At 63.5% G+C, this 94,835-nt stretch carries 91 protein-coding genes (1 of these 91 only partly in view); 38 read left to right on the forward strand and 53 right to left on the reverse strand.

The window, feature by feature from the left end; translation table 11 throughout:
* The 5 genes from tsaB to H618_RS0112035 all read left to right on the forward strand — a co-directional run.
* Positions 1 to 532 carry the 3' portion of a tRNA (adenosine(37)-N6)-threonylcarbamoyltransferase complex dimerization subunit type 1 TsaB gene (tsaB, locus tag H618_RS0112015; RefSeq protein WP_028695306.1) on the forward strand. Its footprint begins 143 nt before the window's first position, so the window shows 532 of its 675 coding nt (coding positions 144–675); its start codon lies beyond the left edge, outside the window; the stop codon is at positions 530 to 532.
* 153 nt (positions 533 to 685) lie between these two features.
* Entirely contained in the window at positions 686 to 973 is a 288-nt protein-coding gene (locus H618_RS0112020) for a hypothetical protein (protein ID WP_028695307.1), read from the forward strand.
* A gap of 3 nt (positions 974 to 976) precedes the next feature.
* Positions 977 to 1,846 carry a DUF72 domain-containing protein gene (locus tag H618_RS0112025; protein ID WP_028695308.1) on the forward strand — a complete coding sequence of 290 codons (870 nt, stop codon included), beginning with the start codon at positions 977 to 979 and terminating at the stop codon, positions 1,844 to 1,846.
* A gap of 69 nt (positions 1,847 to 1,915) precedes the next feature.
* Positions 1,916 to 2,746, forward strand: coding sequence for an isocitrate lyase/PEP mutase family protein (locus H618_RS0112030; protein ID WP_028695309.1), 831 nt, complete (start codon positions 1,916 to 1,918; stop codon positions 2,744 to 2,746).
* A 5-nt stretch (positions 2,747 to 2,751) separates the two neighbouring features.
* Positions 2,752 to 3,441 (forward strand): extensin-like domain-containing protein, encoded by a 690-nt coding sequence (locus H618_RS0112035; RefSeq protein WP_028695310.1) that lies wholly within the window; start codon positions 2,752 to 2,754, stop codon positions 3,439 to 3,441.
* Between the two features lie 16 nt (positions 3,442 to 3,457).
* Here H618_RS0112035 and H618_RS0112040 read toward each other — a convergent pair whose 3' ends face one another.
* Positions 3,458 to 4,081 carry a hypothetical protein gene (locus tag H618_RS0112040; protein WP_028695311.1) on the reverse strand — a complete coding sequence of 208 codons (624 nt, stop codon included), beginning with the start codon at positions 4,079 to 4,081 and terminating at the stop codon, positions 3,458 to 3,460.
* A gap of 94 nt (positions 4,082 to 4,175) precedes the next feature.
* Between H618_RS0112040 and H618_RS0112045 the strand changes: the two genes are divergently transcribed.
* Positions 4,176 to 4,958, forward strand: coding sequence for a class I SAM-dependent methyltransferase (locus H618_RS0112045; protein WP_028695312.1), 783 nt, complete (start codon positions 4,176 to 4,178; stop codon positions 4,956 to 4,958).
* 21 nt (positions 4,959 to 4,979) lie between these two features.
* Here the strand turns inward: H618_RS0112045 and cmoB are convergent, their stop codons facing one another.
* A complete protein-coding gene (gene cmoB, locus H618_RS0112050; protein WP_028695313.1) occupies positions 4,980 to 5,936 on the reverse strand; it encodes a tRNA 5-methoxyuridine(34)/uridine 5-oxyacetic acid(34) synthase CmoB in 957 nt (318 codons plus the stop codon).
* Positions 5,933 to 6,712, reverse strand: coding sequence for a carboxy-S-adenosyl-L-methionine synthase CmoA (gene cmoA / locus H618_RS0112055; RefSeq protein ID WP_161628449.1), 780 nt, complete (start codon positions 6,710 to 6,712; stop codon positions 5,933 to 5,935). The genes cmoB and cmoA overlap by 4 nt, the downstream gene beginning before the upstream one ends.
* Positions 6,713 to 6,881: 169 nt before the next feature.
* On the opposite strand from cmoA, the gene H618_RS0112060 reads away from it, so the two are divergent.
* Both H618_RS0112060 and H618_RS0112065 read left to right on the forward strand, forming a co-directional pair.
* Entirely contained in the window at positions 6,882 to 8,042 is a 1,161-nt protein-coding gene (locus H618_RS0112060; protein WP_028695315.1) for an alpha-xenorhabdolysin family binary toxin subunit A, read from the forward strand.
* An 18-nt stretch (positions 8,043 to 8,060) separates the two neighbouring features.
* Entirely contained in the window at positions 8,061 to 9,050 is a 990-nt protein-coding gene (locus H618_RS0112065) for an alpha-xenorhabdolysin family binary toxin subunit B (RefSeq protein ID WP_028695316.1), read from the forward strand.
* Between the two features lie 66 nt (positions 9,051 to 9,116).
* Here the strand turns inward: H618_RS0112065 and lon are convergent, their stop codons facing one another.
* The 4 genes from lon to H618_RS0112085 form a co-directional block, all read right to left on the reverse strand.
* Entirely contained in the window at positions 9,117 to 11,540 is a 2,424-nt protein-coding gene (gene lon, locus H618_RS0112070; RefSeq protein WP_028695317.1) for an endopeptidase La, read from the reverse strand.
* 152 nt (positions 11,541 to 11,692) lie between these two features.
* Positions 11,693 to 14,104, reverse strand: a complete 2,412-nt coding sequence (locus H618_RS0112075) for a glucose/quinate/shikimate family membrane-bound PQQ-dependent dehydrogenase (RefSeq protein ID WP_028695318.1) — start codon at positions 14,102 to 14,104, stop codon at positions 11,693 to 11,695.
* A gap of 39 nt (positions 14,105 to 14,143) precedes the next feature.
* Positions 14,144 to 15,511: a carbohydrate porin gene (locus tag H618_RS0112080; protein ID WP_033727654.1), complete on the reverse strand. Its 1,368-nt coding sequence runs from the start codon at positions 15,509 to 15,511 to the stop codon at positions 14,144 to 14,146.
* Positions 15,512 to 15,729: 218 nt separating this feature from the next.
* The gene (locus H618_RS0112085) at positions 15,730 to 17,781 is read right to left on the reverse strand and encodes a TonB-dependent receptor (RefSeq protein ID WP_028695320.1); all 2,052 of its coding nucleotides are present in this window, start codon (positions 17,779 to 17,781) and stop codon (positions 15,730 to 15,732) included.
* Positions 17,782 to 17,989: 208 nt separating this feature from the next.
* On the opposite strand from H618_RS0112085, the gene H618_RS0112090 reads away from it, so the two are divergent.
* Together H618_RS0112090 and H618_RS0112095 are read left to right on the forward strand one after the other, a co-directional pair.
* A complete protein-coding gene (locus tag H618_RS0112090; protein ID WP_028695321.1) occupies positions 17,990 to 18,211 on the forward strand; it encodes a VF530 family protein in 222 nt (73 codons plus the stop codon).
* On the forward strand, positions 18,208 to 18,843 hold the full coding sequence (locus H618_RS0112095; protein ID WP_028695322.1) for a Pr6Pr family membrane protein: 636 nt from the start codon (positions 18,208 to 18,210) through the stop codon (positions 18,841 to 18,843). The genes H618_RS0112090 and H618_RS0112095 overlap by 4 nt, the downstream gene beginning before the upstream one ends.
* Positions 18,844 to 18,846: 3 nt before the next feature.
* On the opposite strand, the gene H618_RS0112100 is transcribed toward H618_RS0112095, so the two are convergent.
* The 3 genes from H618_RS0112100 to H618_RS0112110 form a co-directional block, all read right to left on the reverse strand.
* Complete coding sequence (locus H618_RS0112100; RefSeq protein ID WP_028695323.1) at positions 18,847 to 19,608, reverse strand: siderophore-interacting protein; 762 nt, start codon at positions 19,606 to 19,608, stop codon at positions 18,847 to 18,849.
* Positions 19,605 to 20,078, reverse strand: coding sequence for a PadR family transcriptional regulator (locus tag H618_RS0112105; protein ID WP_050577303.1), 474 nt, complete (start codon positions 20,076 to 20,078; stop codon positions 19,605 to 19,607). Before H618_RS0112105 ends, H618_RS0112100 begins: the two co-directional genes overlap by 4 nt.
* A 183-nt stretch (positions 20,079 to 20,261) precedes the next feature.
* On the reverse strand, positions 20,262 to 23,387 hold the full coding sequence (locus H618_RS0112110; RefSeq protein WP_028695325.1) for a transglycosylase domain-containing protein: 3,126 nt from the start codon (positions 23,385 to 23,387) through the stop codon (positions 20,262 to 20,264).
* 228 nt (positions 23,388 to 23,615) lie between these two features.
* On the opposite strand from H618_RS0112110, the gene H618_RS0112115 reads away from it, so the two are divergent.
* Entirely contained in the window at positions 23,616 to 23,879 is a 264-nt protein-coding gene (locus H618_RS0112115) for a type B 50S ribosomal protein L31 (protein ID WP_028695326.1), read from the forward strand.
* A gap of 81 nt (positions 23,880 to 23,960) precedes the next feature.
* Positions 23,961 to 24,374, forward strand: a complete 414-nt coding sequence (locus H618_RS0112120; protein WP_028695327.1) for an NUDIX hydrolase — start codon at positions 23,961 to 23,963, stop codon at positions 24,372 to 24,374.
* Here the strand turns inward: H618_RS0112120 and metR are convergent.
* On the reverse strand, positions 24,358 to 25,275 hold the full coding sequence (gene metR / locus H618_RS0112125) for a transcriptional regulator MetR (protein ID WP_028695328.1): 918 nt from the start codon (positions 25,273 to 25,275) through the stop codon (positions 24,358 to 24,360). The two genes, H618_RS0112120 and metR, sit on opposite strands and share 17 nt — an antisense overlap.
* Positions 25,276 to 25,468: 193 nt before the next feature.
* Between metR and H618_RS0112130 the strand changes: the two genes are divergently transcribed.
* A complete protein-coding gene (locus H618_RS0112130; RefSeq protein ID WP_028695329.1) occupies positions 25,469 to 26,461 on the forward strand; it encodes an alpha/beta fold hydrolase in 993 nt (330 codons plus the stop codon).
* Between the two features lie 9 nt (positions 26,462 to 26,470).
* Here the strand turns inward: H618_RS0112130 and aauR are convergent, their stop codons facing one another.
* From aauR to H618_RS0112180, 10 genes are all read right to left on the reverse strand, one after another.
* Entirely contained in the window at positions 26,471 to 27,796 is a 1,326-nt protein-coding gene (gene aauR, locus H618_RS0112135) for a two-component response regulator AauR (protein WP_028695330.1), read from the reverse strand.
* Positions 27,793 to 29,697: a two-component sensor histidine kinase AauS gene (gene aauS, locus H618_RS0112140; protein ID WP_028695331.1), complete on the reverse strand. Its 1,905-nt coding sequence runs from the start codon at positions 29,695 to 29,697 to the stop codon at positions 27,793 to 27,795. The genes aauR and aauS overlap by 4 nt, the downstream gene beginning before the upstream one ends.
* 57 nt (positions 29,698 to 29,754) lie before the next feature.
* Complete coding sequence (locus H618_RS0112145; protein WP_028695332.1) at positions 29,755 to 30,489, reverse strand: amino acid ABC transporter ATP-binding protein; 735 nt, start codon at positions 30,487 to 30,489, stop codon at positions 29,755 to 29,757.
* Positions 30,486 to 31,157: an amino acid ABC transporter permease gene (locus tag H618_RS0112150; protein WP_028695333.1), complete on the reverse strand. Its 672-nt coding sequence runs from the start codon at positions 31,155 to 31,157 to the stop codon at positions 30,486 to 30,488. The genes H618_RS0112145 and H618_RS0112150 overlap by 4 nt, the downstream gene beginning before the upstream one ends.
* Complete coding sequence (locus tag H618_RS0112155) at positions 31,158 to 31,904, reverse strand: amino acid ABC transporter permease (RefSeq protein WP_028695334.1); 747 nt, start codon at positions 31,902 to 31,904, stop codon at positions 31,158 to 31,160.
* A gap of 143 nt (positions 31,905 to 32,047) precedes the next feature.
* Positions 32,048 to 32,965 (reverse strand): glutamate/aspartate ABC transporter substrate-binding protein, encoded by a 918-nt coding sequence (locus H618_RS0112160; RefSeq protein ID WP_028695335.1) that lies wholly within the window; start codon positions 32,963 to 32,965, stop codon positions 32,048 to 32,050.
* 263 nt (positions 32,966 to 33,228) lie between these two features.
* On the reverse strand, positions 33,229 to 34,761 hold the full coding sequence (gene glpD, locus H618_RS0112165) for a glycerol-3-phosphate dehydrogenase (protein ID WP_028695336.1): 1,533 nt from the start codon (positions 34,759 to 34,761) through the stop codon (positions 33,229 to 33,231).
* A gap of 188 nt (positions 34,762 to 34,949) precedes the next feature.
* Complete coding sequence (locus tag H618_RS0112170) at positions 34,950 to 35,705, reverse strand: DeoR/GlpR family transcriptional regulator (protein WP_028695337.1); 756 nt, start codon at positions 35,703 to 35,705, stop codon at positions 34,950 to 34,952.
* A 145-nt stretch (positions 35,706 to 35,850) separates the two neighbouring features.
* Positions 35,851 to 37,350, reverse strand: a complete 1,500-nt coding sequence (glpK, locus tag H618_RS0112175) for a glycerol kinase GlpK (RefSeq protein WP_028695338.1) — start codon at positions 37,348 to 37,350, stop codon at positions 35,851 to 35,853.
* Between the two features lie 63 nt (positions 37,351 to 37,413).
* Positions 37,414 to 38,262: an MIP/aquaporin family protein gene (locus tag H618_RS0112180; RefSeq protein WP_028695339.1), complete on the reverse strand. Its 849-nt coding sequence runs from the start codon at positions 38,260 to 38,262 to the stop codon at positions 37,414 to 37,416.
* 294 nt (positions 38,263 to 38,556) lie between these two features.
* Between H618_RS0112180 and ybaK the strand changes: the two genes are divergently transcribed.
* Entirely contained in the window at positions 38,557 to 39,024 is a 468-nt protein-coding gene (gene ybaK / locus H618_RS0112185; RefSeq protein WP_028695340.1) for a Cys-tRNA(Pro) deacylase, read from the forward strand.
* Between the two features lie 43 nt (positions 39,025 to 39,067).
* Here ybaK and H618_RS0112190 read toward each other — a convergent pair whose 3' ends face one another.
* Positions 39,068 to 40,174 (reverse strand): ABC transporter ATP-binding protein, encoded by a 1,107-nt coding sequence (locus tag H618_RS0112190; RefSeq protein WP_028695341.1) that lies wholly within the window; start codon positions 40,172 to 40,174, stop codon positions 39,068 to 39,070.
* A complete protein-coding gene (gene argF / locus H618_RS0112195) occupies positions 40,171 to 41,091 on the reverse strand; it encodes an ornithine carbamoyltransferase (RefSeq protein ID WP_028695342.1) in 921 nt (306 codons plus the stop codon). Before argF ends, H618_RS0112190 begins: the two co-directional genes overlap by 4 nt.
* 418 nt (positions 41,092 to 41,509) lie before the next feature.
* Between argF and grxD the strand changes: the two genes are divergently transcribed.
* Positions 41,510 to 41,845, forward strand: coding sequence for a Grx4 family monothiol glutaredoxin (gene grxD / locus H618_RS0112200; RefSeq protein WP_028695343.1), 336 nt, complete (start codon positions 41,510 to 41,512; stop codon positions 41,843 to 41,845).
* Between the two features lie 115 nt (positions 41,846 to 41,960).
* On the opposite strand, the gene bfr is transcribed toward grxD, so the two are convergent.
* Together bfr and H618_RS0112210 are read right to left on the reverse strand one after the other, a co-directional pair.
* Positions 41,961 to 42,434, reverse strand: a complete 474-nt coding sequence (gene bfr, locus H618_RS0112205) for a bacterioferritin (RefSeq protein WP_028695344.1) — start codon at positions 42,432 to 42,434, stop codon at positions 41,961 to 41,963.
* Between the two features lie 202 nt (positions 42,435 to 42,636).
* The gene (locus H618_RS0112210) at positions 42,637 to 42,855 is read right to left on the reverse strand and encodes a bacterioferritin-associated ferredoxin (RefSeq protein ID WP_028695345.1); all 219 of its coding nucleotides are present in this window, start codon (positions 42,853 to 42,855) and stop codon (positions 42,637 to 42,639) included.
* Between the two features lie 210 nt (positions 42,856 to 43,065).
* On the opposite strand from H618_RS0112210, the gene H618_RS0112215 reads away from it, so the two are divergent.
* Positions 43,066 to 43,668, forward strand: a complete 603-nt coding sequence (locus H618_RS0112215) for a peroxiredoxin (RefSeq protein ID WP_028695346.1) — start codon at positions 43,066 to 43,068, stop codon at positions 43,666 to 43,668.
* 100 nt (positions 43,669 to 43,768) lie between these two features.
* Here H618_RS0112215 and rnt read toward each other — a convergent pair whose 3' ends face one another.
* Positions 43,769 to 44,437 carry a ribonuclease T gene (rnt, locus tag H618_RS0112220; protein ID WP_028695347.1) on the reverse strand — a complete coding sequence of 223 codons (669 nt, stop codon included), beginning with the start codon at positions 44,435 to 44,437 and terminating at the stop codon, positions 43,769 to 43,771.
* Positions 44,434 to 45,480, reverse strand: coding sequence for a dihydroorotase (gene pyrC, locus H618_RS0112225; protein ID WP_028695348.1), 1,047 nt, complete (start codon positions 45,478 to 45,480; stop codon positions 44,434 to 44,436). Before pyrC ends, rnt begins: the two co-directional genes overlap by 4 nt.
* 166 nt (positions 45,481 to 45,646) lie before the next feature.
* Here pyrC and H618_RS0112230 point away from each other — a divergent pair, with 166 nt between their 5' ends.
* Both H618_RS0112230 and H618_RS0112235 read left to right on the forward strand, forming a co-directional pair.
* Positions 45,647 to 46,678, forward strand: a complete 1,032-nt coding sequence (locus H618_RS0112230) for a flagellar protein MotY (RefSeq protein ID WP_028695349.1) — start codon at positions 45,647 to 45,649, stop codon at positions 46,676 to 46,678.
* 123 nt (positions 46,679 to 46,801) lie between these two features.
* Positions 46,802 to 48,019 carry an argininosuccinate synthase gene (locus tag H618_RS0112235; protein ID WP_028695350.1) on the forward strand — a complete coding sequence of 406 codons (1,218 nt, stop codon included), beginning with the start codon at positions 46,802 to 46,804 and terminating at the stop codon, positions 48,017 to 48,019.
* Between the two features lie 58 nt (positions 48,020 to 48,077).
* On the opposite strand, the gene H618_RS0112240 is transcribed toward H618_RS0112235, so the two are convergent.
* Positions 48,078 to 48,530 carry a hypothetical protein gene (locus H618_RS0112240; RefSeq protein WP_028695351.1) on the reverse strand — a complete coding sequence of 151 codons (453 nt, stop codon included), beginning with the start codon at positions 48,528 to 48,530 and terminating at the stop codon, positions 48,078 to 48,080.
* A gap of 283 nt (positions 48,531 to 48,813) precedes the next feature.
* Here H618_RS0112240 and H618_RS0112245 point away from each other — a divergent pair, with 283 nt between their 5' ends.
* Positions 48,814 to 49,437 (forward strand): response regulator transcription factor, encoded by a 624-nt coding sequence (locus H618_RS0112245; protein WP_028695352.1) that lies wholly within the window; start codon positions 48,814 to 48,816, stop codon positions 49,435 to 49,437.
* Between the two features lie 35 nt (positions 49,438 to 49,472).
* Here H618_RS0112245 and H618_RS22940 read toward each other — a convergent pair whose 3' ends face one another.
* The 3 genes from H618_RS22940 to metG all read right to left on the reverse strand — a co-directional run bounded on the left by H618_RS22940 (position 49,473) and on the right by metG (position 52,536).
* Positions 49,473 to 49,646 (reverse strand): PA3496 family putative envelope integrity protein, encoded by a 174-nt coding sequence (locus tag H618_RS22940; protein WP_028695353.1) that lies wholly within the window; start codon positions 49,644 to 49,646, stop codon positions 49,473 to 49,475.
* Between the two features lie 104 nt (positions 49,647 to 49,750).
* On the reverse strand, positions 49,751 to 50,389 hold the full coding sequence (gene nth, locus H618_RS0112255; protein WP_028695354.1) for an endonuclease III: 639 nt from the start codon (positions 50,387 to 50,389) through the stop codon (positions 49,751 to 49,753).
* 101 nt (positions 50,390 to 50,490) lie between these two features.
* Entirely contained in the window at positions 50,491 to 52,536 is a 2,046-nt protein-coding gene (gene metG, locus H618_RS0112260; protein WP_028695355.1) for a methionine--tRNA ligase, read from the reverse strand.
* A gap of 157 nt (positions 52,537 to 52,693) precedes the next feature.
* On the opposite strand from metG, the gene apbC reads away from it, so the two are divergent.
* A complete protein-coding gene (apbC, locus tag H618_RS0112265; protein ID WP_028695356.1) occupies positions 52,694 to 53,788 on the forward strand; it encodes an iron-sulfur cluster carrier protein ApbC in 1,095 nt (364 codons plus the stop codon).
* A 110-nt stretch (positions 53,789 to 53,898) separates the two neighbouring features.
* Here apbC and H618_RS0112270 read toward each other — a convergent pair whose 3' ends face one another.
* Complete coding sequence (locus H618_RS0112270) at positions 53,899 to 54,108, reverse strand: cold-shock protein (RefSeq protein ID WP_028695357.1); 210 nt, start codon at positions 54,106 to 54,108, stop codon at positions 53,899 to 53,901.
* Between the two features lie 323 nt (positions 54,109 to 54,431).
* On the opposite strand from H618_RS0112270, the gene dcd reads away from it, so the two are divergent.
* Complete coding sequence (gene dcd, locus H618_RS0112275; protein ID WP_028695358.1) at positions 54,432 to 54,998, forward strand: dCTP deaminase; 567 nt, start codon at positions 54,432 to 54,434, stop codon at positions 54,996 to 54,998.
* 116 nt (positions 54,999 to 55,114) lie between these two features.
* Complete coding sequence (locus H618_RS0112280) at positions 55,115 to 55,351, forward strand: hypothetical protein (protein WP_028695359.1); 237 nt, start codon at positions 55,115 to 55,117, stop codon at positions 55,349 to 55,351.
* A gap of 18 nt (positions 55,352 to 55,369) precedes the next feature.
* Here the strand turns inward: H618_RS0112280 and pdeM are convergent, their stop codons facing one another.
* The 6 genes from pdeM to H618_RS0112310 all read right to left on the reverse strand — a co-directional run bounded on the left by pdeM (position 55,370) and on the right by H618_RS0112310 (position 65,021).
* Complete coding sequence (gene pdeM / locus H618_RS0112285) at positions 55,370 to 56,080, reverse strand: ligase-associated DNA damage response endonuclease PdeM (RefSeq protein ID WP_050577301.1); 711 nt, start codon at positions 56,078 to 56,080, stop codon at positions 55,370 to 55,372.
* Positions 56,077 to 58,533, reverse strand: a complete 2,457-nt coding sequence (locus tag H618_RS0112290; RefSeq protein WP_028695361.1) for a ligase-associated DNA damage response DEXH box helicase — start codon at positions 58,531 to 58,533, stop codon at positions 56,077 to 56,079. Before H618_RS0112290 ends, pdeM begins: the two co-directional genes overlap by 4 nt.
* A 67-nt stretch (positions 58,534 to 58,600) precedes the next feature.
* Positions 58,601 to 59,716, reverse strand: coding sequence for a succinylglutamate desuccinylase/aspartoacylase family protein (locus tag H618_RS0112295; protein ID WP_028695362.1), 1,116 nt, complete (start codon positions 59,714 to 59,716; stop codon positions 58,601 to 58,603).
* Between the two features lie 119 nt (positions 59,717 to 59,835).
* Positions 59,836 to 61,494 (reverse strand): ATP-dependent DNA ligase, encoded by a 1,659-nt coding sequence (locus tag H618_RS0112300; protein ID WP_028695363.1) that lies wholly within the window; start codon positions 61,492 to 61,494, stop codon positions 59,836 to 59,838.
* Positions 61,491 to 62,507 carry a ligase-associated DNA damage response exonuclease gene (locus H618_RS0112305; protein WP_028695364.1) on the reverse strand — a complete coding sequence of 339 codons (1,017 nt, stop codon included), beginning with the start codon at positions 62,505 to 62,507 and terminating at the stop codon, positions 61,491 to 61,493. Before H618_RS0112305 ends, H618_RS0112300 begins: the two co-directional genes overlap by 4 nt.
* 72 nt (positions 62,508 to 62,579) lie before the next feature.
* Entirely contained in the window at positions 62,580 to 65,021 is a 2,442-nt protein-coding gene (locus tag H618_RS0112310) for a penicillin acylase family protein (RefSeq protein ID WP_028695365.1), read from the reverse strand.
* Positions 65,022 to 65,260: 239 nt separating this feature from the next.
* On the opposite strand from H618_RS0112310, the gene H618_RS0112315 reads away from it, so the two are divergent.
* A complete protein-coding gene (locus H618_RS0112315; RefSeq protein ID WP_028695366.1) occupies positions 65,261 to 66,037 on the forward strand; it encodes an EAL domain-containing protein in 777 nt (258 codons plus the stop codon).
* Between the two features lie 35 nt (positions 66,038 to 66,072).
* Here the strand turns inward: H618_RS0112315 and H618_RS0112320 are convergent, their stop codons facing one another.
* Genes H618_RS0112320 through H618_RS0112335 form a run of 4 tightly spaced genes read right to left on the reverse strand, consistent with a single transcriptional unit; the run spans position 66,073 to position 67,729 of the window.
* Entirely contained in the window at positions 66,073 to 66,267 is a 195-nt protein-coding gene (locus H618_RS0112320) for an SEC-C metal-binding domain-containing protein (protein ID WP_028695367.1), read from the reverse strand.
* A gap of 13 nt (positions 66,268 to 66,280) precedes the next feature.
* On the reverse strand, positions 66,281 to 66,751 hold the full coding sequence (locus H618_RS0112325) for an LEA/WHy family protein (protein ID WP_028695368.1): 471 nt from the start codon (positions 66,749 to 66,751) through the stop codon (positions 66,281 to 66,283).
* On the reverse strand, positions 66,748 to 67,230 hold the full coding sequence (locus H618_RS0112330; protein WP_028695369.1) for a YchJ family protein: 483 nt from the start codon (positions 67,228 to 67,230) through the stop codon (positions 66,748 to 66,750). Before H618_RS0112330 ends, H618_RS0112325 begins: the two co-directional genes overlap by 4 nt.
* A gap of 4 nt (positions 67,231 to 67,234) precedes the next feature.
* A complete protein-coding gene (locus tag H618_RS0112335; RefSeq protein WP_028695370.1) occupies positions 67,235 to 67,729 on the reverse strand; it encodes a DUF6231 family protein in 495 nt (164 codons plus the stop codon).
* 162 nt (positions 67,730 to 67,891) lie between these two features.
* Here H618_RS0112335 and H618_RS0112340 point away from each other — a divergent pair, with 162 nt between their 5' ends.
* Both H618_RS0112340 and H618_RS0112345 read left to right on the forward strand, forming a co-directional pair.
* Positions 67,892 to 68,596 (forward strand): PA1041 family peptidoglycan-binding anchor lipoprotein, encoded by a 705-nt coding sequence (locus H618_RS0112340; RefSeq protein ID WP_028695371.1) that lies wholly within the window; start codon positions 67,892 to 67,894, stop codon positions 68,594 to 68,596.
* A gap of 83 nt (positions 68,597 to 68,679) precedes the next feature.
* Positions 68,680 to 68,946 (forward strand): DUF1145 domain-containing protein, encoded by a 267-nt coding sequence (locus tag H618_RS0112345; protein WP_028695372.1) that lies wholly within the window; start codon positions 68,680 to 68,682, stop codon positions 68,944 to 68,946.
* A gap of 4 nt (positions 68,947 to 68,950) precedes the next feature.
* Here H618_RS0112345 and H618_RS0112350 read toward each other — a convergent pair whose 3' ends face one another.
* Positions 68,951 to 69,415 carry a DUF4149 domain-containing protein gene (locus tag H618_RS0112350; RefSeq protein ID WP_028695373.1) on the reverse strand — a complete coding sequence of 155 codons (465 nt, stop codon included), beginning with the start codon at positions 69,413 to 69,415 and terminating at the stop codon, positions 68,951 to 68,953.
* A gap of 95 nt (positions 69,416 to 69,510) precedes the next feature.
* Between H618_RS0112350 and dinG the strand changes: the two genes are divergently transcribed.
* The 6 genes from dinG (at position 69,511) to H618_RS0112380 (ending at position 77,685) form a co-directional block, all read left to right on the forward strand.
* Positions 69,511 to 71,655: an ATP-dependent DNA helicase DinG gene (dinG, locus tag H618_RS0112355; protein WP_028695374.1), complete on the forward strand. Its 2,145-nt coding sequence runs from the start codon at positions 69,511 to 69,513 to the stop codon at positions 71,653 to 71,655.
* Between the two features lie 81 nt (positions 71,656 to 71,736).
* Entirely contained in the window at positions 71,737 to 73,974 is a 2,238-nt protein-coding gene (locus H618_RS0112360) for a beta-galactosidase (RefSeq protein WP_028695375.1), read from the forward strand.
* 124 nt (positions 73,975 to 74,098) lie between these two features.
* Positions 74,099 to 75,244 (forward strand): EstA family serine hydrolase, encoded by a 1,146-nt coding sequence (locus H618_RS0112365; protein WP_028695376.1) that lies wholly within the window; start codon positions 74,099 to 74,101, stop codon positions 75,242 to 75,244.
* A 98-nt stretch (positions 75,245 to 75,342) separates the two neighbouring features.
* A complete protein-coding gene (locus H618_RS0112370; protein ID WP_028695377.1) occupies positions 75,343 to 76,362 on the forward strand; it encodes an OmpA family protein in 1,020 nt (339 codons plus the stop codon).
* An 18-nt stretch (positions 76,363 to 76,380) separates the two neighbouring features.
* Positions 76,381 to 77,028 carry a pyridoxamine 5'-phosphate oxidase gene (pdxH, locus tag H618_RS0112375; protein WP_028695378.1) on the forward strand — a complete coding sequence of 216 codons (648 nt, stop codon included), beginning with the start codon at positions 76,381 to 76,383 and terminating at the stop codon, positions 77,026 to 77,028.
* A gap of 192 nt (positions 77,029 to 77,220) precedes the next feature.
* Entirely contained in the window at positions 77,221 to 77,685 is a 465-nt protein-coding gene (locus H618_RS0112380; RefSeq protein WP_028695379.1) for an outer membrane lipoprotein, read from the forward strand.
* 107 nt (positions 77,686 to 77,792) lie between these two features.
* Here the strand turns inward: H618_RS0112380 and H618_RS0112385 are convergent, their stop codons facing one another.
* From H618_RS0112385 to H618_RS0112415, 7 genes are all read right to left on the reverse strand, one after another.
* Positions 77,793 to 79,403, reverse strand: a complete 1,611-nt coding sequence (locus H618_RS0112385; protein ID WP_028695380.1) for an NAD(P)/FAD-dependent oxidoreductase — start codon at positions 79,401 to 79,403, stop codon at positions 77,793 to 77,795.
* An 84-nt stretch (positions 79,404 to 79,487) separates the two neighbouring features.
* Positions 79,488 to 80,162 (reverse strand): COG3650 family protein, encoded by a 675-nt coding sequence (locus H618_RS0112390; protein ID WP_028695381.1) that lies wholly within the window; start codon positions 80,160 to 80,162, stop codon positions 79,488 to 79,490.
* Positions 80,163 to 80,379: 217 nt separating this feature from the next.
* Complete coding sequence (locus H618_RS0112395; protein ID WP_028695382.1) at positions 80,380 to 81,081, reverse strand: ABC transporter ATP-binding protein; 702 nt, start codon at positions 81,079 to 81,081, stop codon at positions 80,380 to 80,382.
* Positions 81,082 to 81,849: a high-affinity branched-chain amino acid ABC transporter ATP-binding protein LivG gene (gene livG / locus H618_RS0112400; protein WP_028695383.1), complete on the reverse strand. Its 768-nt coding sequence runs from the start codon at positions 81,847 to 81,849 to the stop codon at positions 81,082 to 81,084.
* On the reverse strand, positions 81,846 to 83,102 hold the full coding sequence (locus tag H618_RS0112405; protein WP_028695384.1) for a high-affinity branched-chain amino acid ABC transporter permease LivM: 1,257 nt from the start codon (positions 83,100 to 83,102) through the stop codon (positions 81,846 to 81,848). Before H618_RS0112405 ends, livG begins: the two co-directional genes overlap by 4 nt.
* The gene (gene livH / locus H618_RS0112410; RefSeq protein ID WP_028695385.1) at positions 83,099 to 84,022 is read right to left on the reverse strand and encodes a high-affinity branched-chain amino acid ABC transporter permease LivH; all 924 of its coding nucleotides are present in this window, start codon (positions 84,020 to 84,022) and stop codon (positions 83,099 to 83,101) included. The genes H618_RS0112405 and livH overlap by 4 nt, the downstream gene beginning before the upstream one ends.
* 226 nt (positions 84,023 to 84,248) lie before the next feature.
* Complete coding sequence (locus H618_RS0112415; protein ID WP_028695386.1) at positions 84,249 to 85,364, reverse strand: branched-chain amino acid ABC transporter substrate-binding protein; 1,116 nt, start codon at positions 85,362 to 85,364, stop codon at positions 84,249 to 84,251.
* A 357-nt stretch (positions 85,365 to 85,721) separates the two neighbouring features.
* On the opposite strand from H618_RS0112415, the gene H618_RS0112420 reads away from it, so the two are divergent.
* On the forward strand, positions 85,722 to 86,033 hold the full coding sequence (locus tag H618_RS0112420; protein ID WP_028695387.1) for a DUF2288 domain-containing protein: 312 nt from the start codon (positions 85,722 to 85,724) through the stop codon (positions 86,031 to 86,033).
* Between the two features lie 157 nt (positions 86,034 to 86,190).
* The gene (locus H618_RS0112425; RefSeq protein WP_028695388.1) at positions 86,191 to 87,078 is read left to right on the forward strand and encodes an NAD(P)-dependent oxidoreductase; all 888 of its coding nucleotides are present in this window, start codon (positions 86,191 to 86,193) and stop codon (positions 87,076 to 87,078) included.
* Positions 87,079 to 87,126: 48 nt separating this feature from the next.
* Here H618_RS0112425 and rapA read toward each other — a convergent pair whose 3' ends face one another.
* On the reverse strand, positions 87,127 to 89,973 hold the full coding sequence (gene rapA / locus H618_RS0112430) for an RNA polymerase-associated protein RapA (protein ID WP_028695389.1): 2,847 nt from the start codon (positions 89,971 to 89,973) through the stop codon (positions 87,127 to 87,129).
* A gap of 116 nt (positions 89,974 to 90,089) precedes the next feature.
* Here rapA and H618_RS0112435 point away from each other — a divergent pair, with 116 nt between their 5' ends.
* From H618_RS0112435 to H618_RS0112455, 5 genes are all read left to right on the forward strand, one after another.
* Positions 90,090 to 90,782, forward strand: a complete 693-nt coding sequence (locus H618_RS0112435) for a M949_RS01915 family surface polysaccharide biosynthesis protein (RefSeq protein ID WP_028695390.1) — start codon at positions 90,090 to 90,092, stop codon at positions 90,780 to 90,782.
* Positions 90,783 to 90,864: 82 nt separating this feature from the next.
* Positions 90,865 to 91,191 (forward strand): hypothetical protein, encoded by a 327-nt coding sequence (locus H618_RS0112440; protein WP_028695391.1) that lies wholly within the window; start codon positions 90,865 to 90,867, stop codon positions 91,189 to 91,191.
* A gap of 62 nt (positions 91,192 to 91,253) precedes the next feature.
* The gene (locus H618_RS22945) at positions 91,254 to 91,415 is read left to right on the forward strand and encodes a hypothetical protein (RefSeq protein ID WP_169338835.1); all 162 of its coding nucleotides are present in this window, start codon (positions 91,254 to 91,256) and stop codon (positions 91,413 to 91,415) included.
* A gap of 133 nt (positions 91,416 to 91,548) precedes the next feature.
* Positions 91,549 to 91,665, forward strand: a complete 117-nt coding sequence (gene ccoM / locus H618_RS23290) for a cytochrome c oxidase subunit CcoM (protein WP_028695392.1) — start codon at positions 91,549 to 91,551, stop codon at positions 91,663 to 91,665.
* Between the two features lie 115 nt (positions 91,666 to 91,780).
* Positions 91,781 to 92,128, forward strand: a complete 348-nt coding sequence (locus H618_RS0112455) for a DUF2025 family protein (RefSeq protein WP_028695393.1) — start codon at positions 91,781 to 91,783, stop codon at positions 92,126 to 92,128.
* Here H618_RS0112455 and H618_RS0112460 read toward each other — a convergent pair.
* Together H618_RS0112460 and H618_RS0112465 are read right to left on the reverse strand one after the other, a co-directional pair.
* A complete protein-coding gene (locus H618_RS0112460; RefSeq protein ID WP_425414185.1) occupies positions 92,097 to 93,176 on the reverse strand; it encodes a diguanylate cyclase in 1,080 nt (359 codons plus the stop codon). The two genes, H618_RS0112455 and H618_RS0112460, sit on opposite strands and share 32 nt — an antisense overlap.
* Before the next feature lie 195 nt (positions 93,177 to 93,371).
* The gene (locus tag H618_RS0112465) at positions 93,372 to 94,265 is read right to left on the reverse strand and encodes a formate/nitrite transporter family protein (RefSeq protein ID WP_028695395.1); all 894 of its coding nucleotides are present in this window, start codon (positions 94,263 to 94,265) and stop codon (positions 93,372 to 93,374) included.
* Positions 94,266 to 94,835 lie beyond the last annotated feature (570 nt).

Below are 94,835 nucleotides of genomic sequence, written 5' to 3' on the forward strand. Positions count from 1 at the left end.
CGAGGCCGGCTTGCCGCTGAGCGCGCTGGATGCGATTGCCTTTGGCCGTGGCCCTGGTGCCTTCACCGGTGTGCGCATCGCCATCGGTGTGGTGCAGGGGCTGGCGTTCGCCCTCGAGCGGCCGGTGCTGCCGGTGTCCAATCTTGCAGCACTGGCCCAGGGTGCCTTGCGCGAACACGGCCACAGCCAGGTCGCTGCCGCCATCGATGCGCGCATGGATGAGGTCTACTGGGGGTGCTACCGCGCCCAGGCCGGTGAAATGCGCCTGCTGGGCGACGAAGCGGTGCTGCCGCCCGAGCGCGTAGCGCTGCCGGTCGAACTTACCGGCGACTGGTTCGGCACTGGTACAGGCTGGGGCTATGCAGAGCGCCTGGCGGTGCCTGTGAAGGCGTTCGATGCCACGCGCCTGCCGACCGCGCAGGATATTCTGGCCCTGGCGACCTTCGCCTGGGGCCGTGGTGAAGCGGTCGCTGCCGACCAGGCGCAGCCGGTGTACCTGCGCGATAACGTGGCCACGCCCAAGGCGCGTTGAGGCGCCACGACTGAGCCAAAAGCGGTCGTCCGTCGGCTCGGCCTTCCCAGCGTCAAACCTTCTGCGGTAAGTGTGGTCGAGTTAACACTAGAGCATTAGCGAAGGACCTTTGATGCTGCTAGATTGCCATCATTGGTCCCGAGTCTGCCTTTCATGCGCATCGATGGTTTTCCTGCTTCCTCCTACCCGGTCAAGCGCACGCCCCCGCGCCGCGCGCCTGTGGCCGACGAGCAGATCGATGACGCCCAACTGGCCGAAGAGGTCGACCTGGTCGAACTGGCCAAGGGCAATCGCCGCGGTGGTCTGCCGGTGCGCCAGCAGGATGTGATCTTCCCGCGTGCCCGTGATCGGCGCACTGCCAGCGCCCTGGCTAGCTACCTGGCCACCGCCGGCTACAGCGAGTGGGACATGGACGTGCTCGGCCTGGACCTGTACATCTGACCGATGACCTCGCACGCACTGCCTTATTGTCTCGGTTGTCCATCCTGGGCCGACAACGCCTGGCGCGACTATTTCTATCCTGAAGACGCCCGCGGCAACGATTACCTCGCGCTGTATGCCCAGGTGTTCAACGCCGTCGAAGGCAACACCACCTTTTACGCGCGCCCTGCGGCCGACACCCTGGCCCGTTGGGCGCAGGTGATGCCTGAGCACTTTCGCTTCACGGCCAAGTTTCCCCGTGACATCAGCCACAGCGATGATCTGCGCGCGCAACTCGATGCAGCGCAGGCGTTCATCCGGCTGATGGCGCCGCTGGGCAAGCGCGTCTCGCCTTTCTGGTTGCAACTGCCGGCAAGCTTCGGTCCGCCGCGCCTGGGGGAGTTGGCCTGGTTACTGGCTGAATTGGCGGTGCCGGTGGCGGTGGAGGTGCGTCATCGGGCGTTCTTCGCTCGGGGTGAGCACGAGCGCCAGCTCAATCGGCTGCTGCACGGCATGGGCGTGGAACGCATCTGCCTCGACCCGCGTGCGCTGTTCAGCTGCACCTCGCGTGACCCGGCGGTGCTCCACGCGCAAAGCAAGAAGCCCAACGTGCCGGTGCGTCCGGCAGCCTTCACCGAGCATCCGCAGGTGCGTTTCATCGGCCATCCGCAGTTGGCGGGGAATGAGCCGTTCCTCGGTCCCTGGGTGGAAAAAGTCGCCACCTGGATCGAGGCGGGCAAGCATCCCTACGTGTTTCTGCATACCGCTGACAATCACCTGGCGGCAGCGCTGGCGCAGCGTTTCCATCAGCGTCTGAGCGAGCGGCTGCCGGGCCTGGCGCCGTTGGCACAACTGGCACGCGGCCCAGAAGTCGAACAGCTCGGGCTTCTCTGATACCTTCGCGGGTCTGCGCTCGAGCGATTCCACCGGGCGCATTTCTTCTTCCGACCCGAGGTGCTGATCATGGATGTGCAAACCCTGCGCGGCGAAGCCTTCAAAGCCCTGCACGAACGCGATGGTGCCTTCGTCGTGGCCAATGCCTGGGATGCCGGCTCGGCGCGGCTGCTGGCCAGTCTCGGTTTCGAAGCCCTGGCCACCACCAGCGCGGGCCTGGCCTTCAGCCTCGCCCGCCCAGATGCCGAAGGGGCATTGAGCCTCGAGCACATCCTCGATAACGCCGCGAGCATCGTCGAGGCCACTGCGCTCCCGGTGACTGCCGACCTTGAGAACGGCTTTGGCGATTCGCCGCAAGACTGCGCCGAGAGTATTCGCCGCGCCGCCGAGGTCGGTCTGGTGGGCGGCTCCATCGAGGATGCGAGCGGATGCAGCGACGCGCCGATCTACGACTTCCAGCTATCGGTCGAGCGCGTGCAGGCCGCCGTGCACGCCGCCCGTGCGCTGGCATTCCCCTTCACCCTGTGCGCCCGTGCCGAGAACCTGCTGCACGGGCGAATCGATCTGGCCGACACCATCAAGCGCCTGCAGGCCTATGCCGAAGCCGGCGCCGACGTGCTCTACGCACCGGGCCTGCGCACTGCCGAGGAGATTCGCAGCGTGGTGCAGGCGCTGGCGCCCAGGCCGGTCAACGTGCTGATGGGCATGCCCGGCGTGACGCTTAGCGTGCAGCAGTTGCAGGACCTTGGCGTGCGCCGCATCAGCGTCGGCTCGTCGCTGGCCCGCACGGCCCTTGGCGCCCTGCAGCGGGCCGCGTTGGAAATCCACGAGCGCGGCACGTTCAGCTACGCCGAGCAGGGCATGCCGTTCGCTGAACTCAACGATTTGTTCAGGCGCTGAGGCCGGTGCGCGGCCTAGTGCTGTTTTGCCTGTTCGTGCTGCTCGGCGCGGGGGCGCTGTGGTCCAGCGGCTGGCGTCCGCCAGCGCAGTGGAATCCCTGGGCGCCGCTGGATGTGCGGCAGCCGCCGAACCTGCTGACGCCCTATAAACTCTCGCGCCTGCGCGACGACCCGCAGTTGTGCAGCCAGGCCCTGGCCACCTCCGGCTTGCGCTACCGTGCCCAGGCCGACAGCCCGGCCAGTGCCAACTGTCCGCTGAGCAACGTCTGGCGGATCGAAGGCGGCCAGGCGCGGCTGAGCAGCAGCTTCATTGCCAGCTGCCCGCTGGCGGTGGCCTACGCGGCGTTCGAATTGCACGGGCTGCAGCCGGTCGCTCAGCAGTACCTTGGCCAGCCGGTGGCCCAGGTCGACCACCTTGGCAGCTTTGCCTGCCGCAATGTCTACCACCGCAAGCAGGGACGGCTCAGCCAGCACGCCAGCGCCAATGCCCTGGACATCAGCGGCTTTCGCCTGCAAAACGGCGAGCGCATCCTGCTCGCTCGCGACTGGCAGGGTGACGGGCCCAAGGCGCAGTTCCTGCGGGCGGTGCAGCAGGCAGCCTGCACGCATTTCAGCACGGTGCTCGGACCTGACTACAACGCCGCCCACGCCAATCACTTCCACCTCGATATGGGCCTGTGGCAGGTCTGTCGGTGAGTTTTCAGCGCGCTGATCAGGCGTAGGCGCGCAGGTTGTTCAGCACTACCGGGCGCGCCCAGTGCAGGTCGAACTCAAGATCATGCTGCTGCGCGGCCACTGCGGCCTCGCTGAAGGGCTCAGGCGCATCTTCGAGCAAGTCCAGCTCGAACTCGGCGATGGGCAAGTGCAGCGGGCGCGGGCTGGGCGCAGCGCCAGGCGCAGCGGGCTCGTGGCCCTGACCGATCACCAGCGGTCGCAGCCAGCTGCTGTCGAGGTCGAGCTGGCGCTGCTGTTCGATCAGTTCGGCGCTGCTGAACGGCTCGGCTGCAGGCGGCAGCAAGGCGGCGTCCAGTTCGGCTTTAGGCAGGAACAGCGGCTCGGGCGGCTCGACCCGGCGTTCTGCAACCGCGCAGGCGCGTTGTGTGTCGATCAGCTCCAGGGCGCGGGCGCCGCCGCACGGCTCGCCGCTGAGTGGGTCGAGCCGGGTCAACGAGTCGCTGAAGGCATCCACCGGCAGCTGTTGCTGATCGTCCAGTGCACGGCTGAAGAAGTCCTGCCACAGCTGACTGACGCCGCTAAGCGCCTGTGTGTTCTGCCGGGCATAGTTGCCGACAGAAGACAGGTAGGTCAGGCCGATGGCAGGTGAGGTGTCGGTCATGGCGGTCGCGAAGCAGGCGCTCTGGCACAATAGCGGATACTGGGTGTATCGGCGGTGGCCGGGGTTTCATTAAATTTTTTGGGTGCGTGAGCAGATGGTCGAGCAACAGCAACAGGTGGGCATCCGGGTCGAAGCCCTGTCAGCGCCGTTCCAGGCGCAGGCGCAGCAATGGGCCGAGCGCCTGGGTTTGCCGCTGGTCGACGAGCAGGCCGAGTTCGCCGTGCAGTTGGGTGGCGATGGCTTGCAGATCCAGCAGTTGGGGCCGCAGGCGCCAGGACCGGTACGGGTCGATTTCGTCGAAGGCCAGGCGGCGCATCGGCGCTTGTTCGGCGGTGGCAGTGGGCAGATGATCGCCAAGGCCGTGGGCATCGCCCAAGGCATTCGCCCGCAGGTGCTCGATGCCACTGCCGGGCTGGGCAAGGATGCCTTCGTGCTGGCCAGCCTGGGCTGTCAGGTGACGCTGATCGAGCGCCAGCCGCTGATTGCCGCGCTGCTCGAAGATGGCCTGGGTCGCGGGCGTCTGGATGCCGAGGTGGCACCGATCGTCGAGCGCATGCGCCTGCTCACCGGCAATGCCATCGAGCACCTGCGCAGCTGGCAGGGCGAGCCGCCCCAGGTGATCTACCTCGATCCGATGTTCCCGCACCGCGACAAGAGCGCCCTGGTGAAAAAGGAAATGCGCGTGTTCCGCCCGCTGGTGGGCGATGACCTCGACGCACCGGCGCTGCTGGCCGCGGCGTTGCAACTGGCCAGCCACCGGGTGGTGGTCAAGCGCCCGCGCAAGGCGCCGGTGATCGACGGCGCCAAGCCCAGCCACAGCATCGACGGCAAATCGAGCCGCTACGACATCTACCCCAAGAAGACTCTCAAAGCCTGACGCCGCCAGCGGCCAGGGCCCTCACTTGCGCGCCAGCAGCGTCGCCCGGCGCGGCGCCGGCAGGCCCTCGACGGTGCGCGAGTGGTCATTCGGGTCGAGGAAGTCGGCCAGCGACTGGTAGCGCATCCAGTCGGTGCTGCGCTGTTCTTCGACGCTGGTGACACTGACATCCACACAGCGCACCTCGCTGAAACCTGCGCGGCGCAGCCAGCGTTCCAGCGCCGGTACCGAGGGCAGGTACCAGACGTTGCGCATTTGCGCGTAGCGGTCTTCCGGCACCAGCACCTGCTGCTCGTCACCTTCGACCACCAAGGTTTCCAGCACCAGTTCACCGCCCTTGACCAGGCAGTCCTTGAGCGCCAGCAGGTGCTCGATGGGTGAACGCCGGTGGTAGAACACACCCATGGAAAACACGGTGTCGAAGCCTTCTAACTGGGCGGGCAGCTCTTCCAGGGCGAAGGGCAGGTGCCAGGCGGGCAGGGCAGGCAGATAGCGCTGCACGGCCTGGAACTGGCAGAAGAACAGCCAGTTGGGATCGACGCCAACCACCATGTCGGCACCGGCACCGATCATGCGCCACTGGTAGTAGCCGTTGCCGCAGCCGACATCGAGCACGCGCTTGCCGCGCAGATCCAGATGCGGGGCGATGCGTTGCCATTTCCAGTCCGAGCGCCACTCGGTGTCGACGTGCACGCCGAACAGGTCGAAAGGGCCCTTGCGCCACGGCGACAGGCCCATCAGTGCGCTGCGCATCTGCGCGCGGGTGGTGTCGTCGCAAGGGCAATCCAGGCGCAGACCATTGCGCAGGTCAACGTCGCTGGGCTGGATATCCGGCAGCGCGGCAAGCGCATCGCGCCAGCGCGCCAGGTCGCCGTGGCCTTTTTCCAGCTTGAGGTTCAGTTGCGCTTGCAAGCCAGCTGACCAGGACGCCAGCGGGGTGCCAGCCAGACGCTGGACCAGGGGAGTGAGATCGATCATGGCAGGGCTATCAACGACGCGAAGTTAAGGCATTGGAACCAGGGCACCACCTTGCTGAAACCAGCGGCGTGCAGGCGTTCGGTATGGGTCTGCAAGGTATCGGGTTTCATCACGTTTTCAATGGCGCTACGTTTCTGGGCGATTTCCAGTTCGCTGTAGCCATTGGCGCGTTTGAAGTCCAGGTGCAGGTCATTGAGCAGTTGCTGGGTCTGCGCATCGGCCATCAGCAGCTTTTCCGAAAGAATCAGCGCACCGCCGGGCAACAGCGTCTGGTGGATGCGCGTGAGCAGCTCCAGGCGCTGCTGTGGAGCGATGAACTGCAGGGTGAAGTTCATCGCCACCAGCGAGGCGGGTTGGAAAGCCAGGGTGAGGATGTCGGCTTCCACCACCTCGACCGGCAGCAGTTCCTGGAACATCGAGTCCTGCGCGGTGAGGTACTGGCGGCAACGCTCGACCATCGCCGCCGAGTTGTCCACCGCTACCACCCGGCAGCCTTCGCTGCGCACGTGCCGGCGCAGCGCCTGGCTGACAGCGCCCAGGGAGGCGCCTAGGTCGTACAGTGTGCTGTCTGGCTGGGCAAAGCGGGCAGCGAGCACCCCGAGGTTCTCGACGATGGTCGGGTAACCGGGCACCGAGCGCTTGATCATGTCTGGAAACACCTGCACCACATCTTCGTTGAAGACGAAGTCGGGCACCTGCTCCAGCGGCTGGGCGAATAGGCGGTCGGGGGTTTTGCTCACGGAACTTCCACTGCGCTGACGATGAAGGGCACGCATTCTAGCCAAACTGGGCAGTACCTGCATGACTCTGCCTCGATCGCGATCAGGCGCGGTGTCTGCCTCGGGGACTCATTGCAGTCGAGGAAGGTCTGCCCGCTGCTGCCAGACAGTCAGGTTCCTTAGCTTCGGGGCCAGGGCCATTGGGGCCTGACTCAGGAGTACAGTCGTGAATGTCCAATCTGACGATTATTTAGCGCTACAAGGAGAGGCCGCCCAGTTACCGGGCGAGTTCGTCCGTACATTGGCCGAACGAGACGGCCCGAACGAAGGCGGCTTGACCTTCGGTCGTGAAGACATCATCACCATCAACCGGTATGCCAATTACGTGTTTTCGCTGCCGTCCACGCCTGCCGAACTGGGCAGATGGCTGGGGCCGCAAGCCACCGATGAGCCGGAGCTGACGGTAGATGGGATGACGGTTCTGTTCGATGCCCTACGCAACCATGCGGGGTCATGGCAGCCCTTGTCAGACAACAGCAAGCGCTTGGCTGCGGATCTGGGCACCAGCGCCCGATCGCTGCTCACCTACGGCAAGCGCATCATCATCGAGTGCGAAAAAGTGCTCGATCAGAAGGTGCCTCCCGAGCACTGGCAACAGGTCACGCTGCCGGTTGCGATTGCGCTGGACGACCACGAGAAACGGCAAATCAAGCGGCTGGATACCGTGCTGCGCATTGTCCAGGCAGAAGTGCGCAAGTACGCCAACAAGGTCAAGGAGGTCGGTGCTCAAGCCGAGATCTTCCGCGACACGGCGCGGTACACACTCATTCCTGCCGTCCACGACAAGCGCCGCGCGATCGAGCGCAAGCGCGGTGACGGCCTGATCGAGGACCTGCGCAGGCAACTCAAGGAACTCGATGAGCAAATCAGCAAGCTCAACAGTGAGTACGACAACTACGTCAAAGCCTCCCTGGCGGGGCTTTCCGCAGGTCTGATCGGTTTGGCCATCACTGGCGGTATCTATGGCGCCAAGGCGGAGTCGGTGCGCAAGCGCCGCAATCAGCTGAACAAGGAGCGCTTCAGGACGTGCAAGACATTGCAGGCCCGCGTACGGCTCGAGGGGCGTATGGCCGAGCTCGGCAGCTTCGTCGATGACCTGAACGCGCGGCTCAAGGAGGTGGTGATCAGCGCAGACTCGCTGCACAGCGTGTGGCAGAGAGTCGAGGCCTATATCACCCAGTCCATGGAAGTGCTGCAGGAAATCGAAGACTCCCAGGAACTGTTCATCTTCGTCATTCACTTCGAAACCTTCCTCGAGCAATGGCAAGGCATCGAAGCGCAGTCCGTTCAGCTCACCCGAATTTTTTCTCAGGCCTCTGCCGCTTGATCACAAGGTACGCACTCCATGAAAGCCATTGTTTCCACAATCAATAGCTCTGCCTTCGACCTTGACCTGAAACCCATGAGAACCGCCCGCGCCTTGTTCATCACGGCCTGGCAGGAGGGCGACTTCAAGTTCCTGAGCTACCTTCAGGAAAACCTGCAGCGCCATGTAAGGCTGCTCGACCAGGCCCACCAGCAAGTCAGCTTCATCGCGCAAGGCAAGATCGCCAGTCTCTCGACCTCAGGGTTGAACAGGGTCATCGAACAATTGGAGCGCAAGCCCATCCCCAGTGCGTTCAGCTACGCGCGAAAGCGTCAGCGTGACGCGGTGAGCAGTCTTCAGAAGCAGATCGATTTGCTACGTGACGAGCGAAACGCGCTCGATACGCTGCCAGCCCTCAACAGTGCCCTGGAAAAACAGCGTTTGCTCGAAGAGAAAGATCGCGTGGAAAGCCTGCGCGCTGGCGCCACGGAGGATGTGGCGCGCTATAGCGCAGAGCTCGAACGAGTGGAAAAAGCCATCGCTGCCTTGGAGCAAAGCGGTTTGCAAACCCGGTTTGGTAATGTGGTGCCCTCGCTCGACGCCCTCAGCGCTCTGATGGTGCCGGGCGGGGAGTATGCCGCAGCAGCGAAAATCGCCACGGACGCCCTGAAGGATCTGCAGACTTTGCTAGGTGATGTCCTCGTCGGCATGCAGTACGGCCAGCTGCACGAGCATGCCAAGGCGATGCGTCGACGGGCCCAGACCGAACAGGAACAGGTGCGTCGATTCGATCGGCGCAGCAATGAGCTGACCGGTCAACTCGACAAGATGGACACGCTGCACACACTGGAGCAGATGCGCGAACAATGGGGGGCGGGCGCCGAACACCTGCTCACCGGTTTGCAGCGCCTGAACCAGGACATCAGCCGCCTCGCCCTGGACGACGTCGAGGCGGTGAAGGCGTTGGCGGCAGCCTTCCGGCAACTGCTGGCAGTTCAGCAGCGTCTGGTCGCCGAACTGCAACTCTGACAGGCAGTACACACGGTCGCCCGGCGTTGCGGCGATCGTGTGTTTGCCGGTTGCCTGATTGCGTCCTCAGCTGAACAGTACCTTGGCCACATCGCTGAAGCGTTTGGCGAAATGCACCGTCAGGCCCTCGCGCAGGTACTCGGGCAGTTCGTTGTAGTCGCCGCGATTGGCCTCCGGCAGGATCAGTTCGTAGATCTTCTGCCGCCGCGCGGCGATGACTTTTTCCCGCACCCCACCAATGGGCAGCACCTGGCCGGTGAGGGTCAGCTCGCCAGTCATGGCCACGCCCTTTTTCGGCGCTTGGTCGCGCGCCAGTGAGAGTAATGCGCTGGCCATGGTCACCCCGGCACTGGGGCCGTCCTTTGGCGTGGCGCCTTCGGGCACATGCAAATGGATGAAGGCTTCATTGAAGAAGGCCAGGTCACCGCCGTATTGCGCAAGGTTCGAGCTGACATAGCTGTAGGCGATTTCCGCCGACTCCTTCATCACATCGCCGAGTTTGCCGGTTAGCTTGAAGCCGCGGTTGAGGGTATGCACGCGGGTTGCCTCGATCGGGAGCGTGGCGCCGCCCATGCTGGTCCAGGCAAGCCCGGTGATGACGCCTTTGCCCGACAGCACCTGTTCGCTGCGAAACACGGGCGTACCGAGCGCCGGTTCAAGGTCTTTCGGGCCGATCTTCAGTTTCGCCTCTGGGTTTTCCAGCAGTTTGAGCACCGCCTTGCGCACCAGCTTGCCCAGTTGTTTTTCCAGCTGACGCACCCCGGCCTCACGCGCATAACCCTCGATCACCTGGCGCAGCGCGGTGTCGCTGATGCTCAGGCTGGTCTTGGCCACACCGGCCTTGGCCAATTGCTTGGGCCACAAGTGGCGCTTGGCGATGGCGAGTTTTTCTTCGGTGATGTAGCCCGAGAGGCGAATCACTTCCATACGGTCGAGCAGAGGGCCTGGGATGGAATCGAGGGTATTGGCGGTGCACACGAACAGCACCTTGGACAAATCCAGGCGCAGGTCGAGGTAGTGGTCGAGGAATTCGACGTTCTGCTCAGGATCGAGGGTTTCCAGCAAGGCCGAGGCCGGATCGCCCTGGTAGCTCTGGCCCATCTTGTCGATCTCGTCGAGCATGATCACCGGGTTCATCACCTCGACATCCTTCAGCGCCTGCACCAGCTTGCCCGGCTGTGCGCCAATGTAGGTGCGTCGGTGACCCTTGATCTCGGCCTCGTCGCGCATGCCGCCGAGGCTGAAGCGGTAGAACGGCCGGCCGAGGGATTCGGCGATGGACTTGCCGACGCTGGTCTTGCCCACCCCAGGCGGGCCGACCAACAACACGATCGAGCCGCTGATCTCGCCCTTCCAGGCGCCGACGGCAAGGAATTCGAGAATCCGTTCCTTGATGTCGTCCAGCCCGGCATGGTGCTGGTCGAGTACCTTGCGCGCGTGCTTGAGGTCGAGCTTGTCGTCGCCATACACCCCCCACGGCAGGGCGGTGGCCCAGTCGAGGTAGTTGCGGGTCACGGCGTATTCGGGCGAGCCGGTTTCCAGGATCGCCAGCTTGCCCATTTCCTCGTCGATGCGCTTTTGCGCCTGTTCGGGGACTTTCTTGTCTTGCAGACGCTGCTGGAACTGCTCGAGGTCTGCGCTGCGGTCATCCTTGCTCAGGCCCAGTTCCTGCTGAATGACCTTGAGCTGTTCCTTGAGGAAGAACTGGCGTTGATGCTCGCCGACCTGGCGGTTGACCTCGGCGGAGATCTCGTTCTGCAGGTGCGCGACCTCGACCTCCTTGCGCAGCATCGGCAAGACTTTTTCCATCCGCTTGAGCATCGGCACGCAGTCGAGCACTTCCTGCAACTGCACGCCGGTGGCCGAGGTCAGTGCGGCGGCGAAGTCGGTGAGGGGCGAAGGGTCGTTGGGGCTGAAGCGGTTGAGGTAATTCTTCAGCTCTTCGCTGTACAGCGGGTTGAGCGGCAGCAGTTCCTTGATCGCGTTGATCAGCGCCATGCCGTAGGCCTTGACCTCATCGGTCGGCTCGGAGAGCTGGCGCGGGTACTCGACTTCCACCAGATACGGCGGGCGGTGGTGCTTGAGCCAGGTGCGGATGCGCACCCGGGTCAGGCCTTGGGCGACGAACTGCAGCTTGCCATTTTCCTTGCTGGCGTGGTGCACCTTGACCAGCGTGCCGTACTCGGGGAGCGCCTTGGTGTCGAAATGGCGGTGGTCTTCGGCCGGGGTGTCCATGAAGAACAGCGCCAGCGAGTGGTGCGGGGTCTTGGCGACCAGGTCGAGGGTCTCGGCCCACGGCTCTTCGTTGACGATGACCGGCAACACTTGGGCAGGGAAGAACGGGCGGTTGTGGATCGGGATGACGTAGACCTTGTCCGGCAGCTGCTGGCCTGGCAGGGCGAGGAAGCGGCCGGCCTCGGCATCGGCCTCGATATGTTCGACTTCGTCGCTTTCGTCGGGATGATCAGGAAGATCCTGCTGGTCGCTCATGGGGCACCTGCGTGATTGGCTATGGTGCTTAGATGGGGCAGGGGGTGAGTGGTTTCAATGGCGAGTGCCGGGATGGCAAGCGCCTCGGCGCGCAGGGCTGCGCGCCTTGGCAGAGGCGCCCCCAGGCGGGGGCGCGGACGTGTGGCCGTACTTTAGTCAGCCAGCTTGTAAGCGATGATGTAGTCACCCATCTTGGTGCCGAGCGAGCCATGCCCGCCTGCGGTCACCAGCACGTATTGTTTGCCGTCTTCACCGGTGTAGGTCATCGGCGTGGCCTGACCACCTGCCGGCAGGCGGCCTTTCCACAGCTCCTTGCCGTCGTTGACGTCGTAGGCGCGCAGGTACTGGTCGAGGGTGCCGCTGAGGAAACCAACGCCGCCTGCGGTAACGATCGAGCCGCCCATGCTCGGCACGCCAACCGGCAGACCGATCGGTACCGGGGTGCTGTCACGGGTGGTGCCGTTCTTGTGCTTCCACACTACCTTGTTGGTGAACAGGTCGATGGCTGCCACATAGCCCCAGGCCGGCGCCTGGCACGGCAGGCTGATCGGCGAGAGGAACGGGTGCATGGTCACGGCATAAGGCGCACCGGTGTTGGGCTGCACGCCGCTGGTTTCGCTCATCCGCTTGCTGCCGGCAGCGACCTGCTCACGGGGCACCATCTTCGACACGAAGGCCATGTAGTTGGGCGAGGTGAACAGCAACTGGCGGACCGGGTCGACCGACACGCTGCCCCAGTTGAACACGCCGACGTTACCCGGATAGACCAGCGAACCCTGCTCCGACGGCGGGGTGTACTGGCCTTCGTAGCGCAGCTCGCGGAACTGGATGCGGCAGAGCATCTGGTCGAACGGCGTTGCGCCCCACATGGCCTGTTCAGTCAGCTCAGGGCCGAGCAGGTTGAGGTCGGAACGGGCCTGGGTCGGGGCGGTGTGGTCACCCTTCACTGCGCCTTGGGGCACCGGAATCTCGCGGATCGGCACGATAGGCGTACCGTCGCGGCGGTCCAGCACGTACAGGCTGCCCTGCTTGGTCGGTACGATGACCGCAGGCTTGACGCCGTCGTCGGTCTTCAGGTGCACCAGGGTCGGCTGGCTGCCAACGTCCATGTCCCACAGGTCGTGGTGAGTGAACTGGTAGTTCCAGCGTGGCTTGCCGGTGGCGAGGTCGAGGGCGACGACACCTGCGCTGTATTTCTCGGCGCCTGGGGTACGGTCGGCGCCCCACTGGTCAGGGGTCTGGTTGCCCAGTGGCAGGTAGATCATGCCCAGCTCTTCATCGACGCTGGCGATCGACCACATGTTCGCCGAGTTGCGGGTGTAGACCTCACCGGCGCCCAGCGGACGGGTGTCTTCGGGCTTGTTGCTGTCCCAGTTCCACACCAGGTGACCGTCGTGCACGTCATAGGCACGGATGACCCCGGATGGCTCGTCGACCGACTCGTTGTCGGTGACGTGACCGCCGATGATCACCAGGTCGCGGGTGATGGCGGCGGGGGAGGTGGAGTAGTAGCCGCCGGCCGAGAACGGGCCGATGTTGCGGGTCAGGTCGACCACGCCCTGGTTGGCGAAGCCTTCGCAGACTTTACCGGTGTCGGCGTTGATGGCGATCAGTCGGGCGTCGGCAGTCGGCAGGTAGAGGCGGCGTGGGCAGGCCTGGGCGACCAGTTTGCCGGCTTCGCTGATCTTCGGCGCGGGGCTGCCGTCGCGGCTGACGTAGCGGTTTTCGTCATAGTAGGAAACGCCACGGCAGGTCATGTGGGCGAAGCCTTTGAAGGTCTTGGTCGGGCTCTTGATCTGCGGGTCGAAACGCCAGATTTCCGCACCGGTGTCGGGGTTCAGCGCCAGCAGCTTGCTGTGCGCCGTGCAGGCATAGAGCATGCCGTTGACCTTGAGCGGGGTGTTCTGGTTGGTCAGCTCGACCGGGTCATCGTCGGTCGGCAGGTCGCCGGTGCGAATGCGCCAGGCTTCTTCGAGGCGGCCGACGTTCTGCGCGGTGATCTGGCGCAGGGGCGAGTAGCGGTCGCCGTATTCGGTACGGCCATAGGCCTGCCACTCGCCATCGGGCATGGCCGGGGCGGCACTGGCCATTTCGCTGCTGTCACGGCCCAGTTCGCCGCGGATTTCACCCGGGTGAGTGAACTGGCTGGCGACTGCAGTGGCGCCCGAGGCGATCACCGCAACGGTCAGCAGCGCGGTGTTGGCGCGGCTGGCCGAGCCGATCAGCGGGCGACGCGCCCACGGCAGCAGCAACACCACGCCCAGGGCGAACCACAGCGACAGGCGCGGTACCAGTTGCCACCAGTCCAGGCCGATTTCCATCAGTGCCCACACGGTACTGCCCAGCAGCACCAGGCCGTACAGGCCAAGGCCCAGGCGCCGGCGCGCCAGCAGCAACACGCCCGACAGGGCAAAGCCGATACCTGCGACCAGGTAGTACAGCGAGCCGCCGAGCTGGCTCAGGTAGATGCCGCCGGCCAGCAGCGCCAGGCCCATCAACAACAGCAGGACGCCCATCAGGCGAGGCAGCCAGGGGGCGCCGGGTTTGGCACCGTCAGTGCTCATGGGGGTGTTCTCCGTAGGTCAGTAGAAATCGAAAGATGATCAAAAGCTGCTCTGAATCTTCACGCCGGCCACCAGCGCGTCGTCGACCTGGCTGACTCCGCCCGGATGGCGGATGTACTGCAGGTTGGGACGCACGGTGAGCCAGTTGGCCACGTGCACGCCATAGTTGAGTTCAGCGCTGTATTCGGTGTCCTGAACCGGCAGGAACGCCGGATCGGCATAGTCATAGAGCCCAGCAGCCTGGTTGGCCAGGCGTGCATTCTTGCGAAACGCCGGGTTGACGTGCACTTGGGCCACGGCGAAACCGATGTCGTCCTTGGGCCTTGCGTCGAACAGGCCTCGGTATACCAGGCCCGCCTGCAGGTAGTGGTCGATCACGTTGGTCTTCTTGTCGTGAGCGGTGGCATTGGCGAACAGGCTCAGGCCGCGCGAGGCATCGGAGGCCTTCGCGCTCACCTGCTGCTGCAAACCAAGCCACAACCCGTGCTTGCTGGCACGGCTGCGGTAGGCGTTGCCGCTGCTGGCGGCTGGCTGTCCATGGCTGTCGTCGAGGACGTCTTGCGCCCTGGCATTACTATAGTAGTAGCCGGCGCGGTACTCGCCCTCAAGGCCATTGACCTTGGGCTTCCATACCAGTTCGACGGGCATCAGTGCACCTTGCGTGCCGCTGCCGCTGAGCTTGAAGCCGTTGCCGGTTTCCAGGTTCGACGGGTTCTGCTCGAACGCGCCGACCTGCACGAACAGCTCCGGCGTGAGGTGATACTTGACCCGCAACGCCCACTGGCTGACCGGCCAGTTGTACCAGATGCCACCGACCCAGTTACCCACCTGCGAGCCGCAGAACGCCAGGTTCTGGAAGTCGCAAGGGAAGCTGTTGAAGTCCTCGCCTTCACCGAAACGGCCGACTTTCACGTCCAGCGCACCGTCGAAGTACTTTTGCCGAACCCACATCTGCGTCAGCCGCCAGGTCTGCCCGCGGCCCCAGACTTCCTGCGCCGAGGTGAAGCCACCGACCCGCGGGTCGTTGATGCGGTCATTGCTGATGTTGCGGCCGCTGCGCTCGGTGATGGTCAGTTGAGCATCGGTGTCGGCCCAGCCGGCGATCTTCGCCAGATCGAAGTGACTGCCAAAGGTGAACTGATCGCTGTAGCGCGCGGTGCGGTCATGGTCGTAGCCGCCGCGCAGGTTGCTGCCCACCTCACCGGTGTAGCCGACGGTGAAGTCGTAGCCGCGCTCGAGCAACTGGCTACGGCTGCCGTTCCAGTCACCGAGCATCCACGGCGAGTCGGCGTCGAACGCAGCCTGCGCTGCTGCGCCGGGGGCCAGGGCTACGAGCACGGGGCAGAGGGTCAGGGCGAGCAGGATCGGGCGAGGCGGATTGAGCGGAAGGTAGCGCTGTCTTGTCATTGTCGAAGCATGCCGAAGGCCTCGAGGGCGCGGGCGGCCTCGATGCGAAATTCAAAGGGGATAGAGCTGAAGCGTTTCAGCGTGGCGCGGAGGATATAGAGGAACGCGGCAGAAAAAAAGACAAAATGTCGCAGGGGACTGTTGCCCGCGCGGTAACAGTCCCCTCGACCAGGCGCTGCCGTGCGCGCATTGCACGCGCACGGCAGGTGTTGCGGCGGTCAGAAGGTGGTGCGCAGGCCCACCTCGACGCTGCGCCCAGGGGCTGGTGCGACGTCACGCAGGATCGAGCTGGCGTAACGCACGGTCTGGTCGGTGAGGTTCTCGCCGCGAACGAAGGCCAGCCATTGGCTTTCACCGATGTCGAAGCGGTAGCCGACGCTGGCGCCCAAGGTGGTGTAGCCAGCTGTGTGGCTTTCGTTCTCGGGCGTGCGCCGCTGCGCGGCGGCGTGTTGCACATCGACCCGCGCCTGCCAGCGATCCTTCGACCACAACAGCCCGCTGTTCAGGCGCAATGGGGCAATACGCGGCAGTGGCTGGCCGCTGTCGAGGTTCTTCGCGCGGGTGTAGTCACCGGACAGTTCCAGGGCGAACTGGCCATATCGATTGTCGGCCAGTTGCCAGCGGTCTTGAGCCTCGATGCCGTAGAAGCGTGCGCGCACGCCCTGGTACAGGTATTCGGGGATTTCACCATGGTCGTGGTCATGGTCATCATCGTGATCGTCGTCGCCATGGTCATGCTCATGGCCTTCACGCAGATTGCCGCTGCCGATCAGGCCGATGTAATTGCGAAAGTGACTGTAGAACACACCTACCGAGCCCTTGTGGGTGCCGTTGTCGAAACGCAGGGCCAGGTCTGCGGACAGCGCCTTTTCCTTGTTCAGGCTTGCATCTCCCACCTCATAGGCGCCGGTAGCCACGTGGGCACCGTCGGCATACAGCTCGTAGAAGGTCGGCGCGCGCTCGGTGTAGCCCAGGTTACCGGCCAGGGCCCACACCGGATCGAGCTGGTACACCGCCCCGGAGGACAGGCTCAGGGCGTTGAAGCTGCTGGTGCTGTCGGCCGCGGCGAAAGTGGCGTTGCCTTTGGCATCGGGGTCGACCCGGGTGTGCTCCAGGCGGCTGCCGAAGCTCAGGTTCAGGCGCTCGGTGGCCTGCCACTGCTCCAGCAGAAACAGCGCCAGGCTGTCGGTATTGGTATGCGGCACGAAGGCTTCTTCGCCCAGCGCAGAGAACTCGTTACGGGAAAGGTGCGCGCCGATCACCCCTTCCAGCGGCCCCAGCGGCTGATGGCGCGCTTCCACGCGCGCTTCATAGCCCTTGTTCTTGAAGGTGGTGTGCACCTCGCCGCTTTCGATTTCGCGGTGCTGGTAGTCGGTATAGCCGGCGTCGAATTTCAGTGACGTGAACGGGCCCGACAGATCGCGCAGCTCCGAGGCGAAGGCGTAGTGCTCTTGCTGCATGTCCAGGCGCACGCCAGGCTCGGCCACCGATCCGTAGTTGCTGTCGTAGCGGCTGTACGAGAGCCCGGTGTAGCCGTGCTCCCAGTTGTACGAGCCGCCAATGGCGCCGCCATCCTGACGGCCGTCGCTGTTCTCCAGCCGGCCTTTACGGCCCGGATCATCGGCATCGCGCAGGTTACTGCGCTTGGCGTAGCCGGGAATGCGCAGGTCGTTGAACTGACGGCTGTTGGCGTCCAGATGCAGAGCGAAGGTGCCGTCACCGGCTTCCAGTTTGCCGGCGCTGCTGCGGGTGGTGTCGGCGCCGCCGTAGCGCAACTCTCCGGCGCCGTGAATGCCGTCGATGGGTGAACTGGGGATGCGATTGTCGAAGGTATTGACCACGCCACCAATGGCGTTGCCGCCATACAGCAGCGCTGCGGGGCCGCGGACGATTTCGATGCGCTCGACGCTGTTGGGGTCCAGTGGCACGGCGTGGTCATACGACAGCGACGAGGCGTCCAGCGCGCCGACGCCATTGCGCAGAATACGGATGCGGTCGCCGTCCAGGCCGCGGATCACCGGGCGGCTGGCACCGGGTCCGAACCAGGTCGAGGCCACACCGGGTTGCTTGTTGAGGGTTTCGCCAAGGCTTGAGTGCTGCTGTTGCAGCAGCTCATCGCCTTCCAGAACGGTGCTGGGCGTGGCCAGTTGTGCGCTGCCCAGCGGGTTGGCGGTGACCACCTGGGGTTGCAGTTCCAGTGCCTGGCTCGACATCGAAGCCAGGCACAGCGCAGCGGCCAGGGGGGAAAGGGTGAACGAAAAACGGAGCATGGCGGGTGACGTTCCTTGGCAGATAGTTATTACGTTATAAAGTAACATAATTATTCCAGCACAAAGCCATCACGGCTGACCAGCACTTTGTCGCCGCTGCCTGCGGTGAGTAGGTCTGGAAGAAACCGCTGCCGCCGTGGGTGGTCAGAATCAACCTGGGCGGCCTTACCGGTGTAAAGTGCGCCCCTTGGTAATTCTGGAGCGCGGCATGAGCACGTCGGAACACAACGCCTTGCATGGCAAGACCCTCGAACAGATCCTCACCGAACTGGTAGCGCACTACCAATGGTCGGGGCTGGCCGAGCGGGTCGAGGTGCGCTGCTTTCAGCGCGACCCAAGCATCAAGTCGAGCCTGACTTTTCTGCGCAAGACCCCTTGGGCGCGGGAAAAAGTCGAGCAGTTGTATGTGAAGTTGCAGCGCCGCGGTTGAGCATCCGGCATCCGTGGCTGACGCTGGCGGCATTGCTCGGCTGGACCGGCCTGAGCGTGCAGATCTGGCTGGTGCTGGTGGCTCGTTGGCAGGCCGAGGCGAATCTGGTCGGTGGGCTGGTGAGCGTGTTCGGTTACTTCACTGTGCTCAGCAACACTTTGGTCGCCACGGTGCTGAGCCACGCCGCCTGGGGCCGAGAGGGGCCGGTGCGGCGCTGGTTTCTCAGCGCGCCGGTCAGCACCGGCATCGCCGTCAGCATCAGCCTGGTGGCGCTGGCCTACAGTCTGCTGTTGCGCCACCTGTGGCAGCCCAGCGGTTGGCAGTGGCTGGCCGATGAGCTGCTGCACGATGTGATGCCTGTGCTGTTCGTCGTGTACTGGTGGCGCATGGTGCCCAAGGGCCGCTTGCGCCTGCGCCACCTGGCGGCCTGGAGCCTGTACCCGATGGGCTATTTCGCCTTCGCGCTGTGGCGCGGATTCGAGATTGGCGTGTATCCCTATCCCTTCATCGACGTGGCGCAGCTGGGCTATGGCAGGGTGCTGCTCAACGCGCTCGGGCTGCTGCTGGGCTTCTGCCTGGTCGGTGGCTTGTTCATCGCCATCGACCGCTGGCGCGCGCGGCGCGCTGGCTGAGGGTCAGGCGTCGTCGGCGCTGGCATCGGCGCGCCAGTAGGCGGCAGCCTTGAGATCCTGCTCGTTGACGCCCTTGTCCAGCAGCAGCGCCTTGACCTCGCGGGTCAGGCTCTTTTCCAGCGCCACCCAGCTGTACAGTCGGCCTGCCGGCAGCTCCAGGGCCTCGACCTGGGTCGCCATATCCTGCGCGTGGCGCAACACCCAATGCACCTCGACATCGGCCTGGCTGGGCAACGGCTGGCGCTCGGCGGCGTCTTCGATCTGAATCAGTGCCACTACCTGGCGCCCTGCCGGCAGTTCCTCGAGGCGCCGGGCGATGGCCGGCAAGGCGGTCTCGTCGCCGATCAACAGGTAGCTGTCGAAGATGTCCGGCACCACCAGTGAAGCGCGCGGCCCGGCGATGTGCAGGGTCTGGCCGGCGGCTGCCTGGGCGGCCCAGGTCGAGGCCGGGCCGTCGCCATGCAGAACGAAGTCGATGTCCAGTTCCAGGGCGTCGAGGTCGATGCGCCGCGGTGTGTATTCGCGCAGGGTTGGCTTGACCTCGGCATCGCGGCCCAGTTGGCGCGCGTCGATGGCCGCCTGTTGCTCGGGGTTGCTGGCGAACAGCAGCTTGATGTGATCGTCGCTGCCCAGGCTGGTGAAGCCCTCCAGTTCGGCGCCGCCCAGGGTGATACGGCGCATGCGTGGAGTCAGCTCGGTGACCCTGAGCACGCTCAGGCAGCGCTGACGGATGGTGTGGTTGACGCGATGCACGCTGTCATTCATGAGCGGTTCTCCGGGGATGAGTGGGGGCCGGCGGCGATTGCGCTGGCGGCATCGTTGAGCAGGCGACTGACACGCTCGATTTCCTCGGCGCTCCAGTGGCCGTTGTGCATGTGCAAGGCATGGCGCAGGTTGCCCACCGCCTGGTGGATCTGTTCCGGGCGCTGCTGGCCGGTCAGCGCACGCTTGCTGATGTCCAGGCGCATGCGCAGGTTGTGCAGCGCCACGTGTTGCTCGGCGAGGCTGCTTTGGCCGAGTTCGGTAATCAGGTACAGGCGCTTGCTGCCCTGCGCCTGGCCGCGGATCAGCTCGGCTTCTTCGAGGAAGTTGAGGGTGGGGTAGATCACCCCGGGACTTGGGCTGTAGCCGCCGTCGAAGAGGTTTTCGATCTGGCGGATCAGGTCGTAGCCATGACCGGGTTGTTCGGCCAGCAGCGACAGCAGCAGCAGTTTCAGGTCGCCTGGGGCGAACATGCGCGGGCCACGGCCGCCACGGCGCTCGAACGGGTCTTGGGCAAGGGGGTTGCGCACAGGGAGCCTCCGCAATCAGATGTATCGCAGAAGCTTACGCAAGATATATCTTTTAGCAAGTTATAAATGCGCATGTTTCTCATTCGAGAAACATGCGGCAGGTGTTTGAACGCCTCTATTGGGCGCCTACGACGCCCCGTTGGCGGCCATCTGCGGCGCCTTGCATTCGGTCGCGCTGCCCGGCTCCAGGTAAGGCATCAGAATCGGCGCCATGCCCTTTAGCACCTGTACCGGTAGGGCGGAGGTGAACGTGAAGGCCTCGGCGGTACGTCCCGGCACGAAGGCGGTGAGGGTGCCGAAATGGTTGTCGCCCAGGAAGAACACGAAGGTGGCCGTGCGGTTCAGCGAGCGTGAGCCGATCAGCCGACCGCCGGCACCGAAGCTTTCGATGCGGTTATCGCCGGTGCCGGTCTTGCCGCCCATCACCAGCGGGGTGCCATCGTGCAGGGTGAAGCTGCCGGAAATACGTCGCGCCGTCCCTGCGTCGACCACCTGCGACATGGCGCCTTTGAGCGCCTGTGCCACTTCCACCGGCAAAATCCGCTTGCCGCGGTCAGGATCGCTGACCAACTGCGTCTCGTACGGGGTGCCTGCGGCCAGGTGCAAGGTGTCGATACGCAAGGTCGGCAAACGCACGCCATCGTTCTGGATGATGCCGACCAGCTCCGACAACGCTGCCGGGCGATCACCCGAGCTGCCAATGGCGGTGGCCAGCGATGGCACCAAGTGGTCGAACGGGTAGCCGACGCGTTTCCAGCGCTGGTGGATATCGAGGAAGGCCTCGATCTCGACCATGGTCCGCACCCGGCTGTCGCGCGCGCCCTGGTGGCGGCTCTTGAACAGCCAGCTGTACACCTCCTGACGCTCGAAGCGGCTGGCGTTGATCGCCTCACGCTGGGTCGCACCAGGGTTTTTCAGCAGGTAACCGAGCAGCCACAGGTCGAGCGGGTGCACCTTGGCGATGTAGCCCTGGTCGGGCAGGTCGTACTTGCCCGGTCCGTAGGCGGCGTACATTTCCACCAGACGACTGTCGCTGAGCCTGGCCAGCGCCGCCGGGCTGCCCTGGCTGTGGGCGCGGACGAAGGCGTTGAAGGTTTCCTGGCGTGATTCGGGGAACAGGTAACGGTGCACGGCGGCCAGGCGCTGCGGGGTCACGCGCAGGCTGTCGAGGAAGGTGTCGAGGCGCTGCTGCGAGGTCTTGCGCTGGTATTTTTTCCAGAAGCGTAAGAGGTAATTGGTGCCTTCGCGGTCGGCGAAGCGCGCCAGGTATTCCTGGCGGCGCGGATCGGCGTCGTCCTTGAGCAGCGGCTCGCGGTTGTAGGGTTGCTGGTAGGTCACGTAGCGCACGATGTCGCGCATCAGGCGAATGAACGGCAGGTTGATCGATTCGCGCAGGGCATCCTTGAGGCTCGGGTTGCGGCCGTTGTCCTCCTTGCGGAAGTTGTTGAACACGTGCATGCCGCCGCCGGTAAAGAACGATTCCCCGGTATTGGCCGAGTACTTGCGTTCCAGCGCAGCATCGAGCATGGCCGCAAGGTTCTGGTTCTTCGGGTTCTGCAGCAACCAGTCGAGCGACCAGCGGCTGAGGCGGTCGAGGTCGGCGACCTGCACCTTGCGCAACTCGGCCGGCGGCTTGCCGGCATATTGCCCGTGCAGCTCGGCGATGATTTCCAGGTAGGTGGTGAGCACCCGCAACTTGGCGGTAGACCCAAGTTCCAGCTTGCTGCCTTCGTTGATGTCGAACGGCTGGTTGGTGCTGTCGGTCTGCACGCGCACCCGAGAGCCGTCGGCGGTGCGTTCGAACAGGGTGAAGCTGTAGCTGACCTGGTCGGTGGTCCTGGCGGTCAGCAGGCGCTCGCCGATCAGGCCGATCTGCGCGGCGAAGGCGGGGTCGGCGAGGTGCTTGAGGTAGTCGCTGACCTGCAACTGCAAGTCGGCCTGCAAGGTGCTGGTGGCCGACAGGTCGAGACGATCGAGGTCGTAGAGGGGACGGTTGAACATCGCGGCCAGGCGGTTGCGCGCCAGGCTGATGCCCTTGTTGGTGACGATCGGCACGATGGTCGGCTGCGCCACCCAGTCGCGGTAGATCGCCTTGCTGGCCAGGGCGGCGTCGGCCAGGGCCGGTTCGATGATGCCGTTGGCGGCCAGCACGCGCACGTGCGAATCGGTCAGCTCGGCCAGCTCGATGCGGCCCTTGGACAAATAGTGCGAGGGCCGGCGCTGGGCGATCATCAGCGACAGCACCTGGCGCAGGGCCAGGCCACGTTCGGCCAGATGCTCGGCATCGCTCGCGGTGCTTTTCAACGCCGCATTGACCTGCTCGAAGTCAGCGCCGTACCACACCCGCAAGCCCTCGGCCATGCCATGCACCTCGCCGTGGCCGGGCACGGCCGACAGCGGCACGCTGTTGAGGTAATCGCGCACGATGCGCTGGCGCGCCAGGGTGGTGTCGGGGCCGCCCTGGTAGGCGCGCACGCTGGCGGAAAACATCTGCCGCAGCTTTTCGGCACCCGACACGGTCAGCCCATCGGGCGAATGACGGTATTTTTCCAGTTGCGTGGCCAGCGTACTACCGCCGGCGGACTGACCGGGCAGGGCCAAGTACTTGGCGATCTGGCTATAGGCTGCCTTGGCGAAGCGTGGCCAGTCGACTGCCGGGTTGTTCTGCGGGTCCTTGGGGTCGAGCAGGCCGCGGTTTTCGATGAACAGCAGGCTGTTGACCATCACCGGCGGGATGTCGCTGAACGCCGGATACAGGTGCTGCGGATACTGGTACTGGTAAAGGCTGTCGCCGCGACAGTCGGTGATGGAAAGGCCGGCCTGGATTTTCTCCACGTAGGGCACGAACAGGCCATGGCCGACGTAGTCCATCAGCGCTGGCGAAAAGCGCGTCTGCTCACTGATGACATAGTCACGCTTGAGCAGGCGCGGTATGAACTCGCCAATGCCGCTGTAGCCTAGGCGTTTGTCGAACGGCCCTTCGCCGGGGTAGATCACCGCGTCGCTGGGGCCCGGTTGCAGCGAATAGGTCAGCGTACTGGCCAGGCGGCTGAACGTACGGGCCTGCAAGGCCGAGGTCTGGCTTTCCTGGTACAGGGCGATGCCCAGTGCGATCAGTGCCAGCAGCACAAGCAGTGCCAGCAGCCGCCACCACAGGCGGCGACGGCGGCGGGGTGGTGGCGCTGGGGCAGAGGGCTGCTCGGTATCGGGTGCTTCCATTCGGGGAGGTTCCGTGTGCCACAGTGCGCCCATAGTTCTAAATCCGACCAGGTAGTTTCATCTTGCTGGGCAGAAGCTTAGACGCTGGGCGGGCGATGTGAAAATTTTGTCAAAGGAAGCCAAGACTTACTTGTGACAAACGGTACCGGGCAGAGGTTGCGCGATTATTCCGGCGCGGCGCGTTTAATCACTGAGTAGTTGTCAGGAATGATTCCCGATTGGTATGTTATAGAGTATCAATCCATCTCAAAGGTATTCACCATGAAACCCGGCATCCACCCGCAATACCGTACCGTGCTGTTCCACGACACCGCAGCAGACGTGTACTTCCTCATCGGCTCCACCGTCGACACCGACCGTACCCAGAAGCACAGCGACGGCAACACTTACCCCTATGTAGCCCTCGATGTGTCCAGTGCGTCCCACCCGGTCTATACCGGCCAGCAGCGCAAGACCACCGTCGAAGGTCGTGTGGCAGGCTTCAACAAGCGTTTCGCCGGCTTCGCCAGCAAACCTGCGCAGTGACCGGCCCCTTGATCCAGAGCGCCCGCTTGCCTGAGTCTGCCGGGCGTGTGATGCTCGCACGCCCTTTTCAGGCAGGCTCCCATGTCCAACATCATTCGCATCGCCGCCGCTCTGCTGGTCGACCCGCAGGGCCGTACCTTGCTGGTACGCAAACGCGGCACCCAGGCCTTCATGCAGCCCGGTGGCAAGATCGATTCTGGTGAAACAGCGCCCCAGGCCCTGGCTCGCGAGCTGTTCGAAGAACTCGGCGTGCGCATCGAGCCGCAGGCTGCCCAGCACCTGGGCAGCTTTAGCGCTCCGGCAGCCAACGAGCCTGGCTGTCAGGTGCACGCCGAGTTGTTCCAGGTGCTCACCGATCAAGCCGTCGCACCTGCCGCCGAGATCGAGCAGGTACTGTGGCTGACCGCAGAGCAAACCCCTGATGTAGTGCTCGCGCCACTGACTGCCGAGCAGATCCTGCCGCTGTACCGCGAACGCTTCAGCGCACCGCGCTGACCCCATCGAGGGTGGCGAACGAGGTGTCCTTGGCGGTCAGCAGGAAATCGCGCATGTAGGGCGCATCGAGCATGTCGGTGCGCACCGCCGCGTACAGCGTGGCGAACAGGCCTTTCTCGCCCAGCCGTTTGCCCTTCACATAGCCACGCGAGCTGTATTCATGCAGGGCCCAGTGCGGCATGCCGCAGACGCCACGGCCGCTGGCGACCAGTTGCATCATCATCACCGTCAGCTCTGAGGTGCGCACCGCGGCCGGCTCGATATCGGCCGGCTCGAGAAAGCGGGTGAAGATGTCCAGCCGGTCGCGTTCCACCGGGTAGGTGATCAGGGTCTGGTCGAGCAGGTCTTGCGGCACAATGTAGGGCTTGCTCGCCAGCGCATGCTGATTGGCCACCGCCAGCATGGCCTCGTAGGTGAACAACGGCACGTAAGTGATGCCTGCCAGGTCCAGCGGGTCGGAGGTCACGACCAGATCGAGGTCGCCACGGGCCAGCGCTGGCAGGGGTGCGAAGGCGAACCCCGAGGCTAGGTCGAGCTCGACTTCCGGCCAGGCGTCGCGGAACTGATCGATGGTCGGCATCAGCCACTGAAAGCAGCTATGGCACTCGATGGCCATGTGCAGTCGCCCCGCAGTGCCGCCGGCCAGACGCGCGATGTCGCGTTCGGCGCTGCGCAGCAGGGGCAACGTGGCATCGGCCAGTTGCAGCAGACGCAGGCCGGCACTGGTGAAGCGCAACGGCTTGCTCTTGCGCACGAACAGCGGCAGGCCCAGGCGCTCTTCCAGTTCCTTGAACTGGTGGGAGAGCGCCGATTGGGTAAGGTGCAGGCGTTCCGCCGCTTCCACCAGACTGTCGGCCTCGCGCAGGGCATGAAGGGTTTTCAGGTGACGGATTTCCAGCACAACGAACTCCGGGGCTATTCCCACTGGTGCGATCAGGGCGATGAGTTTCCCTCATGTTGCCGCAGGTGTCGACCTGCACCGGCGTGACCGCCTGGCCGGCTTCATCAAACTGTCATTGAAGTGTGGCAGCGCGCTTGAACGGGATTCATCACACTCGCGCTCTACTGGGAATCTGCAATCTGGTGTTAAGGGCATGCGAGCGTTGTTGGTGTGGTTGATGTTGTGGGTGGGGGTTCCCGGAGTCGCGGCGGCGCGCTGTGATGCACAGGTGCCGGTGCAGCAGGCCGAGCTGGGTCAACTGAGCCTGGCCTATCAGAGCGTGGGCGCTGCGAATGATCCGGCATTGCTGCTGGTCATGGGCCTGGGCGGGCAGTTGATCGACTGGCCCGATGACGTGGTCGAGGCCCTGTGTCGCCAGGGCTTTCGGGTGATTCGCTATGACAACCGCGATGCCGGCCTGACCCGCTGGATACAGCCGCCGGCGTCGGCCAGCCTGACCCTCGAACTGCTGCGCTATAAGCTCGGCCTGCCGGTGGCGGCGCCCTACAGCCTTACCGACATGGCCGACGACGGCCTGCGGTTGATGGACCAACTGGGCATTGAGCGCTTTCACGTGCTGGGAGTGAGCATGGGCGGCATGATCGCCCAGCACCTGGCCGCCGAGGCGCCTGAGCGGGTCAGCAGCCTGACGCTGCTGATGTCCAGTTCAGGCGCGGTGGGCCTGCCGGCGCCCAGTGCGGCCCTGGTGCAGTTGTTCGCTCAGCGCGGCGCCAGTGACCGCGACACGGCCTTGCAGCAGCAGGTCGAGCTGTTGTCTGCACTGGGCAATCCGCAGGTTGCCGATGACCGCACGCAACTGCTGCAACAGGCCGCGCGGGCCTATGACCGGGGCTTCAATCCCGAGGGCGGGCGTCGGCAGATCATGGCGATTCTCGCCGAGCCGAGTCGCGTGGCGCTGCTGAACCAGTTGCGGGTGCCGACCCTGGTAGTGCATGGCACGGCAGACCCACTGTTGCCGGTGATGCACGGGGTGCACCTGGCAGCGCACATCCGCGGCAGCCAGCTGCGACTGATTCCAGGCCTCGCCCACCGTTTGCAAGAACCGTTCAAGGCACCGCTGCTGGGGGCGATCCTGCCTTACCTGCGCGCCCAGCGCCTTGAATCTGCGCACATCGCCGGGCTTTAAGCGCAGGGTTCAGGCCAGGCCATATTTCTTCACCTTGTCGAACAGCGTGGTCTTGGCCATGCCCAGGTCCTGGCTGGCCTGGCTGAGGTTGCCGCCGGTACGCAGCAGCGCCTCGCTGAGCAGGTTGCGCTCGAACGCCTCGACCGCTTCGGCAAAACCCAGCCCCTGGCTGGCGCCGCTCGGGCTCTTCTTGAACGCCGGCAAACCCAATGCGAAGCGCTCGGCCACGTTGCGCAACTCACGTACGTTGCCCAGCCACTCGTGGGCCATGATCTGCGACAGGGTCTGGCTGTCCAGCGCCAGCGCTTCGCGGTCGAAACGCAGCGCCGCTTGTTCTAGGAAGTGTTCGAACAGTTGCAGGATGTCTTCGCGCCGCTCGCGCAGCGGCGGCAACTCCAGGGTCACCACGTTCAGGCGGTAGTACAGGTCGCTGCGGAACTCGCCGCGTTGACCGAGGCTTTGCAGGTCGGCCTTGGTCGCTGCGATGATCCGGCAGTCGACCGGAATGCTCATGTTCGAGCCCAATCGCTCCAGCGTGCGTTCCTGTAGCACACGCAGCAGTTTGATCTGCAGGTTGATCGGCATGCTTTCGATTTCATCGAGGAACAGCGTGCCGCCATTGGCATGTTCGATCTTGCCAATGCGGCGTTTGCCGGCGCCGGTGAAGGCGTTGGCTTCATGGCCGAATATTTCGCTTTCGAACAGGTTCTCGGGCAGCCCGCCGCAGTTGATGGCGACGAAGGGCTGGCCCTGGCGCCGGCTGAAATCATGCAGGCAGCGAGCGACCAGTTCCTTGCCGCTGCCGGTCTCGCCCTCGATCAGCACATTGGCCGAGGTGTCGGCGACGTTGCCGATCAGTTCGCGCAGGTGTTGCATTGCTGGTGAGCGACCGATGATGCGTGCCTCCAGCGAGCCTTGCCCGGCCAGTTGGCGGCGCAGGGCCACCACCTCGCGGGCCAGCCCGCGCTGCTCGAGGGCGCGGCGCACCACATCCACCAGGCGCTCGGGGGAGAAGGGTTTCTCCATGAAGTCGTAGGCGCCGTTGCGCATCGCGCCCACCGCCATGTCGATGTCGCCGTGACCGGTGATCAGCACCACCGGCAGGCTGCGGTCGCGGGCCTTGAGCCTTGCCAGCAACTCCAGGCCATCGATACCGGGCAGGCGGATGTCGCTGACCACGATACCGGCGAAGTCATCGCCGATGCGTTCCAGCGCCGCCTCGGCGCTGCCCACCCCTTCGCAGGCGATATCCTCCAGCGCCAGTGCCTGCTGGCAGCCCAGCAGTACATGGGGGTCGTCTTCGACGATCAGGACAGTCAGGGGGGCTTGGGTCATGGATGCTCAGCCGTATCGAGGGAAAGGTTGGCCAGGGGCAGCACCAGCACGAAGGCGGTACCGCCTTCGCTTGGGTGCTCGACATTGAGACTGCCCTGGGCGGCGGCGGCGAGGCTCGCCGACAAGGTCAGCCCCAGGCCCAGCCCGTGTTCGCCTGGCTTGGTGGTGAAGAACGGTTCGAACAGGTGCTTGCGTGCTTCGAGATCGATGCCGTGGCCGTTGTCGCGCACTTGCAGTCGGTAGCGCTCGCCTTGCAGTTCGCCCTCCAGCCACAGGGTTGGGCGCGGTTGGTTCTGGGTTGCGTCCAACGCGTTGGCCAACAGATTGGCGAGAATCTGCTCGAGACGGGTCTGGTCGATGGCCAGGCGTTGCTCGTCGAAATCACGGTGGATGCGCAGGCGGCTACTGGAAAGGCGCGCGGCCAGCAATTGCTGGCAGGCATCCACGGCTTTGCACAGCGACGCCTGGCCGCCATCGTCGCTGCGCTTGGCGAACGAGCGCAGGCTGGCGGTGATGCGTCCCATGCGGTCGATCAGCTCGTTCATGGTGCGCAGATTGGCGCTGGCGACGTCCAGCGCGCCGCGCTCGAGGAAGCGCACGCTGTTGCCCGACAAGGTGCGCAGCGCGGCCAGAGGCTGGTTCAGTTCGTGGGCGATGCTGGTGGACATCTGGCCGATGGCGGCCAGCTTGCCGGCCTGCACAAGTTCATCCTGAGCCTGGCGCAGGGTCTGCTCGGCGTGCCTGCGCTCGCGAATCTGGCCTTTGAGCCGCTCGTTGCTGGCACGCAGGTCGGCGGTGCGCTCGGCGATTCGCCGCTCCAACTGCGCATTGGCTTCCTGCAGCGCTTCGCGGGCGGCCAGGCGCGTGGCGATGACCTTGCGTCGCTCGTTCCAGGCGATGCCGAGGATGGTCAGCAAGGCGAAGGCGAAGGCCACCAGCGCGCCCTGCACCATGGCTTCGCGGCGCAAGTCTTGCAACGGGGTGAGCAGGGTGAAGTGCCAGGGCGTGTCGGCCAGGCGGCGGGTCTGTGACAGGTAGGTCACTTCCTGCGGCTCGCCTTGGGCGGTTTCGCTGTTGGCCGGGAAGGTGAGCTTTTCCACGCCATCGGCCAGTGGCTCGCGGGCCAGCGGTTGCAGTTCTTCCAGCGGCCACCAGTAGTACTGCAGGCTGCGCGCCAGCTGTTCCTTGACCTGCGGCGTCAGCGGCTGCAACGACTTCAAGCGCCGCGCCGGATCGCTGGAAAGAATGATGATGCCGTTCTCGTCGCTGACGAAGGCTTCCAGGCGCGCTCGCTGCCAGCGTTCTTCCAGCGTGTCGAGGCGTACCTTGATCACCGCCACGCCGATGATCCTGCCGTGTTCTTCAAGGCCATGGGCGAGGTAGTAGCCGGCCTCGCCAGTGGTGCTGCCGATGCCATAGAAGCGTCCCGGCTGGCCGCGCACGGCATCCTGGAAGTAGGGGCGGAACGAAAGGTCTTCACCGAGGAACGAGTCGGCATCGCGCCAGTTGCTGGTGGCCTGTACGCGGCCCTGGGTATCGAGAATGTAGATGGCCCGGCTGCGGCTGCGCCGCTGCATGCCTTCGAGGTATTCATTGACCGACTGCCGAGCGCCGCCATCCGGGTCGAGCAGCAACTGCGACACGCTGTCGTTGAGCTCCAGCAGGCTGGGCAGGTAGGTGTACTTGCTGATCTCGCTTTCTACCGTGCGCGCGTGCAGCTCGAGCTGGCGCTCGCCGGTTTCGCTGAGGGTGCGGATGCCGTTGCTCTGGCTGATCAGGTAGGCGACCAGGCCGATGCCGACCATCAGAAGGATGATCAAAGGCGGGATGAGCAATTGGCGAAGCAGACGGGATTTCACGGTGGGCCGGGTGAGGCGAAGGAGCGCGGGGTTGCATTTCATCACAGTGGCCTTGTCACCACCAGCCTGCGCTGCCCAAGCAACGCAGGCGGGCGACACTCAGTGCTGCAGAATCTTGCTGAGGAATTGCTGGGTGCGCTCGTGGCGAGCGCTTGGGTCACCGAAGAAGGCTTCCTTCTGGCAGTCCTCGATGATGTGTCCCTTGTCCATGAAGATCACCCGGTTGGCCACCTTGCGCGCGAAGCCCATTTCGTGGGTGACGCACATCATGGTCATACCTTCGTGGGCCAGCTCGACCATCACATCGAGCACCTCGTTGACCATTTCCGGGTCGAGCGCCGAGGTCGGTTCGTCGAACAGCATGACGATAGGGTCCATCGACAACGCACGGGCAATGGCCACACGCTGCTGCTGACCACCGGAAAGCTGACCGGGGTGCTTCTTGGCGTGGGCGCTGAGGCCCACGCGCTCGAGCAGCGCCAGGCCCTTCTTGGTCGCTTCGGCTTCACTGCGGCCGAGTACCTTGCGCTGGGCGATGGTCAGGTTCTCGGTGATGCTCAGGTGCGGGAACAGCTCGAAGTGCTGGAACACCATGCCCACCCGCGAGCGCAGCTTGGGCAGGTTGGTCTTGGAGTCGGCGATCGAGGTGCCGTCGACCACGATGTCGCCCTTCTGAAAGGGCTCCAGGGCATTGACGCACTTGATCAGGGTCGACTTGCCCGAGCCGGACGGACCGCAGACCACCACCACTTCACCTTTCTTGACCTCGGTGTTGCAGTCGGTGAGTACCTGGAAGTCCCCGTACCACTTGTTGACGTTCTTGATGGAAATCATACGGCGATCCTTTTTTGCAGACGCTTGACCAGCCACGAAGCGGAGAAGCTGATGACGAAGTACACCGCCCCGGCGAAGATCAGGAACTCGTGGGAGCGTCCGATGATGTCGCCGTTGGCACGTGCCGAGTTGAGGAAGTCCACCAGGCCGACGGTGTACACCAGCGAAGTGTCCTGGAACAGGATGATGCTCTGTTGCAGCAGCAGCGGCGTCATCTTGCGAAACGCCTGGGGCAGGATGATCAGGCGCATGGTCTGCCCGTAGGTCATGCCCAGCGCCTGTGCGGCGCCCATCTGGCCCTTGGAGATCGCCTGCACGCCGGCGCGCACGATTTCGCAGAAGTACGCCGCCTCGAACATCATGAACGCCACCACACACGAGGTGAACGCGCCGATCGGCGTGTCTTCCCCGGTGATCCAGCGCAGCACGAACGGCACCGCCAGGTAGAACCAGGTGATCACCAGCAGCAGCGGAATGGAGCGGAAGTAGTTGACGTAAGCGCCGGCAACGCGCGACAGCAGTTTGCTCGACGACAGCCGCATCAGGGCCAGCACGGTGCCCAGGGCGATACCGCCGACCACGCCCATGACCATCAGTTCGAGGGTCAGCAGCATGCCGTCCCACAGTGCCGGCAGCGCAGGAATGATTTCGCTGAAATCCAGTTCCATTTACTTGCCTCCTACGGAAATCAGGCCGGGCACGGCGACTTTCTTCTCGACCAGGCGCATGAGCAGCATCAGCCCCATGTTGAGGGTGAAGTAGATCAGCGTGGCGAGGGTGAAGGCTTCGAACAGGTTGGCGGAGAACTCGGCGGTTTGCTTGGTCTGCGCCAGCAGCTCCATCAGGCCGATCAGCGAGGCGACCGAGGAGTTCTTGAAGACGTTGAGAAACTCGGAGGTAAGCGGCGGAATGATGATGCGGAAGGCCTGGGGCAGCAGCACATTGCTGTAGATCTGCGTGAGGCTGAAGCCCATCGCGCGAGCCGCCGACTCCTGGCCGCGCGGCAGCGCCTGGATACCGGTGCGCACCTGCTCGCAGACCCGCGCTGCGGTGAACAGGCCCAGGCACACGATCACGCTGATCAGCGCCGAAGTGGTCGGGTTGAGGTCTTGCTTGAACCATTCCTGCAGGCCTTCGGGCAGCAGATCGGGCACCAGGAAGTACCAGATGAACAGCTGCACCAGCAGCGGCACGTTACGGAACAGCTCGACGTAGGCGGTGGCGATTCCCGACACCAGGCGGTTCGGCATGGTACGCATGACACCCAGCACCGAGCCCAGCAGCAGCGCGATGATCCAGGCGCTGATGGCGATGGCGATGGTCCAGCCAAGACCTGTGATGTACCAGTCGAGGTAGGTTTCATCGCCCACCCCGGTGGACCTGAAGAACACGCCCCAGTCCCAGTTGTAATTCATCGGGATTTCCCCTCAGACGATCGTTTCACGGGCACCTTCGAACCTTCGAGGGCGACGGGCGCCCTCGGAGGAAAGGTTAGACACTAACGGCAGGCCTGCCGGGTTAATTCACGCGCATACGGCGCAGCAGGCCAGGGGTGGGGTCAGGAGGTCTTGTCGTCGGCGGCCTTGTCGGTCGGCTCGGCGATCAGCTTCTTGAGCTCGTCGCTCATCGGGAACTGCAGGTTCAGGCCCTTGGGTGGGATCGGCTGCTGGAACCACTTGTCGTAGCTCTTGTTCACGTCACCCGACTTGAAGTAGGCGACGATGGCCTCGTCGACCGCTTTCTTGAAGGAGTCGTCGCCTTTACGCACCATGCAGCCGTAGATTTCGTACGACTGAGGGGTGCCGGTGATGACCCAGTCGGCAGGCTTCTTGGCCTTGGCCATTTCGCCGGCGAGCAGTGCGTCGTCCATCATGAAGGCCACGGCGCGGCCGCTTTCGAGCATGTTGAACGCCTCGCCGTGGTCCTTGGCGGAAATCACGTTCATCTTCATCTGCTTGTCGGCGTTCATCGCCTTGAGCAGACGCTCGGACGTGGTGCCGGCAGTGGTCACGACGTTCTTGCCGGCCAGGTCAGGGAAGTCCTTGTAGGCTGGCTGACCGTCCTTGACCTTGGTCAGCAGACGGGTACCGACTTCGAAGATGCCAACCGTGAAGCCAACTTGCTGCTGACGCTCGACGTTGTTGGTGGTGGAGCCGCACTCCAGATCGACGGTGCCGTTCTGCACCAGCGGGATACGGGTTTGCGAGGTGACCAGGTTGTAGCGGACCTTGATGTCGGTGCCCAGTTGCTTCTTCAGGGCCTCGACCACAGCCAGTTGCACGTCGTGCGAGTAGCCGATGGGCTCTGGCTTGCCAGCCAGGTAGGAAAATGGAATGGAGGAGTCGCGGTGGCCCAGGGTGATGGTGCCGGAGTCCTTGATCTTCTTCAGGGTGCCGGTCAGTTCTTCGGCCATGACGGGGGAAGCGAATACCGCAGCGGCGATGGCCGCGCCCAGCAATTGACGAACGATACGCATCAAATTTTCCTCGACGTGTTTGTTTTTTTTATGGAGCCGTTGGCGGACTCTTTCGTTCAACGTCTGCAACGCGTGATCGCTGCAGTCGGTGACCAAGTGTAGAGCATGAGTCGTGCCAAGCTCACTGCTCGACTATAACGTCGTGAAAATCGCGGGGTTTGATCTTTTTCAACGAACCTGTAAGTAAGTATTCGTGCGGAATACCGAACGACTGTCGGCGCACCGTTCGGTTATCCGAATGAATAGGTGCACCGACGCGTTTCTCAGGCTGCTGCGGTGGACCGCTGCGCGGTTTCTGCCAGGTAGTCCGCCAGGGCCTGCTGTTCGCTTTGGTTCAGCGAAAGACCCAGCTTGGTGCGTCGCCAGAGGATATCGCGGACCTCCAGTGCCCATTCGTTGGCGCGCAGGTAGTCGACTTCGCGGCTGAACAAGCCGGCGCCGAAGGCCTGACCCAGGTCGGCAGGCCCGCTGACACCGTCGAGCATCTGCCACACACGGCTGCCGTAGGTGACTGCCCAGCGCTTGGCGATGTCGGCTGCCAGCCAGCTGTGACGCGCCTGCAGTTGCTCGCAGAGCGCCTGCGCGGTGCTCATCTGCTCACCGCCTGGCAGTGGCGCTTCGGCGGTCCAGCTGCCGCGCATCTGGCTGAAGAACGGCTTGAGCTCGGCCATGGCCGATTCGGCCAGTTTGCGGTAGGTGGTCAACTTGCCGCCGAATACCGACAGCAACGGTGCCTGGCCACTGCTGGCCGACAACGCCAGGGTGTAGTCACGGGTGACGGCCGAGGGGTTGTCCGATTCGTCGTTGCACAGCGGTCGCACCCCCGAGAAGGTGTGGCGAATGTCGCTGCGGCTCAGCTGGTGATTGAAGTGGCCATTGACCACGTTCAGCAGGTAGTCGGTTTCTGCTTCGGTGATCGCCACTTTGGCCGGGTCGCCGCTGTATTCACGGTCGGTGGTGCCGATCAGGGTGAAGCGGTCGAGGTAAGGGATGCAGAAGACGATGCGTTTGTCCTCGTTCTGCAGGATGTAGGCCTGCTCGCCTTCGTAAAGGCGCGGCACCACCAGGTGGCTACCCTGGATCAGGCGAATGCCATAGGGCGCGGTGAGCTTGAGGTCATCTTTGATGAAGCTTGCGACCCATGGCCCGGCAGCATTGACCAATGCCCGGGCGCGGATGCTGTAGACGCTGCCATCGGCGCGCTGCAGCTCGACCTGCCACACGCCGTCGACGCGTTCGGCACGCAGGCAGCGCGTGCGGGTGTGGATATGCGCGCCGTGTTCGCGGGCGGCCATGGCGTTGAGCACCACCAGGCGCGCGTCGTCGACCCAGCAGTCGGCATATTCGAAGCCGCGGGTGATGGCCGGCTTGAGTGGATATCCCGGGCCGAAACGCAGGCTGCGCGAGGCACCAAGACGCTTGCGCTTGCCCAGGTTGTCGTAGAGGAACAGGCCGGCGCGAATCATCCATGCTGGGCGCAGGTGAGGGCGGTGGGGCAGGACGAAGCGCATCGGTTTGACGATGTGCGGGGCCTTGGCCAGCAGCACTTCACGTTCGGCCAGCGCCTCGCGAACCAGGCGAAATTCGTAATGCTCCAGATAGCGCAGGCCGCCATGGATCAGCTTGCTGCTGGCCGAAGAGGTGTGCTGGGCCAGGTCGTCCTTTTCGCACAGAAACACGCTGAGCCCGCGGCCTGCGGCATCGGTGGCGATGCCGACACCATTGATGCCGCCGCCAATCACGGCAACGTCGTAGCAGTCGGCAAGCGGGGGCGTGGAGGTGACGGGCTGGGACACGGTGAAGGCCTCCTGGGCGCGAGTATCAGCAAAAGTGAACACTAATGTTCGTTTGCGAAAATACTAGCCCAGGTATATTTCAATCTCCAGTGTGTTGATTGGGTTTTTGATCTTTTTTCGACGAAACGAACATTATCGAACATTGACCTGATCGATTCGCATGTCTGCTGCGTCAGGGGGAGTGCTGGTTACACCAGGTCCAGGCGCACCTTGTGCTCGTTGAGCAGTTGGGTCAGCGCAGGGGAGGGCGGCTTGTCGGTCACCAGGCAGTCGACCAGGCTGATCGAACCCAGGCGAACCATGGCATTGCGCCCGAACTTGCTCGAGTCGGCAGCGAGAATTACCTGGCGCGCGTTGGCGATGATCGCCTGGGACACCCGCACCTCCTGATAGTCGAAGTCCAGTAAGCTGCCGTCTTCATCGATGCCGCTGATACCGACCACGGCAAAATCCACTTTGAACTGGCTGATGAAATCGACGCTGGCCTGACCCACCACACCGCCATCCCGGCGCACCGTGCCGCCTGCGACCAGGACTTCGAAGTCTTCCTTGGCGCTCAGAATCGAGGCCACGTGCAGGTTGTTGGTGATCACCTTCAACTGGCTGTGGTTGAGCAGTGCACGGGCAATGGATTCGGTGGTGGTACCGATATTGATGAACAGCGAGGCGTGGTCGGGGATTTGCCCGGCGACGGTTTCGGCGATGCGTTGCTTCTCGTCGCGCATCTGGTCAGCGCGCATGCTGTAGGCGGTGTTTTCGATGCTCGAATCGTAGGCAGCGCCACCGTGGTAACGGCGCAGCATGTTCAGCTCGGCTAGCTGGTTGATATCACGGCGGATGGTTTGCGGGGTGACGACGAACAGCTGCGCCATCTCCTCGATGCTGACGTAGCCGCGTTCGCGGACCAGCTCGAGGATTTGTTGCTGGCGTGGAGGCAGATTCATGGGCGGTCCTTGGGGGCTGCCGGACAAATGCTGCAATCATGCCGTAGGAAAGGGATGACGGCCAGTGCGTCGGGGTCTACACGGTCCGTAGGCCAGCGGCGCTGGGTGTCAGAAAACAACCGCAGCACCGCTGGCGTTGCACTGATCAGGCGTCGTGATCTTCCCAGTCGCGGGTACGCTCGATGGCTTTTTTCCAACCGGCGTAGAGCTTCTCTTTTTGCCCATCGTCCAGTTGTGGGCTGAACTCGCGCTCGATCACCGCCTTGTTGCGCAACTCCTCCAGCCCGCTCCAGAAACCGCAGGCAAGACCGGCCAGGTAGGCCGCGCCAAGGGCCGTGGTTTCGCGCATTTTCGGGCGCTCGACGCAGGTGCCGAGGATGTCGGCCTGGAACTGCATGAGGAAGTTGTTGGCCACCGCACCGCCATCGACGCGCAGTTCCGACAGGCGCTCGCCGCAGTCCTGCTGCATGGCGTCGAGCACATCGCGGGTCTGGTAGGCAATCGACTCCAGGGCCGCGCGGATGATGTGGTCGACCTTGACCCCGCGGGTCAGGCCGAACAGCGCGCCGCGCGCGTACGGGTCCCAGTAGGGGGCGCCCAGGCCAGTGAAGGCCGGCACCAGGTACACGCCATTGCTGTCCTTGACCTTGCTGGCGAAGTATTCGGTGTCCAGCGCGTCATTGACGATCTTCAGTTCGTCACGCAGCCATTGCACGGTGGAGCCGCCGTTGAAGACCGCGCCTTCCAGGGCATAGGCCACCTCGCCACGCGGGCCGCAGGCGATGGTGGTGAGCAGGCCGTGGGACGAACTGACCGCCTTGCTGCCGGTGTTCATCAGCAGGAAGCAGCCTGTGCCGTAGGTGTTCTTGGCCTGACCCGGCTCAACGCACATCTGCCCGAACAGCGCCGACTGCTGGTCACCCGCGATACCGGCGATGGCGATACCGCTCTTGATGTGGCCATAGACCTCGGAAGACGAACGCACCTCGGGCAGCATCTGCCGCGGGATGTCGAGAATCTCCAGCAGCTTGTCGTCCCACTCCAGGGTATGGATGTTGAACATCAGCGTGCGTGAGGCGTTGGTGTAGTCGGTGACGTGGACCTTGCCACCGGTGAATTTCCAGATGAGCCAGGTATCGATGGTGCCAAACAGCAGCTCGCCGCGCTCGGCGCGTTCGCGCACGCCCTCGACGTTGTCGAGGATCCACTTGAGCTTGGAACCTGAGAAGTACGGGTCGGTGACAAGACCGGTGGCTTCGCGGATGTAGTCGGCATGCCCGTCGCGCTTGAGCTGGGCGCAGATTTCGGTGCTGCGCCGGCATTGCCAGACGATGGCGTTGTACACCGGCCGACCGGTCTCGCGGTCCCATACGACGGTGGTTTCGCGTTGGTTGGTGATGCCGATCGCGGCGACCTGGGCATGGCTGATGCCGGCCTGGGCCAGCGCCTCGACCATGGTGCCGCTTTGCGTGGCGAAGATTTCCATCGGGTCATGCTCGACCCAGCCGGCCTGCGGATAGTGCTGGACGAATTCACGCTGGGAGGTGCCCACCACATTGGCATCACGGTCGAAGATGATCGCTCGCGAACTGGTGGTGCCTTGATCCAGGGCGATGATGTAGTGCTTGTCCTGGGTGTCTGTCATGGTCGTTGGCCTGCAAGAAGAAGAGGGTCCGGGTATCGCGGGTGGCTGCACCCGGCATCGACATCAGGAAGTCTGGGTTTCACCCTGGGCAGTATCGTCGCTCAGCGGCGCTTCGACCGGCCCGGGCAAGTGCCGGGCGATGAGCACACGGTACAGTCCGGCACCGAGGCAGGCGCCGAAGATGGGGGCGAAGATCGGTACCAGGAAATAAGGAATGGTTCGACCACCGGTGAAGGCAATTTCGCCCCAGCCAGCGAAAAAAGTCATCAGCTTGGGGCCGAAGTCCCGCGCCGGGTTCATCGCAAAGCCGGTAAGCGGCCCCATCGCGCTGCCGATTACTGCGATCAGCAGGCCGATCAGCAAGGGCGCCATCGCGCCGCGTGGCAGTCCGTTGTTGTCATCGGTCAGGGCCATGATCACGGCCATCAGGATCGCCGTGATGACGGTTTCCACCAGGAAGGCCTGGGCCGTGGACAATGCGGCATTGGGGTAGGTAGAGAACACTGCCGACAGTTCCAGGCTCGCTTCACTGCCGCGGGTAATGGCGTGCAGGTGTTCGTAATCGAAAAACAACGCGCTGTACAACGTGTAGACCAGCGCCGCGGCGCAAAACGCGCCGAGCACCTGAGAGGCGATGTACAGCGGCAACTTGCGTTTCTCGAAACCGGCGAACACTGCCAGGGCGATGCTCACGGCCGGGTTCAGGTGAGCGCCCGATACCCCCGCGGTGAGGTAGATCGCCATGCTCACGCCGATTCCCCAGATGATGCTGATTTCCCACAAGCCGAAGCTTGCGCCCGCGACCTTGAGCGCGGCGACGCAGCCGGTGCCGAAGAAGATGAGTAGGGCGGTGCCGAGAAATTCGGCCAGGCATTGAGCGGCCAGGGTGGGCTGTCTTAGAGCATTCGTCATGTATGACCTCGTTTCTTGTTGTAGTGAGACGCGCTGTGCGCCTGACAGCAAGGCCCGTGGTCGATCCAGTTGACGTCGGGCAAGTAAGGAAGCTGCACCAGGAAAGTGCACCCTCTATTCAAAAACGAAAAAATATAGACAAGAAACGCGGATGTCAAAGGTCGAAACTGAACACTGGGCCATATTCTGACCAGAGTCATAGAGAACGTCCATTGGCCAGGCGCACCGACCTATGGCTGGGCATGGGCTTTTCTTCTACAGTAGCGGCCCCACTGGCCTCGTCCGGAGTCGCCCATGACACCCGCCCTTGACCTGCTGAAGAAGGTCCGCGCCGAACATCGCGTACACAGCTATGAACACGATCCCAAATCCGCCTCCTATGGCCTGGAAGCCGCCGAGAAGCTTGGGCTCGATCCACAGCAGGTGTTCAAGACGCTGCTGGCCAGCAGTGAGAAGGGCGAGTTGCTGGTGGCGGTGGTCCCGGTGGTGGGCACCCTCGATCTCAAGGCGCTGGCCCAGGCCGCCGGGGTGAAAAAGTGCGAAATGGCCGACCCTGGCGCTGCTCAGCGGGCGACTGGCTATCTGGTTGGGGGGATCAGCCCGCTGGGGCAGAAAAAACGCCTGCGCACGTTCATCGACGCGTCTGCGCAATCGTTTCCCAGCATCCATGTGAGTGCTGGACGGCGTGGGCTGGAAGTGGAGCTGGCGGCGGCGCTGCTGGCGCAGTATACCCAAGGGGTGTTCGCCGCCATCGGACGCTGATGCCGCGCGGCCGCCTCGGTCGAGGCGGCGGGCACGGAAGGGCTCAGAGCGGCGAGCTGTGGCGGCGCACGCCGTGCTGTTCGGTCAGTTGCGCCGCCACGCTGCCAGAGACGGCGAACAATACCAGGTGCTCGGCGGCAACCTTGATACCCACCTCTTCACCGACCTGATGATCGTTATGGCTGGGGAAAATCGCCTCCAGCTGGCTGCCGGTCGGCAGTTGCAGGCGATACAGCGTCGAGGCGCCGAGGAAACTCTTGCCGACCACCCGCGCACGCAGTGGGCTGTCGGGTGCGTAGACCAGATCGTCCGGACGCAGCAGCACATCGACCGGGCTGCCTGCGGTCATGGAATAGGCGCGATTGCCGCGCAGTTCGCCCAGTTCGGTGCTGACCGCTTCATGGCTGCTCATTTGCCCGCGGATGAAATAGCCCTGACCGACGAAGCTCGCCACGAACGGCGTCTGCGGTTCGTGGTACAGGTTGTACGGGCTGTCCCACTGTTCGAGACGGCCTTCCTTGAACACGCCGACCTGATCGCTCACGGCAAAGGCTTCTTCCTGGTCGTGGGTGACCAGAATGGCGCTGGTGCCGCGGCTCTTGAGAATGTCACGCACCTCGTGGCTCAGGCGTCGACGCAGTTCGACGTCGAGGTTGGAAAACGGTTCGTCGAGCAACAGCAACTGCGGCTCGGGGGCCAGCGCACGGGCAAGCGCCACACGCTGTTGCTGGCCTCCGGAGAGCTCGTGGGGGTAACGGGCGCCCAGCCCGTTGAGCTTGACCAATGCCAGCATCTCGTCCACCACCTCGGTCTGGCGCGGGTGCTTGGCGATGCCGAAGGCGATGTTCTGCGCCACGGTCAGGTGGGGGAACAGTGCGTAATCCTGGAACACCATGCCGATCCGACGTTTTTCCGGCGACAGGGTGAAGCCGGGCCGCGAGATGACCTCGCCGGCCAGCTGGATTTCGCCATCGTGCACCGGTTCGAAGCCTGCGATGGCGCGCAGCGTGGTGGTCTTGCCGCAACCCGAGGAGCCCAGCAGGCAACCAATGTCGCCGGCATTCAAGTGCAGATTGAGGTTCTGGACGATGCGTTGATCGCCATAGCCACAGGCCAGGTTGCGCAGATTCAGCAGTAGGGAATGACTCATGCGTGGTGGTAAGCCGGTTCGATGACGAATTCGAGAAGGGCCTTCTGCGCATGCAAGCGGTTTTCAGCTTGATCCCAGGCGACCGAACGGGGGTCGTCGAGCAGATCATGGCTGATTTCCTCGCCCCGGTGGGCAGGCAGGCAGTGCATGAACAGGGCGTCGGGTGCCGCCAGGTCGAGCAACGCTCGGGTCACCTGGTATGGCGCGAAGTGCGCCAGGCGCCGTGCAGTTTCCTCCTCCTGGCCCATGGAAGTCCAGACATCGGTGGTCACCAGATGCGCGCCGCTGACCGCCGCCTGCGGATCGCGCACGATCTGTACGCGATCGCCCCCCAAGGCCATGAAGCGTGGGTCTGGATCGTAGCCTTCCGGGCAGGCGATGCGCAGCTGAAAGTCGAACTGCACGGCAGCTTCGATGTACGAGTTGCACATGTTGAAGCCGTCACCGACCCAGGCCACGGTCTTGCCCTGGATCGAGCCGCGGTGCTCGATGAAGGTCTGCATGTCGGCCAGCAACTGGCAGGGGTGCGATTCGTCCGACAGACCATTGATGAGCGGTACGCGTGAGTTGGCGGCGAACTCGGTGAGGGTGTCGTGGGCATGGGTGCGGATCATCACCGCATCGACCATGCGCGACAGCACCTTGGCGCTATCGGCGATCGGCTCGCCGCGACCCAGTTGGGTGTCGCGCGGGGAGAGGAAAATGGCCTGGCCGCCGAGCTGAATCATGCCGGCTTCGAATGACACGCGAGTCCGCGTCGAGGATTTTTCGAAAATCATCCCCAGTACACGATTTTTCAGCGGCTCGAATACCACGCCGCGGTTACGCAGGTCTTTTAGCTCGATGCCTCGACGGACCACGCCGATCAATTCGTCAGCAGTGAAATCCAGCAGGGAGAGAAAGTGCCTAGCGCTCATGATTGACTACCTTAATTGCAACGTTTTGCAGGCCGCCGTTGGCTTTTCTTGACAACGGCAATGGCCTGCGGCGTAAGCCGCATAGCGCGGACGGAAATGGGGAAAGGCGCAATACTATAATTAAATGTCGCTTGAAACCAAGGGGTCTTCAGGCGGATCGCGCGCAGAGTACGGCGCCGATAGTGGGGCGGCCGTTGTTTATTTGTTACATCGGTTGTACACGGCTCGCCCATCGCTTGGCAAACCCCTCGTCGCTTCTGAACTGTGCGGGTCGTCAGTGACTGCCGGGCTGTGTCTGCTGCAACGCAGGCGCGGGGTGATATCGCCCGGTCGGTATGACCGAGCAGGCTGATCGGCTTTCCGATACAATGCCCCACCGTGCCGACGAACCTGTCGGAAAGTTCAGCCGAGGTGCTTCATGGATATCATCGAAACAATCAAAGAGCAGATCGCCAACAACACCATTCTGCTTTATATGAAAGGCTCGCCGAACGCGCCGCAGTGCGGCTTTTCGGCCAAGGCTTCCCAGGCTGTGATGGGCTGTGGTGAAAAGTTCGCCTACGTCGACATCCTGCAGAACCCGGAAATCCGCGCCAACCTTCCCAAGTACGCCAACTGGCCGACCTTCCCACAGCTGTGGGTAGGCGGCGAGCTGGTCGGCGGCTGCGACATCATGCTCGAGATGTTCGAAAACGGCGAACTACAGACCCTGGTCAAGGACGCCGCTGCCAAGGCCAAGGCCGCCGAAGCCTGAGGCTGCTTGACAGCTACCGGTGCCCGTCGTGACCTCGACGCCGGCACCGGCCAGGTTGGAATGAAAAAGCCCCGCTACGCATGCACGTAGCGGGGCTTTTTCGTGGGCCGGAATATTACTCTTCGCCCATCTGCGACTGCAGGTAGTTTTCGATACCGATCTTGTCGATCAGGCCCAGCTGGGTTTCCAGCCAATCGATGTGCTCTTCCTCGGACTCGAGGATGTCTTCGAGCATGTCACGGCTGCCGAAATCACCCATGGTTTCGCAATGAGCGATGGCGGCTTTGAGGTCGGTCAGGCCTTTGCGTTCGAGGGTCAGGTCACACTCGAGCATTTCCTTGGTGTGCTCACCGATCAGCAGCTTGCCCAGATCCTGAACGTTGGGAATGCCTTCGAGGAACAGAATACGCTTGATCAGTTTGTCAGCGTGCTTCATCTCGTCGATGGATTCTTTGTACTCGTGCTTGCCGAGCTTGTTCAGGCCCCAGTCTTCGTACATACGGGCATGCAGGAAGTACTGGTTGATTGCGACCAGCTCGTTACCGAGGATCTTGTTGAGATGCTGGATGACGCTGATATCGCCTTTCATGTCTGGGTGCCTGCTATAGGAAAAGATGCCAATAGCAGCAAGTCTGAGCGCGTCCTTGCAGGGTGTCAAACCTAAGTTATTGAATAATAAGTGAAATTTAATGGGAATAAGAATGTTTGTGAACCGCGTTAGAGCGCTAACTTGTTGAATTTAGGACATAAAAAAACCGGACGCGAGGCCCGGTTCTTCAAATAAGCGCTATTTAAGCGGCGGTAAATTCTACCGCGAATGTCGTGGTCTGCTGGCTGACCTGGAGTTCGGTGAGCGTTTCGCGGACCACCTGCTTGGCCAGGCAGGCGCATTTTCCGCACTGCGTACCGACTTGGGTGGTGTCGCGTACTTCCTTGTAGCTGCAGCATCCTTCGTAGATCGCTTCGCGGATCTGTCCATCGGTGACACCGACACAAAGACACACATACATAAGGCTGACCATCGCTTGGAGGTTCGATGGGTTGGAGCTTAATGGTAATGATAATGCTTGTCAAAACGCCCCGGCGCTTTCCTCCGCCACGGCGACCGACGGTAGATTCGGACTGTCACCTCAAGCCGTGTATGATGGTCGGCCTTGTGTGATCCCGGTCGAATACGTTCCGCCGGGCGTTAATCGTTGCCCCTCATCAGGAGATAAAGAATGAGCGTTCTCGTTGGCAAGCAAGCCCCTGACTTCACCGTTCCAGCCGTACTCGGCAGCGGCGAAATCGTCGACAGCTTCAACCTGGCCTCGGCCATCAAGGGCAAGTACGGTCTGGTGTTCTTCTACCCACTGGACTTCACCTTCGTTTGCCCCTCCGAACTGATCGCCCTGGACAACCGTATTCCTGACTTCGCCGCCCGCGGCGTGGAAGTGATCGGTGTCTCCATCGACTCGCACTTCACCCACAACGCCTGGCGTAACACCCCAGTCAACAATGGTGGCATCGGCCAGGTCAAATACACCCTGGCGGCCGACATCACCCACGAAATCTGCAAAGCCTACGACGTCGAATCCGAAGGCGGCGTGGCCTTCCGTGGCGCCTTCCTGATCGATACCAACGGTGTCGTGCGTTCGCAGATCGTCAACGACCTGCCGCTGGGTCGTAACATGGACGAGCTGCTGCGTCTGGTCGATGCCCTGCAATTCCACGAAGAGCACGGCGAAGTCTGCCCTGCCAACTGGAAGAAAGGCGACAAAGGCATGAACGCCTCGCCTGAAGGTGTTGCGGCTTACCTGAGCGAGAACGCCGGCAAGCTGTAAGGGAACAAAAAAACCGGCCTCGATGGCCGGTTTTTTTAGCTGCAAGTTGGGAGCTGCAAGCGGCAAGCGGTCGGCCTTCTCTTGTCACTTGCCGCTATCCTCAATGTGAACGCCAACCGCCCATGTCTTTCCAGCGGTTGACGATGGCGCAGAACAGCTCGGCGGTCTTCTCGGTGTCGTAGCGGGCCGAATGCGCCTCGCGTCCGTCGAAGTCGATATCGGCGCTTTGGCAAGCACGTGCCAGGACGGTCTGTCCGTAGGCCAGCCCCGCCAGTGTGGCGGTGTCGAAGCTGGAGAACGGGTGGAACGGGTTGCGCTTGATGTCGTTGCGCGCTACCGCGGCATTGAGAAAGCCCAGATCGAAACTGCTGTTGTGGCCGACCAGAATTGCCCGCTTGCAGCCATTGGCCTTCAGCGCCTTGCGCACGCCGCGGAAAATATCGGTCAGGGCCGCTTCTTCCTGCACCGCCATGCGCAGTGGATGGTCGAGCTTGATCCCGGTGAATTCCAGCGCTGCCGCTTCGACGTTGGCGCCTTCGAACGGCTCGACGCGGAAGAAGTAGGTGTGTTCCGGGAACAGGAAGCCTTTGTCGTCCATGCCGATGGTCACTGCGGCAATTTCCAGCAGGGCGTCGGTGGCGCTGTTGAAACCGCCGGTCTCGACGTCAACGACCACCGGCAGATAGCCACGAAAGCGCTCGGCCATCGGGTGGCGTGGGCCGCTGTTACCCTGGCTTTCTTGCTCGTCTTCGTAATGCTCGTCGCTCACGCGTGTTCCTCCAGCAGGCGCCAGCGCAGTGTTTCACCCGCGCGCAGCGGAATGACGGTCTGCTCACCGAAGGGCAGGGCGTCGGGAGCCGTCCACGCTTCACGGACCAAGGTAATGTGATCGGTGTTGGCCGGCAGGCCATAGAAAGCCGGGCCGTGCAGGCTGGCGAAACCTTCCAGCTTGTCCAGCGCGTTGCGCGACTCAAAGGCCTCGGCGTACAGCTCGATGGCAGCGTAGGCGGTGTAGCAACCGGCGCAGCCGCAGGCATTTTCCTTGGCGTGACGGGCGTGGGGCGCCGAGTCGGTGCCGAGGAAGAATTTCGCGCTGCCGCTGGTGGCGGCGTCGAGCAGCGCCACCTGGTGGGTGTTGCGCTTGAGAATCGGCAGGCAATAGAAGTGCGGGCGGATGCCGCCGACCAACATGTGGTTGCGGTTGTACAGCAGGTGCTGGGCGGTGATGGTGGCGGCAACGTTGGCCGAGGCCTCGTTGACGAACTGCGCGGCATCGGCGGTGGTGATGTGTTCGAACACTACTTTGAGGGTCGGGAAGCGATCGACCAGACGGCGCATGTGCTCGTCGATGAAGCGTTTCTCGCGGTCGAACACGTCGATGTCGGCGTGGGTGACCTCACCGTGGACCAGCAGCGGCATACCGGTCTCGGCCAATGCCTCGATGGCCGGGAAGATGTTGTCGATGCTGGTGACGCCGGAATCGGAGTTGGTGGTGGCCCCGGCCGGATACAGCTTGGCGGCGTAGACGAAACCGCTGGCCTTGGCGGCGAGGATGTCCTCGCGGCTGGTACGGTCGGTCAGGTAAAGCACCATCAGCGGCTCGAAGCTGCTGCCTGCCGGGCGCGCGGCAAGGATGCGACTGCGGTAGGCGCCTGCTTCATCGGCACTGCGCACCGGTGGAACCAGGTTGGGCATGACGATGGCGCGGGCGAAGGTGCGCGCCACGTCGGCAACGGTGTGACGCAGCACGGCACCATCGCGCAGATGGATGTGCCAGTCGTCGGGGCGCAGGAGGGTCAGGCGATCGGACATTGAGGATTCCAGGCGGGTCGAACTCAGGGGGTGAATCCTACCGGAAAACCGCCCTGCGAGCATCACCGCCGAGGCGCCAGCACCGGCCATGTGCGCGCCACTATCAAGTTTTCCCAGCTCCGCCCGATAGCCTGCAGGTATGCCGCAATGATTCATGGAGCCGCCCGTGCGCCAGCGTTACCTGATCGTCCTGACCCTGTTCGTCAGCCTTCCGTCTGCAGCGATGACTTTGCAAAGCCGGATGGAGAACGCTGCCTGGAAGGTCGAGGGTGATCGATTCGAATGCCGTCTGTCACAGCCGATCGAAGGCTTCGGCAGCGGCGAGTTCCTGCGCCGCGCCGGCGAGCAGCCGACCTTCCGTCTGCGCTCGGAAAGCCACTTGCTCGGCGCTGGTTCGGCCAGCCTGTTCGCGGCGGCTGCGCCGTGGCAGCCAGGTCGCGGTGACATCAACCTTGGCAGCGTGCGCCTGGGCAGCAGTGGTGTGCTGTTCACATCGACCCAGGCTCAGGCCAGTCGCCTGATCAGCGGTTTGCTCGACGGCCGCAGTGCCGTGCTGCGCAAGGCCGGCGGTGAAGCGGGGCGGGGCATCGAAGTACGGGTGCTGCCGGTGAGCTTTGCCAAGGCCTTCGACGATTACCTGGCCTGCGCCGGCAAGCTGCTGCCGATGAACTATGACCAGGTGCGGCAGACGCAGGTGGTGTTCCCCGGCACCGAGGCAGAACTGGACAGCGCGGCGCGGGCGCGCCTGGATGTCATCCTCGATTACCTGAAGGCCGATCCATCGGTCAACCACATCGAACTGGACGGCCACTCCGACAACAGCGGCAATCGCTTGAGCAACCGCGAGATGTCCCGCCGTCGCGCCTTGGCGGTGGCCGACTACCTGGTCAGTCATGGCGTGCCGATGGAGCAGATCATCGTGCGCTTCCACGGCGAACGTTACCCCGTGGCGAAGAACAACAGTGCCGCCAACCGCGCGCGCAACCGGCGGGTCAGCATCCAGCTCGAGCGGCTGCCGGTCGCGCCCAAAGCGCAGGACAAAGCGCCGGCAGCCGAGCATCCCGTCGATGCCGCACCGCCTGCGGCCAGCCCTGCCGTCACGCCAGGCGCGGGCGCCGCCCCGGCGGCCACTACGCCGAGCGCCGCGCCTGCGGCTCCTGCTGCCGGTCCGGCAACGGCAGCGCCTGGTCGCAGCTGAGCCAGATAGCGGGCTTGCCGGAGGCACTGTCGCTTTGTCATCACAAGCTGTCGCGCCCCTGTAAATCTGTGCGCAAGGCCGGTAGAATCGACCGCTTTCCGTACAACCCCGTGGAGTGATGGCATGGCGGACGTAAATAAGGTCGTACTGGCGTATTCCGGCGGCCTTGATACTTCGGTGATTCTCAAGTGGCTGCAAGACACCTACAACTGCGAAGTGGTGACCTTCACCGCTGACCTCGGCCAGGGCGAAGAGGTCGAGCCGGCTCGCGCCAAGGCCCAGGCGATGGGCGTCAAGGAAATCTACATCGACGATCTGCGCGAAGAATTCGTCCGCGATTTCGTCTTCCCGATGTTCCGCGCCAACACCGTCTATGAAGGCGAGTACCTGCTGGGTACTTCCATCGCCCGTCCGCTGATCGCCAAGCGCCTGATCGAAATCGCCAACGAAACCGGCGCAGACGCCATTTCCCATGGTGCTACCGGCAAAGGCAACGATCAGGTGCGTTTCGAGCTGGGTGCCTATGCGCTCAAGCCCGGCGTCAAGGTCATCGCGCCATGGCGTGAGTGGGACCTGCTGTCGCGCGAGAAGCTGATGGACTACGCCGAGAAGCACGCCATCCCGATCGAACGTCACGGCAAGAAGAAATCGCCGTACTCGATGGATGCCAACCTGCTGCACATCTCTTACGAGGGCGGCGTCCTGGAAGACACCTGGACCGAGCACGAAGAAGACATGTGGCGCTGGAGCGTCTCGCCTGAGAATGCACCGGACCAGGCCACCTATATCGAGCTGACCTACCGCAACGGCGACATCGTGGCCATTGACGGCGTCGAGAAGAGCCCTGCCACCGTACTGGCCGAGCTGAACAGCATCGGCGGTGCCAACGGCATCGGCCGCCTGGACATCGTCGAGAACCGCTACGTCGGCATGAAGTCGCGCGGCTGCTACGAGACCCCTGGCGGCACCATCATGCTGCGCGCGCACCGCGCCATCGAGTCGATCACCCTCGACCGTGAAGTGGCACACCTCAAGGACGAGCTGATGCCCAAGTACGCCAGCCTGATCTACACCGGCTACTGGTGGAGCCCGGAGCGCGTGATGCTGCAGCAGATGATCGACGCCTCGCAGGTCAACGTGAACGGTGTGGTGCGGCTCAAGCTGTACAAGGGCAACGTGACCGTCGTCGGCCGCAAGTCCGACGACTCGCTGTTCGATGCCAACATCGCGACCTTCGAAGAAGACGGCGGCGCCTACAACCAGGCCGACGCCGCAGGCTTCATCAAGCTCAATGCGCTGCGCATGCGCATTGCCGCGAACAAGGGCCGCTCGCTGCTCTGATCGCACTGCGTGGTATCTGAAAACCCAGTCGCTGACTGGGTTTTTTTTTGCCTGCAGGTCAGGAGGGCGGGTCGGCGCCCGGGGTGATGGTGAGCGATATCTGCAGGCGTTTGTCCAGGTCGTAGAACAGCCAGGTCTGTGGTTGCTGGAGCGGCTTGCCGAGGGCCTGCACGACCCGATTCTCGATTTCCTGCGCTGTGTCTGGGCCCGACAGCGCCAGGGTCATCAGCGGCTTCGGTGCGCTGGCTGCCGCGTCGCTGGCATCGCTGCGCTCTGCGGCGGCGTCACTCGCGCTCATCCAGCCTGAGGGCCGCCACAGCGAGCGGTAGTTGAAGTTCAGCGTCAGAAAGAACAACACCGTGAGGAAGAAAGGAAACGCTACCAGAAACCATGTGTAGATGTACTGGCTCTCGCGGCTGAGAAAGGGTAACGAGGCTAGCGCGGACGCTTCGATGATGCCGGCGAAGATGGCGATGATGCTTAGCGGGCTGATGGACTCGGACTTGTTCATGGCAGGCGATCGGCAGGTGGTCGTGCCTATGTACGCCATGAGGGCGCTCGGGTATAGCGTGCCGACTTTCCCTGGCGGGGCCATCAGCACGGGCGTGCGATGGCGGCGGCAACGACGCAGGATCGGCGTCGGGCGTTCGCAAGGTGAACAATATGTAGGAACTTTCCCTAGTTGGAGTAGGTGTGATCCTAGTAGCCATGCATGGCCGGATTTCTCGTCAGGTACAGGTTAGTCTCCTCGTTTAGTGCGCTTGCAACCACAATAACGAGTCAATGGATATCGCATGAACAAAGTACTGATCGTGGATGATCATCCCGTCATTCGTCTGGCGGTACGCATGCTGATGGAGCGGCATGGCTACGACGTCGTGGCAGAAACCGACAATGGCGTTGACGCACTGCAGCTTACGCGTGATCTGCTCCCGGACATCGTCATCCTCGATATCGGCATCCCCAAGCTCGATGGTCTCGAGGTTGTCGCACGCATGAACACCCTCAGCCCTGACAGCAAGGTGCTGGTTCTGACCTCGCAGTCGCCCGGCCACTTCTCCATGCGCTGCATGCAGGCCGGTGCAGCGGGATATGTCTGCAAACAACAGGAGCTCACCGAACTGCTCAGCGCCATCAAGGCCGTGCTCTCGGGCTATAGCTATTTCCCCAATCAGGCCATGCACGCATCGCGTAATACGGGCGGAACGTCCGAATCGGAGATGGTCGAACGGCTGTCCAGCCGGGAAATGATGGTCTTGCAACAACTGGCCAAGGGGCGCTCGAACAAGGAAATCGCCGACAGCATGTTTCTCAGCAATAAAACGGTGAGCACTTACAAGAGCCGCTTGTTGTTCAAGCTCAATGCACGCTCACTCGTCGACCTCATCGAGCTGGCACAGCGCAACAGCATCGTCTGAGCGCATATGCAGCGCACGTCTCTGGTGTGCCAGGCTCACAGGTCGTAGTCGAAATCTGCCAGTTGACGTTGCAGTCGCCTCTCTTCGAGCAGATTGTCGATAGTGCGGCGTTTGCTCAAGTTGGTCTTGGCAGGTTCGACGGCGACGGGTGTGTCGTCGTCGGAGGTGAAATCATCATCGAGTAGCGTGTCGTCTTTATCGGTGCTCATCTATCACTCCGCGCCATAAGGGCCTCTGGCCGTCCTTATAGCGAGAATCAGCAAGCCGGTAAAAAAGATTTTTTCAATCACAACGGCGCGCAAATGCTATTGCTTCAATCGTCCGAGGTCTTGGCTTTGTACTCGCACAGATCTTCGATTCGGCAACTGCCGCAGCGCGGCTTGCGGGCCTGGCAGACATAGCGGCCATGCAGTATCAGCCAGTGATGGGCATCGAGTAGATAGTTCTTCGGCACGAACCTGACCAGTTTTTTTTCAACCTCCAGCACCGTCTTGCCTGGGGCGATTCCTGTGCGGTTGCTGACCCGAAAAATATGCGTATCGACCGCCATGGCCGGCTGACGGAATGCGGTATTGAGCACCACGTTCGCCGTCTTGCGGCCAACCCCTGGCAATGCCTCCAGCGCCTCGCGAGTGCTCGGCACCTGGCTGGCGTGCTGTTCGACCAGCAGGCGGCAGGTCTCGACGACATTCTTGGCCTTGCTGTTGTAGAGGCCGATGGTCTTGATGTAGTTGCTCAAGCCTTCCACGCCCAGGGCGTAGATGGCCTCAGGCGTGTTGGCCACCGGGTAAAGGCGAGCGGTGGCCTTGTTGACACCTACGTCTGTGGCTTGCGCCGACAGAATCACTGCAATCAACAGCTCGAAGGGCGTGGTATAGGCCAGTTCGGTTTTAGGGTCGGGGTTGTCTTCGTGCAACCTGCGAAAGATTTCCAGGCGTTTGGCAGCATTCATGATTCAAGTGTTTCCAGGGCGACGAGCGTACGACTGGCAGACCGGCGGCACGCTACAGCGATTCGGGCACGGGCTGGCGAACCGCTGCAGGTGTGGATCGGTTACTTGATTCGCTGGCCGGGCTTGGCGCCGCTGTCCGGGCTCAGCAGGTAGATCTCTTCACCGCCAGGGCCGGCTGCCATGACCATCCCTTCGGAAACGCCGAAGCGCATTTTGCGCGGCTTGAGGTTGGCGACCATCATGGTGAGCCGGCCTTCGAGTTGCGCTGGATCCGGGTAGGCCGACTTGATGCCGGAGAACACGTTGCGCTGCTCGTCACCGATATCGAGCGTCAGGCGCAGCAGTTTGTCCGCACCCTCCACGGCCTCGGCCTTGACGATCAGCGCGACCCGCAAATCGACTGCCGCAAAGGTGTCGAATTCGATCTCGGCGGCCAGCGGTTCCTTGGTCAGCTCACCATTGCCCGCTGGCGCTTGCGCTTCGCTCTGGGTGGCGGCCAGGTCTTGCTTGCTGGCAGCGATCATCGCGTCCACCTTGCCTGGCTCGATACGGCTCATGAGTGGCTTGAAGGCATTGAGGGTATGGTTTTCCAGGCGCGTGGCACTGTCTTCCCAGCGCAGCGGGGCGACGTTGAGGAACGCTTCGGCATCGGCGGCGAGCAGCGGCAGCACGGGCTTGAGGAAAATCACCAGTTGGCGGAACAGGTTGATGCCCTGGGCGCAGATCGCCTGTACTTCATCCTGCTTGCCTTCCTGCTTGGCCAGAGACCACGGTGCCTTGTCGGCGATCCAGGCATTGGCACGGTCGGCCAGGGCCATGATTTCCCGCATGGCCTTGGCGAAGTCGCGGTTTTCATAGGCATCGGTGATCGCCGGTGCCGCGTTGCGGAAGGCTTCGGTCAGCTCCGGGGCGGCGTCGCCAGATACCAGCACGCCAGCATTGCCCTTGTGAATGAAACCGGCACAGCGGCTGGCGATATTGACCACCTTGCCCACCAGGTCGGAGTTGACCTTCTGCACGAAGTCTTCGAGGTTCAAATCAAGGTCATCCACACCACGGCCCAGTTTGGCAGCGTAGTAGTAGCGCAGGTACTCCGGCGCCAGGTGATCCAGGTAGGTGCGCGCCTTGATGAACGTGCCGCGCGACTTCGACATCTTCGCGCCGTTTACCGTCAGGTAGCCGTGCACGTTGACCGCCGTCGGCTTGCGCAGGCCGGCACCTTCGAGCATCGCCGGCCAGAACAGCGCGTGGAAGTTGACGATGTCCTTGCCGATGAAGTGATACAGCTCGGCGGTGGAGTTCGCGTTCCAGAACGCATCGAAGTCCAGTTCGGGACGACGCGCGCAGAGGTTCTTGAAGCTCGCCATGTAACCGATGGGCGCGTCCAGCCAGACATAGAAATACTTGCCCGGCTCGCCCGGAATTTCGAAACCGAAGTAAGGCGCATCGCGGGAGATGTCCCACTCCTGCAGGCCGGCATCGAGCCACTCGGCCAGCTTGTTGGCGACCGCATCCTGCAGCGTACCGCTGCGGGTCCACTGTTCGAGCATGGCCTGGAAGTCAGGCAGCTTGAAGAAGAAGTGCTGGGAGTCACGCAGCTGTGGAATGGCGCCGGAAATGGCCGATCTTGGGTCTTTCAGCTCGGTGGGCGCGTAGGTGGCGCCGCACTTCTCGCAGTTGTCGCCGTATTGGTCCTGGGCAGCGCACTTCGGGCAGGTGCCCTTGATGAAGCGGTCGGCCAGGAACATGCCTTTTTCCGGGTCGAAATACTGCGTCACCGAGCGCGTGGAAATGTGCCCGGCCTGTTTCAGGCGTGAGTAGATCAGCGCGGAAAGTTCACGGTTCTCTTCGCTGTGGGTGGAGTGGAAGTTATCGAAGTCCACCAGGAAGTCGGCGAAGTCGCCGCTGTGTTCGGCCTGGACATTGGCGATCAGTTGCTCTGGGGTGATGCCTTCCTTTTCCGCGCGCAGCATGATCGCCGAGCCATGGGCATCGTCGGCGCAGACATAAATGCACTGGTTGCCACGCATCTTCTGAAAGCGCACCCACATGTCCGTCTGGATGTACTCGAGCATATGGCCAAGGTGAATGGAACCGTTGGCATAGGGCAGGGCGCTGGTTACGAGAATCTGACGGGGCTCGGACATGGTGGCTCGGCTACTTATAGGGCATCGGGTGAAGAAAAAGTTGATCGGCCACTATAAAGGCCTGAGGAATATATTTCACCCCGCGTGCACATCTGCTGACGATTGACGGGTTAGCATAGGCGCCTGATCCATTGACTGTCTTGCAACGGGAGCCTCCATGAGTGCCGTCACACGTGCCGCCGTAGAAGGCGTGCTGCGCCAATACACCGACCCTTACCTGAACCAGGACCCGGTTAGCGCCGGGTGTGTGCAGGCCATCGACATCCAGGCAGATCAGGTTCGCGTGCACCTGCGCCTGGGCTATGCGGCCGCACTGTTCAGCAAGGGCTGGGCGCAAGTGCTGGCCAGTGCCGTGGAAAACCTCGAAGGGGTGGGCCAGGCGCAGGTCGAGGTCGACTGGCAGATCGTCGCGCACAAGGCGCAGGCGCAAGTGCCGGGCATGAGCAACGTCAAGAACATCATTGCTGTCGCGTCGGGCAAAGGTGGTGTGGGTAAATCCACCACCGCTGCCAACCTGGCCCTGGCCCTGGCCCGTGAAGGGGCTCGCGTGGGGATTCTCGATGCCGACATCCATGGCCCCAGCCAGGGCGTGATGTTCGGCATCGCCGAGGGTACCCGGCCACAGATTCGCGAGCAGAAGTGGTTCGTGCCGATCAAGGCCCATGGGGTCGAGGTCATGTCGATGGCGTTTCTCACCGACGAGAACACGCCGATGGTGTGGCGTGGGCCGATGGTCTCCGGTGCGCTGTTGCAACTGGTCACGCAAACGGCCTGGGACAACCTCGATTACCTGGTCATCGACATGCCGCCGGGTACTGGCGATATCCAGCTGACCCTGGCGCAGAAAGTGCCGGTGGCAGGCTCGGTCATCGTCACCACGCCGCAGGACCTGGCCTTGCTCGACGCACGCAAGGGTGTCGAGATGTTCCGCAAGGTGAACATTCCGGTGCTCGGCGTTGTGGAGAACATGGCGGTACACATCTGCTCGAACTGCGGCCATGCCGAGCACCTGTTCGGGGAGGGCGGTGGTGAGAAACTGGCCAGTCAGTACGGGGTCGACCTGCTCGCCTCATTGCCGCTGTCGATGCTGATTCGCGAGCAGGCTGACAACGGCAAACCGACCGCGATCGCCGAACCCGACAGCCAGATCGCCATGGTGTATCAGGAGTTGGCTCGGCAGGTGGGCGCGCGCATCGTGCTTCAGGCCGCTGCGGCTCCGGCCATGCCCACCATCAGCATCAGCGAAGACTGACCTAGCGCGGGGCGAGGCAGCACGCCTCGCTCGGCCGCGACTAGGCTTTCGGATGCACATAAAAAAACCCGCCGAGAGGCGGGGTTTTCGAAGCGATGAAGCTAAACGGCTTAGACCGCTTGAACTTCTTCAGCCTGCATGCCTTTCTGGCCGCGGGTAGCGACGAAAGTAACAGCCTGGCCTTCTTTCAGGCTTTTGAAGCCGTCAGATTGGATGGCTTTGAAGTGCACGAACAGGTCATCGCCCGATTGCGGGGTGATGAAGCCGTAGCCTTTCTCATCGTTGAACCACTTAACAGTACCGGATTGACGGTTGGACATGTGTCTGTCTCCTTGGACAAAGTTGATTTCGGCACAGGAAACGCCCCGGCCGGACTGAGTGCAAAGAGTAGGAAAATTCAGCGATGAGCAGATTGGTATCGTGCATCAAACTAGAGATTCTCGGTGTCACGTGCAGCACAGTGGCGACACCTTAACCCACTTTCCGCGACCTGCCAATGGTCTGAATGCGGATTGCTGTCATTCACTGCGACAGACGGCCAGCCCACATATGGCGCGGGATGCGGCGCAGAACTTTAACCCGCAGGCAAGGACCGGTAAGATGCGCGTCAGATTTTCCTTCGCACTCTCAGGACACCCCCGCCATGAGCATCAAATCGGACAAGTGGATTCGCCGCATGGCGCAGGAACACGGCATGATCGAACCGTTCGTCGAGCGCCAGATGCGCGGCGAGGCCGATAGCCGGGTCATTTCCTTCGGCGTTTCCAGCTACGGCTACGACGTGCGCTGCGCTGATGAATTCAAGGTCTTCACCAACATCAACTCGGCTACCGTCGATCCGAAGAACTTCGATGCTGGCAGCTTCGTCGACATCAAGAGCGATGTCTGCATCATCCCGCCGAACTCCTTCGCCCTGGCCCGTACTGTCGAGTATTTCCGCATTCCGCGTAACGTGCTGACCATCTGCCTGGGCAAGAGCACTTACGCCCGTTGCGGCATCATCGTCAATGTCACGCCGCTGGAGCCAGAGTGGGAAGGGCATGTGACTCTGGAATTCTCCAACACCACGACCTTGCCGGCGAAGATCTACGCCAATGAAGGCGTGGCGCAAATGCTCTTCCTCGAATCCGACGAAGAATGTGAAGTGTCTTACAAGGACCGTGGCGGCAAGTACCAGGGCCAGCGCGGTGTGACCCTGCCGCGCACCTGAGATCGGCAGCCAAGGGAATTGTTTCCCTGATCGGCACTCCAACGTATCAGTCGAGGCCGCTGCCGTTCGATCGCACTCGTTCAAACGGCAGCGGCCAGTTTCGTCAGGAGAAGCCTATGAAGCTCAATGCTGCTGTCAGTGCCAAGCTGGCTGTCCTCCAGCCCAACCACGTCGGCGTGCCCGCCTGGTCACTGCTGGCCCACCCACCTGTCCCTCCCTTGCCCCATTACCTCGGCGGCGTGCCGCACCAGCCTGGCCCCGACACGCCACAGCCGGGCGAACCGGGTGACATCCCCGATGTGCCAGGCGAACCTACCCTGCCCGATGAGCCGCCTCCCGCCCCCGTGGCCTGATTAGCGCCGACTGCCTGATTAGCCCTGCACCGTCCAGACCCGCTCGGCGCCCGCAACGAAAATACGTGCGCCGGGTTGCGGGTCGATGGTCCAGCCGCCGGTAAATTCGCCGAAGGCCGGTAGCAGGCTGACGCCAGGCTCGATCACGAAGCACGGCAGGCGCAGCCGCTGCCGGCCCCGTCCGCGCAGCACGAAGGCTGGGTGCACGTGCCCGGCCAGCACGGGCCGCTCGGCATGCGCATGCGGTTCATGCTGCAAGGCGAACGGACCGAGCATCAACGGTTCATCCACCACTTCCATATTCAACGATGCCGGCGGGTCGCCGGCGTTGTGGTCGTGGTTGCCGCGCACCAACGTCATTGCCAAGTGTGGATTGGCTTCACGCCAACCCTGAAGACGGGCCAGGGTTGCGGGCGCGCGGGCGCTGCGGGCGTGGAGGAAATCACCCAGTACGATCAACCGCTCGCAGGCATGCCGATTCACCAGCACCTGCAGCCTGTCGAGGGTCGCCTGGGTCGTGCCGCGTGGCACCGGCTGGTGCAGGGCACGGTAGCTCGCGGCCTTGCCGATATGCACATCGGCGACCAGCAGCGCGCGCTGGGCGGGCCAGTAGATGGCTTTGTCAGGCAGCAGCCAAAGCGTTTCACCGCTGTGTTCGATGGCCAGGTAGTCGGTGGCAGGGCAGGATGCGTGCGGCGGGTTGGCAGGGGGCAGGGTAGGGCTGGTCATCGGCGCTCGGCGGCTTTCTCCAGATCGGCGACCATTCGGGCGATACGGTCAGCCAGTTTTTCGCTGCTGAGGGTGTCACGCAGGCCTTCGACCAGCAAGGCAAAGGCCAGTGGCCCAGGGCGGGGCAGTTCACGCAGGTCGAGGGCCAGGCCGCCGATGCGTTGCAACTGTTCATGCAGGCGTTCGATTTCAAGCTCCTCGCGCAACACCTCGTCACGCGCCTGGCCCAGCAGCAGGTTGTCGGCATCGTGCTTGCGGAACACTTCGTAGAACAGCCCACTGGAGGCCTGAATCTGCCGCGTACTTTTCTGCGCCGCCGGGTAGCCGCCGAACACCAGGCCGGCGATCTGCGCGATCTCGCGGAAGCGGCGCAGGGCCATCTCGCCGGCATTCAGGCTCGCGGTCACGTCCTCCAGCAGATGCTCGGTCGACAGCGCTTCGGGCAGATACGCCGCCCAGTCCACCGGGCTTGGACTGAGCAACTCGAAGCCGTAGTCGCTGACGGCGATCGAGATCGACAGCGGCTGCGCGCGGCTGACGCGCCAGGCGATGAGATTGGCCAGGCCCAGATTGGCCATGCGCCCGGCGAAAGGGTAGAGGAACAGATGCCAGCCTTGCCGGGTGTGCAAGGTTTCGGCAAGCAAGGTGCCGAGCGTTGGCAGTGCCGACCAGCGCGCCTGCAGTTCGAGCAGTGGGCGCACCGCACGCAGTTCCGGGCTGGCGAAACGGCCGTGAGCGGCGCCGTCGAGCTGGGCCACCAGGGCCTGGGCCAGCTCGCTCGACAGCGGCATGCGTCCGCCGCTCCAGCGCGCCACTGCCGCCTTGCGCGCAGTGCTGCGGCGCACGTAGGCGGTCATGTTCTCGACCCGCACCAGTTCCAGCACACGGCCGCCGAACACCAGGGTGTCGCCCGGGCGCAGTCGCGAGATGAACGATTCCTCGACGCTGCCCAGGTGCTTGCCGCCGCCGCCCTTGCTCCAGTATTTGAGTTGCAGGCTGGCGTCGCTGACGATGGTGCCGATGCCCATCCGATGGCGCCGCGCCAGGCGCTCGCTGGCGACCCGCCAGACGCCATCGGCATGCCGTTCGACCCGTTGGTAGTCGGGGTAGGCGCTGAGCGAGTCACCGCCGTGGCAGACGAAGTCCAGCGCCCACTGCCACTGGCTGTCGCGCAGGTCGTGGAAGGCCCAGGTACTGCGCACCTCGGCAAGCAGTTCGTCGGCGCGAAAACCACTGCCCAAGGCCATGCTGACCAGGTGCTGAACCAGCACATCCATGCACAGCCGTGGCGACTGGCGGCCCTCGAGATGACCGGCCGCCAGCGCCTCGCGAGCGGCCGCTGCTTCCACCAGTTCAAGGCTATGGGTCGGCACCAGGGTGATGCGGGACGGCCGCCCTGGAGCGTGCCCGGAACGCCCGGCACGTTGCACCAGGCGCGCGATGCCCTTGCTCGAGCCGATCTGCAGCACCCGTTCGACCGGCAGAAAATCCACCCCCAGATCCAGGCTGGAGGTGCACACCACGGCCTTCAAGGTGCCTTCCTTGAGGCTGCGTTCGACCCAGTCGCGGGTGTCACGCGCCAATGATGCATGGTGCAGGGCAATCAGCCCGGCCCAGTCTGGCCGCGCATCGAGCAGGGCCTGATACCACAGCTCGGCCTGGGCACGGGTATTGGTGAACACCAGGCAACTGCTGCTGGCATCGATCTGCTCGCTGACCGCCTTGAGCAACTTCAGGCCCATGTGCCCGGCCCAGGGGAAGCGTTCGATGTCTGGTGGCAGCAAAGTGTCGACGTCCAGGCGTTTGTCCTGTTTGCCCTGAACCAATTGGCCGCCGTTGGGCAGCAACACCTGCAGCGCATGATCGAGATTGCCCAGCGTCGCCGACAGGCCCCACACGCGCAGTTGCGGATGCCAGCGGCGCAAGCGGGCCAGAGCCAGTTGCAGCTGCACCCCGCGTTTGTTGCCGAGCAACTCGTGCCACTCATCCACCACCACCATGCGCAGGCTGGCGAAGTCCGTTTCGGCCTGGGCACGGGTCAGCAGCAGCGTCAGGCTTTCCGGGGTGGTGATCAGCACGCTGGGCAGGCGCCGGGCCTGGCGCGCGCGTTCGGCGCTGCGGGTATCGCCGCTGCGCACGCCGACGCTCCAGTGCAGTTGCAGGTCGTCGAGCGGCGCCTGCAAGGCGCGTGCAGTGTCTGCTGCCAGCGCGCGCATGGGGGTGATCCACAGCACCTGCAACGGCGCCGCCTGGCGGGGCGTGCCAGCGGCAGTGCTGGCGAAGGCGCGCAGAGCTCCCAGCCACACCGCGTAGGTCTTGCCGGCGCCGGTACTGGCATGCAACAGGCCGGACTCACCGCGTCCCACCGCGGCCCATACGCTGCGCTGGAAGGCGAACGGCTTCCAGCCACGGGTGGCGAACCAGGAAGTGGCGAGGTCAGCGGGTGGTGGCATGCGCGGCGGCGTCCAGGCGGGCTATGTTGCTACAGACCGCGCGCTGACCCGGTTGGTTTTACCGAGCTCAGTTGCCCAGCAGATAACCGCTGCGACACACCTGCTCGCCTGCGATGTGGGCGATGACCATGCCTGCTGTGGCCATGCGCCGCACGCTGCGTGCGTACAGCAGTCCGGCATGACTGCTGTACACGCTGCTGACCTGATCGGTCAGCGGGTCGATGATCTCGGCCACCAGTGCCCCCGACTCGAGCCATTGGCCAGGCTGGGCGTGGTACACCAACAGCCCGCCGCGGGTGGCTGTCAGCGCTTGCACCGCGGCCAGTGGCGTCGCTGCACGGGGCAACGCAGGCAAGGCTGGGGCGTCACCGGCAATCACTCCGCGCAGGGTCAGGTAATCGAGAATCGCCTGGCAGTCCTGTTGCGCCAGGGCATGGCTGACATCGGCCTGACCGCGCAGCTCGAGGGTCACCGACAACGTGCCCAGGGGAATCGGAAAACGCGTGCCGAAGCGCTGTTGCAGTTGCCACCAGACCAGGCTGAAACACTCATCGAACGATTGCCCGCCCGAGTCGGTGGCAAGCAAGCTGGCCTGCGCACCCAGGTAGCGCGCCAGCGGTTCGATCTGCGGCCAGGCATCTGGGGTGGTGTAGAGGTGCTCGACGGCCTGGAAATCACAGTGCAGATCGAGCACCAGTTCAGCGTCACAGGCCAGCCGTTGCAGGGTCAGGCGCAGTGATTGCAAGGGCGTCTGCGGCTGATGATCGGCCAGCGCCTGGCACAGTTGCTGGCGTATCAGCGTCGCATTGGCCTGAGCGTCCTGGCTCAGTTGCCCCTCGATGGCATCGCCGACGCTGTCTGCCAGGTCGATGAAGCGACGATTGAAGTTCTCTCCGCTATGCAGCTCGAAGCGCCCGAACGGCGCGTCGAGCAGCACTTGTTCCAGGCCGATGGGATTGGCCACCGGCACCAGTACCACCTCGCCGCACAGGCGGCCGGCACTTTCCAGGCTTTGCAGGCGCTGCTTGAGGTGCCAGGCCACGAGCATGCCTGGCAGTTCGTCGGCATGCAGCGAGGCCTGGATGTAGGTCTTGCTGGTGCCGCGCGGGCCAAAGTGGAAGCTGTGCAGATGGCGGCTGACGCCAGGCACGGAGCAGAGCAGTTCGTGGGAAGCGTGGTGCATGGACGATCCTGGGGCGACTCGAGTGGTGGACGGGAGCGGGCGCTGAGCCGTGAATGAAAGCACAGGATGGCCGCAAGCGCTGCGCTGTTGTGCATCACCAGCAGCTCAGGCGTGGGCCTTCAGCCGAGCAGACCTTGCAGAATGGCCAGGTCGTCAGCCTGCTCGACGGTCTTGTCCTGGCGCCAGCGCAGCATACGCGGGAAGCGCACGGCGATGCCGCTCTTGTGCCGTTTGGACAGGGCGATGCCCTCGAAACCCAGTTCGAAGACCAAGGTCGGGGTGACGCTGCGCACCGGGCCGAAGGTCTCCACGGTGGTCTTGCGCACGATGGCGTCGACCTTGCGCATTTCTTCATCGCTCAGGCCCGAGTAGGCCTTGGCGAACGGCACCAGGGTGCGCTGCGCAGTACCCGGTGGGCCATCCCACACCGCGAAGGTGTAATCGCTGTACAGACTGGCGCGACGACCATGCCCGCGCTGGGCATAGATCAGCACCGCATCGACGCTGAACGGATCGACCTTCCATTTCCACCACACGCCCATGTCCTTGGTGCGCCCGACGCCGTACAGCGCCTCACGGTGCTTGAGCATCATGCCCTCGACCCCAAGGCTGCGCGAGGCTTCGCGCTGGCGTTCGAGGTCGGCCCAGTCCTGGCCGTGCAACAGCGGCGAGAGCAGCACGGGCGCCAGCGGATACTGCTCGGTGAGCTGTTCGAGCTGCCTGCGCCGTTCATGCTGCGGGCGGCTGCGCCAGTCTTCGCCCTGCCATTCGAGCAGGTCGTAGGCTTGCAGCACCACCGGCGCATCGGCCAGCAGCTTCTTGCCCAAGGTCTTGCGGCCCAATCGTTGTTGCAGCAGGGCGAAGGGTTGCACGGCCACGTCATCAGCGCCGTTTCCGGGCTTCCACACCAGAATCTCGCCGTCCAGCACCACGCCGTCCGGCAGGGTTTCGGTCAGGCTGTGCAGCTCTGGAAAGCGTTCGGTGATCAGTTCTTCGCCGCGCGACCAGATCCACAGCTGGCCATCGCGCTTGACCACCTGGGCGCGGATGCCGTCCCACTTCCACTCGATCTGCCACTGGCTGGGCGCGCCGATCAGGGTCTGAAATTCCTCACTCGGCGCTTGCAGGGCGTGGGCGAGGAAGAACGGGTAGGGCTGGCCGCCGCGCTCCTGGTGTTCCTGCTCGGACTCGGCGGCTATCAGCTTCAGGTAGCTGGCGGCGCTGGGCCGGTGGCTGAGGTCGGTATAGCCAACCAGGCGCTGCGCCACGCGTTTCGCATCGAGCTCGGCCAACTGCGCCAAGGCGCGGGTCACCAGCAGCTTCGAGACGCCCACGCGAAAGCTGCCAGTGATCAGCTTCAGGCACAGCATCAGGCTTGGGCGATCGAGCTGCGCCCACAGCTGCGGCAGGCGTTCGTGCAGGGCCTCGGGAGTCTGCCCACGTAGCGGCAACAGGTACTGCTCGACCCAGTGAGCCAGGCCTTCGTCGGTGGCATGCTCGCTTTCCGGCAGCAGCAGGGAAATGGTTTCGGCCATGTCGCCCACGGCCTGGTAGCTTTCTTCGAACAGCCATTCCGGCAGGCCCGACAACTGCGTGGCCAGCTCGCGCAGCACCCGCGTCGGCACCAGTTGCCGCGGGCGACCGCCAGCCAGAAAGTACACCGCCCAGGCGGCGTCCTGCGCTGGAGCCTGGGCGAAGTATTCGCGCAGGGCGAGCAGCTTGGCGTTGCTCGAGGTGGTGGCATCGAGGCGCAGGTACAGCTCGGCAAAGGCTTTCATGGCTGGCCCTCGGCGCTGGCGCTGTCGTCTTCATCGCCGTATTCGGTAACGAAACCGCGGGCATCCAGGCCGATCTCGCACAGGTAGCGCACCAGTACGTTGACCGAGCCGTGGGTCACCATCACCCGCTCGGCGCCGGTCTGCTCGATGGCCCACAGCAGCCCTGGCCAGTCGGCATGGTCGGAGAGCACAAAGCCGCGGTCGACGCCACGCCGCCGGCGGGTGCCGCGCAGGCGCATCCAGCCGCTGGCGAAGGCGTCACTGTAGTCACCGAAACGGCGCATCCAGCTGCTGCCGCCAGCCGAGGGCGGGGCCATGATCAGCGCCTGGCGCAACAGCGGATCGTTACGCGCGAAGTCGCCGGCGTAGTGAGTGTCGGGCAGGGCGATGCCGGCCTCGCGATAGACCCGGTTCAGCGGCTCCACGGCGCCATGCACGAGAATCGGGCCGATGCTGGGGTCCAGGCCATGGAGGATGCGCTGGGCCTTGCCGAAGGCATAGCAGAACAGCACGCTGGCTTTGCCTTGCGCAACGTTGCCGCGCCACCAGTCGTTGATCTGGGCGAAGATTTCGGCCTGGCTGGGCCAGCGGTAGATCGGCAGGCCGAAGGTCGATTCGGTGATGAAGGTGTGGCAACGCACCGGCTCGAAGGGCGCGCAGGTGCCGTCGGGTTCGACCTTGTAGTCGCCCGAGGCTACCCACACCTCGCCTTGATATTCCAGGCGCACCTGGGCCGAGCCCAGCACGTGGCCGGCCGGGTGCAGGCTGAGGGTCACACCGTGGTGCACCAGGCGTTCGCCGTAGGGCAGGGTCTGCAGGTTGATGTCCTGCCCCAGGCGGCTGCGCAACACGCCAGCGCCGGGTGCGGCGGTGAGGTAGTGGCCGTTGCCTGGGCGCGAATGGTCGCCGTGGCCGTGGGTGATGACCGCCCGTGCCACTGGGCGCCAGGGGTCGATGTAGAAAGTCCCTGGCGGGCAGTACAGGCCTTCGGGGCGAGCGATGACAAGATCCATGGCGGTGGCGCCGAGCAGGGAGTTCCTGTTGGGAGCGCCGCGCCGCGCTGGAAGTTCGACCGAATCGTCAGCTCACTTGCCCGGCACCAGCGACAGTCGCTGCTTGCCGTAGGCGCGCTCGAAGTGCTGCGGTTGCAGGGGCAGACTCATCATCTGGCCCTTGAACCAGGCGTCCAGGCCGTCGCTGAAATGCGCGCTTGCCGGGTTGCCCGACTGCCCGGAACTGGTCATCAGTTGCAGCGGCTCGACCTGGCCGAAGTCGACGATCATCCGTGCCGAGGCCGGCAGCGTGGTGTCGAACTGGCTGCCGATGGCGTAGGGGGTGAAGGCGAGGGTGCTGAAGTCGCCGGAGGCCGCCATGGCGGGCCGTTTCAATGGGTCGCCCAGGCCATGCCAGGTCGGCGCCGGCCAGTGGTACTGGTGCAGCGCACCCCACTGCCAGGCGCGGCGATCACTGCCCAGTTGCGCAGTGGCCGCCTGCATCGCGGCGGCCAGACTGCGGGCGAGGATGGTCGGTTTGTCTTCCTTCTGCGGCGTGCTGCGGTCATCCCAGAACGGGCTGTCGTCGCGGCCCAGCAGGTGGTCGATCTGCGCCGAGTACGACAGCCGCGAATTGCTGACGAACGCTTGCCAGGGGGCACCGGACTCTGGCCCGAGGTCGTCGAGGAAGGTCTGCCGCGCCACGCTCTGCAAGAACAATTCATACAACGCAGCATCGGCTGAGGCTGCGCTCAGGCGCCCGTCGAAGGCCTTGAGCCGCGCCAGTGTTTCGCGGGCGGCGCTGCGCTGGTCGGCGGGCAGGGCGTTGATCGCCTGTTGCAGCGGCTGGGCCATGCCGGGGGCTTCGAACATGCGTTTGAGCTTGTCGGCAAGCGGCGTTACCGCGTCGTTGAACAACAGGTTCAGGCTGCGCGCATCGAAGCGACCGCTGCTGGCCAGTTGGCCAAGGCGCTCGGCGCGCTCGGGGTAGTACCAGGTGCTCGACAGCTGCATGCCATAGCCTTTGGGCTGACTGCGCTGGTTGGCATGGGCGATCCAGCCGGCGGTCGGGTCCTGGTCGTAGGGGTGCAGCATCGGGTCGGCATAGCCATCCCAGTCGTAGCGCCCGTCCCAGCCAGGCGAAGGCAGCAGGCCCTGGCCTTCACGGCGATTGGGGTAGCGGCCACTGACCTGCCAGGCGATGTGCTGCGGTTCGGCGAAGACGAAGTTGAGCGCGGCGGCAGCCACTTCGCGGGTGCTGTCGAAGGCTTTTTCCACCGAGCTGGCGCGGGTCAGGTCGAACAGCGCATCGAGGCTGCGGTCGTCCTTGAGCGACGGCAGGTACAGCGCCAGGGCCAGGCCATTGCTGCCCGGCTGGCCGAGCAAGGTGCCATGGCGGGTGTCGTACAGCACCTCGCGCACTGGGCGCTCGCCTTTGACGAAGAAGGTCTCGTTGCGCGCGCGTGCCGGCAGCCACTTGCCGTCGGCCAGGTAGGTCAGCTGATTGCCCTGGCGGCGCACCTGTTCGAGGAACAGGTCCTGGTTGTCGGCCATCACCGCGCTGCTGCTCCAGGCCAGCTTGCCGTTGTACCCGGCCAGCAACAACGGCAGGCCCGGCAGCGACAGCCCGGCCACCTGGTACTTGCTGGTGTGCACCTGCACCGGGCTCAAGGCCCAGGCCGCGCGGCTGTCGCTGGCCAACAGGCTCTTGCCACTGCGGCTGCGCTGCGGCGCGATGGCCAGGTTGGCCGAGCCCGGGCTGCCGAGCAGATCGAGGTCGGCCAGCTTCTGCGCGGCCGCCGCCAGCGCGGTGAAGCCCGGCAACTGGTCGTCCAGGTTGAGGCCCTTGAGTTTCCCCGCTTCCGCCTCGGCCAGGGGCTCATCGGCGGCCACCGGCAGCAACCAGGGCAGCTTGTCGCTGCCCACCTGGCGGGCCAGGGTCAGCGCCGAGAGTTCTTCCTGCAGGTTCACCGACTGGCTGAAGGCATACAGGCTGAAGATCAGCGCCGAATCCTCGGGCTTCCAGTACTCGACCTGCTGATTACCCTGGGCCAGCCCGCCCGGCAGGCTGTTGCGATAACGGAACAGATAGGCGTTGACGCCGCGGGCGTAGACCTCGAAGAAACGCTGCACGCGCGGCGAGGCCGCGGCGTACAGCTGACCGGCGCTTTGTCTGAGGTTGACCGCACGCATCAGTCGGTCGATGTCCAGCGCCTCGGCGCCGGCCAGCTCGGTCATGCGCCCTTGCGCGAGCAGGCGCATGGCGAGCATCTGCTCGATGCGGTCGACGCTGTGCACATAGCCCAGGCTGAACAGCGCGTCATGGAAGTTGGCGCTTTCGATCAGCGGCGCGCCCATGCCGTTGCGCCGCACCGAAGCGCCTTGCGCCAGGCCCTTGAGCGCTTGCACACCGACGCTGGGCGGCACGCTGTCGGGTTGCACGCCGATCTGGCAGCCGCCCAGACCGAGCAGGCCAAGCAACGTGGCAGCGGCGGTAAGACGTGGGCGAAAGGACGCGAAGGCGGCGGCGGCCATGGCAAGGGCTCCTGCAGGGCGAGGGGGCAATTGGGAAAGGCGCTACGTTAGTGACGGCGCAGGCGCGGCGCAAGCCGCGCCGTAGGCTTTTTTACCGCGCACAGCCGCCCAGTGCGGCACGCGTTGCGGCCCGGCCGACGACTGCCATGGCAGTCTGGCGTAAAGCCATCAATGCTGTTGTCGAACCTGCATATCCGATTCACACCGCCTGCCGCGACCCGCTCACCGAGGTAACCGTCATGACCCGCCCGACCGAAGCCCAACCCGCCACGCGCCCTGTCGGCTGCCGACGCTGCGCCGACCAGGCGCCGCTGCCGTTCGACTTCAGCATGGCCTTCCAGCCGATCGTCGCGCCGGGGCGCCAGCAGGTATTCGCCTACGAGGCACTGGTGCGCGGCACCGACGGCAGTGGCGCCTACAGCGTGTTGAGCAAGGTCACCGAGGACAACCGCTACACCTTCGATCAGACCTGCCGCATCAAGGCCGTCGAACTGGCCGCGCAACTGAACCTGCAGGGCTACCTGAGCATCAACTTCCTGCCCAACGCGGTGTATCAGCCGGCAGCCTGCATTCGCGCGACCCTCGACGCCGCGCAACGGGTGGGCTTTCCCACCAACCGGATCATCTTCGAAGTCACCGAGAACGAAAGCCTCACCGACCGTACTCACCTGAAGAACATCCTTATCGAGTACCAGCGGCAAGGCTTCAAGACCGCCATCGATGATTTCGGCGCCGGTTATTCGGGGTTGGGACTGCTGGCCGAGTTTCAGCCCGACATCATCAAGCTGGACATGGAACTGATTCGCGGGATCGATCACGACACCGCGCGACTGGCCATCGTCGAGGGCATCGTCGGCATCTGCAAGAAACTGGGGATTCGAATCATTGCCGAGGGGGTGGAGCAGGTGGCCGAGTACCGGGCGCTCAAGGCGCTGGGCATCGACCTGTTTCAGGGCTACCTGTTCGCCCGGCCGGTGTATCAGGCACTGCCTCAAGCGCAGTGGCCGCTCGACTGACTCTCGCCGAGGGCCGCTGCGCTGTGCTCAACGGCTCAGGCGCCGTGGCACTTCTTGAACTTCTTCTCGCTGCCGCACGGGCATGGGTCGTTGCGACCCACGTCCTTCAGCGTGTTGCGCACCGGCTCCTGCGGGGCGTGGTTGCAGTGCGGGCCATGCACATGGCCGTGGTCGTGGTGGTCATGGTCGTGGTTGCAGTCCGGGCCATGGACATGAGGTTGCTGGGTCATCGCGGGTCTACTCCTAGTGAAAATCGCCGGGGATTATCTCACCGCTGCGCCAGAAGTGCAGGCTTCGATAGAACAGCATGCCGGTGTTGAGCTCACCGCTGAGCTGGTAGGGCACCGGCTGCTTGCGGCGGATCACCTTCACCAGCGGCTTGAGGTGGCGCCACAGGTTAGTGCGCACCTCGATCTTGAAGGTGCGTTGTTCGTGCGCAGCCACACTGCGCCACAGGCTGGCGTTGTCTTCGATCAGCGGAATGTCGTTGAGACGTACGTCGAAATCCAGGTTGCGGATGAACAGCCGGCTGTCATTGGGGTTGTCGACGCGCACATGCAGGATGAAGCGCTGCTGGTGCATGGTGGCCTTGACCTTCTGCACCTTGACCAGGCGCAACTGCGGCTCGCGCCAGTCATCGCTGCCCCAACTGGCGCAACCGCCGAGCACGCTCAGCATCAAACTGAGCAGCAAAAGACGAATCGATGCGCTCATCGCTCACCGGCCAGGTAGCTGGCGCAGCATTTCTTGAACTTCTGCCCGCTGGCGCACGGGCAGAGGTCGTTGCGTCCGACCTTCAGTGCCACGGTCGGGTCGATGAAGTACCAGCGCCCGGCATGCTGGACGAAGGCCGAGCGCTCGCGGTGCTGGTGATCGCCGCTGGCGTCGTGCCAGCGCGCGGTGAAGGTGACGAAGGCATGTTCGGGCTGGCCGCCGAACACCTCTGCGCTTTCCACTTCCAGCCCAAGCCAGGTGCTCTGCGCGCTCCAGGCACTGATCGCGGCTCGGTCCAGACCTGCCTGCTGGGCGGGCAGGGTGGTGTCGTGCAGGTAGTCGATCAGGCCCAGCACATACGCGCTGTAGCGCGAGCGCATCAAGGCCTGGGCATCGGGCGCCGGGGTGCCGGCATGCCAGTGCCCGCAGCAGGCGTCGAGCAGGTTGCCACTGCCACAGGGGCAGACCGAAACACTCATGAAATCACCACCAGTACTTGCCAAAGTTTTCCGGGTTGGCCCAGAACCGCGCGTTGAGCCAGTCCGGGACCTGCTTGTAGTCACGTAGATCATAGGTGAACAGGCGCAACTGCTGGGTGTCGCGGCTGAACGTCTCGCTGGCCGACAGGGCCAGGGCGTAGAAGTCGGTGTCATGCCAGCCACAGGCCTGCAGGTCAGCCAGCACCGCTACTTTGCTGGCGTTGAGATTGCGGATGCCGCCCAGCAGTTCCAGGCCGTTGCGCTTGGGCAGGTGCTCCAGGCATTCGACCAGCACGGCAAGGTCGTAGCGTTGTGCGGCGATGTGGCTGGGCAGGGCTGCGGCCGGTACGTGCTCGATGAGCGTCTGCGGATGGGCCTGGGCGAAGGCGTCCAGGGCCGGGAAATGGCTGCCGACCAGCAACAGTCGCTGCGGCGCGACGCGCTCGAGCAGCGCGGCCAGGGCCTGCTGCGGCGTGCGCTGGGAAATATTCAAGGTCATCGAGGTTCCTCGCTCAGAGCGCTCAAGACTAACGGTCTGCGGCCTGCGGGCATAGAGGCTGCGGCGCTCACTGATGGCCCAACACTGGCAGAGCCGGCATGGCGGGTCTTTACTGCGGTGGATCGGTCATCGGCCGACGCCCCCCATTAGGAGAAGCAACCCATGAGTACAGTTCGCACCGCGATACCTCTGATTTTGCTTACCAGCCTGATGACCGGCTGCGCCGGCCTGCAGAAGACCGATTGGCCCAAGTGCGCTGCCGTAGGCGGTGTCGGCGGCGCCGCCCTGGGCGCCATCGAAAGCTCCAGTTGGGCAGGCTGGGGCGCGTTGCTCGGCGGCGGCCTGGCCGCCGGCTACTGCTGGGCCCACGGCGATGGCGATGAGGATGGCGACGGCGTGCCGGACAGCCGCGACAAGTGCCCGGGCACGCCGCGCGGCGTTCAAGTCGATGCCACCGGTTGCCCACTCAAGGCGCCGGAGCCAGCGCCGGTGGTCGAGGAAGTGGTGGTGGTCGAGAAACAAGAGGTGATCGTGATCCGCGACGTGCACTTCGAGTTCGATTCGGCGCGCCTGACCGCCACCGACAAAGAGCGCCTCAACACCATCGCCACGCGCCTCAAGCAAGAAGCGGCCAGCGCCCGTCTTAGCGTCACCGGGCACACTGACAGCGTCGGTGCCGAGAGCTACAACCAGAAGCTGTCCGACCGTCGCGCCCATTCGGTGACCGATTACCTGATCGGCAGCGGCGTACCGCGCAGCAGCTTCGTCTCGGTCACAGGTGCCGGTGAAAGCCAGCCGGTGGCGGATAACGCGACGGCCGAAGGGCGTGCGATGAACCGTCGTACCGAAATCAAGATCGACCGCTGAGCTGCGCAGCCCACGGCAGGCCGTCACTGCCGTGGGCGTTTGGTGATGACTCTGCGCCAACCGTTCAACCAAGGAGCGCCGCCATGGGCGTGATTCTCAACCTCGGCAAGGCCCTGACCGTGCTGTTCTGGGGCGTGGTGCTGTTCAATCAGCTCGTGCCGCAGGCGATGCCCTTCAGTTTGCTGATAAAGGCTGCAGGGCTGTGCCTGTTCAGCCTGCACGTGCTGGAAGTGCTGTGCTTCAACGCCAGCCTGCGCGGGCGCAGCCACCGCTGGTTCGACCGCTTGCAGATCTTGCTCACCGGCATGTTCCACGTCATGTCGCTGCCCCGACCGACGCCGCGCACCTGAGGCCTCAGAAGCTCCAGCGGGTGCTGGCGATAGCCACTACCAGCAGGCCCAGCAGCAGGTTGATGCCCACCATCCGTCGGATACGCGCCAGCGCGCTGGCCCCGGCTGGCCAGTCTTCACGGGCCAGCGCATCACGCAATTGTGGCAGCAGCAGGGCATGGATGCGCAGGAACACCGCAACCATGACGATGGCCCCGCCGATCATCCACTGCACGTAGCGCGGCGCGGTTTCGAAGCCGCTGAAGCGGCTGTGGATCAGCGCCACACCGCTGATCGCCAAGGTCGCCACTGCCACCCAGACCCATCCGAAGAAGCGTGGGAAAACTTCCCCCCATAAACGCAGCCGCGCCGGCCCTTCCAGCGCTTTGGCCATGGCCGGGCGCAGCACCATCCAGGCGAAGAACATGCCGCCGACCCAGACCAGCGAGGCCAGGACGTGCAATGTGTAGGGCAGGGCATGGACGAGCATGAGGATCTCCGAAGGCATAAACGGCGTGAGGCAGGTATGATAGCCGGCCCGTGTAAAACACTGAAAATATATCCAGCCCTTCGGGCGCGCAGACCATGATCAGCAACGAACTCAAAGCCACCATCCAAGGCGCCTATACGCGTTTCCTCGAAGCCAAGGGGCTCAAGCCGCGCTATGGCCAGCGCCTGATGATCGCCGAAGTCGCCAAGGTGCTCGGCGACATCGCCGTGGACGACGAAGGGCGCCGCGCCGGCGACCCGGCCGTGGTCGCGGTCGAGGCGGGCACCGGTACCGGCAAGACGGTCGCCTACAGCCTGGCCGCCATTCCTGCGGCCAAGGCTGCCGGCAAGCGCCTGGTGATCGCCACCGCCACCGTGGCCCTGCAAGAGCAGATCGTCTTCAAGGACCTGCCCGACCTGATGCGCAACAGCGGCCTGAACTTCAGCTTCGCCTTGGCCAAGGGCCGTGGGCGCTACCTGTGCCTGTCCAAGCTCGACGTGCTGCTGCAGGAGGGCCAGGCGCAGTCGGCCACTGCGCAACTGTTCGAGGAAGAGGGCTTTCACCTCGACGTCGATGAACGCAGCCAGAAGCTGTTCAATTCGATGATCGAAAAGCTCGCCGGCAATCGCTGGGACGGCGACCGCGACAGCTGGCCCGAAGCGCTCGAGGATCAGGACTGGATGCGCCTGACCACCGACCACAGTCAGTGCACCGGCCGCCACTGCCCGAACTTCCAGCAGTGCGTGTTCTACAAGGCGCGCGAAGGCATGGGCAAGGTCGATGTCATCGTCACCAACCACGACATGGTGTTGGCCGACCTGGCCCTGGGCGGTGGCGCGGTGCTGCCCGATCCTCGCGACACCCTGTACGTGTTCGACGAAGGCCACCACCTGCCCGACAAGGCCATCGGCCACTTCGCCCACTTCTCGCGCCTGCGCTCGACCGCCGACTGGCTCGAGCAGACCGCCAGGAACCTCACCAAGCTGCTGGCCCAGCATCCGCTGCCGGGCGATCTGGGCAAGTTGATCGAGCAAGTGCCGGAGCTGGCGCGGGAAATTCGCACCCAGCAGCAGTTCATGTTCACCCTGTGCGAGCAGGTCGCGGATTTTCGCCCAGGCGAAGACAACGAAGGTCGCGACCGCCCGCGTTATCGCTTCGAGGGCGGGGTGATCCCCGAGCAGATCCGCGAGATCGGCATCGAGCTGAAGAAGGGTTTTTCCCGCCTCAACGATCTGTTCACGCGCCTGGCCGACCTGCTCAAGGAAGGTATGGATGGCGAGGTCAACATCGGCATCGCCAGCCACCAGGCCGAAGAGTGGTATCCGCTGTTCGGCAGCCTGGTGACCCGCGCCCAGGGCAACTGGGAACTGTGGACCGCCTTCACCGCCGAAGACCCTGAAGACAGCCCGCCGATGGCGCGCTGGCTGTCGCTGGCCGAAAATGGCGCGCTGTTCGACATCGAGGTCAACGCCAGCCCCATTCTTGCCGCCGAGATGCTGCGGCGCAGCTTGTGGAATGTCGCCTATGGCGCACTGGTCACCTCCGCGACGTTGACTGCGCTGGGCAAGTTCGACCGCCTGCGCATGCGCTCCGGGTTGCCGCGCGACGCAGTCACCTGTGTGGTGCCCAGCCCGTTCGTGCACGGTGATGCCGGCGTGCTGCGGGTGCCTGACCTGCGCGCCGACCCGCGCGATGCGGTGGCGCACACCGCGGCGATCATTCGCGAGCTGCCGGCCATGGTCGAAGACGCCCGCGGCGCCCTGGTGCTGTTTTCCTCGCGCAAGCAGATGCAGGACGTGTTCGATGGCCTGGACCGCGACTGGCGCAAGCTGGTGCTGATCCAGGGCAACCTGTCGAAGCAGGAAACCCTCAACAAGCACAAGGCCCGGGTCGACGATGGCCAGCACAGCGTGCTGTTCGGCCTGGCCAGTTTCGCCGAGGGTGTCGACCTGCCCGGTGCCTATTGCGAGCACGTGGTCATCGCCAAGATCCCCTTCGCCGTGCCGGATGACCCCGTGGAAGCGGCGCTGGCCGAATGGATCGAAGCCCGCGGCGGCAACCCATTCATGGAAATCGCCGTGCCCGACGCCTCGTTGCGGCTGATCCAGGCCTGTGGCCGCCTGCTGCGCACCGAACAGGACCGCGGCATCATCAGCTTGCTCGACCGGCGCCTGGTCACCCAGCGCTACGGCAAGGCTATCCTCAATGCGCTCCCGCCCTTCCGGCGGGAAATTGCCTGATCGCCGGTGCATGATGCGCCGGCTCGTTGTCTTCTATTCGGTCGTGAGCCCTGTCGGGCTCTGAAGGAGTGCTACCGCCCTATGATTCGTCGCAGCCTGCCTGCCGTACTCAGCCTGTTGCTCAGCTCGCCCGCGTGGGCCGGGCAGCAGACGCTGTTCAGCTTCGTCCGCCCGACCTCGGTGATCAACGTGGTCACCCAGGACGCGGGCCTGCCGCAGTACAACGCCGAGCAGACGGCCCAGGGCGAAGTGCTCAGGCGGGTGGTGTTCAATCCGGCCGAGCGGCCGACCTTGCGCCTGACGCCGCACGCCGGCAGTTGGGACTGGTCCGCCGGGCAGTTCCTCACCTTGCGCCTGCAAAGCGGCATGGACTGGGCGCTGAGCGTCGATGTGGTGGTGCAGGACAGTGCCGGCAAGAGACTCACCAGCCGCATCGATCTGCCGGCCGGGCCTGCGCAAACCGTCATGCTGCCGCTCACCGAGCGTTCGCCGCTGAGTCAGGGCATGCGCGCCGGGCCGCCGATGCCATGGACGCACCAAGGCCAGCGCGTGCTGCTCACCAGCAGCGTCGGCCAGGTCGATCTCAAGCAGGTGACCTCGGTCAGCCTGAGCATCCCCAGGCCCAATGTGGCGCAAAGCCTGTTGATCGAGCGCGTTGGCCTGCAGGATGACGACGAGGCCTTCAAGGCGGCCTATGCCGGCCTGATCGATGAATACGGACAATCCACCCGTGGCCGCTGGCCCGAGAAAATCGACAACGATGAGCAGCTCAAGGCCGCCGTCCGCCGCGAGCGACAGCAGGTGCAAGGCTGGTTGGCCGAGCACGGCAAAGCGTCGCTCGATCCTTACGGCGGCCTGCTGGCCGGCCCGGCTTTCGAAGCCAAAGGCTTCTTTCGCACCGAGAAGCGTGCCGGCCAGTGGTACCTGGTCACCCCAGACGGCCATGGGTTCTTCTCGCTGGGGATCAATGCCGTGGCCGCCGACGGCGGGCGCACCTACGTGGCGGGGCGCGAATCGATGTTCAAGGCCTTGCCCGAATCAGGCCAGCCGCTGGCGGCGTTCTATGGTCAAGGCAACAACGACGATGGCAATGCATCGTCCCAGGGGCGCGGCTTCAAGCAAGGCCGCTGGTATGACTTCTATGCCGCCAACCTGCAGCGCAGCCACGCCACGCCGTGCCCGCCAGCCGAGCAAGGCCAGGCGTCGGCCGAATGCCCTGCACCACAGGTAGACGCCAAACACTGGCAGACCCAGGCCATCGACCGTTTGCTGGCCTGGGGTTTCAACACCTTGGGCAACTGGAGCGACCCGGCCCTGGGCCAGACGCAGCGGGTGCCCTACACCTTGCCACTGTCGATCGTCGGCGACTACGCCAGCATCAGCACCGGCATGGACTGGTGGGGGCGCTTGCCCGATCCGTTCGACCCGCGGTTCGCCATGGCCACCGAGCGCGCCGTGGCGATCGCTGCCCGCGACCACCGCGACGACCCCTGGCTGATCGGTTATTACGCCGACAACGAACTGGCCTGGGCCGCCCCGGGTGGCGATCCGAAAGCCCGCTATGGCCTGGCCTACGGCACTTTGCGCCTGACCACCGACGTGCCGGCCAAGCGCGCCTTCCTCAAGCAGTTGCGCGACAAGTATCGCAACCAGCAAGGCCTGTCGAAGGCCTGGGGTATCGACCTGCAAGCCTGGGAACTGATGGAAGACCCAGGCTTCGAAGCGCCGCTGCCCAACCCCGAGCATCCCGAGATCGAGCGCGACTACCAGCACTTCCAGGAAGTGTTCGCACAAACCTACTTCAAGACCGTCGCCGATGCCCTTGACTGGCACGCGCCCAACCACCTGCTGCTTGGCGGTCGCTTCGGCGTCACCTCGCCCGAGGCGGTCAAGGCGTGCGCCGAGTTCTGCGACGTGCTGAGCTTCAACCTCTATACCCTCAAACCTGAAGATGGCTATGACTTCGCCTGGCTCAGCGAGCTGGACAAGCCGGTGCTGGTCACCGAGTTCCAGTTCGGTTCGCGCGACCGTGGCCCGTTCTGGCCGGGTCCGCTGGAGTTGCCGCGCGAAGAAGACCGTGGCCCTGCCTACGAGACCTTCCTCAAGGCCGCGCTGGCGCAACCGACGATCGTCGGCGCGCACTGGTTCCAATACCTCGACCAGCCGGCCAGCGGTCGCTTGCTGGACGGCGAGAATGGCCACCTGGGCTTGGTGGCGATCACCGATGTGCCCTGGAGCGGCTTCATCGAGGCGGTACGCAAAGCCAACCTGGCACTCACCCGCCAGCTGGCTCAGCGGCTGCAGCAACCGGCCCCTTGATCGGCGTCAGGCCTTGGGCGTGGGCGGGCGACGTCCGTCGCGCCGAAGGACGCTGGCCGGTAGGCAAAACCGCCAACTACTGAAACAATGCACGCCTTTGCCAACAGGTCAGTGGGAGCGGGCGGTGCAGATCCAGGGTCACTATGAGCTGAAGTTCGAAGCGCTGCGCGATGCCTTCGCCGCGCTGTTCGACGATCCTCAGGAGCGCGGCGCGGCGCTGTGCGTGCAGGTGGGCGGCCAGACCGTGGTCGACCTCTGGGCCGGCACCGCCGACAAGGACGGCCAGCAGGCCTGGCATACCGATACCATCGCCAACCTGTTCTCGTGCACCAAGCCGTTTGCCGCGGTGACTGCGCTGCAACTGGTCGGTGAAGGCAAGCTCGACCTCGATGCGCCGGTGGCGCGCTACTGGCCGGAGTTCGCCCAGGCCGGTAAGCAGGCAGTGACGCTGCGCCAGTTGCTCAGCCATCGCGCCGGGCTGCCGGCGATTCGCCAGTTATTGCCCGCCGAAGCACTGTACGACTGGCAGGCGATGACCGCCGCCCTGGCTGCCGAGCAGCCCTGGTGGACCCCGGGCAGCGAGCATGGCTATGCCGCCATCACCTATGGCTGGTTGATCGGCGAATTGATTCGCCGCGTCGAACAGCGCGGCCCTGGTGAGTCGATCGTCGCTCGCACGGCCGCGCCCTTGGGCCTGGATTTCCACATCGGCCTGGCTGACGAGGAGTTTTACCGTGTGGCGCACATCGCCCGTGGCAAGGGCAATGCCGGCGACGCCGCGGCGCAGCGTCTGTTGCAGGTGACGATGCGTGAGCCAGAAGCACTGTCGACCCGCGCCTTCACCAACCCGCCGGCCATTCTCACCAGCACCAACAAGCCTGAATGGCGGCGCATGCAGCAGCCGGCTGCCAACGGGCATGGCAATGCCCGCAGCCTGGCCGGCTTTTATGCCGGCCTGCTCGATGGCAGCTTGCTTGATGCCGAACTGCTCGACGAACTGACCCGCGAGCACAGCCTGGGTGAAGATCGCACCTTGCTGACGCAGACGCGCTTCGGTCTGGGCTGCATGCTCGACCAGCCGCAGGTGGCCAACGCGACCTTCGGTCTGGGGGCGAGGGCGTTCGGTCACCCTGGGGCCGGTGGCTCGGTGGGTTTCGCCGATCCCGAGCACGATGTGGCTTTTGGCTTTGTTACCAATACCTTAGGGCCGTACGTGTTGATGGACCCGCGAGCGCAGCATTTGGTGCGCGTGCTGGGTACCTGCCTTTGATCGGGTAACGCGGGTGTTGCCCGAATCCTTTGTCTATCCTGAAGGCCACTGCACGCGCGTGCTGGCAAAATTCCCTTTCAATTCATGGTGTATCGCTGATGTCCTCACATAAAACCTTAGCTCTCGCCCTGTGCCTGGCCATGACTGGCTGCGCTCAGCACCCGCAAACCGACGCGAGCACCGAGGGCCGTAGCTGGTGGCCGTTTGGCTCGGACAAGGTCGCTGAGCAGGACGTCAAGGACGCGGTCACCGAAAAGGTTGCCCAGGCCGATGCCAAGTCGGCCAGCAAGAATGCCTCGGGCACCCGTTGGTGGTGGCCGTTCGGCGGCAGTGAGGACAAACAGGGGCCGGTTGCCGCAGCGGTGCCGAAGATCGATCAGAAGGCCACCCAGGCCTGGCTCGACCAATACGAGCCGAAAGTGCGCGAAGCGCTCAAGGACAGCAAGTTCGAACTCGAACGCCGCGACGACGTGCTGGCAGTGACCATTCCAGTGGACGGTTCCTACAACCCCGACCGTCCGAACATGCTGCTGCCGGTGACCCTGGCGCCGATCACCCGCGTCGCCAAAGTGGTTGAGGGCGATCCGAAAACTGCCGTGATGGTGCTTGGTCATGCCGACAGCAGTGGTGCGGCCGCGGCCAACCAGCGCCTGAGCCTCGAGCGTGCAGCCTCGGTGTCGGCGATCTTCCGCCTCAGCGGCCTGCAACGTGACCGCCTGACCCTCAAGGGCATGGGCTCGGTGATGCCGCGCGCTGCCAACGACAGCGTGCAGGGTCGCGCACTCAACCGCCGCGTCGAGCTGTTGCTGACCCCGCAGAACACCATGCAGGCGCTGATCGCCAAGTACCAGCAGGCCGCCCCAGCACCTGCTCCGGCAGCGATGGTCGCCACCCAGGACGTCAAGCCGGCCGCCGCTGCTCCAGCCGCCAAACCTGCCGCCAAAGTCGCGGCGAAACCGGCTGCCAAGCCTGCCGCGAAGAAACCTGCTGCTAAAGCCGCCGCCAAGCCCGTGGCGAAAAAAGCCGCGACCCCAGCCAAACCCGCAGCGAAGAAGGCCAGCACCGACAAGAGCGTCGCCGCCAACAGCACTACCAAGGCTGCCAAGACCACCAACTGATCGCCAAGGAACAGCGTCATGACCCAGTCTCTGGCCGATATGCGCCGCGATTACACCCGAGATGGCCTGGCCGAGGAGCAGGCCCCGGCTGAACCATTCGCCTTGTTCGAGCAGTGGTTCGCCGAGGCCGTCAAAACCGAGCAGGCTCCGGTCGAAGCCAACGCCATGACCCTGGCCACGGTAGACGCCGAGGGCCGTCCGCATTGCCGGGTGTTGCTGCTCAAGGGGCTGGATGCACGCGGTTTCACCTTTTTCACCAACTACCAGAGCGCCAAGGGCCAGCAATTGCTGGCCAATCCATTCGCAGCCATGACCTTCTTCTGGCCGGCGCTGGAGCGTCAGGTGCGCATCGAAGGACGCGTGGAAAAGGTCACCGCCAAAGAGTCTGATGATTACTACCAGGTGCGTCCGCTGGGCAGTCGCCTGGGCGCATGGGCTTCGCCACAAAGCCAGGTGATCGCCGATCGTCAGGCGTTGCAGGATCTGCTCGAAGCCACCCGCGCGCGTTTCGCCGACTCCCAGCCAGAGTGTCCCGAGCACTGGGGTGGCTACCGTCTCTTGCCCGAGCGCCTTGAATTTTGGCAAGGGCGTGCGAGTCGGCTGCATGATCGCCTCAACTACCGCTTGATCGCAGGCATTTGGCAGCGCGAGCGTCTCGCCCCTTGATGAGCGCTGCACCGGTGATCATCGCCGGTGCAGTAATCACCGAACAACGTCGGTCACAGGTTCATGTGCAGCATTTTTCGCTCGCCACTGGCTGTACCGTGGCTGAACGAAAGCTGTTTTTTATGAGCCGGTGTCGTGACAGCCGTCCTTGCGCGGCGTCTAATGTACACCTGACCCACGGAGATTCTTCCCATGCGTAAATCCGCTCTGCTGCTGGCGACCTTCACTACCGCGTCGCTGCTGCTCGGAGGCTGTGCCTCCAACCTGTCTGGCGACAGCTACTCCCGTGACGAGGCCCGCCGTGTGCAGACCGTTCGCATGGGCACCATCGAATCGTTGCGTCCGGTCAAGATCGAAGGCACCAAGACGCCTATCGGTGGCGGTGCCGGTGCCGTGGTCGGCGGCGTCGCCGGTAGCGCCATTGGCGGCGGTCGCGGCAGCCTGGTGGCGGCGGTCATCGGTGCGGTCGCTGGCGGCCTGGCAGGTTCGGCGGCCGAAGAGGGCATCACCCGTACTCAAGGCGTGGAAATCACCGTCCGTGAAGACGACGGCAGCATGCGCGCCTACGTGCAGTCGGTTCAGCAGAACGAAGTGTTCCGTGTCGGTGAGCGCGTGCGCATCATGACCGTCGACGGTACCAGCCGCGTTTCGCACTGATCCTGACCCATAAAAAAACCCGACTCGGCATGGCCGATCGGGTTTTTTTGTGCCCGCTGAAGGGCGCAGGTCAGCGCCCTAGGCCACGGCAGTGATGCTTAAGCGCTCTACGCGGTAGCGATCATCGCCAGCGCCACTGCCTCGGCGATGCGAATGCCATCGACCCCAGCCGAAAGAATGCCACCGGCATAGCCTGCACCCTCGCCAGCCGGGAACAGGCCTTTGAGGTTGAGGCTCTGGTAGTTCTCGCCGCGGGTGATGCGCAGCGGCGAGGAGGTGCGCGTCTCGATACCGGTCAGCACGGCGTCGTTCATGTTGTAGCCCTTGATCTGCCGATCGAAGGCGGGCAGGGCCTCGCGGATGGCTTCGATGGCGAAGGCCGGCAGGCTTGGCGCCAGATCGCCCAAGGTCACCCCCGGCTTGTAGGACGGCTCGACGCTGCCCAGGGCTGTCGATGGCCGCCCGGCCACGAAGTCGCCCACCAGTTGCGCCGGTGCCTGGTAATTGCTGCCGCCCATCACATAGGCGTGGGCCTCGAGCCGCTCTTGCAGCTCGATGCCGGCCAGCGGGCCACCCGGGTAGTCGCGTTCAGGGTCGATACCCACCACGATGCCCGAGTTGGCATTGCGCTCGTTGCGCGAGTATTGGCTCATGCCGTTGGTGACCACCCGGCCCGGTTCGCTGGTGGCGGCCACCACCGTACCGCCAGGGCACATGCAGAAGCTGTAGACCGAGCGGCCATTCTTGGCGTGATAGACCAGTTTGTAGTCGGCTGCGCCAAGCTTTGGATGGCCGGCGTACTTGCCCAGGCGCGCCTTGTCGATGATGGTTTGCGGGTGTTCGATGCGAAAGCCGACCGAGAACGGCTTGGCTTCCATGAACACGCCTTTGCCGTGCAGCATGCGGAAGGTGTCGCGGGCGCTGTGGCCCAGCGCCAGGACCACGTGGCGCGACAGCAGTCGCTCGCCGCTTTCCAGCACCACGCCGGTCAGTTGCTCGCCGTCGATCAGCAGATCACTGACTTTCTCCTGGAAGCGCACCTCGCCACCCAGGGCGATGATTTCCTGGCGCATGGTTTCGACCATGCCGGTAAGGCGGAATGTGCCGATGTGCGGCTTGTTGATATAGAGAATTTCGTCCGGCGCGCCGGCCTTGACGAACTCGTGCAGCACTTTGCGGCCGTGGTGCAGCGGGTCCTTGATCTGGCTGTAGAGTTTGCCGTCGGAGAACGTGCCGGCGCCGCCTTCACCGAACTGCACGTTGGACTCGGGGTTGAGTTCGCTTTTGCGCCACAGGCCCCAGGTGTCCTTGGTGCGCTGGCGCACTTCCTTGCCGCGTTCGAGCACGATGGGCTTGAAGCCCATCTGTGCCAGCAACAACGCGGCGAAGATACCGCAGGGGCCGAAGCCGACCACCAGCGGTCGCTCCTGCAGGTCTTGCGGGGCCTGCCCTACATAGCGGTAGCTGACGTCCGGGGCGATGCCGACGTTGCGGTCGTCGGCGAACTTGGCCAGCAGTTCGCTTTCGTTGCTGGCCTGCAGGTCGATGGTGTAGATGAACAGCAGTTCGCTGTTTTTCTTGCGCGCGTCGTAGCTGCGTTTGAACAGGGTGAAGTCGAGCAGTTGCTCGTCGGCGATGCCCAGGCGCTGGACGATGGCCTGGCGCAGGGCATCGTCGGAATGGTCCAGGGGCAATTTCAGTTCGTTGATTCGTAGCATGGTCGGTCGGCCGGCGGCTCTGAACAAACCGCCGATTATAAGCTGTTCGACCGCCTTAACGGCAGGCTTAACGCGTCGCGCCGATCAGCTGTCTCTGGCGCCACCGAAATAGCCGCAGCCTTGCAGGGTCTTGCCGTCGATGCGCAGTTCGGCCCGCAGGTGGCTGATGGCGCCGCTTTGCGGGTCGACGCAGCGTTGCGGGGCCAGCCACAGCTCGACGCGCTGGCCGTTGGCTTCGCTGCTCAGGCTCAGGCCGCCACCTGGAATTTCCTCTTCCAGAAAGGGCAGCGGCAATAGCGGCAGGCCTTCACGCTCGATGACCATGCCACGGTTGCTGGCCTTCACGCCCCAGGCCGGCGACTGACCTTCGGCGCGCAGCGTCAACTGCTTGAAGTTGGGATCGCTGCACGCGTTGCTCGAAGGCTCTAGACGGTACAGCCGCTGCACATCGAACTGGCCATCGCTGTCGGCCTGGCGGCTGCCACCCAGGCGCCCGCGCAAGTCTGCGAACAGGCGTGCCTTGGCGCTGCCGGCAAGGCTGTCGGCTTCCTGCAACAGGCCGGTGTTGCCGGCATCGTTGACCACGAAGCGGCGGTTTTCATTGCACGGCTTGAACAGCAGCTTGCCGTTGCCTGCACTCAGTTCGCCTTGCATGCGCGTGGTGCCGCTGGTGGAATCAGTCGGCTGTTCGGCGAACAACTGGCACCCTGCAAACAGGGGAAGCAGCGCTGCGAGCAGCAGTGGAGGGGTGAGGCGCATGGAAAGCTCCAGCCTTGAGACGAAAAGTGTCGGCCACGTTACCGAGGCGGCGGGGCGATCTCAAGTGCAGGTGGCGAAGAAAAGCCCATGCGGGCATGTGGCGTGAGTTGGGGCGTCGTGGCGGGCGGAGGTATGTGAACCGAAGCGCCGCTTGCACCGGGGCTCGACATCCTCTCGAGCACCCTGCACAAGCGGGTGAATGCAGCGCGGCAGTCGATCAGCCGCCCAGGTAGGCGTCACGCACCTTCGGATCGACCAGCAAGGCTTCGCCCGTGCCTTGCATCACGACATGGCCGTTTTCCAGTACATAGGCCCGATCAGCCACCTTCAGCGCCTGGTTGGCATTCTGCTCGACGAGGAACACCGTGACGCCATCACGGCGCAGTTGCTCGATGATGTCGAAGATCTGCTGGATGATGATCGGCGCCAGCCCCAGCGACGGCTCGTCGAGCAGCAGCAGCTTGGGTTTGCTCATCAGTGCGCGGCCAATGGCGAGCATCTGCTGCTCGCCTCCCGACATCGTGCCGCCACGCTGCGTGTAGCGCTCCTTGAGGCGCGGGAACAGTTGCAGCACCCGATCGAGTTGCTCCTGGTAGTCGCCCTTGTCGGTGAAGAACCCGCCCATCGCCAGGTTTTCCTCGACCGTCAGGCGCGCGAACACCCGACGACCTTCAGGCACCACCGCGATGCTCTTGCGCATGATGTGCGAGGAAGGCTGGCCGACCAGTTCTTCGCCCAGGTACTTGATGCTGCCGCTGTGTGCCTGCGGCGAGCCGCACAGGGTCATCAGCAAGGTCGATTTGCCGGCGCCGTTGGCACCGATCAGGGTGACGATCTCGCCCTGGTTGATCTCCACGTTGACGTCGTGCAGCGCCTGAATCTTGCCGTAAAAGGTCGATACGTTTTCGAACTTGAGCATTTATGCCTCCCCCAGGTAGGCCTTGATCACATCGGCGTTGCCACGAATCTGCTCGGGCGTGCCATCGGCCAGGGGCGTACCCTGGTTGATCACCACGATGTGATCGGAAATGCTCATGACCAGCTTCATGTCGTGCTCGATCAGCAGCACCGTGAGGTTATGCGATTCACGCAGGTAGCTGATGAGCGCCTTTAGGTCTTCGGTTTCCTTGGGGTTGAGGCCTGCCGCCGGCTCGTCGAGCATGATGATGCGTGGCTGGGTCATCATGCAGCGGGCGATTTCCAGGCGACGCTGCTGACCGTAGGCCAGGGTGCCGGCGGTGCGGTTGGCGAACTCGGTGAGGTTGACCTTCTCCAGCCAGTAGGCGGCGCGCTCCATCGCTTCCTTTTCGCTGCGGCGAAAGTTCGGCGTCTTGAACAGTCCGGCGAAGAAGTTGGTGTTCAGGTGCCGGTGCTGGGCGATCAGCAGGTTTTCCAGCGCGGTCATCTCTTTGAACAGGCGCACGTTCTGGAAAGTGCGCACCACGCCGCGGCGCGCGATCTGGTGACCCGGCAAGCCCTGGATCGGCTGGCCGTCGAGCAGGATACTGCCGCCGCTGGGTTTGTAGAAGCCGGTCAGGCAGTTGAACACGGTGGTCTTGCCAGCGCCGTTGGGGCCGATCAGTGCCACCACCTGTTTTTCCTTGACGGTCAAGGCAACGCCGTTGACCGCCAACAAGCCGCCAAAGCGCATGCTCAGGCCGCTGACTTGCAGAATTTCGCGGCTCATCGGCGCAGCTCCATGTGGGGACGTTGCATTGGCAGCAGACCTTGCGGGCGCCAGATCATCATCAGCACCATCATGGCGCCGAACATCAGCATCCGGTACTCGCTGAACTCGCGCATCAGCTCGGGCAGCAGAATCATCACGATGGCCGCCAGAATCACGCCCAGCTGCGAGCCCATGCCGCCCAGCACGACGATGGCGAGAATGATCGCCGACTCGATGAAGGTGAACGACTCAGGTGTCACCAAGCCCTGGCGAGCCGCGAAGAAGCTGCCGGCGAAACCGGCGAAGGTCGCCCCCAGGGTGAAGGCCGAAAGCTTGATCACGGTGGGGTTGAGGCCCAGCGCGCGGCAGGCGATCTCGTCTTCGCGCAGCGCTTCCCAGGCCCGGCCGATGGGCATGCGCAGCAGGCGGTTGATGACGAACAGCGCCGCCAGCGCCAGCAACAGCGCCACCAGGTAAAGGAAGATCACCTTGTTGATGGAGTTGTAGGGCAGGCCGAAGTATTCGTGGAAGGTCTGCATGCCTTCAGCGGCGCGGCGCTCGAAGCTCAGGCCGAAGAAGCTCGGCTTGTCGATGTTGCTGATGCCGTTGGGGCCGCCGGTCCAGTCGGTGAGGTTACGCAGGAACAGGCGGATGATCTCGCCGAAGCCCAGGGTCACGATGGCCAGGTAGTCGCCACGCAGGCGCAACACCGGGAAGCCCAGCAGGAAGCCGAAGGTGGCCGCCATCAGGCCGGCGATCGGCAGGCAGATCCAGAAGCCCCAGCCCAGGTAGTGCGAGAGCATGGCGTAGGTGTAGGCACCCACGGCGTAGAAGCCGACATAGCCCAGATCGAGCAGCCCAGCCAGACCGACGACGATGTTCAGGCCCAGGCCGAGCATCACGTAGATCAGGATCAGCGTGGCGATGTCCACCGCTCCGCGAGAGCCGAAGAACGGCCAGATCAGCGCCACCACGATCAGTCCGAGGATGATCCAGCGTTGCGTTTTGGGCAGGGTCAGGAAGTTGCTCACCGAAGGCGGCACCAGCTTGCGGCCGGAGCGTTGCCCCATGACCGCACTCCACTGCCGGTCGAACAGCACGCGCAGGAACATCAGCAACGAGCACACGGCAATGATCGACAAGGTGAAGTTGCCCTGGCTGTGCACCACCAGGCGAATGCCGTCGATGCTCAGCTTCAGACCCAGCACCGGGAAGGCCACGGCCCACACCAGCAAGGCACTGAACAGCGCCTGTTTGAGATTTCTGTTCATACTTTCTCAACCTCCGGGCGGCCCAGAATGCCGGTCGGCCGGAACAACAGAACGAGAACCAGCAGACCGAACGCCACGACGTCCTTGTACTGGTCGCCGAAGATATCGGCGCCGAAGGCTTCGGCCACACCCAGTACCAGCCCACCGAGCATGGCGCCAGGGATGCTGCCGATGCCGCCGAGCACTGCCGCGGTGAAGGCCTTCAGGCCCACCAGGAAGCCGGCGTTGGGGTTGATCACGCCGTACTGCATGCTCAGCAGCACGGCCGCGACCGCCGCCAGGGCGGCGCCGATGACGAAGGTCAGGGCGATGATGTTGTTGGTGTTGATACCGAGCAGGTTGGCCATTTTCAGGTCTTCGGCGCAGGCGCGGCAGGCGCGGCCCAGGCGAGACCTGGAAATGAACAGGGTCAGCAGGGTCATGGCCACCAAAGTGACGACGAACACCAGCACCTGCATGTAGGACACCAGCACTTCCTCGGCGCCACCTGGGCCGAAGGAGAAACTGCCGGGAATCAGGTTGGGGATGGATTTGTCCTTGGAGTCCTGTGACAGCAGCACGGTGTTCTGCAGGAAAATCGACATACCGATTGCAGAAATCAGCGGGATCAGGCGGTTGCTGTTGCGCAGTGGCCGGTAGGCGACCCGCTCGATGCTGTAGCCATAGGCGCTGGTTACGAAGATCGTGGCGACGAAGGCGACGGTCATCAGGATCGGCAGCGAATCGATACCCATCATCGCCAGGCCCGCCAGCGCGATGAACGCCACGTAAGAGCCGATCATGTACACCTCGCCGTGGGCGAAGTTGATCATGCCGATGATGCCGTACACCATCGTGTAGCCGATGGCGATCAGCGCGTAGGTGCTGCCGATGGTCAATCCGTTAACCAATTGTTGGAAGAAATGGTAGATCTCAGGCATTGAAGCGCTCCTAAAAACCTGAAGTGCATTCGCTGGCGTGGGGGTAACCCGATGCGCCTCGCCGTCTGGGCGACGATGACGGGGCTTGGCCAGTGAACCGCGGGTGACGGTTTTAAGATTTTCAGGTGGGATGGCTGCCGGATCGCGGCAATCGAGCCCATGAACCTCGTAAAACAAAGCCCACTGCTCGCACAGTGGGCTTGTAGGTCAGCTGTAGGTCAGGCGATTACTGAGGGGAGACTTCAGTCTTTGGTTTACCGAAGTGCCATTCGTAGACCACGAACTTGAAGTCCTTGAGGTCGCCCTTCTCGTCGTAGGTGAGGGTGCCGGTCGGGGTCTTGAACGAGCCCGCGTGGATGGCGGCGGCAACCTTGTCGGTGTCTTCCGACTTGGCGGCCTTGATGCCTTCGGCGATCAATTCCACTGCCGAATAGGCCGGGAACACGAACGGACCGCTTGGGTCTTTGCCGTCAGCCTTGATCGCGTCGACGATCGCCTTGTTCTCGGGGTCGGCATCGAACGATTTTGGCAGGGTCACCAGCAGACCTTCCGAGGCGTTCTGGGCAATCTGCGAGATCGAATCGTTGCCGACGCCCTCAGGACCCATGAATTTGGCCTTCAGGCCCTTCTCCTGCGCTTGACGCAGAATCAGCCCGAGCTCGGGGTGATAGCCGCCGTAGTAAACGAAGTCGACGTTGTTCTGCTTGAGTTTCTGAATGACCGAGGAGAAGTCCTTGTCGCCCGCGTTGAGACCTTCGAACACGGCAACCTTGGTGCCTTTGTCTTCCAGGGTCTTTTTCACCGCGGTGGCGATGCCTTCACCGTATTGCTGCTTGTCGTGCAGAACCGCAACCACTTTCGGTTTGACGAAGTCGGCGATGTAGTTGCCGGCTGCCGGGCCCTGGGCGCTGTCCAGGCCGATGGTGCGGAAGATCAGCTTGTAGCCGCGGCTGGTGATTTCCGGGCTGGTGGCGGCCGGCGTGATCATGATCACGCCTTCGTCTTCGTAGATGTCCGAAGCAGGCTGGGTGGAGCTGGAGCACAGGTGACCGATCACGAACTTGACGCCGTCGTTGACCACTTTGTTGGCTACGGCTACGGCTTGTTTGGGGTCACAGGCGTCGTCGTATTCCTTGGCCTGGAGCATCTTGCCGTCGACGCCGCCTTTGGCGTTGATGTCCTTGATGGCTTGCTTGGCACCGATGAACTGCATGTCACCGTACTGGGTGACAGGGCCGGTCTTGGGCCCGGCGATGCCGATGGTGATGGTGTCGGCGGCCATCGAATGGCTGGCGAAACCGGCCACAACCAATGCAGCGAACAGCTTGGAAATCTTGATCATGATGCTCCACTCATTCTGTTGTAATTCTTATAGTCCTGGCGGCCAGGGCTACAGACCGGGCGGGGCAGCGGCATGACGCTGCCAGACCGCAACCCCACCTTCCCCCGAGATATGTCCCGGAACTGTACCGGTACAGTGTAGAGCGCTGTTCGCGCGCTTGAAAAGCCGGCTCATAGCGCCTTGTTCCAGCAGTGTCGCGTCGTCGATACAAACATATAGAAACGCGCCATCGCTGCACTGCATATCACGCTATTGGCTCGCCCGTTCGGAGTCGATCGACCAATTACGTGTTTAGAGCCAGGGTTTTCTGTAAAAATGTCAGCCGTTTTCAGCAGATCACTTTTCCATCAGGACCCCATGACCGATCACACAAGCACCCTCTATGCCAAATTGATTGGCGAAACTGCAATTATCGAGTGGAAGGCCTTGGAACGCTTCTGGGCCAAAGGTGACCTGATTTGGGTCGCGCCGCCGCTGGATCTGATCGAGGTGGCCAGCGCTTTTGCGCAAAACCAGAGCGAAACCGTCGCCAAATGGCGCTCTGATGGCACGGTCGTACCGGTTCCGGTCGACCTCGCTGCCAGCCTTCAAGCCCGCGATCCAGAGATATGGGCGGTGGTCGTTTCCCCATTTATTTTGATACAAGAAAAGACGTCGCAATCGCACTGAGGCGTTCTGGTGCACCTCTTCACCTCGATGCTTCTTTTTGAGGCGGGGTGAGGTGAAACAACGGTGCAGGTTGGTAACAGTCGTCGGCGCTTTTGCACACTGCGGTAACAACTTACGCAGGGCGTAATAACTTTGGATCATTTCTCGGGAGCTGTTGATGAAGTCTGGACTGCCAACGGTGGCGTTTGCCGGTATCGGACTGATGGGTCTACCTATGTGTCGGCGACTGCTGGGCGCGGGGTATTCGCTGACCGTGTGGAATCGCAGCGCCGAGAAATGCCATGAGCTGGTGGAGCTTGGCGCACGCAGCGTGGCCACCCCTGCCGAGCTGTGTGAGCACGCCGATATCATCCTGACCTGCCTTGCCGACAGCGCAGCGGTACGTGAAGTGGTGTTCGGCGAGCACGGCGTCGCCGCTGCCGGTCGTGCTCAGCAACTGCTGGTGGACCTTTCCAGTCTTGAGCCCTCGGCCACGCGGGAAATGGCCGCGGAGCTGGCGGCCTTGTGTGCCATGGGCTGGGTCGATGCACCGGTCTCCGGCGGGGTCGCTGGCGCCGAGGCCGGTAGCCTGGCGATCATGGTGGGGGCTCGAGCAGAGCATTTGGAACGTGTTCGCGACATCCTGCTGACTCTCGGCCAGCGGGTGACGCATATGGGGGGAGTCGGCGCAGGGCAGGTGACCAAGGCGTGCAATCAGATGATCGTCGCCTGCAACGCACTGGTGATCGCTGAGGCGGTGGCCTTGGCCGAATGTTCTGGTGTCGATGCCCGTTTGCTCGCCGAGGCACTGGCCGGTGGCTTCGCCGATTCGAAACCGTTGCAGATTCTTGCCGGGCAAATGGCCGAAAGCCGCTTCGAGCCGGTCAAGTGGCATGTACGAACCTTGCTCAAGGATCTGGATAACGCCGTGCAGTTGTCTCGGGAACAGGGGTCGGCAACGCCTGTGAGCGCCCTGGCAGCGCAGCTGATGCGCCTGCACGGCAGTCAGGGCCATCTGCAGCATGACCCCGCCACCTTGGTGCAGCTCTACCGCCAGAAGCCCTGACGTCCACCTGGCGCCATCCTGTGTGGATGGCGCCAGGTGATGACCCTCTTAGCCGGCGACCAGGATGCGGATCGCCTCAAGACGCAAAGCGGCCTTTTCCAGCATCACCACGCCTTCTTCGCGCAGTTTGCGCAGCGCATCGAGTTCGCTGTCACGCACGCTGGGGTTGACTGCCTTGAGTGCCGTCATGCGCGCCAGTTCCTCATCGGCCTCGGCCGCCAGGCGACGTTGCGCCTGGGCGACCCGCTCGACGTGGGTGGGCATGATCTTCTCTTCGCCTGCGGCAATTCGCTTGGCCAACGCGTCGCGCTGGGCCTGAACGAACTTGTTGGCACTGGCCCGCGGCACGCTTTCGAGCTGGTCGTTGAGCGTCTCGAAGCTGACCCGCGCGGCCAGGTCGTTGCCATTGGCATCGAGCAGGCAACGCAAAGCAGCCGGCGGCAGGTAGCGACCCAGCTGCAAGTGACGCGGGGCGACCACTTCACTGACATACAGCAGCTCGAGCAGCACGGTGCCAGGCTTGAGTGCCTTGTTCTTGATCAGCGCCACTGCGGTGTTGCCCATCGACCCTGACAGCACCAGGTCCATGCCACCCTGCACCATGGGGTGTTCCCAGGTGATGAACTGCATGTCCTCGCGCGACAGCGCTTGCGCCCGGTCGTAGGTGATGGTGACGCCTTCGTCGTCGCCCAGCGGGAAGCTGGCATCGAGCATTTTCTCGCTCGGTTTGAGAATCAGCGCGTTTTCCGAATGGTCTTCACTGTCGATGCCGAAGGCGTCGAACAGGGTTTCCATATAGATAGGCAGGGCGAACTGATCGTCCTGCTCAAGAATCGCCTCGACCAGCGCTTCGCCCTCACCCGAACCACCGGAATTGAGTTCGAGCAGGCGATCGCGGCCTGTGTGCAACTCGGCTTCGAGTCGCTCGCGCTCCTGGCGGGCGTCGCTGACCAGCGCCTCCCAGGCAGCGTTATCGCCGCCCTCGAGCAGCGGCAGCAGGCGCGGGCCGAACTGATGCTGCATGGCGTTGCCGGTCGGGCAGGTGGCGAGAAATGCGTTGAGCCCTTGCTCGTACCATTGGTACAGGCGCTCTTGCGGGCTGTCCTGCAAATACGGAACGTGCAGTTCGATGGTGTGCTTCTGGCCTATGCGGTCGAGGCGGCCAATGCGCTGCTCGAGCAAATCCGGGTGCGCCGGCAGGTCGAACATCACCAGGTGATGGGCGAACTGGAAGTTGCGCCCCTCACTGCCGATTTCCGAACAGATCAGCACCTGCGCACCGAACTCCTCGTCAGCGAAGTACGCAGCGGCGCGGTCGCGCTCGAGGATGTTCATGCCTTCATGGAACACCGTGGCGGGGATGCCTGAGCGCACGCGCAGGGCGTCTTCCAGGTCCATGGCCGTTTCGGCGTGGGCGCAGATCACCAGCACCTTGGTGCGCTTGAGCATCTTCAGGGTGTCGATCAGCCAGTCGACTCGTGGATCGAAGCGCCACCAGCGCTCATCCTCGGTGCTGTCGGCGTCGCTCTGGAAGGCCACTTCCGGGTACAGCTCGGCATGCTCGCCTTGCGCCAACTCGGCGTATTGCTGGGGGTTGGGCAGCGGGTAGGCGTGCAGCTTGCGCTCGGGGAAGCCCTGAATCGCGGCGCGGGTGTTGCGGAACAGCACCCGTCCGGTGCCGTGGCGGTCGAGCAGTTCACGAATCAGTCGCGCGCAGGCATCGGTATCACCGTCGCTGACGGCAGTCAGCAGCGTTTCGCCTTCGGCACCCAGGAAACCCTGGATGGTGGCGTGCGCCGCACTCGACAGGCGACCGTTGTCGAGCAGTTCCTGCACTGCCTCGGCGACTGGGCGGTAGTGTTCGCTTTCGGCACGGAACGCGGCCAGGTCGTGGAAGCGGTCCGGGTCGAGCAGGCGCAGGCGGGCGAAGTGGCTGTCCTGGCCCAGTTGCTCGGGTGTGGCGGTCAGCAGCAGCACGCCGTCGATCACCTGCGCCAGTTGTTCGACCAGGGCGTATTCCTGGCTGGCCTTCTGTTCATGCCAGACCAGGTGGTGTGCTTCGTCGACCACCAGCAGGTCCCATCCCGCGGCGAACAGCGCATCCTGGGCCTTCTCGTCTTCGACCAGCCATTCCAGTGCGACCAGCGCCAACTGCGCGTCTTCGAACGGGTTGCTGGCATCGCTCTCGATGAAGCGCTCGGCGTCGAACAACGCCACTTCCAGGTTGAAGCGCCGGCGCATCTCCACCAGCCACTGGTGCTGGAGGTTTTCCGGAACCAGGATCAGCACGCGGCTGGCGCGACCGGAGAGCAACTGGCGGTGGATGATCAGGCCGGCCTCGATGGTCTTGCCCAGGCCCACTTCGTCAGCCAGCAGCACCCGTGGTGCGACGCGGTCGGCCACTTCGCGGGCGATGTGCAACTGGTGAGCGATGGGTTGCGCGCGCACGCCGCCCAGGCCCCAGAGCGATGACTGCATCTGCTTGCTGGTGTGCTGCAAGGTGTTGTAGCGCAGCGAGAACCATGCCAGTGGGTCGATCTGCCCAGCGAACAGACGGTCGCTGGCCAGGCGGAACTGGATGAAATTGGACAGCTGGGTTTCCGGCAGGGTGCGCGGCTGGTTCTGGGCGTCGAGGCCGTGATAGACCATCAGCCCGTCGACGTCGTCGACTTCGCGCACGGTGAGCTTCCAGCCATCGAAATGGGTGATCTGGTCGCCCGGCGCGAAGCGCACGCGGGTCAGCGGCGCATTGCGTACGGCGTACTGACGGGTCTCGCCGGTGGCCGGATACAACACGGTCAGCAGGCGGCCGTCCTGCGCCAGGATAGTGCCAAGGCCAAGCTCGGCTTCGCTGTCGCTGATCCAGCGTTGCCCCGGTTGATACTGCTGCGCCATACTGGCTGAACTCCCGCGATGAAAAGCCGCCTATGGTAACGGATAGGTCCGGCAGGACCAATCAGTCTAGTGCGTTCGTTGAACAATACCGCTTGCCATCAGGCACGAGGACCGCGATGCCCGCCAAGTACCGTCGCTTCAATGTCTGTCTTCTCGTGGCCGGCACGCTGCTGCTGGCGGCCTGCGAGCAGAAACGCTTCGAAATTCTCCCCGCCATTCCCCCTGAACAGCTCGAAGTGCTCGGCGTCCAGGCACCTATAAAGAGTGTGCATTTCCGCGATCAGCAGGGCGAAGGCCTGCTGGTGCTGAGCCGTGTCGATGGCCAGGCCACCGACGCCGAAACCGAGCAGGAGGTCGACCGCGTGGTGCTCAAGGCCACGCTGTACGGCCGCACGGGTGACGCGGCCTTCACCCCGCGCTGGAACATCGAACAGGAAACCAGCTGCGCAGGCCTGGACCTTGATGTCGACTTCTATACCGATGTCAGTGGCGTCAGTGATCTGAATGGCAACGGTATCGCTGACATCACCGTGGCCAGCCATGCCTACTGCGGCGGCGGTATCGAGCCCCAGGACATCGCCATCGAACTGCGCGAGGGACAGTCGGTCTACTCTGTTACCGGACAATCGCTGATCAGCCCCGCCGGCGAGCAGCCTTTCGGTGGTGAACGCGAGCAAAGTGCTTCGTTCAACCAGGCGGACAAGGTCTTGCGCGACCACCTCGATGAGGTCTGGAAGCAGGTCTACAAGCGACCTTGGAGTGAAGTCAGTGAGCCGGCTGAAGACGATGATCCGGATGCTGCCGAGTAGTTTTACGCAGATCCACTGATGGGCCCTGCGGCCGACTCATGTCTGCTCTTGCCAGGCCGATAACCTGTTAAAGGAGACTTCCATGCTGCCGCCTATCATTCCGCTCAGTGCCATACCGGTGACGTCCCAGCTTGACCCGGTCAAGCCGCGCCCCGACATCCCGCCCGTGGTGCCCGTGCAGACCACCTCTGGCGACGGCAGCGTCGATCTGCGCCAGCGTCAGGACCCGCAAGAACAAGCGTTGTTGCTGCGCGACGAGCAGCGTCGCCGGCAGCAGCAACATGCCGATCAGGAAGATGAGCGCTACCTTGCCGAACCGGGTGACGCCGTCAATGCCGACAATACCGTTCCGGTGATTCCCCTCGGTGAGCCCAATCGTCAGGGCCTGCTGGTCGACATAGAGATATGAGGCTGGTCAGCCTGGCCATGCTTCGTCATCATTGGTACTTCGCTTTAGCCTGAGCCTGCCCCATGAGCCAAGACAAGCTGATCGACTTCGGCGCCGAGCGCGCCAAGCGCATTCACGACATCAACGACAAGCGCCTTGACGACATGCGCCAGGCCTTCGAACAGGCCATGCCCCTGGCCAAGACCAGCAAAACCAAGCGCAAAGGCAAGTCGAAGAAGCGCTGAGCACTGACCTGCATCAATTCTCACCCCCGCCTGCGTGCCCGCTCTGGGCACCATTGATCCTGATCAATTTCCCTGCGCCCATCTTTGGTTAACGTTCACCCATCGGACAACGGCAAGCGAATGGGAGGTCGACATGTTCTTCGACAATGTGGTTATCGCAGGTGTGGTAACGGTCGGGTTGATGGTCGCGTTCTTTGTCGGTCTGGGCATTTTCATCTGGAAGGACTCAAGCAAGCGCAAGTCGCGCTGATCCTTTCGGAATCACGAGCACGCAAGGCATTTAGGGCGACTTCGGTCGCCCATTTTTTTTGTCCGGTTTTCGTCATCCTCGCCGTCCGGCCTGGCTCACTCGATTGAGGTATCCCATGTCCATCACTTCCGCCGACATCTGCCACGCTGCCGATCAGCTCAATGGCCTGGTCGGGTTCCACCTCAAGCGTGGCGTCCACATCTTCAGGTTTTCCGAAGACGCCTTCGGCCTGGATGTCGCGCAGGAGTCGCTGCAGCCTTGCAGCGAATTCGTCTGGCGCGCACTGGACAATGATCGCCAGGTGCTGTGCCGTCAGCGTTTGGCGCTATTGCTGGAGCAACATGTCGACGATCGGCTGAATATCGGCGAGCCGCTGCGGCTCTATCTAAAGCGCGTCGACTTGCCGGAAATCATCGCAGAGCGTACGCCGCTCATTCAGGCCAGGCCAGGCGTAGCCCATTGAAAGGCAGCGGCGGGGCGACATCGACCCGATCACGGCCCTCGTGCTTGGCGTGATACAGCGCCCGGTCCGCTTCATCGAGCCACTGTTCGGGGCCGCTGAAATCTGCGCGGTAGGCGCATAGGCCGATACTCAGGCTGATGCGCAGCTCGGGCAGATGGGCATTGCGGTAGCTCGCAGCGCGCTCGCGCAGACGCTCCATGGCCAGGCACGCCTGTTCCTCGGTCGCTCTTGGGAAGATCACGCAGAATTCATCGCCGCCGTAGCGCCCGGCCAGATCGCTGTCACGCAGGCTGCGCTTGAGTTCCTCGCTGAGCTGACGCAGCACCCGGTCACCCACGACATGGCCATAGGTGTCGTTGATGACCTTGAAGTGATCGATGTCGATCAAGGCGATCACTGCCGTGCTCTTGCGCTGCTGGCAGATGAGAAATTTCAGGTGCAGGCGGTCTTTCCAGTAACCGTGATTGAACAGTCCGGTCAGGCTGTCGGTGCGGCTGAGGTCACTGAGTCGGCGCTTGTGTTCGGCAAGAGTGGTCGCCAGCTTGAACGACACCCAGCCCAGTGCCAAGGGGTAGAAGGTGAGCATGGGCAGGCTGGCATAGACCTGCAGGTCGGTGGCATGCAACTGTAGGTGCGGCCCCAGTATAAGGATGCCAACACCAGCGCCGGCCAGCTGCGCCAGTGCGCCGCGCGCAACCAGTGGACGTCCGCCGGCCGCGACATTGTTCATGGTCACCATCGACAGGATGGTCAGGCTGGGCAGCGGATTGAACTGCATGGCCGCGGCCCAGAATCCCGCCATTACCGAGTCGATCAACAGGTTCCGCTGCTCGGCGGCATACGGCGACGGCGAGCGGCTGGCCCAGAGGTAGGCGAGGTGAGGCCAGAGCAGACCGTTGAACACCATCAGTGTCCATAGCCAGATTGGCGCAGACAGCGGGGCAATGGCTGCGGTGACTGCCAGCAGGCTCATGGCCTTGCCGAGGATGCGAGGCACATAGATGCGCTTTACGAACGAGAGTCCCTTGCCGCTGCTGGTAGCCATCATGATGTCGATTCTGTCGTGGGGCGCGGTTTATCGCATAAGTTCAGATTTATTGTTGATGATTCGTCGGAATCTGAATACTGACCTTGCAAGCCAAATCAGCGGTGATGCGGGCGGTGTCGGAGGATTCGGATGGGCGGGAGCGCATCGGAGGGGCGTGGCCCTGCGCGGCAGGGCAGGGTCACGCAAGGGTGGGGGTCAATCGTTGCGCTTGTTCTTATTAGTAGAAGGCTGGTCTTCGTCGAGCAGCTTCGAGGGTGCCTTGCCGCTGTCGCTGCGTACTTGTGCATGGCTGATCAGGGCGAAGATGAAGCTGCCACCAATGATGTTGCCTGCCAGCGTCGGCAGGGCGAAATCCAGCCAGAACGTGCTCCAGGTTTCCTCCCCGGCCCAGACCAGGTAGGACACTTCCACCGAGCCGACCACGATATGGGTGAAATCGCCCAGCGCCATCAGGTAGGTGATCAGTACGATGATGCCGATCTTGGCGTGCTCCATGGACGGAATCATCCACACCATGGTCGCGATCATCCAGCCCGAGATGATGCCCTTGGCGAACATCTGGCCGATGTCGTTTTCCATGACCTTGCGGCCCACCTCCAGGAAGGCGAGGTCGGTCTTGGTGTCGAAGATCGGCAGCTCGAGCATGACCCACGCCACCAGTAGGGTACCGGCCAGGTTACCGAGCAACACTACGCCCCATAGACGCAACAGGCGACCGACATTGGCGAGGGTCGGTGTGGTCATTATCGGCAGGACGGCGGTGAGGGTGTTTTCCGTGAACAATTGCTGACGAGCCAGAATCACCGCCAAAAAGCCTGCGCTATAACCGAAACTTGCGATCACCTGCGCCGTTTCGCCGTCGGGCAGGCGCGAGTAGAGCAAGCCCATGGCCATGAGCGAAAGACCCATGGTCAACCCGGCGGCCAGTGCCGACCACCATAATGCGGCGAGGGTGCGTTCGAGCTCCTGGTCGCCCTGGGCACGGATGATTTCATGCAGGACCGCCGCGCGAGGTGGCTGGCTCTCGTTGATCTCCTGCTCCTCATCGGCGGATAGCCCGGGAGTCTTGGTAGTGTGTTCGTCGTTCATGCCAGCGGCGCTCGTGAGGGGGTGGGTTCTCTACAGATCAATGGGCGTATGAATAGTTGCGGCAGCAATGGCGGTCGCCCCGGATGTTTTTCTCGTTTCGCGGGTTGACAGCAAAAGCCAGTCGCGTATTATTCGCCTCCCCGCAACGATGAACTTCGCGACGGGGAGTTAAGTGTCAGGTTTTCTTGGTTTCAACTTTGAACGAGAAAATGAAATGCTTAACGAGGTGGTTGACAGCGTTGTTTAACGCTGTATGATTCGCCTCCCGCTACGAGCGATCGCAGCGAGCCAAGTGTTTGAAGTTGAACGAGATTCTCGCAAAATACTTCGAAATAAACGCTTGACAGACTTAGAGGAAAGCGTAGAATGCGCGCCTCGGTTGAGACGAAAGGCTCAACCAAACGCTCTTTAACAAATTGAATCAAGCAATTCGTGTGGGTGCTTGTGAGTACGGACTGATCGTCGCATAGATTATCAGCATCACAAGTGGCCATGCGAGAAATCACATAGTCATTTGAGATTGCTGAGCCAAGTTTAGGGTTTCTTAAAAACCCAAGCAGTATTGAACTG

Source organism: Pseudomonas cremoricolorata DSM 17059 = NBRC 16634, from assembly GCF_000425745.1.
Taxonomy (GTDB): Bacteria; Pseudomonadota; Gammaproteobacteria; order Pseudomonadales; family Pseudomonadaceae; genus Aquipseudomonas; species Aquipseudomonas cremoricolorata.

Bases quoted from the DNA above. Each gene is read 5' to 3' on its own strand.
- H618_RS0112020 (WP_028695307.1), top strand. From the start codon at position 686: ATGCGCATCGATGGTTTTCCTGCTTCCTCCTACCCGGTCAAGCGCACG.
- H618_RS0112025 (WP_028695308.1), top strand. From the start codon at position 977: ATGACCTCGCACGCACTGCCTTATTGTCTCGGTTGTCCATCCTGGGCC.
- H618_RS0112030 (WP_028695309.1), top strand. From the start codon at position 1,916: ATGGATGTGCAAACCCTGCGCGGCGAAGCCTTCAAAGCCCTGCACGAA.
- H618_RS0112040 (WP_028695311.1), bottom strand. From the start codon at position 4,081: ATGACCGACACCTCACCTGCCATCGGCCTGACCTACCTGTCTTCTGTC.
- H618_RS0112045 (WP_028695312.1), top strand. From the start codon at position 4,176: ATGGTCGAGCAACAGCAACAGGTGGGCATCCGGGTCGAAGCCCTGTCA.
- cmoB (WP_028695313.1), bottom strand. From the start codon at position 5,936: ATGATCGATCTCACTCCCCTGGTCCAGCGTCTGGCTGGCACCCCGCTG.
- cmoA (WP_161628449.1), bottom strand. From the start codon at position 6,712: ATGCGTGCCCTTCATCGTCAGCGCAGTGGAAGTTCCGTGAGCAAAACC.
- H618_RS0112065 (WP_028695316.1), top strand. From the start codon at position 8,061: ATGAAAGCCATTGTTTCCACAATCAATAGCTCTGCCTTCGACCTTGAC.
- lon (WP_028695317.1), bottom strand. From the start codon at position 11,540: ATGAGCGACCAGCAGGATCTTCCTGATCATCCCGACGAAAGCGACGAA.
- H618_RS0112075 (WP_028695318.1), bottom strand. From the start codon at position 14,104: ATGAGCACTGACGGTGCCAAACCCGGCGCCCCCTGGCTGCCTCGCCTG.
- H618_RS0112080 (WP_033727654.1), bottom strand. From the start codon at position 15,511: ATGACAAGACAGCGCTACCTTCCGCTCAATCCGCCTCGCCCGATCCTG.
- H618_RS0112085 (WP_028695320.1), bottom strand. From the start codon at position 17,781: ATGCTCCGTTTTTCGTTCACCCTTTCCCCCCTGGCCGCTGCGCTGTGC.
- H618_RS0112090 (WP_028695321.1), top strand. From the start codon at position 17,990: ATGAGCACGTCGGAACACAACGCCTTGCATGGCAAGACCCTCGAACAG.
- H618_RS0112100 (WP_028695323.1), bottom strand. From the start codon at position 19,608: ATGAATGACAGCGTGCATCGCGTCAACCACACCATCCGTCAGCGCTGC.
- H618_RS0112105 (WP_050577303.1), bottom strand. From the start codon at position 20,078: ATGTTCGCCCCAGGCGACCTGAAACTGCTGCTGCTGTCGCTGCTGGCC.
- H618_RS0112110 (WP_028695325.1), bottom strand. From the start codon at position 23,387: ATGGGCGCACTGTGGCACACGGAACCTCCCCGAATGGAAGCACCCGAT.
- H618_RS0112115 (WP_028695326.1), top strand. From the start codon at position 23,616: ATGAAACCCGGCATCCACCCGCAATACCGTACCGTGCTGTTCCACGAC.
- H618_RS0112120 (WP_028695327.1), top strand. From the start codon at position 23,961: ATGTCCAACATCATTCGCATCGCCGCCGCTCTGCTGGTCGACCCGCAG.
- H618_RS0112130 (WP_028695329.1), top strand. From the start codon at position 25,469: ATGCGAGCGTTGTTGGTGTGGTTGATGTTGTGGGTGGGGGTTCCCGGA.
- aauR (WP_028695330.1), bottom strand. From the start codon at position 27,796: ATGACCCAAGCCCCCCTGACTGTCCTGATCGTCGAAGACGACCCCCAT.
- aauS (WP_028695331.1), bottom strand. From the start codon at position 29,697: ATGAAATGCAACCCCGCGCTCCTTCGCCTCACCCGGCCCACCGTGAAA.
- H618_RS0112145 (WP_028695332.1), bottom strand. From the start codon at position 30,489: ATGATTTCCATCAAGAACGTCAACAAGTGGTACGGGGACTTCCAGGTA.
- H618_RS0112150 (WP_028695333.1), bottom strand. From the start codon at position 31,157: ATGGAACTGGATTTCAGCGAAATCATTCCTGCGCTGCCGGCACTGTGG.
- H618_RS0112155 (WP_028695334.1), bottom strand. From the start codon at position 31,904: ATGAATTACAACTGGGACTGGGGCGTGTTCTTCAGGTCCACCGGGGTG.
- H618_RS0112160 (WP_028695335.1), bottom strand. From the start codon at position 32,965: ATGCGTATCGTTCGTCAATTGCTGGGCGCGGCCATCGCCGCTGCGGTA.
- H618_RS0112170 (WP_028695337.1), bottom strand. From the start codon at position 35,705: ATGAATCTGCCTCCACGCCAGCAACAAATCCTCGAGCTGGTCCGCGAA.
- glpK (WP_028695338.1), bottom strand. From the start codon at position 37,350: ATGACAGACACCCAGGACAAGCACTACATCATCGCCCTGGATCAAGGC.
- H618_RS0112180 (WP_028695339.1), bottom strand. From the start codon at position 38,262: ATGACGAATGCTCTAAGACAGCCCACCCTGGCCGCTCAATGCCTGGCC.
- ybaK (WP_028695340.1), top strand. From the start codon at position 38,557: ATGACACCCGCCCTTGACCTGCTGAAGAAGGTCCGCGCCGAACATCGC.
- H618_RS0112190 (WP_028695341.1), bottom strand. From the start codon at position 40,174: ATGAGTCATTCCCTACTGCTGAATCTGCGCAACCTGGCCTGTGGCTAT.
- argF (WP_028695342.1), bottom strand. From the start codon at position 41,091: ATGAGCGCTAGGCACTTTCTCTCCCTGCTGGATTTCACTGCTGACGAA.
- grxD (WP_028695343.1), top strand. From the start codon at position 41,510: ATGGATATCATCGAAACAATCAAAGAGCAGATCGCCAACAACACCATT.
- bfr (WP_028695344.1), bottom strand. From the start codon at position 42,434: ATGAAAGGCGATATCAGCGTCATCCAGCATCTCAACAAGATCCTCGGT.
- H618_RS0112210 (WP_028695345.1), bottom strand. From the start codon at position 42,855: ATGTATGTGTGTCTTTGTGTCGGTGTCACCGATGGACAGATCCGCGAA.
- H618_RS0112215 (WP_028695346.1), top strand. From the start codon at position 43,066: ATGAGCGTTCTCGTTGGCAAGCAAGCCCCTGACTTCACCGTTCCAGCC.
- pyrC (WP_028695348.1), bottom strand. From the start codon at position 45,480: ATGTCCGATCGCCTGACCCTCCTGCGCCCCGACGACTGGCACATCCAT.
- H618_RS0112235 (WP_028695350.1), top strand. From the start codon at position 46,802: ATGGCGGACGTAAATAAGGTCGTACTGGCGTATTCCGGCGGCCTTGAT.
- H618_RS0112240 (WP_028695351.1), bottom strand. From the start codon at position 48,530: ATGAACAAGTCCGAGTCCATCAGCCCGCTAAGCATCATCGCCATCTTC.
- H618_RS0112245 (WP_028695352.1), top strand. From the start codon at position 48,814: ATGAACAAAGTACTGATCGTGGATGATCATCCCGTCATTCGTCTGGCG.
- H618_RS22940 (WP_028695353.1), bottom strand. From the start codon at position 49,646: ATGAGCACCGATAAAGACGACACGCTACTCGATGATGATTTCACCTCC.
- nth (WP_028695354.1), bottom strand. From the start codon at position 50,389: ATGAATGCTGCCAAACGCCTGGAAATCTTTCGCAGGTTGCACGAAGAC.
- metG (WP_028695355.1), bottom strand. From the start codon at position 52,536: ATGTCCGAGCCCCGTCAGATTCTCGTAACCAGCGCCCTGCCCTATGCC.
- apbC (WP_028695356.1), top strand. From the start codon at position 52,694: ATGAGTGCCGTCACACGTGCCGCCGTAGAAGGCGTGCTGCGCCAATAC.
- H618_RS0112270 (WP_028695357.1), bottom strand. From the start codon at position 54,108: ATGTCCAACCGTCAATCCGGTACTGTTAAGTGGTTCAACGATGAGAAA.
- dcd (WP_028695358.1), top strand. From the start codon at position 54,432: ATGAGCATCAAATCGGACAAGTGGATTCGCCGCATGGCGCAGGAACAC.
- H618_RS0112280 (WP_028695359.1), top strand. From the start codon at position 55,115: ATGAAGCTCAATGCTGCTGTCAGTGCCAAGCTGGCTGTCCTCCAGCCC.
- pdeM (WP_050577301.1), bottom strand. From the start codon at position 56,080: ATGACCAGCCCTACCCTGCCCCCTGCCAACCCGCCGCACGCATCCTGC.
- H618_RS0112290 (WP_028695361.1), bottom strand. From the start codon at position 58,533: ATGCCACCACCCGCTGACCTCGCCACTTCCTGGTTCGCCACCCGTGGC.
- H618_RS0112295 (WP_028695362.1), bottom strand. From the start codon at position 59,716: ATGCACCACGCTTCCCACGAACTGCTCTGCTCCGTGCCTGGCGTCAGC.
- H618_RS0112300 (WP_028695363.1), bottom strand. From the start codon at position 61,494: ATGAAAGCCTTTGCCGAGCTGTACCTGCGCCTCGATGCCACCACCTCG.
- H618_RS0112305 (WP_028695364.1), bottom strand. From the start codon at position 62,507: ATGGATCTTGTCATCGCTCGCCCCGAAGGCCTGTACTGCCCGCCAGGG.
- H618_RS0112310 (WP_028695365.1), bottom strand. From the start codon at position 65,021: ATGGCCGCCGCCGCCTTCGCGTCCTTTCGCCCACGTCTTACCGCCGCT.
- H618_RS0112315 (WP_028695366.1), top strand. From the start codon at position 65,261: ATGACCCGCCCGACCGAAGCCCAACCCGCCACGCGCCCTGTCGGCTGC.
- H618_RS0112320 (WP_028695367.1), bottom strand. From the start codon at position 66,267: ATGACCCAGCAACCTCATGTCCATGGCCCGGACTGCAACCACGACCAT.
- H618_RS0112325 (WP_028695368.1), bottom strand. From the start codon at position 66,751: ATGAGCGCATCGATTCGTCTTTTGCTGCTCAGTTTGATGCTGAGCGTG.
- H618_RS0112330 (WP_028695369.1), bottom strand. From the start codon at position 67,230: ATGAGTGTTTCGGTCTGCCCCTGTGGCAGTGGCAACCTGCTCGACGCC.
- H618_RS0112335 (WP_028695370.1), bottom strand. From the start codon at position 67,729: ATGACCTTGAATATTTCCCAGCGCACGCCGCAGCAGGCCCTGGCCGCG.
- H618_RS0112340 (WP_028695371.1), top strand. From the start codon at position 67,892: ATGAGTACAGTTCGCACCGCGATACCTCTGATTTTGCTTACCAGCCTG.
- H618_RS0112345 (WP_028695372.1), top strand. From the start codon at position 68,680: ATGGGCGTGATTCTCAACCTCGGCAAGGCCCTGACCGTGCTGTTCTGG.
- H618_RS0112350 (WP_028695373.1), bottom strand. From the start codon at position 69,415: ATGCTCGTCCATGCCCTGCCCTACACATTGCACGTCCTGGCCTCGCTG.
- dinG (WP_028695374.1), top strand. From the start codon at position 69,511: ATGATCAGCAACGAACTCAAAGCCACCATCCAAGGCGCCTATACGCGT.
- H618_RS0112360 (WP_028695375.1), top strand. From the start codon at position 71,737: ATGATTCGTCGCAGCCTGCCTGCCGTACTCAGCCTGTTGCTCAGCTCG.
- H618_RS0112370 (WP_028695377.1), top strand. From the start codon at position 75,343: ATGTCCTCACATAAAACCTTAGCTCTCGCCCTGTGCCTGGCCATGACT.
- pdxH (WP_028695378.1), top strand. From the start codon at position 76,381: ATGACCCAGTCTCTGGCCGATATGCGCCGCGATTACACCCGAGATGGC.
- H618_RS0112380 (WP_028695379.1), top strand. From the start codon at position 77,221: ATGCGTAAATCCGCTCTGCTGCTGGCGACCTTCACTACCGCGTCGCTG.
- H618_RS0112385 (WP_028695380.1), bottom strand. From the start codon at position 79,403: ATGCTACGAATCAACGAACTGAAATTGCCCCTGGACCATTCCGACGAT.
- H618_RS0112390 (WP_028695381.1), bottom strand. From the start codon at position 80,162: ATGCGCCTCACCCCTCCACTGCTGCTCGCAGCGCTGCTTCCCCTGTTT.
- H618_RS0112395 (WP_028695382.1), bottom strand. From the start codon at position 81,081: ATGCTCAAGTTCGAAAACGTATCGACCTTTTACGGCAAGATTCAGGCG.
- livG (WP_028695383.1), bottom strand. From the start codon at position 81,849: ATGAGCCGCGAAATTCTGCAAGTCAGCGGCCTGAGCATGCGCTTTGGC.
- H618_RS0112405 (WP_028695384.1), bottom strand. From the start codon at position 83,102: ATGAACAGAAATCTCAAACAGGCGCTGTTCAGTGCCTTGCTGGTGTGG.
- livH (WP_028695385.1), bottom strand. From the start codon at position 84,022: ATGCCTGAGATCTACCATTTCTTCCAACAATTGGTTAACGGATTGACC.
- H618_RS0112415 (WP_028695386.1), bottom strand. From the start codon at position 85,364: ATGATCAAGATTTCCAAGCTGTTCGCTGCATTGGTTGTGGCCGGTTTC.
- H618_RS0112420 (WP_028695387.1), top strand. From the start codon at position 85,722: ATGACCGATCACACAAGCACCCTCTATGCCAAATTGATTGGCGAAACT.
- H618_RS0112425 (WP_028695388.1), top strand. From the start codon at position 86,191: ATGAAGTCTGGACTGCCAACGGTGGCGTTTGCCGGTATCGGACTGATG.
- rapA (WP_028695389.1), bottom strand. From the start codon at position 89,973: ATGGCGCAGCAGTATCAACCGGGGCAACGCTGGATCAGCGACAGCGAA.
- H618_RS0112435 (WP_028695390.1), top strand. From the start codon at position 90,090: ATGCCCGCCAAGTACCGTCGCTTCAATGTCTGTCTTCTCGTGGCCGGC.
- H618_RS0112440 (WP_028695391.1), top strand. From the start codon at position 90,865: ATGCTGCCGCCTATCATTCCGCTCAGTGCCATACCGGTGACGTCCCAG.
- H618_RS22945 (WP_169338835.1), top strand. From the start codon at position 91,254: ATGAGCCAAGACAAGCTGATCGACTTCGGCGCCGAGCGCGCCAAGCGC.
- ccoM (WP_028695392.1), top strand. From the start codon at position 91,549: ATGTTCTTCGACAATGTGGTTATCGCAGGTGTGGTAACGGTCGGGTTG.
- H618_RS0112455 (WP_028695393.1), top strand. From the start codon at position 91,781: ATGTCCATCACTTCCGCCGACATCTGCCACGCTGCCGATCAGCTCAAT.
- H618_RS0112460 (WP_425414185.1), bottom strand. From the start codon at position 93,176: ATGATGGCTACCAGCAGCGGCAAGGGACTCTCGTTCGTAAAGCGCATC.
- H618_RS0112465 (WP_028695395.1), bottom strand. From the start codon at position 94,265: ATGAACGACGAACACACTACCAAGACTCCCGGGCTATCCGCCGATGAG.